The sequence below is a fragment of the Robiginitalea sp. SC105 genome, from assembly GCF_014243345.1.
Taxonomy (GTDB): Bacteria; Bacteroidota; Bacteroidia; order Flavobacteriales; family Flavobacteriaceae; genus Robiginitalea.
Genome location: NZ_JACLZF010000002.1, coordinates 798732 through 914074, shown reverse-complemented (window position 1 = coordinate 914074; position 115343 = coordinate 798732). Strand labels below are relative to the sequence as shown.

General features: G+C 55.9%; 78 protein-coding genes, 3 tRNA genes and 1 other RNA gene (2 of these 82 cut by a window edge). 31 read left to right on the top strand and 51 right to left on the bottom strand.

Features of this window, described 5'->3' with window-relative positions; translation table 11 throughout:
• The 3 genes from H7F20_RS13155 to H7F20_RS13145 all read left to right on the top strand — a co-directional run.
• Positions 1-2353, top strand: partial view of a SusC/RagA family TonB-linked outer membrane protein gene (locus H7F20_RS13155; RefSeq protein ID WP_370588509.1) — the 3' portion only. 893 nt of this gene lie to the left of the window's left edge; the window shows 2353 of its 3246 coding nt (coding positions 894-3246); the start codon falls outside the window, past its left edge; its stop codon occupies positions 2351-2353.
• A gap of 58 nt (positions 2354-2411) precedes the next feature.
• Positions 2412-4169 (top strand): RagB/SusD family nutrient uptake outer membrane protein, encoded by a 1758-nt coding sequence (locus H7F20_RS13150; RefSeq protein WP_185786628.1) that lies wholly within the window; start codon positions 2412-2414, stop codon positions 4167-4169.
• 111 nt (positions 4170-4280) lie between these two features.
• A complete protein-coding gene (locus tag H7F20_RS13145; RefSeq protein WP_185786627.1) occupies positions 4281-7856 on the top strand; it encodes an FG-GAP-like repeat-containing protein in 3576 nt (1191 codons plus the stop codon).
• A gap of 104 nt (positions 7857-7960) precedes the next feature.
• On the opposite strand, the gene H7F20_RS13140 is transcribed toward H7F20_RS13145, so the two are convergent.
• From H7F20_RS13140 to H7F20_RS13130, 3 genes are all read right to left on the bottom strand, one after another.
• Entirely contained in the window at positions 7961-8689 is a 729-nt protein-coding gene (locus H7F20_RS13140) for a PHB depolymerase family esterase (RefSeq protein ID WP_185786626.1), read from the bottom strand.
• A 103-nt stretch (positions 8690-8792) separates the two neighbouring features.
• The gene (locus H7F20_RS13135; RefSeq protein WP_185786625.1) at positions 8793-10415 is read right to left on the bottom strand and encodes a carboxylesterase/lipase family protein; all 1623 of its coding nucleotides are present in this window, start codon (positions 10413-10415) and stop codon (positions 8793-8795) included.
• Complete coding sequence (locus H7F20_RS13130; RefSeq protein WP_255444095.1) at positions 10372-11976, bottom strand: carboxylesterase/lipase family protein; 1605 nt, start codon at positions 11974-11976, stop codon at positions 10372-10374. The genes H7F20_RS13135 and H7F20_RS13130 overlap by 44 nt, the downstream gene beginning before the upstream one ends.
• A gap of 225 nt (positions 11977-12201) precedes the next feature.
• On the opposite strand from H7F20_RS13130, the gene H7F20_RS13125 reads away from it, so the two are divergent.
• The 3 genes from H7F20_RS13125 to H7F20_RS13115 all read left to right on the top strand — a co-directional run bounded on the left by H7F20_RS13125 (position 12202) and on the right by H7F20_RS13115 (position 17128).
• Positions 12202-14397, top strand: coding sequence for a TonB-dependent receptor plug domain-containing protein (locus H7F20_RS13125; RefSeq protein ID WP_185786624.1), 2196 nt, complete (start codon positions 12202-12204; stop codon positions 14395-14397).
• 198 nt (positions 14398-14595) lie between these two features.
• Positions 14596-15558: an amidohydrolase family protein gene (locus H7F20_RS13120; protein ID WP_255444094.1), complete on the top strand. Its 963-nt coding sequence runs from the start codon at positions 14596-14598 to the stop codon at positions 15556-15558.
• A gap of 16 nt (positions 15559-15574) precedes the next feature.
• Positions 15575-17128, top strand: coding sequence for a DUF1593 domain-containing protein (locus H7F20_RS13115; protein ID WP_185786622.1), 1554 nt, complete (start codon positions 15575-15577; stop codon positions 17126-17128).
• A gap of 15 nt (positions 17129-17143) precedes the next feature.
• On the opposite strand, the gene H7F20_RS13110 is transcribed toward H7F20_RS13115, so the two are convergent.
• The 9 genes from H7F20_RS13110 to H7F20_RS13070 form a co-directional block, all read right to left on the bottom strand.
• Positions 17144-18076 (bottom strand): hypothetical protein, encoded by a 933-nt coding sequence (locus H7F20_RS13110; protein ID WP_185786621.1) that lies wholly within the window; start codon positions 18074-18076, stop codon positions 17144-17146.
• A gap of 179 nt (positions 18077-18255) precedes the next feature.
• Entirely contained in the window at positions 18256-19530 is a 1275-nt protein-coding gene (locus H7F20_RS13105) for an MFS transporter (protein WP_185786620.1), read from the bottom strand.
• Positions 19531-19615: 85 nt separating this feature from the next.
• A complete protein-coding gene (locus tag H7F20_RS13100; protein WP_185786619.1) occupies positions 19616-20761 on the bottom strand; it encodes a DUF2891 domain-containing protein in 1146 nt (381 codons plus the stop codon).
• 74 nt (positions 20762-20835) lie between these two features.
• Positions 20836-21804 (bottom strand): DUF6807 family protein, encoded by a 969-nt coding sequence (locus H7F20_RS13095; RefSeq protein WP_185786618.1) that lies wholly within the window; start codon positions 21802-21804, stop codon positions 20836-20838.
• 19 nt (positions 21805-21823) lie between these two features.
• Positions 21824-22534: a DUF6090 family protein gene (locus H7F20_RS13090; protein WP_185786617.1), complete on the bottom strand. Its 711-nt coding sequence runs from the start codon at positions 22532-22534 to the stop codon at positions 21824-21826.
• A gap of 99 nt (positions 22535-22633) precedes the next feature.
• The gene (locus H7F20_RS13085; protein ID WP_185786616.1) at positions 22634-23053 is read right to left on the bottom strand and encodes an archease; all 420 of its coding nucleotides are present in this window, start codon (positions 23051-23053) and stop codon (positions 22634-22636) included.
• Between the two features lie 64 nt (positions 23054-23117).
• A complete protein-coding gene (locus H7F20_RS13080; RefSeq protein WP_185786615.1) occupies positions 23118-23474 on the bottom strand; it encodes a hypothetical protein in 357 nt (118 codons plus the stop codon).
• Between the two features lie 152 nt (positions 23475-23626).
• Positions 23627-24031: a hypothetical protein gene (locus H7F20_RS13075; RefSeq protein ID WP_185786614.1), complete on the bottom strand. Its 405-nt coding sequence runs from the start codon at positions 24029-24031 to the stop codon at positions 23627-23629.
• Between the two features lie 399 nt (positions 24032-24430).
• The gene (locus H7F20_RS13070) at positions 24431-24742 is read right to left on the bottom strand and encodes a hypothetical protein (RefSeq protein ID WP_185786613.1); all 312 of its coding nucleotides are present in this window, start codon (positions 24740-24742) and stop codon (positions 24431-24433) included.
• 390 nt (positions 24743-25132) lie between these two features.
• Between H7F20_RS13070 and H7F20_RS13065 the strand changes: the two genes are divergently transcribed.
• Positions 25133-25447: a hypothetical protein gene (locus tag H7F20_RS13065; RefSeq protein ID WP_185786612.1), complete on the top strand. Its 315-nt coding sequence runs from the start codon at positions 25133-25135 to the stop codon at positions 25445-25447.
• Between the two features lie 23 nt (positions 25448-25470).
• Here the strand turns inward: H7F20_RS13065 and H7F20_RS13060 are convergent.
• The 7 genes from H7F20_RS13060 to H7F20_RS13030 form a co-directional block, all read right to left on the bottom strand.
• A tRNA-Arg gene (locus H7F20_RS13060) sits at positions 25471-25544 on the bottom strand.
• A 104-nt stretch (positions 25545-25648) separates the two neighbouring features.
• Positions 25649-28012, bottom strand: a complete 2364-nt coding sequence (locus tag H7F20_RS13055) for a hybrid sensor histidine kinase/response regulator (RefSeq protein WP_185786611.1) — start codon at positions 28010-28012, stop codon at positions 25649-25651.
• Between the two features lie 147 nt (positions 28013-28159).
• Positions 28160-30067 (bottom strand): acetate--CoA ligase, encoded by a 1908-nt coding sequence (acs, locus tag H7F20_RS13050; protein WP_185786610.1) that lies wholly within the window; start codon positions 30065-30067, stop codon positions 28160-28162.
• An 84-nt stretch (positions 30068-30151) separates the two neighbouring features.
• Positions 30152-31861, bottom strand: a complete 1710-nt coding sequence (locus tag H7F20_RS13045; protein WP_185786609.1) for a sodium:solute symporter family protein — start codon at positions 31859-31861, stop codon at positions 30152-30154.
• 30 nt (positions 31862-31891) lie between these two features.
• Entirely contained in the window at positions 31892-32158 is a 267-nt protein-coding gene (locus H7F20_RS13040; protein ID WP_185786608.1) for a DUF4212 domain-containing protein, read from the bottom strand.
• A gap of 99 nt (positions 32159-32257) precedes the next feature.
• Positions 32258-33253, bottom strand: a complete 996-nt coding sequence (locus H7F20_RS13035) for an ROK family protein (protein ID WP_185786607.1) — start codon at positions 33251-33253, stop codon at positions 32258-32260.
• A 71-nt stretch (positions 33254-33324) separates the two neighbouring features.
• Complete coding sequence (locus H7F20_RS13030) at positions 33325-33801, bottom strand: pyridoxamine 5'-phosphate oxidase family protein (RefSeq protein WP_185786606.1); 477 nt, start codon at positions 33799-33801, stop codon at positions 33325-33327.
• Between the two features lie 56 nt (positions 33802-33857).
• On the opposite strand from H7F20_RS13030, the gene H7F20_RS15995 reads away from it, so the two are divergent.
• Entirely contained in the window at positions 33858-33989 is a 132-nt protein-coding gene (locus H7F20_RS15995; protein ID WP_255444093.1) for a hypothetical protein, read from the top strand.
• A 410-nt stretch (positions 33990-34399) separates the two neighbouring features.
• Here the strand turns inward: H7F20_RS15995 and H7F20_RS13025 are convergent, their stop codons facing one another.
• Complete coding sequence (locus H7F20_RS13025; protein ID WP_185786605.1) at positions 34400-35578, bottom strand: hypothetical protein; 1179 nt, start codon at positions 35576-35578, stop codon at positions 34400-34402.
• Between the two features lie 162 nt (positions 35579-35740).
• On the opposite strand from H7F20_RS13025, the gene H7F20_RS13020 reads away from it, so the two are divergent.
• Positions 35741-36505, top strand: a complete 765-nt coding sequence (locus H7F20_RS13020; protein WP_185786604.1) for a TIGR00730 family Rossman fold protein — start codon at positions 35741-35743, stop codon at positions 36503-36505.
• 2 nt (positions 36506-36507) lie between these two features.
• Here H7F20_RS13020 and H7F20_RS13015 read toward each other — a convergent pair whose 3' ends face one another.
• On the bottom strand, positions 36508-37272 hold the full coding sequence (locus tag H7F20_RS13015) for an exodeoxyribonuclease III (RefSeq protein ID WP_185786603.1): 765 nt from the start codon (positions 37270-37272) through the stop codon (positions 36508-36510).
• 117 nt (positions 37273-37389) lie between these two features.
• On the opposite strand from H7F20_RS13015, the gene H7F20_RS13010 reads away from it, so the two are divergent.
• Both H7F20_RS13010 and H7F20_RS13005 read left to right on the top strand, forming a co-directional pair.
• Positions 37390-37986 carry a TlpA disulfide reductase family protein gene (locus tag H7F20_RS13010; protein WP_185786602.1) on the top strand — a complete coding sequence of 199 codons (597 nt, stop codon included), beginning with the start codon at positions 37390-37392 and terminating at the stop codon, positions 37984-37986.
• 151 nt (positions 37987-38137) lie between these two features.
• Entirely contained in the window at positions 38138-39016 is an 879-nt protein-coding gene (locus tag H7F20_RS13005; RefSeq protein ID WP_185786601.1) for a sugar phosphate isomerase/epimerase, read from the top strand.
• Between the two features lie 99 nt (positions 39017-39115).
• On the opposite strand, the gene H7F20_RS13000 is transcribed toward H7F20_RS13005, so the two are convergent.
• Both H7F20_RS13000 and galK read right to left on the bottom strand, forming a co-directional pair.
• Positions 39116-39523, bottom strand: coding sequence for a response regulator (locus H7F20_RS13000; RefSeq protein ID WP_185786600.1), 408 nt, complete (start codon positions 39521-39523; stop codon positions 39116-39118).
• Positions 39524-39719: 196 nt separating this feature from the next.
• Complete coding sequence (galK, locus tag H7F20_RS12995; protein WP_185786599.1) at positions 39720-40835, bottom strand: galactokinase; 1116 nt, start codon at positions 40833-40835, stop codon at positions 39720-39722.
• A gap of 97 nt (positions 40836-40932) precedes the next feature.
• Between galK and H7F20_RS12990 the strand changes: the two genes are divergently transcribed.
• From H7F20_RS12990 to H7F20_RS12980, 3 genes are all read left to right on the top strand, one after another.
• Entirely contained in the window at positions 40933-41439 is a 507-nt protein-coding gene (locus H7F20_RS12990) for a (2Fe-2S)-binding protein (RefSeq protein WP_185786598.1), read from the top strand.
• 3 nt (positions 41440-41442) lie between these two features.
• Positions 41443-43611 (top strand): molybdopterin cofactor-binding domain-containing protein, encoded by a 2169-nt coding sequence (locus H7F20_RS12985; RefSeq protein WP_185786597.1) that lies wholly within the window; start codon positions 41443-41445, stop codon positions 43609-43611.
• A gap of 130 nt (positions 43612-43741) precedes the next feature.
• Complete coding sequence (locus H7F20_RS12980; RefSeq protein WP_185786596.1) at positions 43742-45064, top strand: ATP-dependent 6-phosphofructokinase; 1323 nt, start codon at positions 43742-43744, stop codon at positions 45062-45064.
• Between the two features lie 20 nt (positions 45065-45084).
• On the opposite strand, the gene H7F20_RS12975 is transcribed toward H7F20_RS12980, so the two are convergent.
• Both H7F20_RS12975 and H7F20_RS12970 read right to left on the bottom strand, forming a co-directional pair.
• On the bottom strand, positions 45085-45450 hold the full coding sequence (locus tag H7F20_RS12975) for a hypothetical protein (protein ID WP_185786595.1): 366 nt from the start codon (positions 45448-45450) through the stop codon (positions 45085-45087).
• 455 nt (positions 45451-45905) lie between these two features.
• A complete protein-coding gene (locus H7F20_RS12970; RefSeq protein ID WP_185786594.1) occupies positions 45906-49868 on the bottom strand; it encodes a two-component regulator propeller domain-containing protein in 3963 nt (1320 codons plus the stop codon).
• A 331-nt stretch (positions 49869-50199) separates the two neighbouring features.
• Here H7F20_RS12970 and H7F20_RS12965 point away from each other — a divergent pair, with 331 nt between their 5' ends.
• Entirely contained in the window at positions 50200-51150 is a 951-nt protein-coding gene (locus H7F20_RS12965) for an alpha/beta hydrolase (RefSeq protein WP_185786593.1), read from the top strand.
• Positions 51151-51535: 385 nt separating this feature from the next.
• On the opposite strand, the gene H7F20_RS12960 is transcribed toward H7F20_RS12965, so the two are convergent.
• From H7F20_RS12960 to H7F20_RS12945, 4 genes are all read right to left on the bottom strand, one after another.
• Positions 51536-51613: transfer RNA gene (locus H7F20_RS12960), tRNA-Pro, on the bottom strand.
• A gap of 76 nt (positions 51614-51689) precedes the next feature.
• A tRNA-Ser gene (locus tag H7F20_RS12955) sits at positions 51690-51773 on the bottom strand.
• A 175-nt stretch (positions 51774-51948) separates the two neighbouring features.
• Entirely contained in the window at positions 51949-54276 is a 2328-nt protein-coding gene (locus tag H7F20_RS12950) for a TonB-dependent receptor plug domain-containing protein (RefSeq protein WP_185786592.1), read from the bottom strand.
• 198 nt (positions 54277-54474) lie between these two features.
• Entirely contained in the window at positions 54475-56523 is a 2049-nt protein-coding gene (locus tag H7F20_RS12945) for an HD family phosphohydrolase (RefSeq protein WP_185786591.1), read from the bottom strand.
• A 118-nt stretch (positions 56524-56641) separates the two neighbouring features.
• On the opposite strand from H7F20_RS12945, the gene H7F20_RS12940 reads away from it, so the two are divergent.
• Both H7F20_RS12940 and H7F20_RS12935 read left to right on the top strand, forming a co-directional pair.
• Positions 56642-57817, top strand: a complete 1176-nt coding sequence (locus tag H7F20_RS12940; protein ID WP_185786590.1) for an acetyl-CoA C-acyltransferase — start codon at positions 56642-56644, stop codon at positions 57815-57817.
• 21 nt (positions 57818-57838) lie between these two features.
• Entirely contained in the window at positions 57839-58591 is a 753-nt protein-coding gene (locus tag H7F20_RS12935; RefSeq protein WP_185786589.1) for an NlpC/P60 family protein, read from the top strand.
• Between the two features lie 50 nt (positions 58592-58641).
• On the opposite strand, the gene H7F20_RS12930 is transcribed toward H7F20_RS12935, so the two are convergent.
• Both H7F20_RS12930 and gyrA read right to left on the bottom strand, forming a co-directional pair.
• Positions 58642-59904: a tetratricopeptide repeat protein gene (locus tag H7F20_RS12930; RefSeq protein ID WP_185786588.1), complete on the bottom strand. Its 1263-nt coding sequence runs from the start codon at positions 59902-59904 to the stop codon at positions 58642-58644.
• A 36-nt stretch (positions 59905-59940) separates the two neighbouring features.
• Positions 59941-62472, bottom strand: coding sequence for a DNA gyrase subunit A (gyrA, locus tag H7F20_RS12925; protein ID WP_185786587.1), 2532 nt, complete (start codon positions 62470-62472; stop codon positions 59941-59943).
• A 261-nt stretch (positions 62473-62733) separates the two neighbouring features.
• On the opposite strand from gyrA, the gene H7F20_RS12920 reads away from it, so the two are divergent.
• Together H7F20_RS12920 and H7F20_RS12915 are read left to right on the top strand one after the other, a co-directional pair.
• Positions 62734-65286, top strand: a complete 2553-nt coding sequence (locus H7F20_RS12920) for an ATP-dependent Clp protease ATP-binding subunit (RefSeq protein ID WP_185786586.1) — start codon at positions 62734-62736, stop codon at positions 65284-65286.
• 190 nt (positions 65287-65476) lie between these two features.
• Positions 65477-65890 carry an STAS/SEC14 domain-containing protein gene (locus H7F20_RS12915; RefSeq protein ID WP_185786585.1) on the top strand — a complete coding sequence of 138 codons (414 nt, stop codon included), beginning with the start codon at positions 65477-65479 and terminating at the stop codon, positions 65888-65890.
• Positions 65891-65901: 11 nt separating this feature from the next.
• Here the strand turns inward: H7F20_RS12915 and H7F20_RS12910 are convergent, their stop codons facing one another.
• Complete coding sequence (locus H7F20_RS12910) at positions 65902-67446, bottom strand: NAD(P)H-hydrate dehydratase (RefSeq protein ID WP_185786584.1); 1545 nt, start codon at positions 67444-67446, stop codon at positions 65902-65904.
• A 313-nt stretch (positions 67447-67759) separates the two neighbouring features.
• Here H7F20_RS12910 and thrA point away from each other — a divergent pair, with 313 nt between their 5' ends.
• The 7 genes from thrA (at position 67760) to H7F20_RS12875 (ending at position 75750) form a co-directional block, all read left to right on the top strand.
• Positions 67760-70198, top strand: a complete 2439-nt coding sequence (gene thrA, locus H7F20_RS12905; RefSeq protein WP_185786583.1) for a bifunctional aspartate kinase/homoserine dehydrogenase I — start codon at positions 67760-67762, stop codon at positions 70196-70198.
• An 18-nt stretch (positions 70199-70216) separates the two neighbouring features.
• Entirely contained in the window at positions 70217-71155 is a 939-nt protein-coding gene (locus H7F20_RS12900) for a homoserine kinase (RefSeq protein WP_185786582.1), read from the top strand.
• Between the two features lie 22 nt (positions 71156-71177).
• Complete coding sequence (gene thrC / locus H7F20_RS12895; RefSeq protein WP_185787165.1) at positions 71178-72494, top strand: threonine synthase; 1317 nt, start codon at positions 71178-71180, stop codon at positions 72492-72494.
• Positions 72495-72564: 70 nt separating this feature from the next.
• Positions 72565-73650, top strand: coding sequence for a glycine cleavage system aminomethyltransferase GcvT (gene gcvT / locus H7F20_RS12890; protein WP_185786581.1), 1086 nt, complete (start codon positions 72565-72567; stop codon positions 73648-73650).
• Positions 73651-73674: 24 nt separating this feature from the next.
• A complete protein-coding gene (locus H7F20_RS12885) occupies positions 73675-74502 on the top strand; it encodes a sugar nucleotide-binding protein (RefSeq protein WP_185786580.1) in 828 nt (275 codons plus the stop codon).
• Positions 74503-74604: 102 nt separating this feature from the next.
• Positions 74605-74895 carry a 4a-hydroxytetrahydrobiopterin dehydratase gene (locus H7F20_RS12880; RefSeq protein WP_185786579.1) on the top strand — a complete coding sequence of 97 codons (291 nt, stop codon included), beginning with the start codon at positions 74605-74607 and terminating at the stop codon, positions 74893-74895.
• Between the two features lie 144 nt (positions 74896-75039).
• A complete protein-coding gene (locus tag H7F20_RS12875; RefSeq protein ID WP_185786578.1) occupies positions 75040-75750 on the top strand; it encodes a YebC/PmpR family DNA-binding transcriptional regulator in 711 nt (236 codons plus the stop codon).
• Positions 75751-75799: 49 nt separating this feature from the next.
• Here H7F20_RS12875 and H7F20_RS12870 read toward each other — a convergent pair whose 3' ends face one another.
• From H7F20_RS12870 to H7F20_RS12835, 8 genes are all read right to left on the bottom strand, one after another.
• Positions 75800-84388, bottom strand: coding sequence for a malectin domain-containing carbohydrate-binding protein (locus tag H7F20_RS12870; RefSeq protein WP_185786577.1), 8589 nt, complete (start codon positions 84386-84388; stop codon positions 75800-75802).
• 63 nt (positions 84389-84451) lie between these two features.
• A complete protein-coding gene (locus tag H7F20_RS12865; protein WP_185786576.1) occupies positions 84452-93814 on the bottom strand; it encodes a malectin domain-containing carbohydrate-binding protein in 9363 nt (3120 codons plus the stop codon).
• A gap of 851 nt (positions 93815-94665) precedes the next feature.
• Positions 94666-95202 carry a 1-acyl-sn-glycerol-3-phosphate acyltransferase gene (locus tag H7F20_RS12860; RefSeq protein WP_185786575.1) on the bottom strand — a complete coding sequence of 179 codons (537 nt, stop codon included), beginning with the start codon at positions 95200-95202 and terminating at the stop codon, positions 94666-94668.
• A 15-nt stretch (positions 95203-95217) separates the two neighbouring features.
• Positions 95218-96342 carry an iron-containing alcohol dehydrogenase family protein gene (locus H7F20_RS12855; protein WP_185786574.1) on the bottom strand — a complete coding sequence of 375 codons (1125 nt, stop codon included), beginning with the start codon at positions 96340-96342 and terminating at the stop codon, positions 95218-95220.
• A gap of 4 nt (positions 96343-96346) precedes the next feature.
• The gene (locus H7F20_RS12850) at positions 96347-97048 is read right to left on the bottom strand and encodes an HAD family hydrolase (protein WP_185786573.1); all 702 of its coding nucleotides are present in this window, start codon (positions 97046-97048) and stop codon (positions 96347-96349) included.
• Complete coding sequence (kdsB, locus tag H7F20_RS12845) at positions 97039-97752, bottom strand: 3-deoxy-manno-octulosonate cytidylyltransferase (protein ID WP_185787164.1); 714 nt, start codon at positions 97750-97752, stop codon at positions 97039-97041. The genes H7F20_RS12850 and kdsB overlap by 10 nt, the downstream gene beginning before the upstream one ends.
• Before the next feature lie 74 nt (positions 97753-97826).
• Positions 97827-98390 (bottom strand): DUF4126 domain-containing protein, encoded by a 564-nt coding sequence (locus H7F20_RS12840; protein WP_185786572.1) that lies wholly within the window; start codon positions 98388-98390, stop codon positions 97827-97829.
• Positions 98391-98421: 31 nt separating this feature from the next.
• Positions 98422-99861, bottom strand: coding sequence for an ATP-dependent RecD-like DNA helicase (locus H7F20_RS12835; protein ID WP_185786571.1), 1440 nt, complete (start codon positions 99859-99861; stop codon positions 98422-98424).
• A gap of 101 nt (positions 99862-99962) precedes the next feature.
• Here H7F20_RS12835 and H7F20_RS12830 point away from each other — a divergent pair, with 101 nt between their 5' ends.
• From H7F20_RS12830 to H7F20_RS12820, 3 genes are read left to right on the top strand one after another with little or no spacing between them, the layout of a single operon-like run.
• Positions 99963-100616: a hypothetical protein gene (locus tag H7F20_RS12830; protein ID WP_185786570.1), complete on the top strand. Its 654-nt coding sequence runs from the start codon at positions 99963-99965 to the stop codon at positions 100614-100616.
• Positions 100591-101424, top strand: coding sequence for a DUF3822 family protein (locus H7F20_RS12825; protein ID WP_185786569.1), 834 nt, complete (start codon positions 100591-100593; stop codon positions 101422-101424). Before H7F20_RS12830 ends, H7F20_RS12825 begins: the two co-directional genes overlap by 26 nt.
• Positions 101421-101963, top strand: coding sequence for an RsmD family RNA methyltransferase (locus H7F20_RS12820; protein ID WP_221898778.1), 543 nt, complete (start codon positions 101421-101423; stop codon positions 101961-101963). Before H7F20_RS12825 ends, H7F20_RS12820 begins: the two co-directional genes overlap by 4 nt.
• Here H7F20_RS12820 and rnpB read toward each other — a convergent pair.
• Positions 101963-102287, bottom strand: an RNA gene (gene rnpB / locus H7F20_RS12815) — RNase P RNA component class A. The genes H7F20_RS12820 and rnpB overlap by 1 nt on opposite strands.
• A gap of 134 nt (positions 102288-102421) precedes the next feature.
• On the opposite strand from rnpB, the gene H7F20_RS12810 reads away from it, so the two are divergent.
• Positions 102422-104383, top strand: a complete 1962-nt coding sequence (locus H7F20_RS12810) for a DNA polymerase III subunit gamma/tau (RefSeq protein ID WP_185786568.1) — start codon at positions 102422-102424, stop codon at positions 104381-104383.
• On the opposite strand, the gene H7F20_RS12805 is transcribed toward H7F20_RS12810, so the two are convergent.
• The 7 genes from H7F20_RS12805 to H7F20_RS12775 are packed head-to-tail and all read right to left on the bottom strand — an operon-like array spanning position 104378 to position 111167.
• Positions 104378-104737, bottom strand: coding sequence for a transmembrane 220 family protein (locus tag H7F20_RS12805; protein WP_255444092.1), 360 nt, complete (start codon positions 104735-104737; stop codon positions 104378-104380). The genes H7F20_RS12810 and H7F20_RS12805 overlap by 6 nt on opposite strands.
• A gap of 11 nt (positions 104738-104748) precedes the next feature.
• Complete coding sequence (locus H7F20_RS12800; protein WP_185786567.1) at positions 104749-106125, bottom strand: alkaline phosphatase family protein; 1377 nt, start codon at positions 106123-106125, stop codon at positions 104749-104751.
• Complete coding sequence (eboE, locus tag H7F20_RS12795; RefSeq protein WP_185786566.1) at positions 106122-107321, bottom strand: metabolite traffic protein EboE; 1200 nt, start codon at positions 107319-107321, stop codon at positions 106122-106124. The genes H7F20_RS12800 and eboE overlap by 4 nt, the downstream gene beginning before the upstream one ends.
• Positions 107321-108487, bottom strand: coding sequence for a 3-dehydroquinate synthase (locus H7F20_RS12790; RefSeq protein ID WP_185786565.1), 1167 nt, complete (start codon positions 108485-108487; stop codon positions 107321-107323). The genes eboE and H7F20_RS12790 overlap by 1 nt, the downstream gene beginning before the upstream one ends.
• A 12-nt stretch (positions 108488-108499) precedes the next feature.
• Positions 108500-109402, bottom strand: a complete 903-nt coding sequence (eboC, locus tag H7F20_RS12785; protein ID WP_185786564.1) for a UbiA-like protein EboC — start codon at positions 109400-109402, stop codon at positions 108500-108502.
• Between the two features lies 1 nt (position 109403).
• Positions 109404-110312 carry a TatD family hydrolase gene (locus H7F20_RS12780; protein WP_185786563.1) on the bottom strand — a complete coding sequence of 303 codons (909 nt, stop codon included), beginning with the start codon at positions 110310-110312 and terminating at the stop codon, positions 109404-109406.
• A 3-nt stretch (positions 110313-110315) separates the two neighbouring features.
• Positions 110316-111167: an EboA domain-containing protein gene (locus H7F20_RS12775; protein ID WP_185786562.1), complete on the bottom strand. Its 852-nt coding sequence runs from the start codon at positions 111165-111167 to the stop codon at positions 110316-110318.
• Positions 111168-111332: 165 nt separating this feature from the next.
• Here H7F20_RS12775 and H7F20_RS12770 point away from each other — a divergent pair, with 165 nt between their 5' ends.
• Positions 111333-111914: a tRNA-(ms[2]io[6]A)-hydroxylase gene (locus H7F20_RS12770; protein WP_185787161.1), complete on the top strand. Its 582-nt coding sequence runs from the start codon at positions 111333-111335 to the stop codon at positions 111912-111914.
• Between the two features lie 48 nt (positions 111915-111962).
• Here H7F20_RS12770 and H7F20_RS12765 read toward each other — a convergent pair whose 3' ends face one another.
• The 3 genes in view from H7F20_RS12765 to H7F20_RS12755 are tightly spaced (at most 6 nt apart) and all read right to left on the bottom strand, a layout consistent with a single transcriptional unit that may run on beyond the window.
• Positions 111963-112877 (bottom strand): rod shape-determining protein, encoded by a 915-nt coding sequence (locus H7F20_RS12765; protein WP_185786561.1) that lies wholly within the window; start codon positions 112875-112877, stop codon positions 111963-111965.
• On the bottom strand, positions 112864-114948 hold the full coding sequence (ppk1, locus tag H7F20_RS12760; protein ID WP_185786560.1) for a polyphosphate kinase 1: 2085 nt from the start codon (positions 114946-114948) through the stop codon (positions 112864-112866). The genes H7F20_RS12765 and ppk1 overlap by 14 nt, the downstream gene beginning before the upstream one ends.
• Before the next feature lie 6 nt (positions 114949-114954).
• Positions 114955-115343 carry the 3' portion of a histidine phosphatase family protein gene (locus H7F20_RS12755; RefSeq protein ID WP_185786559.1) on the bottom strand. The gene runs 97 nt beyond the window's last position, so the window shows 389 of its 486 coding nt (coding positions 98-486); the start codon falls outside the window, past its right edge — the gene reads right to left on this strand; the stop codon is at positions 114955-114957.

Here is a 115343-nt window from a genome sequence, read left to right as displayed (position 1 = left end):
CCTGCACGCGGATGGCCAGAACGGTGTTTCTGCCAGTGATATTGACCTGGCACAGATCCGCGCCAATTACGAGGCCGATCCGGAAAACGTGTTCCTGATCCGCCCGAACCTGCGGGGTACCAACTGGTACAAGGAAATCACCCGCCTGGCTCCGGCCACGCGGATCAGTCTTGGCTTTAACGGCGGAACCGAAAACGGCCGCTTTTATGTGGGCCTTGGTCTGCAGTCACTGGATGGGGTACTGCTCGAGAACGAGCAGGACCGGGTTACCGCCCGTTTCAACTCCGAATTTGACCTGACACCCTGGTTGGTGATCGGTGAGAATTTCCAGGCTACCTATAACTCCGTCCGCGGACAGACAGGTGGCAACGGCGGTCTGGGTATCGCCAACGACGAGTCCGAAATCCTCTCCGCCTACCGGATGCCTACCATCCTGCCGGTGTTTGATGAATTCGGAAGCTATGCCTCCACCCGTGCCGCCGGTTTCAACAACCCGCGGAACCCGGTTCGCCGTCTGGTACAGGACCGCGGCAACGACCAGGCATTCAGCGTGAGCGCGTTTGGTAACATCTACGCCGCCCTGACCCCGATCGAAGGCCTGACCATCCGGACCAGCCTCGGGGGTAGCTATTACAACTTTACCAACAGGGATTACAACTACCGCTACCTGGGGGATTCCGAGCCGCAAGCGAGTTTCAGCTTTAACGAGGGCTCCGAATACGGCTTCCAGTGGATCTGGACCAATACCGTTAATTATAACCAGACCTTCGGCAAGCACGGGATCAAGGTTATCGCTGGTATCGAAGCCATCGAGGGGGCAGCAACGCCTACCACCGCAGCCCGCGGCCGCCGGATCCAGGGATCGGGTATCAACCCCTTCTCCACGGATTTGGACTACGTAAACCTGCAGACGGTTACCAGCCCTGTGGTACAGAGCTTTATCCGCAAAGGGGTGAACTTCAGCTCCCTCTTCGGGAAACTGGACTACAACTTCGACGAGAAGTATTATGTGACCGGGGTAATCCGGCGTGATGGTTCCTCCGTATTCGGGGAGAACAACCGCTACGGTACCTTCCCCGCGGTTTCCGGTGCATGGCGGATAATTGCCGAGCCCTTTATGGAAAACCAGAACATCTTCCAGGACCTGAAGGTCCGCGGGGGATGGGGACAGATGGGTAACTCCAACAACGTGAACCCGGCCAACCAGTTCTCTCTGGCTGCCCTGGATATCGGAAACACCATCTACCCCATCGATGGCCAGAACAGCGGTGCCAACGAAGGATTTGCCACTTCCCGTATCGGTAACCCCGATGCAAAGTGGGAGACTTCCACCACGCTGAACATCGGTTTTGATGCGACCATCCTGAACAACCACGTGGACATCATCCTCGACTGGTGGAAGAAGGATACTGAAGACCTCCTGTTCCAGGTCCCCCTGCCGGGTGTGACCGGAGCCTATGCAGCTGCTCCCTCCCGTAACGTTGGGGCCATGCTGAACCAGGGGGTTGATTTCCAGATCATCGGCCGGGGCAACCTGTCCGAAGACCTGTACTTCACCGTTACCCTGAACAACTCCTTCCTCAAGAACGAGGTCGTGCGGTTTGCCGAAGGCATTGAATTCCTGGACGGCCCGGGTTACCGGGGGATTTTCCCGACCCGGAACCAGGTGGGACGTCCCCTGTCTTCTTTCTTTGGCTACCAGGTGACCGGCTACTTTAACAGCCAGGCAGAGGTAGATGCCGCGCCAACCCAGGACGGGGCAGGCGTCGGACGCTTCCGCTATGCGGATATCAACGGCGACGGGGCCATTACCCCGGACGACCGTACCTACCTGGGAGACCCGGTACCGGAATACAGCGGTGGTGCGGTGATCAACCTGCAGTACAAGCAACTGACATTCGAAACGTACTGGAACTGGGTTGCCGGAGTTGAAATCTTCAACCAGGGCAAATGGTTCCGGGATTTCTTCGGCACCTTTGAAGGATCTGCAAAAGGCGTGAATGCCCTGCGTTCCTGGACCCCGGAACTGGGTAACAATGCGGCTGCGCCGATCTGGGAAAGCGCCTCCAACCTGTCTACCAGCGGGGCATCCAACAGCTGGTACGTAGAGAGCGGGGATTATATCCGCCTCCAGCGTATTGCCCTGCTTTGGAACTTTGGAGATGACGTACTGAATTCCCTCGGATTGAAGAAATTCGAATTCGGTTTGTCTGCAAACAACGTCTGGACCATCACCAAATACAGCGGACTGGATCCGGTGGTTGGTGGGGATGCCGATACCACCTTTGGTGTGGACGTCGGTAACTACCCGGTTACGCCCTCATACCTGTTTAATATAAACATTGGACTATAATTCAATAAGAATGAGGAAGATGAAAAGAAATATTTTGAATATATTTGGAAAAAAAGTTATGAAAACAAACAAGATCATTGCATCGCTGCTAGCTGCCGGGCTCTTAACGCTCGGGGCGTGTAGCGACGAATTCCTGGAAGTCCCGCCGGCGAACTCGCTGGGGGATGCCCAGTTACAAACCAAGGACGGGGTTGAAGGCCTGCTGATTGGCACCTATGCGGCGCTGAACGGGGTTTTCGGCAACCGTTTTGAAGGGCCCAACCACTGGGTGACCGGATCCATCCTGGGCGGGGACGCCAACAAGGGTACCGATGCGGGGGATTACTCCACCATCAACCCGGTACAGCGTTTTGACCACGATGCCACCCAGGGCGACCTGAACTCCCTCTGGAACGGCCGTTACGAAGGTGTGAGCCGGGCCAACAATGTGGTTAAGACGGCCACCGCCATTCAGGAAAACCTGTCTGCAGCGGATTTCGCCCGGATCACCGGAGAGGCCCGGATGCTGCGCGCACATTTCTACTTTGACCTGAAGAAGCACTTCAACAACATCCCGGTCTTTGACGAAACCGTACCGGCTACAGAAGTGCCGCTGGTTCCCAACAACGGGGATGCCTGGGCATTTATCGAAGCGGACTTGCAGTACGCCTATGACAACATGCCGGGCACCAACTCCGCCGGTCGCGTCAACAAGTGGGCTGCCGCCGCCCTGATGGGCAAGGCACTCCTCTATCAGGGGAAATTTGCAGCCGCGAAAAGCTGGTTTGACGACGTAATCGCCAACGGGACTACCCCGACTGGGGAAAAATATGCGCTCCTGGACGATTACCAGCAAATTTTCAATGCGGAATTCGACAACCATGCGGAAGCCGTATTTGATGTGGAAGCTGCGAACAATACCGGTAGCACCCAGAACGCCAATTATTTCGACGACCTGAACTACCCGTACAACACCGGCCCCGACGGACCGGGTAACTGCTGCGGGTTCTTCCAGCCGAGTATCGACCTGGCGAACCACTTCCGGACTACCAATGCCGGCCTGCCGCTGTTGGATTACTCCTTCAGCAACCCGGCCAACGAGGTAGCCAACATTTACCGCCACGTCTTCCAGGACGGGCAGGATGAAGGCACCTTCGTGGAAGATGCCGGACCCCTGGATCCCCGGATCGACTGGTCTATCGGACGTAAGGGTATCCCTTACCTGGATTGGATCGAGCACCCGGGTTCTGCATGGATCCGTAGCTTCCCGTATGCCGGGCCCTATTCTCCCAAGAAGTACGTGTATTACCGTACGCAGGAGAACAGCCTGACCGACGGTAGCTCCTGGACCCGTGGATACGCGCTTATGAACTATACCATCATCCGTTACGCCGACGTACTGCTGATGGCCGCCGAGGCCGAAGTGGAACTGGGCAACCTTGGAGCCGCACTCGACCTGGTCAACCAGGTGCGTGCCCGCGCTGCCAATTCCCAGTACTGGGTGAAGGAATACGACGATCCGAATGCGAATGCGGCCAACTATGTGATCAGCGAGTATACCGCTGCTGATTTCGGAGATCAGGCAACCGCCCGGAACATCGTTCGCTTTGAGCGGAAACTGGAGCTCTCCGGAGAAGGACACCGCTTCTTTGACCTGGTGCGCTGGGGCGTTGCTGCCGACGAGTTGAATCGCTATTTCAACTATGAAGGCCAGTACCTGGTTACCAAGTTTGGTGGTGCAACCTTCCAGGCTGGCAAGCACGAGTACCAGCCTATCCCGCAGGCGCAGATCGACCTGCAGGGTGGAGATGTTCTCTCTCAGAACCCCGGATGGTAATGACTTACTAACAAGCATTAACGAAAGATTAAAGGCCGCTTTTTAAGCGGCCTTTTTCTTGTGCCTTACCGCGATTTCCCGCATTTTTGTTCCTACTTCAAACAACCCGAAATGAGAACCTTCCCCGTCCTGAGCCTGCTGCTCCTGACCCTCTGCTTTGTCTCCTGTACCGGAGAAAAGCAACCCCCTGCCCTCTTCGAAAGAGTACCTGCTGATGCCTCCGGCATTGCGTTCGAAAACCGGCTCCATGAAAATGACAGTATCAATATCCTCGACAACGAATTTGTATACAACGGCAGCGGCGTGGCCCTGGGGGACCTGAACGGGGATGGGCTGGACGACATCTTCCTGGCCGGCAACCAGGTAAACAACGCCCTCTACCTGAACCAGGGCAAGATGAAATTCAAGGATGTGTCCGATGTTTCAGGTATCGGCAAGCCCGATTCCCTCCTCTGGTCCTCGGGGGTCAGCCTGGTCGACCTGAACCTGGACGGGCAGCTGGACATCTACATCTGCAATACCTTTTACCGGGATTCCACCCAAAGGCGCAACCTGCTTTACGTCCACCAGGGCACGGATGCAGACGGCATCCCGAAATTCCGGGAAGCGGCAGCCGAATACGGCATTGCCGACGACACCTATTCCTCCCACGCCCAGTTCTTCGACTACGACAACGACGGGGACCTGGACTTATTTATCGGGGTCAACCGCATCGAGGGGATCAACCCCTCCGAGTTCCGGCCTAACCAGGACGACGGCACCTCCCTAAGCCGGGACCGGCTCTACGAAAACCGCTGGGATGAGGCCTCGGGGCACCCGCTTTTTGTGGATGTCTCGGATGCAGCGGGGATCCGGTTCCACGGGTACAGCCATAGTACGCTGATTCACGATTTCAACAAGGACGGCTGGATGGATATCTATGTGGCCAATGATTTTTTCAGCAACGACCTGGTCTATATCAATAACCAGGACGGCACCTTTACCAACCGGGCCGGGGATATTTTCAAGCATTTCAGCCTCTCGTCCATGGGAAGCGATTTGGCGGATATCAACAACGACGGGGAGCTGGACCTGTTTACCACGGAGATGCAGCCTTACTACAACAAGCGCAAGAAGCTGTTCCAGGGGCCCAGCAGCTACAACAAGGAAATATTCACCCGCAGGTACGATTACGAATACCAATACGCCCGGAATACGCTGCAGATAGCCAATGGCACCGACCCGGCCACCGGTTTGCCGGTCTATTCGGAAACGGGGATGTTCGCGGGCATACAGGAAACCGATTGGAGCTGGGCGCCGCTCTTCGCGGATTACGACAACGACGGGTGGCAGGACCTGCTGATCACCAACGGGTTCCCGAAAGATGTTACCGACCGGGATTTCGGGGATTTTAGGGTGACAGCCAGCCGCCTGGTCAGCAAGGAGAAGCTCATCGAGGCCATCCCGGAGATCAAGATCCCCAATTTCGCCTTCCGGAACATGTCCAACCTGACCTTCAAGGACGTCACCGAGGAATGGGGGCTGAATTTCGGCACGTTCTCCAACGGGGCCGCCTACGGGGACCTGGACCAGGACGGGGATTTGGACCTGGTGATCAACAACCTGAACGAAAAGGCGCTGCTGCTGGAAAACCACGGCACGGAACTGCATCCCGAACTGGGCTACCTCCGGATCCGGCTCAACGGTACCCGGGAGAATGCCGCCGGCTATGGCAGCATGGTCTCGGTGTATAGCGAAGGGCACGTACAAAAGCTGCAGCTGCTCTCCGGCCGGGGCTACCTTTCCAAACCGGAATCCGTATTGCATTTTGGCCTGGGAACAGCCAAAGCGGCCGATTCGGTGATTGTGCAATGGCCGGACGGGCGCATACAACGGCTCATGGAAGTGCCTGCCGGACAGACCCTCGCGGTGAACTATTCGGAGGCCGGCAACCCGGACCGTCCCACGGACGGATCCAGCCGGAAAGGCTATTTGGTGGAAGCCTCGGACCGGCTGGGCCTGAACAGCCTGATCAGGGACATCGACTTTATCGATTTCAACTTCCAGCGGACCATCCCCCATAAATTTTCCCAGTACGGGCCCTCCCTGGCGACAGGTGACGTCAATGGGGACGGGCTCGCAGACCTGTTTGTAGGGGGAAGCCGCAATTTCCCTGAAAAATGGTTTTTCCAGCAGCCCGACGGCACCTTCCAGGAAAAGGAAGCAAATTACAAGGTACATCCGGAACTGGAAGAGGAGGATACGGCTTCCCTCCTCTTCGATGCAGACGGGGACGGGGACCTGGACCTGTACCTGGCGCGGGGATCCGGCCAGTATGAGGTGGGTGATATAAGGTACCAGGATGTCCTGATGGTGAATGACGGCAAGGGCAACTTTACGCCCAGTACCGGTGGGTTGCCCGAAATGCGGGCCAATTCCTCAGTGGCCAAAGCGGCAGATTTTGACCACGACGGTGACCTGGACCTATTTATCGGCAGCAGGGTGAAGCCCTTTGCCTACCCGACGGCCGACCGCTCCTACATCCTCAGGAACGACAGCGGCCCGCAGGGGATCCGGTTTACGGATGTTACCGGGGAGGTAGCAGAGGGCCTGGAATACGCCGGCCTGATCAGCGATGCCCTCTGGACCGATTTCAACGGGGATTTCTGGCCGGACCTGATCCTGGCCGCCGAATGGAGCCCGCTCCGCTTTTTTGAAAACCGGGACGGCAAGTTGCGGGAAATTACCGGAGCTACCGGCCTGGCCGACGATAAAGGCTGGTGGAACAGCCTGACCCCCGCGGACCTGGATAACGACGGGGACATCGATTATATCGCGGGGAATTCAGGGACCAACATCTACTTCAAGGGTTCCCGGGAGGAGCCCGTACGCATCTATGCGAAGGACCTGGACGACAACGGGATGATTGACCCGCTGATCTCCTATTACCTCCGCGACAGCGCGGGGGTGCGGCGTGAATACCTCTACCACCCCTGGCAGGACGTGGTCAAGCAGTTTTCGGCCATCCGGAAGCGCTTCAACTCCTTCGGGGAATTCGGGGCTTCCACCCTGCCCGAAATGTTTCCCGACGGGCTGCTCAACGATGCCCTGGTCTATGAATTCAATACCATGGACAATTCCTGGATCGAGAACCTTGGCGGCAACCGGTTTGCCCGCCACCCGCTGCCGGTTGCGGTACAGATCGCCCCGGTCTTTGCCACAGCGGCCTCCGATTTCGACCAGGACGGGCGCCTGGATGTGCTCATGGTGGGCAATGACTACGGGATGGAGGTGCAGCAGGGCCGTGCCGACGCCTTTATGGGGATGATGCTGCGAAACACCGACAAGGGTTTCAGCGCACTCCGCACGGACCAGAGCGGCTTTTATGTGCCCGGTGATGGCAAGGCGCTGGTCCGGGTAGCCGGGGCCAATGGCTCCGTTATCTGGGTGGCCTCCCAAAACAATGACCGGCTGAAGGCATTTGAAGACCAGACCCCGGGCCGCATGCTCCCTGTTTCCGATTCAGCAGTCCGCGCGATCGTGAATTTCAGGGACGGCAGCAAACAGGTCCACGAATTTTACTGGGGAAGCGGCTTCCATTCCCAGTCGGGGAGGTTCCTGCAGGTAGTGCCGGGTGTTGAATCCGTGGAGTTTTACGATGGAAGCGGGAAACTGCTGCGGACAGAGACCCTGGAAGGAGGCACCTGATACGCTGGTGCCGGCGGCCGGCATTATTGGTTAATTGGTTATTTGGTTTGAAGGGAATATAGTCCGGACCGGGCAGGCTGCCGGGTCCGCATGCATCAGCCGGATCAGCGATCCGATCGCGACTGGGCTGCAATCCATTCAAAAAGCCCCTCCGTCCGGTAGGCCCGGTCCCAGGAATTGTGGCCAACCCCTTCATAAGCCGTCAATTCAACATCATAACCGATCTGCTGCAGGCGGGCCACCATGCGCTCTGATTCGGAAAATGGGATCACCTCGTCCTCCGTACCGTGGAATACCCGGATGGGCAGGTCCGGGTCAATCCAGGAGGCATAAGGCAAAGGCGCCATGCCACAGACCACCACCAGGGCCGCAAAGGTATCGGGATACTGAACGGCCATTTCCCAGGAGGCCGAGCCGCCCCGGCTCAGGCCGGTCAGGTAGATCCGGTTACGGTCTACCCGGTTGTCCGCCACTACCGAATCCAGCAGCTGTCTGACCGCCCGCACATTCCACCATTGCTTTTTATGGGAGTTATAGGGGGCCAGGATCAAAAATGGGAAGTCATTGCCTTCCAGCAGCATTTTCGGGGGGCCGTTTTCGCGCATCGCCTCCAGGGACTGCCCGGCCTCCCCGCCCCCGTGGAGGAATAACAGGATGCCGAATTCCTCCTCACTTTCATCATAACCCGGCGGGTAATACAGGTAGTACTGCAGGGTCTCCCGGACGGCAGTCTCCTGGGATCCGGCTACCAACCGGCTCTGTGCGGTGCACCCCTGTATCAACAGGAGTACCGGCAGGAATGCAGTCAAAAATCTGGGAAGTGGAACGGGCATTGGAGCTTGGTTTTAAGTTTCGGTTTGGATTGTGTATGGATTGGGCTTCGGGTTTGGGTTTGGGTTTGGGTTTGGGTTCCGTTTAAAATTACCCAATTTCTACTTATCGCGTTCCTGCCCTCCCCAGGGAATCCCAAAGCCCATAGGTTTCCAGGTCAGGAAGGGGCACCTGCCTGATTGCGGTATCGAGCAACTGTACCTGCGGTGCGCCTTCTGTAAAAGGCTCCCAAGGGACCAGGCCGGGGCCATTGGGATCGCCGGTTTTGGCAAAGTTCACCCAGTACGCCGACATGGCTGAGGCCAGTTGCCGGTCTGCAATTTCCCAAGGACGGTCCAGCGTATGGAGGTTGTCATAGGCATAAACGATCTCTCCCGAATGGAATGCACCAAACTGCGTAGCCTTGTCGTATGCAGGCAGGTCCCGGTTAAAATTATAGAGGTACACAGGCTCTCCGGAGGTCCGGGAGTGGTTCTTTGCCCAGGTGAAAACCGGGTATCCAAATGTCTGGTCCCTGCTAAGGCGGCGCTGAGACTCCCTTGCCTGTAGGCTATCTCCTGCCGGGTAGGCCGCTTTAAAATCCGCCTCCATTGGCCCGAAGCGCTCAGGAAAGCCGGAGTGGAATTCGTCCGGGCTCATGGAAGGAAGCCAAACTAGGTCGTCTTTGTTCCAACCGAGCAACAAGGGGACCCTGGCCTGTTCGCCATTCTCATAGGTTACCGTTACCGGATTGGGTACCACCTCCCCATCGATAATGGGTCCCTGGGATCCATTCCGCGCATTCAGGAGTTTTTCTGCAGGCAGGTCCCGGAGTCCTTCGATACCTGTTACGCCCATTTCCGCCTCCAGCTCCCGACCCTGGCTTTCGGCGGTGGCCAGATCAATCCCCGATCCCAGGCCTGTGCTTTGGAAACTGCTTCCGCTTTGGGCAATGGCCCGATGGAAAAGGCCGCGTGCCTCGGGCATTACAGTGAGGTAATTGACGGCAAAGGCGCCGGCCGACTGGCCAGCAATGGTTACTTGTCCAGGGTCACCCCCGAATGCCCGGATATTGTCCCTGACCCATTCCAGCCCAGCCACCATATCGAGCAGCGCATAATTCCCGGAACTTGCCCGCTTACTTTCGGCCGTGAGTTCCGGATGCGCCAGGAAACCAAAGACTCCCACGCGATAATTGATGCTGACAAAGACGACATCCTTACCGGCTACTGCGGATCCGTCGTAGATCGGACAGGCGCTTCCCCCGCTGCGAAATCCACCTCCATAGATATATACCAACACAGGTTTCGGAACCTCCGGCTCCATTTCGGGGGTCCAGACATTGAGATACAGGCAGTCTTCGGAGATCGGTGTTTCAGGAATCAGGAATTCCTCGGACCAGTACATGAACGGCCTCGGGGGACCCTGTACCGGGCTGGGGCCAAATTCGGCGCATTTGCGGATGCCTTCCCATGATGGAGCCGGCTGCGGGGGTTTCCATCGTAAATCCCCTACAGGAGGGGCCGCAAAGGGGATTCCCCTGAAAACCTGCAATCCCTCCCCGGTTTTCACGCCACTAACCATGCCGCTCGAGGTTTGTGCCAGTGGTATGTCGGGATTGCCCTTCTGGCACCGGTTGTGGACCAGAACCATTCCCACCAGTAACAAACTCCCCAGCGCCCGCTGCAGGAGATGGAAACCGGTTTTACTTGTTATAAACCGCATCGTGGATCCTGTAGCGATCGTCATGGGCCGCAGGGACGGACTTGCTCTGGGTGTCGATCACCATGACCGGGGGGTTAGGGTCATCGGCGCCGGCAGCCGGCCAACTGGGCAGGTCGGGGCTATTGGGGTCCCCGTTCATTATAAAATTGGCGAAAAGTGCCTGCATGGTTTCCGAGACCTTATAGTCTTCGGCCGTCCAGGCGTAATCATCCACCAGGTGCAGGTTGCCCATGCAGTACTCGATCTCACAGGCATGGGGGGCGCCAATGGGCTCCGGCATGGCAGGGGCTTCGCTCCCCGCTTCTACGGTGCCTCCGGCCAGTCCGGGCCTCAGGTTGGCGTCCCGGAGCGGGGGGCGGATCTTGCTGTAGAGGTAGCGGTACACCGGCTGGTCGCTGTGTTTGCGGTGCAGGTCAAACCACTTCCAGGTACTGTACGCGATAAACCGGTCCGAAGCCAGTGCCGTGGCCGCGTATTCCACCTCCTTGGGCGTATTGTGCGCATAGGCCTGCAGGACCGCTGCATGGCGCTCCGGATAGACTTCCCGGACTTTTTTCTCAAAATTCTCCGGGGTATAGGGCATCCCCTGCATAAATGCCATGCCGGGGATCTCTGCCGAATTCCACCCAACCAGCAGGGGTACCTGTGCCTGCCCGCCACTTTCAAAGATCTCCGGCAGGCTGGCCGGCAGGAAATAGTTGTCGATGGTCATCGGGAACCCGAAGCGGCCGGATTCGTTGTAGAGTTCGTAGATATCCCGTGTGGGCAGTTTCCGCAATTCGGCAATCGAGGTAATCCCGGCTTGTTTTAAAAAGCCGGCTCCCTGCTCCTCCCCTTCCGAAAGGGGTACCGGGGCCATGGTGGGGTTGATGGATGCCCCGCTTTCGCCAATGGCCCCGGCAATGAGGCCTTTGGACAAGGGTGAGGCCATGAGCGTGCTGACGCCGATGGAACCGGCAGACTCTCCGGCTATGGTCACTTTCGCCGGATCGCCCCCGAAGGCTGCAATATTGTCCCGGACCCATTGCAGGGCCGCCTGCTGATCCAGGGAGCCGTAATTGCCTGATCCCCCGTAAGGGGATTCCGCGCTAAGCTCGGGATGTGCCAGAAAGCCAAAAATGTTCAGGCGATAATTGGTGGTAACGACCACCATGCCCTTTTTAGCCATGCTTTCCCCGTCATACCTGGGTTCCGAAGCATCACCGGCCACATTCCCGCCCCCGTAGAAATACACCAGGACAGGCAACCCGGAGGTATCCCGTTTTGCAGGGGTCCAGATATTCAGGTAGAGGCAATCCTCGCTCACCCCGTCCGACCGGGACTTCATGTCCCCGAATACCCGGGTTTGCATGGGCCGGGGGCCAAATTTCTTTGTAAGTTTCACCCCGTCCCAGGCTTCCATGGGCCGGGGTGCCTTCCACCGGAGCTCCCCTACCGGGGGCTGTGCAAATGGCACCCCGAAATAGGTCTGTATACCTGTATGGGTGTTGTAATTCCCTTCGATAATGCCCTTATCGGTTCGGGCCTGTACCGGGAATGCATTGGTATTCTGGGCATGCAGGCCCATGCCGGCGAGTAATGTCATCAGCAAAAAGATTCCTTGGATTCGCGTGGAGTTTATCATGGTCATCAATTGTGTTAGGAATACACAATATAGGCCGTTTTGCTGAAAAAGGGGCTAAAAACCTGTTACGGATACGCCTCTGGAACCTGGATCGTTGACACCCGGGAGACGCGGGCGGCCCCATGGCGCAAACGGGGAACAATCAGAAGATAATTGGTATCTTTCGATTAAAATTCTGAATTCACTTTGAGAACCTACGCCAAAACCATTTTCCGCTGGCTTCCCCTGTTCCTTTGCCTGCTGGCAGCCCTTCCGATGCCGGGGCAGGTTGCAACCGGGACCAAGACCATCCGCCTTTTCTGGGATGCTTCCGCTTCCATGTCCGACAACGAGCCGGTTTATGCCTTCCGCTACCTGGAACCGGTATTCGCCGCCTGCGGGGACTGCCGGGTGGAACTGCTCACCTTCCATACGGATGTGCAGAAATCGGAACACCGCGTACTGGGCGGTGACTGGTCGGCACTAAAGAAAGCCCTGGAGGAGATCGCGTACGACGGCGCTGTGAGTTACAACCGCATGAGCACGTATCTGGTAAAAGGCGAAACCTTTATCTACACAGACGGTCGCCAACTACACCCCGAAGACCGCCTGCTCCTCCAACCGGGAAATACGATCCTGAGCCGTGCAACGGGGGATGCGCAGAAATTCCTGGAACGCTCCGCCCTGCTCTACCGGGGGGACTACGTCCAGCTCAAACCCATGGAAACAAGGCCTTCCGGGCCGGGCACCGCTTCGCAGGCCCAGGTTACCGGCACCATTTATGTAGACGACCTGCCGGCACCCGGCCTGGAAGTCCGCTATGCAGGCAGCGAAAAAACAGCCCGTACCGATTCCGAAGGGCGTTTTGTACTGGATGGGGTAGCCGGTGATTCCCTGGTTATCTCCGGGGGTGGGATCAAATCCCGGACCTTCGGTGCGAGACAGGCTTCGGAAATGGCCTTTTACCTCAACAGCGATGTCATCGCGCTCGACGAGGTACAGGTGAGCGAAGCGAAGGCTGAAGCCATTGAAAAGACCCGTACGGCAACCGGGATGCGCGACAGCCGGCGCGTGGGGGTCGCCGTCCAGTCCATCGGGGATGACGAGGTTTCCGATGTGCAGACCGACTTGTCCCAGACCTTGCAGGGAGGGCGGCTTACCGGGGTCAACCTGGGTCAGGGACAGGACGCCACCCAGTTCACCACCCGGACCAACATGACCATGCTCGGCAACAACTACGGGTTGATCATCATTGACGGAACCCCGATGGCTCAGTCCTCTTCCGCAGGAGGCCCCAATTCGCTGCAAAGTGCCAGTTTTATCGACCCCAATAATATCGCCGATATCACCGTCCTCAAGGGCCTTGCAGCTACGAACAAGTATGGGGAAGCCGGAAGGAACGGGGTCTTGCTGATTACCACCAAGGCTGCGGTCTACGGAACCGGGGAATCCAGCGCCGTTTCCGATGCAGCACGGGTCAAAAACAATATTTACGATGCCGGGGATGCCTCGGAAAACAGCCAGTCAGGTGTTACCCGGGCTTTATCCGGTATCCCCGTTGCCCCGGCATATGACAGATACCTGGCCTTACAACCGATACGGACCGGGCAACCCCGTTTTTTCCTGGAGGCCTATGACGCTTTCAGGGATAGGGAACCAGAACTTGGGGCTCGTATCATCAGCAACCTGGCCGAAAGCTTCCCGGCCCGTACAGATGCCCTGAAGGCATCCCTTTACGGGCTGCTGGAAACAGGCGAACACCAGCTGGCGCTGACCCTGGCAGAAGCCCTCAACCAACCTGGAACAGCTCCCGGCCTTTCCCTGGTGACCGAAGCGCTGTTACGGGAGAACCGGCAGGAAAAGGCTGCCGTGGTGCGCGAACTAATCGCTGCGCACCGCCAGGTGGTTGGCACCGGAGAAGCGGCCTCGGAGTACCGTACCTACCTGCAACGGGAAATACAGAATCTCTTCCGGGCTAACCCCGGCTTTTCCGGGATGATCCCGGGGGCATACGACTACGATAATTGTCCATCCTATAAGGCCCGGCTCGTTTTTGAATGGAACCTGCCGGGGGTGGAATTCGCGATTCAATCGGTCAACCCCCAAAAGCGCTTTTACAATTGGGAGCATACGGCTGCGGCCAGCCCTGCCCTCCTTCGGGAAGAGCGCGAAAACGGTATGACCCTGAAAACCTTTGACCTCTTTGGCCCGGACAGTGTCGGGGAATGGCTCTTCAACGTGGAACTGGTCAGTGACCTTCCCGGGCAGGAGCGCATGCCCCTTGTGGTAGGATGCCGGATCTACCAGAATTTTGGGAGCCCGTCCGAGACGGTTACCTACAGGACCGTCCACCTTTCCAGGTCAGGGGACAAAAAGCAGCTGATTTCCCTGCAGGTGCGGTAAGGCGGTATTTCAAAAGACATAACTATACGCGGCCAGGTTGGCCGGACAGGGATTTTGGCTTAAATTGAGGCGCCATGGATTCAAACAATCCATCGGGTTCCTGATAAAAGCGCTTGCAACCCGTTCAATCGAATTCAAATCTAACCGATACAACCAATGAAAAAGCACACTCCCGGATTTCCAGCATTTAAAATTCCAATGTTCCTCTGCCTGTGGCTCGCCGCCGGCCTCGTTGCGCAGGAATCCAAAAAACGCCCGCCCATCATCGATGTACATGTGCACGCCATGAAGGTCAACCCGAATTTTTCCTCACCCATGTGCCCGTGGTTCCTCAGCAGCATGCCCGGGAGCGGACCCAATCAGCCGGCCCCCTCCTTTGTGAACCTGGACTGCGTGGATCCGCTCCAGCCTGCCCTTTCGGATGCGGATATGCAGGAAAAACTCCTGGCTACTGCAGAAAGGCTCAATATGGTCCTGGTGGCCAGCGGCGACCCGGAGGTATTGCATAAATGGCATGCCCAGGCCCCGGACCGGATCATCCCCTCCCTCGGGATCAGCAATGCAGAGCAGATGAGCGTGGAAGCCTTTCGCGATTCCCTGAATTCGGGCTTTTACAAAGTGATGGGAGAAGTGGCCCCGCAGTATCAGGGGATGTCGCCCAGCGATATGTCGCTGGATGCGTATTTTGGCGTGGCCGAAGAACTCGGGATCCCCGTGGGCATCCATATGGGGACCGGGGGCAACGGGATGATCAATATCAACAACCCAAAATACCGCGCCTCTCTCGGGCAACCCTTCTTGCTCGAAGACGTGCTGGCCCGCCACCCGAAACTGAAAATCTGGGTAATGCATGCCGGTTACCCCATGATCGACCAGATGATTGCGCTGATGGGGGCTAATGCGTATGTCTACGTGGACCTGGCCGGATTTATCTGGAGCTACCCACTGGAAGAGATACACGCCTACCTCAAACGCCTGGTCCAGGCCGGTTTTGGCAAGCGGATCCTCTATGGCACGGACTTTATGGTCTGGCCCAAGCTGCTGGAAACCTCCATAGGGGTGATCGAGAATGCAAATTACCTGTCGGAAGACCAGAAACGGGATATCTTTTTCAACAACGCGGTCCGTTTTTTCAACCTGGACCCAAGCCAGTTCGAATAACCGTAATCCTGCACCGATGAAACGCCTGATCTACCCGATTTGCCTGGTGTCGGCAATTTTGCTTATCCATTGCCGGGAGGCAGAAACTGAAACGGCAGATGTGCCGCCAGCAGATGCATCCAAACCGCGGACCATTGTCACCACGGACGGGGAAATCGACGACGTGGATTCCTTTATCCGCCTCTTGCTCTATGCCAATGAATTCCGGATCGAAGGCCTGGTTTACAGCAGTTCCATGTGGCATTACAAGGGGGACGGCCGGGGTACGCCCTTTGTTTCGGAAATGGAGATGACCCGGCAGATTTACGGGGAGAAAACCGACCTGCGCTGGCCGGGTACCTCCTGGATGCAGGACCTGATCGGCGAATACGCCAAAGTATACCCCAACCTGCAAAAGCACGCCGATGGGTACCCGGACCCACAAACCCTGCGTTCGCTGATCCGGGTGGGAAACATCGAATTTGAGGGGGAGATGGAAAAGGATACGGAAGGTTCCCGCCTGATTGCCGAAAAATTGATGGACAACGACACTACCCCCCTGTACCTGCAGGTCTGGGGCGGGACCAACACCATTGCCCGGGCCCTGAAATCCATTGAGGAGGAGTTCGGGGATTCCGGTTCGTGGGAAACCATCTACCGGGAGATCTGCAGCAAGGCCGTCATCTACGCGATCATGGACCAGGATGCCACATACCGAAAATACATCGCCCCCAACTGGCCGGACCTGAAGGTGTATTACAACTCCAACCAGTTCTGGTGTTTTGCCTATCCCTGGAAACAGCAGGTCCCGGAACCCTGGCATGCTTACCTGGAAGGGCCTTTTATGAAAGAACACCTGATCAAGGGGCACGGACCGCTGCTGGAACGGTATTACAGCTACGGGGATGGGCAGAAACAACAGGGGGACCCGGAACATATCCACGGGGTTGCCCTGGATTCCTTCAACCAGGGGAGCCTTGGCCAGAACTGGGGGCCCTTTAAGCCCTATGACTTTATTTCGGAGGGGGACTCCCCCGCTTACCTCCACCTGGTGGATGTGGGGCTGGACAATATCGACAACCCCTCCATTGGCGGTTGGGGCGGGCGGCTCCTCCGGTCCGAATCGCAGCCCAACCGCTGGGAGGACGGGGGCGGCGTGAGCGATTTCAACCCGTTTACCGATACCCTGGATGTGACCTATCCGCAGACCCGCTGGATTCCCGCAATCCAGGAGGACTTTGCGGCGCGTGCAGACTGGTGCGTTACCAGCTATGCGGCTGCCAATCACCCCCCCGAAGTCCAAATCGCGGAAGGCAACCGCATTACGGCCAAACCCGGAGAGGAAATCACGCTCACCGGCATGGGGGCCGACCCGGACGGGGACTCCCTGCAGTACCTCTGGTGGCGGTATGCCGAAGTGGATGGTTACAGTGGGGAATTGCTGCCCGGTTCGGTCAGCGGGAATACCCTGAAAATCAAACTGCCTGAAGATATGGCGCCCGGGGAGGATGTGCACCTTATCCTGGAGGTGAGCGATGTGGCGGAGCACCCCATGACGCGCTATCAGCGGGTGATTATCACGGCCCGTTGACCGGTTGGTCGCCTGTCAGTTGTCATCCACATTCAATCCCCTGGAGAAGAGGTTGTCGAACGGTTGCTTGACCTCCACTGCATTCGGGATCTGCACTTGGACATCCCTGTCGTAGGAAAACGAATAGGTCCCCTCGTCCTGCGCCATTTGGTTATCTACCCGTGCATGGATTTCCGAGAGGCGGCCCTCTGAATCGAAAACCACATAGGATCCCTGGTATTCGGGGTCCTCATAGGAAAATTTGGGACAGTCCCCCCCGCCGTCCGGGCAGGGCACCAGGGTCCTTGTGAAATCACTGCCGCCAAAATCCTCCGGGCTATAGATAAAGGCCCACTCCACCAACAAGAAGGTATTCATGTTCACCCCCTGTTCGTGGAAACGCTGCGTCGCTTCCATCATGGGGCCTTCGGGAAGCTTCAGGATGCCCATGGACATGGCAGGGAGCATGAAGGACATGGCCTCGCTCCGCATGAGCCCGGTCTTTTCCCATCGTTCTTCCCGGTCATTGTAGGCATACTGGAACCCTTCGCTGTCGGTGAACATGGAAGCGTCATTCCGGGAGGCCTCCATCCGCATGGCCAGCTCCTCCGCATCGAAATAGGAATCAGTGGTTTCCCCCTTGCTGTTGACGGTGTGGACCACCACATCCATGGTGTAAAAGCTGCGCTTCGCATCCGTATTGATAAGCTTGGCGGTATTGTAATCCACCCCCGTGCCGCCCTGCGGTGTCCCCTTGGCCGCCCCGGCGTTTCCACCATCCTCCGGGGTCCCCAGCAGGCTGTCCAGTGCCGAATCGGTCGCCTTCCCGGATTCCTCTCCGGCCCGGTTGAGGACGGTCCGTTCTGCTGCCTTCTCGGCTTTCTTGGCCAGGCGTTTGAGAAACTGGCCCTGTACCTGGCTCCCCGATGCCAAAAATACCAGGAGTGCGAGAATTGTCTGGAGTTTCATTATGGGATCTTTTTAGGGTTTGCGCCTTGATTGCATCGGGTCAGCGGTTGCAGGAGGCCTGCTACCGTTAAACCTGTGAATGCCTAAATAATTTACGATATTTTACTGGCAGACAGTGGATTAATGTATGGATGGTCCCTTTATCTGCGTGAATGGCAAACCCAAACCCAGGGCGGGGTTCAGGAGTCGGATGATATATCGGCCTCCACCTCGTCCCTAAGGTCCAGGCGGCGGAATCTGGGGGAAAACCAGGCCATGGCCCCTACGGTGAGCAAGGTCATACAACCGCCGAATACAACTGCCGGCACGGTCCCCATCAACCGTGCCGTCAGCCCGCTTTCAAAAGCCCCCAATTCGTTCGAGGACCCCACAAAGATGGAATTGACGGATGCCACCCGCCCCCGCATGTTGTCCGGGGTTTTCAATTGCAGGATCGTCTGCCGGATGATCATCGACACCCCGTCGACCGCCCCACTGAGGAAGAGGGCGCCCACGGATACCCAGAAAATGGTTGACAACCCGAAAACGATGATACACGCCCCGAAAGCGAAGACTGCCCAAAGCAGTTTCTTGCCGGCATGGCGGTGGAGCGGGAAGCGCGTGGAACCCAGCATGGTGATAGCAGCTCCTACCGCAGGCGCCGCCCGCAGGATGCCGAAACCCTCGGACCCCACCTGGAGGATATCCTGGGCATAAATCGGGAGCAGGGCCACCGCCCCCCCGAAAAGCACGGCAATCATGTCCAGGGTCAGGGCGCCCAAAATGGCCTTGTTCCGGAAAACAAACTGCAACCCGTCCCTGAGACTCTGAAAGACCGGTTCGCCGATATTTGGGTTCAGGATGGGTTTGCGGGGGATGCGCATCAAAAATGCGAGCGCTATCAGGGAGAAACCAAAAATCAGGCAAAGGGACCAGTGTACGCCAATCCAGCTGATGGAAAAGCCGGCCAGTGCCGGGCCCAGCACCGAGGCCAGCTGCCAGGTACTGCTGCTCCAGGTAGCGGCATTCGGATAGATGCGTTTGGGGACGATCAGGGCGATGAGCGAAAAAATCGTTGGCCCGAGGAAGGACCGCACGATCCCGCCCAGGAAGACCAGCGAATAAATGGCGGCCAACTGGTAGCCCTGTTCCATGGAAGCCTCCACCGAGGGGAGGCTGAAGATAAAAAGGCCAAGGCTGATGGCAGAGAATCCGAGGATACACCCCACCAAAAGGTTGCGCTTTTCACGCTGGTCGACGATGTGGCCCGCAAAGAGAGCCATCCCGACGGATGGGATCACCTCCATCAGCCCGATGATCCCCAGCGACAACGGGTCCTTGGTCAGGGTATAGACCAGCCATTCGATCAGGATAAACTGCATGGTCCAGGCGAGAACCATGGCAAAGCGGACAATGAGGAAGATGTTGAATTCCCGGAATCTCAGGGCGGCATACGGATCATTCGGCTGGCTCATGGGCAAAGCAGGTCAGGGCTGAAATTGGGCTACTGCAACATTCATATCCGGCTGTTTCTACTATTCGTTATATATGACTGGATTCTCAACGTTCTCCCAGTGCATAGAGGGCGAAAGTTCCTAACCAGTGGCCGCCTTCATACCCGTCGCCCAGCAGGTTGGGAAAAGAATAGGCCATATGGGCATTCGCCAGAGGGAGCAAATGCCCGAATGCTGCAGGGTATTGTTTGGCCAGTCCGTAAAAAACCCAGGCACGGCTGAAGTTCAGGCCGTCGAGGTGTACCAGCTGTCCGTCGGAGCGATCGCCCACCCGGGCCGGTTCAAGGGCAAAGTCCTTTTGGCGCAGCTCAGGGAGGAACTGGTCCGTCCAGGCCAGGAAGGCTTCCCGCGTTTTGATACGGCGCATCAGGTCCATTTCCTCGAGACAGGGGGACAGGAAATCAGCACCACTGGGTTCCCATGTAATCGGGCACCCCCGGTCGGAGTCATAAAACGCCAGAGCACGTTCCCGGATTGCCCCGATCAATGCGCTATCCTGTACGGCCTGCGCGTAATCCCAGGCAAAAGCCAGGCCGAACGCCGTATTGGTATGGGTTCCCACGCGAACGGGATACTGCAATTTGGGCAGGTACTCCACGAATTTGTCCGAGATAAGCCCGGTCAGCGGCCTGAGGTTCTTTTCGAGTTCCCGGGCCATCGGGTCGTCCCAGGAATGGAGTTCGCTTGCCAATTTCAGGAGCCATCCCCAGCCATAAGTGCGCTCATAGCCCTTTTCGTGTTCCTTTTTGAAATATTCGAGTTCTGCCAGGATATTTCCGGCTGAGATATTCCTCCGGAGCACCTGTCGGACGGAATCGGCTCCTGCCAGGTCGGGGAATTCCTTGAGCAGCTTTACCATGGACCAATGCCCGTGGACGGCCGAGTGCCAGTCAAAACATCCGTAAAAAGCCGGGTGCAGCGCCCGTGGTTCTGCAAGTTCCTCAGGCCCTGTCAGGGTTTGTCCCAGCTTGTTGGGATATTCCTGCCCCACACAGGCCATTGGAAGGGTGATCAGAATTTCGGCCTGTTCCCGGGTGAATTCAATAGAAGAAGCAGCCACAGTTGCATCAGCCCCAGTTGCATCAGCCCCAGTAGCTCCCGATTCTGGATCGGTGGCCTGCTCCTTTTTGGGGGTACAATCCACAAAGAGGATCAGGATAAAGGAAATAAGAAAAAATGCACTTATTCGCATCGCAAGGTTTTATGGATTTTAAATGTAGGGAATTTGGCGTTTATCCCTGCCGCACGTCCGTACGATCCTGCCTCTCAATAAGCAGTTCTTGAATACCCGGCGTGCAATTTGGAAATATCCAGCGCCCTGCTGTTTCCCTTATGCACCAACAGGCGGTAGCTCAGGATCAGCGGCTGGGTTGTGGAGAGCGGGACAGCGGTTGCGCCCGGATGCGGATATACCGCATTCTGCATGCTCCCCGAAGCACGCAAAATCCAGGGGTTGGGATACCCGGGATTTCCCGGATGGCTGAGGATCGTCAGGCCGGAATCGGCCCCTCCCCGGCCAATGGGCCCGGAAATATCCAGCCATCCCACAGCCTGCACCGGCAAATTCTCGGGTACCACCTTGCCATTCGGGCCGGTGAACGCCATGCCATCGGCCAGGCGGATCCGGGCTGAAAATCCCCCGTAGCCCTTTTCATCCTCCGAGCCGCCGATCCGCATGCCTTCCTCGAGGGCTATCAGGGATATCACAACATCGATCTGGCGATAAGCGTCCTTGGCAGGATAGGCGGTGATCCTGGTTATTTCCCGGACCAGGGGCAACTCCCGGCCCCTGGGATCTGTCCACAGAGGTGACTTCCATAGTACTTCCGCCTGTATGGCCCGGGCTCCGCCTGGAAGTGCCCCGGTATTGCGCTGATTTCCGATTTCCTGTACCGACTTCACTTCCCAGGAAAAATCCCGGATCTCCCATCCATCGCCTATGCGTTTCCCGTCGATATAGAGCTGGTGCCAGGCCCAGAAAATGCCCCGGTGGTGCAGGTGGTCCGCAGGGAAATCCTCCGAAAGCACCTGGCCATCCAGCCCGAAGAGCGGATGGATGTAGTTGGCCCGACCGTAAGCGCCGTCCAGGGACTTTTCGGCGATCTGGTAGGTCAGGATGCTGTCGGCCCCTTCGGTAAAATAGGCCGCCCCGGGTCGGATATCTACCGATACCTGCTGGCTGCATGCAGGAACTGCAATCCCGAAAATCAAAAGGAAACCGTAAATTCTAAACATGGCCTTTCTTCAATTACAACTACTTTTTGGCCAACTCAACCGCAATCTCCTTAAGCAATTCATTCACCTTTTTCTGAATTCTGCCCAGAAGCTGATTGCTGGCGGTTGACAACATGTATACATTGCTACATTGAAATCGCAACTCCTCGTAATTCGCAATCAATTCTTCCATGTCGATGGCTTTCAGTTTAATGGGACCACCCACAAAGCCCAGATAACGAATAAAAAAAGGGTTCAACTCATCAAAATACTTTCGGTCAAGTTGGGCGTCGATTGTTTGGTATCGCTGGTAATGATAGTCGTATAGTTCAATTAATGAAGATTTGATCGAATCGGACCGGATCAATTCTATTTTGCCCTGGGAAATCATCATGTTGTAAATCCCGTATTTGGGGAAAAAACTGATGACGCCATTCATTATATCCGGCAGGAAATCTATGATCGCCTCATCCGGGAGTGAGTCGCGCAATGCATCCAAATCTTTGATGATTACTGCCTGAAGCCCGGCAATAGTCTTTTTCTGTATGGAAATAATCCTTTGCAGTTCGGTAGAATCCTGCCTTAAACTGGCAGTCAGGCTCTGATAGGTAGCTTTTTCAATGTTTCGGTTTACCCGCTCTTCATTCCAGTTATCCAGTGCAAAAGCACCCAGGATACCTAAAATGATGACCAGGATTTCGAGGAGGTATTCCACCCATTTCTCCCGTAAGAGTCTAAAGACTTTTTTCATCTTAAGCCCTAAGATAGCGAAACGGACATAACGGATTGATAATCAATCGGCATTTAAAGGCAAAGGGTAAGGGCGCAGATGTTGGCCTCCAGGCAGGTCCTATTCCTCCAATTCAAAATCGAGGGTTGAATCCCATGTACCCCGGGCATTTTGTTCGACGCTGGCATCTTCACAGGCCACCGAATTGATCCGAATGTCGAACTGGTTAAACCAAACCCCATATAAACGGGCCTCGAGATGATTTTCCGAAAATTCCGAAAAATAGACATAACAGAAAACCGCGCGATACGCATATGATTTCTCCAGCACCTCCGACAGGAAATCAATCAGCAGGCGGCGCCTGTCCCTTGCGTAAACTTCAATCTTACTGGAACAATCATAATGCGTCTGGGCTCCGCAAAGTCCCTCCTTGAGTATCTCGTTCATGCCCCTCAGCGCATTCAGAAATAATTCCGGCATCGTATCCCCTGCCGCATGTATGGCAATATCCGTGGCGTGTATATTCGATAGCAGGTGCATGGCATTAATAGTTAAAATATTTCGGCATCCGGGTGTTACATCTCAAAACTTACCATCCGCCGGGTCATTGATTCCTTACCCGGCCGGTGCGTTGGGTGTCATGGTACCGGCGGATATCCTCATCCTGGTAGTTTCGGATACGCTCGAACCGCTTGGTACGCAGATCAATATTCCGGTACCGGGGTGGCAATTGGGGCCTGCGGACCCAGTTACCTCCATCCCGGTAAATATACACCCGGGTGGTCAGGTCATAGTAAATGGTCAACTCTGGAAAATACACGTACCGGACCACTTCCAACCGGTTGGGGTAGAACCACGGAGGCGGGGGGTTTCCCACTCGCGAGGTTATGACCACAGGTCCGCAACCAACCATAAAAACCAGGCCGACAATTCCCAGAAGGGTATATTTCAGTTTTGACATCGCTATTTATTTACCCTCCAAGAAAACCATCCCGGGAAAACTTTCAAATGACCTGAATCATTCTGAGTCAGTAATTCTGATTCAATATTTGGGTAACCAAAGGAAAAGAAGGGGTAAAGTATAGGCTTCGGGTAACTTACTGTACAAGCCTCTTAATCCGCAAAAAGCAACTGCAGCTTGCCCAGCAGGATGAGTTCCGATTTATTATGTAAGGCGAACGCATTGGCCACGGCACTGGCGGTATCTAAAATCAGCAGTTTGATCTGGTCCGGGAAAAGCCCGGGGTGTTCATGGTAAAAATCCGCGAAATCATCAAACCCCTGTGCGCTGGTCATATCGTGTTCCAGGGCCCAGTCAAAGACGGTTTCTATCTGGTAGGCCGCATCCGAGTGGTACGGGTCTTCAATGTCGTCCACCGGGAGCCATCTTTCCCGGACAATCTTACGCAGTTTTGTGACTTCAGCGGGGTCTACCCTGCCGTCCGCCATGGCCACTGCGAAAAAAAGTTTCCCGAGATTCTCATAGCGTTCAGTACCGAGCTTTTGGGTGTGTTTCATGGCGACAAATCCTGGAATTGCTTAACCTGAAGATAATAGGTTAGCGTCCGCTACCCCATGATATAAATCAGTTGGCTTTCCAGATCATGGCATATGCCGCTTTTTGATCGAATGGATTACTCGCCGGCGCTCGTGATCCCGAGGGAAGCCCCGACTGTCAAGGATTACGCCTTTGGCGTGATCCTGAAGGCAATCCCGCCTGAAAATGCAAACCCCATTTATTAGTGATAACTTTTATGGCTTATGGGCAAATAAAGCACCGTTAAAGGGGGCGTTGTGGAACGTTCCCTTTTTTTTTCGTATTTCCAATATCCCTTCACCTGCCAAGTTGAAACAAAAAAAGAGACCATATCACTATGGTCTCTGATTTCCTAAAGGTAGAATACCAATTACCTACGATTATTTTACATCAAGAAATTTGCCTTCTTTATTAACATAGAGGCTTTCTGACGTGCCGTCTTGCTTGGTAATATCAAGTTTGAATTTCAAATCTTCTGAATTCCAGTACGCTTTGTCGATGTTTGCTTCTGGATATTTTTTTTCAAGACCCATTACAACTTCGCCAGGTAATTCATCCAGTGTCACCTCCATATATCCCTGTTGGGATTTGGCAACCTGCGTTGTTTTCTCACCGTCCATATCATTTTTGTCCTGGGCAAACGCAGTAACTCCGACTAAGCTGAATGCTGCAATAAATAGTAACTTTTTCATTTGTATTTGTTTTTAAATTAATGATTCGTGTTAAGATTAAATAACGAGCTAACAATTTTATAAGTAAATTGGTGTTGTTTATTAATCTTTTCCAAATCCTACACAAATCTAGTTACAATTTCCTTTGATGGAGGACTCAAACAAATCCCTTATTGAACCAAAGGGGATTTTGTGGTGTCACTTCTTACAGTTAATGATCAGCAAGTTGAACCATATGATATTTTACAGGTTGTAACATTATTCCCTTTGGTGCCAGAATTGCATGTTGTCAGAATCATTGCGCGGTAACATGTATATCTTTAACGAATAGCTGCCCGGGTTTATCTTGTGCAATTAGCTCCCCATGTTTCCTCACCTTTGCTATAGGCTATAACCAAATTACCTTCATCAATGCTTATCGCCTTTGGCGTGATCCTGAAGGCAATCCCGCCTGAAAATGCAAACCCGCACGGCCTGTGGCCTTACGGTATTTTACTTCTCAACCCCTTTCAAAAGCAAGCTTTTCATCCGATGAAGTACTCGCTAGCGCTCGTGATCTTGAGGGCGGTCCCGCCTGTCAAGGATTACGCCTTTGGCGTGATCCTGAAGGCAATCCCGCCTGAAAATGCAAACCCGCACGACCTGTGGCCTTACGGTATTTTACTTCTCAACCCCTTTCAAAAGCAAGCTTTTGAGGGGTTTCGAAATAAAATACCCCGCAACTAGCGTTGCGGGGTTTGCGCTTTAAGTGATCGCGCCAGGATTCGAACCTGGGACCGTCTGCTTAGAAGGCAGATGCTCTATCCAGCTGAGCTACGCGACCTGGGAGTCCGGCGGGCGGAAATAATTTTTGCAAAACTAAACAATCTCGGGACAAAAGGCGGGATACCCGGCAAAAAACAGCATGTGAGGATGTGGGTTGAGAAACTAACTGGCAAGTCGCCGGCGCTCCCCGTAGTATTCCAGCTTTTCGGTAAGCACGGCCAGGTCCACGGGTTTGGAGATGTAGTCCTGCATACCCACCTCGATGACCCTTTGGCGGGCGCCCTCGGTGGTATCGGCGGTTACGGCAATGATGGGGAGGGTGCCGATTTCCATGCCCAGGGTCCCGCTGCGGATGGCGCGCGTAGCTTCATAGCCGTCCATTACGGGCATCTGCAGGTCCATCAGGACCAGGTCAAAGGGATCGCTCCGCAGGGCAGTCAGGCATTCCTTGCCATTGCCCGCAAACGACGCGGTAACGCCGGGAATTTTCCCGAGGAGTTTTTTGATCACCAGCTGGTTCATCTTGTTGTCCTCGACCACCAGGACCCGCATCCCGGCCAATGGGACCGGAGCGGTGTCTTTCGAACTGCTGCCAGGTTCTCCGACCGCCAGGGCCTTTACGGGGATGGCGATCACCACTTCCGTGCCCTGTCCCTCCTCGCTTTGCATCTCCAGGCTACCCCCGAAGGCATCGGTCAGGTGGCGGGCGATACAAAGGCCCATGCCCACACCGCCGAAATTCCGTTTGTCATTCAGGCGCATTTGGTTAAAACTGTCGAAGATATGAGGCATTTTCCCGGCAGGGATACCGATACCCGTATCGCGGACCGTTATTACAATCCGTTGCTTCCCTTCCTCCTTCCGTTGGCTTGAAACGACCACCTCAATCCGACCCTTCATGGTGAATTTGACCGCATTGCTCAACACATTGTTGACCACCTGCAGCAGCCGTTCCTTGTCGGCAACCACGCTCCCGGGGAGGCCCGGGAGGACCTCAAAATGGTACCGCAGGCCTTTTTCCAGCGCCTGTTCCTGCCAGTGGGAACTGAGTTTGTACAACTCTTCTGCCGGGGCAAAACGATCTTCCCGGAGGGTCAGCGTACCCGACTCCAACTTTTCGAAATCCAGGATGTCGTTGATATTGCTCAGCAGGCTGATGGATGCGTCCCGGATCATGGAGAGTTCCCGTCGGTACGCCTCATCCTTATCCGCATTCATGCCCTCCTGCACAATCCCCATGATCAGGTTGAGCGGCGTCCGCAGTTCATGGCTCATATTGGACATGAACGAGCTCTTCATCTGGCTGATTTCAACGGATTTCTGGAGGGCGAGCTCCTGGGCGCGTTCGTTTTTCAGGCGCAGTTCGCGGATCAGGTTGGTCATCGACAGGGACAGGAAGATCACCTCCAGGCCCGAACCGAATTTAGCCGCATTCAGGGTCAGGAAATTATTGGGCAGCACACTGAGGTTATTCAGCACAAACCCGAGCAGGCCGATCACCAGGAAGCAGATACCGATGGTGAAATACGGATCTACCACCACGCGGTTCCTGAATTTCAGGGACAAGAGCGAATAGAGGATCAGCAGCAGGCTCAGCAGGCCGTTCAGGTTGCTTACGGGATAGACCCATGCCGGCAACTCCGGCCCGAACATGGTGGCTGCCACCAGTACGCCAATGACCAGGTAAAGGAACAGGTAGGCCCTGCCGAGGGGTGGGTTGCGCTCTGCGATCCGCAGGAAATGCTCGCAATACTTCAGCAGGTAAAAATTACAGATCAGGGCGCTGATCAGCACAAAACGGTTGTTCAGGTAGCCGCCCTCCGGGAAGGCATATTGGAATACCAGGCCATCAAGGGTAGCCTGCATCAGGAAGATGGACAGGACGTAGATACCATAATAGAGGAAGGATTTCTCCATCAGGCTGCGATAGAAAAACAGGTAGATGATCCCGGCCAGCAGTAAAATGCCGTAGAAAAACCCGAGAAAAAGCTGGTTTCCGTAATTGTATTCCCAGAAGCCAGTCTCCGTGTAAAGGTCCAGTGGGAGGTTCAGGGTTTCCCCGTCACTCTTGAACTCCAGGTAATAGCTGACCTGGGATTCCGGAGGAAGGTCAAGCCTGAAAACCGTGGCGCGATGGGGTACCTGCCGGTCCGCAAAGGGGATCCGGTCGCCGCTTTGGAAACGCGCGGCTTCGGTGCCGGTGATCCGGTACAGGGTGGCCTGGTCGGTAACGGGCCGGGCCGTCTGCAGGTAATAGGTCGCGGGCTGCGGCCCCGGGTTGACCAGCTTGAAGCGGAGCCAGTGGTAATCTGAGGTAAAGCCGAGGGCCTGGTTGCCCGAATCCATGGGCCGGAAGTCCAGCGCTCCCTCCTGCTGCACGCTCGATAGCGGCAGCGACTGCTTTCCGGCAGGTGCCCATTCGGCATAACGGTATAAGGGTTCATCGGACCCGGCGGGGTCGTAGGGTGTTTGGGAAAAAAGCAGGCCAGTGGCAAAAAACAGGAAGATCGTAAGGGCCTTGGACATGGTTTCGGGGGTTGATCCAATATCCAACGATAAGGTATTCCCGGTATTTTACAAATGGTCCCTTTTTCGATCAGATGAAGGAAAGCATGGACAAAACGCCTGTTTTTTAGGGCTGTACTTGCTCAAAATCCCGCCAAAGGCAGGTGCTCAACCCACCTGCTGGATGATCTCGTCGACCACCTCGGGGTTCAGGAGCGTGCTGATGTCCCCCAGGTCCTTGGTATCCCCTGCCGCTATCTTCCTGAGGATGCGCCTCATGATCTTGCCGCTCCGGGTCTTGGGCAGCCCGGACACAAACTGGATCTTGTCGAGTTTGGCAATGGGCCCGATCTGTTCGGTGATCTGCTGGTTGATTTCCCTGTGCAGGTTTTCCCGGTTCCGGCTCTCCCCGGTCTCCTTCAGGATCACGAAACCGTAAAGCGCGTTCCCCTTTACATCGTGCGGAAAGCCGACGATGGCCGATTCCGCCACGGCAGGGTGTTCGTTGATGCTGTCCTCAATGGGCGCCGTTCCCAGGTTGTGGCCGCTGACAATGATCACGTCATCTACCCGTCCGGTGATCCGGTAATAGCCCACGGCATCCCGGGAAGCGCCGTCGCCTGTGAAGTATTTGTTCTCATAGGCCGAAAAATAAGTGTCCCGGTAGCGTTTGTGGTCGCCCCAGATGGTCCTTGCCATGGAAGGCCAGGGGAATTTGATGCAAAGGCGGCCATTTACCTGGTTCCCCTTGATTTCATTCCCGTCTTCGTCCATGAGGGCCGGCTGCACCCCGATAAAGGGCAGGGTGGCAAAGGTTGGCGTGGTGGGCGTCACATAGGGGATCGGGCTGATCATGATGCCACCTGTCTCGGTCTGCCACCAGGTATCCACGATGGGGCACTTGTTGCGGCCGATGTTGTTGTTGTACCAGTGCCAGGCTTCCTCGTTGATCGGCTCCCCGACCGATCCGAGTACCTTGAGGGAAGAGAGGTCGTGCTTCTCCACATAATCCAGGCTTTCCTTTGCCAGGGCCCGGATGGCAGTCGGGGCCGTGTAGAACTGGTTCACCCTGTGTTTTTCGATCACCTCCCAGAACCGGCCAAAATCCGGGTAGGACGGCACCCCTTCGAAGAGCACCGTGGTTGCACCGTTCGCCAGGGGCCCGTAAACGATATAGGAATGCCCGGTGATCCAGCCGATGTCGGCGGAACACCAGTACACGTCTTCTTCCTGGTAGCGGAAGATATTCTTGAAGGTATAGGCCGTGTATACCATATACCCGCCGCAGGTGTGGACCATCCCCTTGGGCCGGCCGGTAGAGCCTGAGGTGTAGAGGATGAACAGCGGGTCCTCGGCATCCATGATCTCCGCATCGCAATCCGCATAAGCCTCATCCACCAGGGGCTGCAACCAGAGGTCCCTCCCTTTTTTCATCGTGATCTTCGCCCCGGTTCGCCTGGCCACCAGTACCTTGTTGACCCCCGGGCACTCCTCCAGGGCCGAATCGACGATCCCTTTCAGGTCGATGGTCTTGCCACCCCGGAAAGAGCCGTCAGAAGTAATCACCAGCCGGCAATCCGAGTCGTTGATACGGGTTGCCAGGGCGGTGGAGGAGAAACCGGCAAAGACCACGGAATGCACTGCCCCGATCCGGGCACAGGCCAGGACGGAGATGGCCAGTTCCGGGATCATCGGCAGGTAGATACAAACGCGGTCGCCCTTGCCGATACCCATGTCCTTGAGCACATTGGCCATCCGGCAGACCCGCTCGTGCAGTTGCCGGTAGGTGATGTGCTCCGCTTCTTCCGACGGGTCGTTCGGCTCGAACAACAGGGCTGTTTTCTTGCCCCGTGTGGGAAGGTGCCGGTCCAGGCAGTTCTCGGTGATGTTCAGCCGGGCCCCTTCGAACCAGGCCACCTCGGGCTTTTTGAAATCCCAGCGCAGCACGCGGTCCCATTTACGGCGCCAGACAAAGTGTTCTTCGGCGATCTCTTCCCAGAAGGCTTCCGGGTCCCTTACGGATTTGCGGTATACCTGGAAATACTCCTCCAGGTGTTTGATATGGTAATTGCTCATGGTGTTTGTTTCGTTCGGCCCCGCGAAGGAATCCAGCGGGGTTTAAAGGTAGCAAAAGATTGGAAAATATACCGGCCCGGGGGATCAATGCGATCCGGCAGGGGGTGCGCCTTCCGGCGTCCGGATATCCTCCACCAGGTTCTGGATATGCTCCGGCGGGGGCGGCGTCAGGGCGTTGACCAAAAGGGCCGTGGCAAAATTGGCAACCATGGCCAGGGTGCCGAAGCCTTCCGGGGAGATCCCCCACCACCAGTCAGCTTCCAAAGCATCCACGGCTTCCTTGCCCCCGTCGAAAAGACCGAATTTGAATTTCAGCATGTAGAACAGCATCAGGGATATCCCCACCACCATGCCCGAGACAGCCCCCTTGCTGTTCATCCGCTTGTAGAAGATCCCCAGCAGGATGGCCGGGAAAAACGAGGCAGCCGCCAAACCGAATGCCAGGGCGACCACCGCAGCCACAAAGTCCGGGGGATTGATCCCGAAATACCCGGCCACCACCACGGCTATGGTGGCAGCGCCCCGCGCCAGCCAGAGTTCCTGCTTCTCTGTGATTTCCGGCTTCAGGACGTTCTTGATCAGGTCGTGGGAGATGGCGGAACTAATCACCAGGAGCAGGCCGGCAGCCGTGGACAGGGCCGCAGCCAGCCCCCCGGCGGCAACCAGGGCAATCACCCAGGCGGGCAGGGCGGCGATCTCCGGGTTGGCCAGGACCATGATATCCCTGTCCACGATCAACTCGTTGTCCGGGCCGGAAACATATTGGATGAGGCCATCCCCGTTCTTATCCTCGAAAACCAGCAAACCGGTTTTCTCCCAGTTCTTGAACCAGGCGGGCATTTCCGCATAGGGTTGCCCGCTGACGGTCTTCAGCAGGTTGGTCTTGGCAAATACCGAAACGGCCGGGGCCGTGGTATAGAGGATGGCGATAAACAACAGGGCCAGCCCAGCCGACTTCCGGGCATCCCGGACGCGCCGGACGGTAAAGAACCGGACAATGACATGGGGCAGGCCGGCCGTCCCGACCATGAGGGCCAGGGTAATGCAGAAAACGTCCATCATGTTCTTGGTACCATCCGTATAGGCGGCAAACCCGAGTTCGGTGGAGAGGCCGTCCAGCTTGTCGAGCAGGTAGGTGCCCGACCCGTCTGCCAGGGTAGCCCCCATCCCTACCTGGGGGACCGGGTTGCCGGTCATCTGTATGGAGATAAAGATCGCGGGGACCATAAAGGCAAAGATCAGCACGCAGTACTGGGCCACCTGCGTATAGGTAATCCCCTTCATCCCCCCCAGTACCGCATAGAACAGGACAATCACCATCCCGATGACCACCCCGGTGTTGATATCCACTTCCAGGAAACGGGAGAACACTACCCCTACCCCGCGCATCTGACCGGCTACGTAGGTAAACGAAACCAGGAGCGCACAACAGACTGCCACGATGCGCGCGGTCTTGCTGTAGTAGCGTTCGCCTATAAAGTCCGGGACGGTAAACCGTCCGAATTTCCGGAGGTAGGGCGCCAGCAACAGGGCCAGCAGCACATAGCCCCCGGTCCATCCCATCAGGTAAACCGAGCCGTCATACCCCGCAAAGGCAATGATCCCCGCCATGGAGATAAAAGAGGCTGCGGACATCCAGTCGGCAGCAGTGGCCATGCCGTTGGCCAGGGGGGAAACCCCTCCTCCGGCGACATAAAAATCCTTGGTGGATGAGGCACGCGACCAGATGGCGATACCGATGTACAGGGCGAAAGTGACAATGACCAGCAGGTAGGTCCAGGTTTGAACGTCCAAGGCTTTAAGGGGTTTGGTTGGGTTGCACGGCTATCGGTCGAACCTGAATTTAGCGTCCAGGCGGTTCATCAGATAAACATAAACAAAAATGAGCAGTACGAACACGTAGATGGAACCCTGCTGTGCGAACCAGAAACCCAGGCCAAAGCCGCCGATGCGGAATTGATCGAGCCATTCCCGCAGCAGGATCCCGGCCCCGAAGGACACTGCGAACCAGATCGCCAGCAGGACGGCCATGATTCTGAGGTTGGCGTTCCAGTAGCGCGTTGCGTGTTCTTGGCGGGTCGGTTGGTCCATGTTGTCCGGGTTGGTGTGTCCACTAAAAGTAAACATTCTGGCCGGACCGGACAACCGGCAAAATTCCGTGGGCAGTTGCATGGTGCGGGCACCCTCTGTTTATCGACCTCCGAGGCCTTCTTCCAGTTTTTCCCAGGCCAGCGCCGCAGGGCCCAGTACCGCCTGTTCGCTCGTGTAGGATGACATCAGTACCCGTACCCGCCCCCTGTATACAGGAAACAGTCTTTCTTCCAGGGCACGCTTTAGTGGTTCAAGCAGAATGGCCCCTGCCTGGCTGAGCCCTCCCGAAATCACAAAGGCCTCAGGATCCAGATGGGCGACGGTATCGGCCATCTTTGTGCCCAGGATACCTGCCGTGTAATCAAAAGCCTCAAGGGCAAGCGCATCACCCTCATTGGCTGCCTCGGAAATGATACGGCCGGTGAGTTCTTCAAAGGCGTAATGCTCCAGAACGGAAGGCTCCCGCCTGTTGGCAATGAGTTCAAATACCGTACGCCTGATCCCGGTCACGGAGGCATAGGTTTCAAGACAACCCTTCAAACCACAATTGCACTGGCGTCCCTCAGGGAAAACATTGATATGTCCGAGCTCACCGGCCAGGCCATTAGCGCCTGTTAACAAGCGTCCGCCTGAGACTATCCCACTTCCCAGGCCGGTCCCCAGGGTGAGGGTTACAAAATCGGTCAGGCCGCGGGCAGCTCCGAAACGGCCTTCTCCCAGGGCAGCTGCATTTGCATCGTTGGTAAGGAATACTGGCAACTCCCATAATTTTGAACAGGTATTGGCAATTGGGATGCGGTCGCCCCATTGAAAATTCGGCGGAGTCTCCATCATCCCGCTCTGGCTGCTGGCATTCGGGGCGCCAACGCCCATGGCCAGGGGATCTGCCTTTTCCGAAGCTTTTCGCAACCGATCGAAAAGCTCTGCCAGCCGTGGGACGTATTGCTCAAATGGATCCCCGGACGCGGTATCCATAACCGCGACATGCCGGATCTCCCCCGAACGGGAAACCAGGCCCGCCTTGGTATAGGTACCTCCGATGTCCAGGGCCAATACAGTTGCTTCAGGGTCCTCAAGGGTCCGAATACTATCCATCTATCTATTCGAATTAAGTGGGATGCGCCCGGGTTACCGGATTAACAATAAACGTCGCTTTTTAGCCCGCACTACGACCTGCGGCTCTTCCCGGTCCACTCCAGGATTCGGATGCGATATACCAGGGGAATATGCCCGTCGTAGGCCTTACTGGAAAAGTCACTTATGATGGCGTGGTCCTTTATGCCCTTATCCTGCAGCCTTTCCCTGACCCCCTCAGCAAATTGCCTCAGACAGGCCTTGGCATCGATCTGGTGCAGCTCTTCAAACGTGCCGTGGACCATTACGGAACGCCAGTGGTCCGGGGTGTCCATCTCATAGACCCCTAGGGCTACCGAAGGGTTTTCCCGCATGGCCTTGATTTTATGGCCCTCGGTGCTGTAGCTGATCAGGAAGCTCCCATCTTCGTCATAGAAATAGGTGACCGGAAGGACATAGGGAACCCCGTGGGCCACGTAGGCGAGGCTTCCTATAAAATTTTCCTGAAGGACTTCCCGGATCTCCCGGTCTTTCAGGTTATGTATCATTTCGGCCGGTGAAGTTTTCATGGACTGTGGCATTTAAGTGGAACCTAACTATAAATTTAAGGACAATCGGGTAAATCATGAATGACAAAGGTCATACTTTCGAGGCACTGCCGGCAATATCTTTAAACAGCCCGAAACGGGCCGGGGCCATCAGCAACGAGAATATCAGCGAGTTTATCATGCTTAAAACCACCATACGCAAGGCGTGAGATTGATCCATTCTCCCACGGGGAACCTCAACCTGTAGATTGAAGTTCCTCAATGCCACTTTGCAGTATTAATCACGAATTTTTCCCAAACTGACGCAGATCAGTTTGAGAAACCCAAAGGATCCCTATCTTGGACACAGTCCTTTTAAATGAAGGTCCATCTAAAGAATTAAACGATTGGATAGCTGCTTTGAAATGGTAGCATCCAGGGTAGGTACAGAAAATGTACGATATACCTTTTGAATTCTTTCCAATTTCCGGCAACGGAATGACGTAAGGGTCAGTGTAAGTGGTCATCCTGCAAATTCAATACCTGCTTACGGAGGCCGGTACGCGCTGTTGTACCGGCCTCTTTTTTTGTTGCAACCCCGAAATTGCCCCCTGGAAGTCTCCCAGCAGTTAGTCTTCGCTCAGTACCTGAAGAGGGCGGCCATGCCACTGGTTTCTCCTGCCATACCCGCATTGGGCATGGGATAGACAGCCCCGCCGTGCAGTAGCGTTTCATGAATGGCCAAATCGGTCAGCGACCCGGTAAATGGGGATGAATCCTTTGCTATCTTACTGGTGCGTTTTTCCAAATCAAAACTTCCCCTGAGTTCTGTCCCCTGCTTCACAAATAGGCTGTCAACCCTTTCCTGAAGTGCTCCGGCAAGAATTATATCTGTTTGCGCTGAAGCTTTTCCCGTTCCGTTAAACTGAAGGAATTTCTCCCATTTGTCCCTCGCAGGTTTTTCAAAGGCAGGGGAAATGGCATTCCAGGACAGTTGGTGCAACTCGGTTTCATCGATTTGTGAAAGATTACAAATCAAAGGCTTTTCCTCAATGAGGCCATAGGAACTGGCTTCTTTGTAAAGCGCCGCCAGGTAGTCCTGAGAAGCGATAAGCAACGGTAAGGGCTTCCGGTTCAATTCAGTGCGTATTCCCTGGTCCACCCCTTTGAAAAAACGGGATATTTCTTCCTTCCGGCCGCGGTCTGCCTCATCGTGCCCATGGTAGGTAGCACCACCCTGTTTTGGTTGCTGACTTTTGAATTGCAGGTTTCTTTGATCATAATCGGTCCCCACGCGATCCTCCAGGCGGTCTGGTATCAGGTCGTCTACGGGAATTTCCACCAGCTCGTTCCGGTTTCCTTCAAAAAGGCGTATCCGCTGCAATTCCAGGGAGAGCAGATAATAGCTGCCCCCTCCTGAGAAGAGCGGAAGCATCGGTAAGAGAAAGAAGGTGTCGGTCAGTCGGAATTCGGGTTCAAAATCCCGTGAAAGCCGGTAAATATGCAAGGTGGTTTTTGAAGCGAAAATGGCAAGGCCTTCTGCCTGCCTCCTCCAGAACCCGGAGTCGGCCACCAGATCTTCCAGTGGGGTGAGACGTTCCGATAGCTCCTGCCTGTCCAAACCCCGACGGGAAAACGCTTCCCGTACAGACCGGATCTTGCTTTTCAGCGCAAGCGCATCATGCGATTGCAGGACCTCATCGCCTGTTCGATGGGTCGGCAGGTAAATGGAAATAGAATTCGGGGATCTGTGGGAGGCCAGTGCCAATATCTCCTGGCTATTGATTCCATTCTTGTGGTAGGGTGCTGTAGTGATCATGGCATTACATTTTGTTCGATTCAATATAGTCATGATCAATGCGGGCCCAAATGATCTGAATCATTGGCAGGAATAAAATGGATAAGATCCGGGAGGGGCTACTTCCCCTATCCGATACTCCAAAATCCAAAATCTTAGTACCTTGGGCAAAAAGGAAATCACATGTCCAAGTCGCGTTCCGGAGACCCCCCTTCCCCGAATCTAAACGACCGGCTCAGTTCGGAACGATCCTTTCTCCAGGGCCCCGGCAACCGTATTAAGGAATTCTGGTTCACCCTAAAGGTGGCCTATCATTTTATCCGATCCTTTCGGAAACTCCACTTTATCGGTCCCTGTGTAACGGTATTCGGTTCGGCCCGCTTTACGCCGGACAACCCGTATTACAAACAGGCCGAGGAGGTGGGTAAAGCACTCGCAGAGCTCGGGTTTACTACCATGACCGGCGGCGGGCCGGGTATTATGGAGGCGGCCAATAAGGGGGCTTACGAGAACCACGGGTATTCCGTTGGTTGCAATATTGTGCTCCCCAGGGAACAGCATCCCAACCCCTACCTCCACAAGTGGATCGACATCCCCTATTTCTTTGTGCGCAAGTTTATGCTGATGAAGTATTCCTATGCATTTGTGGTGATGCCCGGCGGGATGGGTACCCTGGACGAGCTATTCGAAGCCGTAACGTTGATCCAGACCGGGATGATCGAGGATTTTCCCGTGATCCTGTTCGGCCGGAAATATCATAGGGAGCTCTACGACCATATCCAGATGATGGCGAAAAATGAAAGTATTTCCCCCACAGATCCGGAACTCATATTCCTGACGGATTCGGTGGCAGAAATGACCGAACACCTGCGCATCCATGCGGTCAGGCGATTCGGTTTGGTCCGCACACCGCCGCGGTACCGCTGGTGGCTCGGGGAATCCCGCTAAACCTAATCCACCAGGACCAGGCCAATGGGACAGTGATCCGAGCCCTCGTAGGTACTGTATATAGGTGCCTCCGCAACCCGGTCTTCCAGTTCCGGACTGATCAGGAAATAATCCAGGCGCCAGCCCACGTTGCGTTTGCGGGCACTGAAGCGATAACTCCAATAGGTATAGGCTACCTCATCCGGGTGCCGTTTCCGGTAAATGTCGACCAGGCCGCTTTGTTGCAACCGGTCCATACCATCGATTTCGCGCTGGGTATAACCCGCTGTTTTGTTGTAGTTGGCCTTGTCGTTCTTCAGGTCGATCGGGCGATGTGCCACATTCAGGTCCCCGCAAAGGACCAGCGGCTTGTGGGCCCTCAGCCCATTGAGGTAATCCAGGAAGGCGGCATCCCATTCCTCCCGGTAGTCCAGTCGCTTCAACCCCTGGCCCGAGTTTGGCACATAGGTGTTCACCAGGTAAAAATCACCCAGGTCGGCGCGTTGGATGCGTCCCTCCCCCTGCAGCAATTCGGTGTCCGGACCCCGGTCCACGGATACCCCCGTTTCCCGGACCAGAATAGCCGTACCGGAATAGCCCTTTTTCTCAGCAGGGTGGACATGGGCTGTATACCCGGGAAGTTCATCCGCGATTTCATGGACGATGTCCTCATCGGCCTTGATCTCCTGCAGGCAGAGGACATCCGGGTCCAGTTCGCTGATATTCCCGGCGAACCCTTTGGCGGAAATCGCACGGATACCGTTCACATTCCAGGAAACGATTTTCATGTTGCTGGTTTTTGGCCAAAAATACAATTCCATCAACCAATACAGAAGGGGGGCACGCCTTACATCAGCCGAAACCGGCAAATTCGCCTTATTTTTGTCTTACAAATGGCTTCCGGCATGAAAATTACCCGAAAAAAAGGCATCCTGCTCCTGTTCCTGCTGCTGGCCCTTGCAGGAATGATCGCCACCGGCCTCCACAAGCGCATCTACAGGAAAGCCAATTTTATTTTACTCGAGAGGGGCATCCGGACCCCGCGGGAGGTCTCCGTTGAGGTTTTTGAGCCCCTTCCCTTTTCCGAAACAACTGCCGCGGGACTCCTGCTGGTCGATGAGGAGGGCATGACCCGGTCCCTGCCGAAGGTTGCCGGGGAGCAAACGGCTTTTATCAACAAATGGGCTACCTGGTGCGCCCCCTGCCTTGCAGAGATGCCCAGTATCGACAAACTGTACGAAGCCGCAGGGGACTCCGTTGCCTTTGTGATGATATCCATGGATGCCGACTTTGAAAAGGCCAGGGCCTTTAAGGCACGTAAAGGATTTGCATTTCCGATTTATCACCTGGCGGGGGAGGAACCGGAATTTTTGAAAACCCGGAGCATCCCGGCTACCTTCCTCGTGCCCCCGGACCGGGATACCCTCTACCGTTTTGAAGGCATGCGCGAATATGATACGCCTGCCTTTTTGGAGTTCCTGCGGGAAATGAACAATCGCTGAACGGGCTTCCGAAAGGCCCGGGAGGAACTGAACAATCCCTGAGCCGGCTTCCGTAAGGCCCCGGAGGATCCGAAAGAATCCCGTATCTTTATCGATACCGGCTGTGCGATGGCCGGGAGAACAACATTTCCAATCTGAACAAACGATCACCATGCGTAAAAAACACATCTTCCCCGTATTACTAACCCTCTCTATCCTGTTTGGAATGTCCCTTGCAGGCTGCGGCGGGTCGGACATGCCCGCCCCGGGCGCAACCCTCTACACCGTCCGCGACCTGATGGAACAGGATCCCAAAGGCGTCCTGCAGCAAGTGGCCGACATCGGTTATGTCAATATCGAGGCTACCAATTACGAGGACGGGAAGTTCTACGGCATGGCCCCCCAGGAATTCAAAAGCTACCTTGGGGAAATCGGCCTGCAACCACTGAGCGTGCATCAGGGAGGGGTTACCATGGAAAATGCCGACCAGATGATAGCCGATACCAAGGCAGCCGGCTTCCGCTACTTTGTCATCCCGGTACCCCCTATGGGGCGCTTTACCTTTGACCCGGAAACCCGGACACTGGGGATGACCGGCACCGTCCAGGAACTGACGGATATCGTCAATACCCTTGCCCAAAAATGCAAGGCTGCAGGCCTGGAACTGCTTTACCACAACCACGACTTTGAATTCAAGCCGAACGAGCAGGGCATCATTCCAATCGACTACATGCTGGAAAATACCGACCCGGACCTGGTCAACTTCCAGATGGACCTGTATTGGGTAACCCGCGCCGGCGCAGATCCGCTGGATTATTTTGAGAAATACCCGGACCGATTCAAGATCTGGCACGTAAAGGACATGGACAGCCAGGGAAGGTTTGCGCCCGTTGGTACCGGTACCATCGACTTCAAACGGATTGTAGCCAAAAAAGAGCAATCTGGCATGGAATATTATATTGTGGAACAGGACATGACCTTTGACGGCATGCAACCCCTCGAGGCGATCCGCACCAGCTATGAAAACCTGGATGAAATCGGGTTGCGCTAACAACGTTTAAAATTCCGGAGGCGGACGTCCGGTTACAAACATACAAACAAGCCCGTGACCACAGGATCGCGGGCTTGATTTTTTCAGAAAAGTACAGAATCAGACAGCGAGGCGTGCCGGGCTGCTGGCGCGTTGGAGATAGGCTTCCAGGTCTTGTATTTTAAGCGGTTTGTTAATGTACCCCTTCACATACTCCGGGAATTCCCCGGCCATTTGGATATCATAGGGATCTCGGGAAGAGGTAACGAGCAGGACTTCGTTTGACCTGCTGAAGTTCTCCAATTTCATGAACTCCAGGAATTCAAAACCGGTCATTTCCGGCATATTGATGTCCAGGAGGATCAGGGTGCGTTGCGTCTGGTCTTCCCGGAACCTCAGGTCGTCCAGAGCCAGTTCGGGGTTTGTAAAGCTTTTCACTTTATCATCAAGGCCCAACCTTCCGAAGTGGATGGTATTGATGGTGTTCACCAGGTCCTCGTCATCTACCAGATAGAATTGCTTGTACATATGGGAAACGTTTAAAGTTAGTTCCCCGAATGAACCCGGTTTGCCGGAATCGCCCAAAAAATTGTTGTGAATCTATGTTAAGCTATTGTAAAGTGTAAGATTTAAGTAGGTTGATTTGTAAGACATTATGTAAAAATTTATTTTCAGGAAGGGCATTATTTTCGGCCGGATGCCCCTGGTTTTTTCGATCAGATTGCTATGTGGGTTTTAGCAGGGAGGTCCCCGGGCCCGGCAGGGCAACCATGGGGGAGAGTTCCAGGCCAAATTGACTGCGGTAGGCGCTGCTAATTTCCCAAATGAAAGCTTCCAGGTATTCGGAATGCACAATATTCAATGTGCATCCCCCGAAGCCTCCGCCCATCAGGCGGGAACCCAGGACCTTGTCCAGGGGCTCCGTAAAGTCGACCAGAAAATCCAATTCCGGGCAGCTGACTTCAAAAAGATCGCGCAGGCCGTAATGGGTTTCATACAACAGGTGGCCAAGGGCTTCCATGTCATTGTTTCCGAGGGCCGCAACAGCCCGGCGCACCCGGTTGTTCTCGGCGATGACATACGCACATCTGTTGTACACTTCCGGAACCATCGCGCTGCTGAATTCCTTGAGGCGCTCCAGGGGCAATTCTCTTAAGGGGGCTTCAAGGCCCGTTTGCAACCGGAGGATGCCCGTCCCGGTTTCGCACTCCTCCCTTCGGGTGTTATAAGCGCTTTCGGCCAGGTCGTGCGACACATTGGAATTGAGCAGGAGCAATTTATAGGGGCCCGTTTCCAGCGGTACATAATCAAATGCCAGGGACCTGCAATCCAGCAACATGGCGTGCCCGGGCCGGCCCATCAGGGAGGCAAACTGGTCCATGATACCGCAGCGGGTTCCTACAAAACGATGTTCTGCACGTACACAGAGCTCCACCAGGTCCCAACGGGACAACCCGAGGCCGAAAAGCTCGTTAAGCCCGAATGCCAGTCCGCACTCCAGGGCGGCCGAAGAACTTATGCCGGACCCCGCCGGCAGCCGGCTTTCAATATGGCAGTCGAAACCCCGGAGCCCGTCGGTGAGTTCCCGGAGCTCCGACAGCACCCCCAGCAGGTAATTTTCCCAACTCCGTTCACCTTGCCGAATGTCCGAAAGATCTGCCACGAGGGGATCTCCATAGCCCCTGGAATGCAGTGTGCACCGGGAAGGGTTTCCATTTCGGGAAAGGGTGAAAACGATGGTGCGGTCTATAGCCGCCGGCAGGACCAGGCCCTGGTTGTAATCCGTGTGCTCCCCGAGCAGGTTTATCCTCCCGGGGGAGGCCACCTTTATAAGCTTCATCGCTATTCAGTTGAATGAATCCGGGATACAGGGAATTTTCCCTCCCGGTTTCCCTTAAGAACCCAAAAGTAACGGCATTTTTCCTTAATATTCGGGCATGAATGTGCAAAAGCAACAAATTACACTTACCGTAAATGGGGCGGACCACCAAATAGCCCTTGAGGATACCAACACGCCGCTGCTCTGGGTACTCCGAGATTACCTCGGTATTATGGGCACCAAATTCGGCTGTGGCAAAGCCGCCTGCGGGGCCTGTACCCTCCATGTGGACAAGGAGGCCGTCAGGTCCTGCACCTACCCGGCCAGACTGGCCGAAGGCAAACAAATCACGACCATCGAAGGGTTGGGTTCCCGGGAGGAACCCCATCCGGTCCAACGGGCCTGGATGGCCGAAGTGGTCCCCCAGTGCGGGTACTGCCAGCCGGGCTTCATGATGGCAGCGGCCGCCCTGCTGGAAAAGGTGCCCGAGCCCACGGATGCCGACATTGACCAGAACATCACCAATATCTGCCGGTGTGGAACGTACTACCGTATGCGTAAGGCCATTCACCGGGCAGCAGCAATCGGGGGGACCCGGGAGGAACCCCTTGCGGAAACACCTTAAGGGATGGCAGAAAAAACAAAAGGGATTACCCGTCGTAAATTTGTGGTTCGCACCCTGCTCGGGGGTACAGGATTGATCATTGGGACCACCTACCTGTTGCGCAATCCGCTGAGGCGTAAATTCAACGCGTTTATAGATACCGGGGACGTTCCCTATATAGGGGAAACGGACGAACCGGCCCTCTGGTTTGAAGTCACGCCCGAGAATGGGATTATCCTCAGCTCCCCCAAGGTGGAGATGGGACAGGGAATCTTCACCGGCCTCGCACAAATCGCCGCCGGGGAACTCGACGTGGACGTGCAGCAAATCCGGGTCATCCACGCCCCGACCGCCTCTGGCAATGTCGATGATTTCGGTACGGGGGGGAGCACCACCATCCGCAGCCTGTGGCCGGTGCTTCGGAGCCTGAGTGCCACCCTGCGGGAAATGCTCAAGGCGGAAGCCGCCCGGAAACTCGGGTTACCTGTCAGTGAGCTCACCACGGAGGCCGGGCGGGTTTGGGCCGGGGACCGCTCCCTGAGCTATGGCGAAATTGTTGAGGGCGTACAGGACTGGGCATCTCCGGACACCCCCCCTTTGCGGGAAGTGGGCTCCTACCCCTTTATCGGGCGTCCCGTGCCGAGAAATGACCTGGCAGACAAAGTCTTCGGGGCAGCTATCTTCGGGATGGATGCCACCCTGCCCGATATGTTGTACGGGGCCGTTGCCCGGCCATCGCATATCGGTGCGCGCCTGAAATCGGCTGATACCAGCCGGGCAGCATCCATGGCCGGGGTGGTCAGGATCTGCAGGGAAGCGGATTTCGTCGGGGTAGTTGCCACTTCCCGGATGGCTGCGGAAAACGCCAAAAACGCCATCGAAGTGGACTGGGACGCCGATACCGGCTGGCAGACCCGGGATATAGAGGAGATGATCCGCGTTGGAAATGGCACGCCCTATGTCATCCAGAAACAGGGGAACGCGGAACGCGCTTTCGAAACCGCCCCGGGGGAAATTATCCGGGCCGAATTCAAAACCCCCATCGGGGCACATGCCCAACTGGAACCCAACGGGGCACTTGCCTGGGTGGAGGAAGACCAGGCTACCGTCATCCTCTCTACCCAGGTCCCGGGATATACCCAGGAACAGGTTGCACGGCGACTGGATTTGAAAAAGGAACAGGTCAACCTGATACCTACCTTCCTGGGCGGGGGGTTCGGCAGGAGGCTGAACACCTCCCATGCCGTGGAGGCAGCCGTGATGTCTCGGGCCGTTGGGAAACCTGTAAAATGCTATTTCAACCGGCAGGAAGAATTCCAAAACGACGAATTCCGACCGCCCTCCCATATGGTGGTACACGCCAAACTCAGCGACAAAGGCGGGATCAGCGCCTTTGAATTCAACACATCAAGCGGGGCCGTCATGCACTCCTTTGGCCCGCTCCCCGGCATGATGCGAAACCTGGTCGGTTCGGATTTCGGGGCATGGAGGGGCGGGCTGATCCAGTATGGCCTGATCCCCGATTTCAAATCGGTATCCTGGTTTGTGGAACTCCCGTTTGCCACTGCTACCTGGCGGGGACTGGGCCTGCTGACCAATACGTTTGCCATCGAATCCTTCCTGGATGAACTGGCCCGGAAAGCCGGCAGGGACCCCGTGGGATTCCGGCTGATGCACATCCGGGACGACGCGGCCGGGGAGCGGCTCAAAAACGTCATCCGGGCTGCGGCCGAGAAAGCCGGGTACCGGGACGAGGTGGTGGGCGGTACTGCCATGGGGCTGGCTGCCTCCACAGATGCAGGGTCACCTGCAGCCCATGTGGCGGAGGTATCCATCCGGGACGGTGAGATCCGGGTGGAAAAGGTAACCTGTGCCTTCGACCCGGGCCTGGTCATCAACCCGGACCTGGTAAGGGCCCAGTGCGAGGGCAACATCATCATGGGCATGAGTGCAGCGCTTTACGAAGAGATGCATGTAGAGGACGGGGAACTCCTCCCCGTGATTTACGGGCCTTACCGGATGGCCCAAATGAAGGATGGCCCCCGGGAGATCGAGGTGGTGCTGCTGCAGGGGGATGATGCCCCCGGGGCGGTTGGGGAACCCCCCATGGGGCCCATTGCAGCGGCCATTGCCAATGCGGTTACCCGGCTCACCGGGAAGCGGCCAAGGCAGCTTCCCATCCGGTTGAGTTAAGCGGTTTGATATTGTCAGGAAATAGCCGGAACTTCCGGACGCCCGCTTTTCCGGCAATATGATACCGGCTTACTGGCAAGCAGCCACCCCGTTAAGCCGTTAGGCAACAAAAAACCAAAGAGTAAGGCCCATGGCATCACACGATCCGTTTGCAATACAAACCCTGGGGAAGGCAGAAATCCCCTCCCCCCTGCTCCTTAGCAAAAAAAGCGGGGATGAGATCTTCAATTTCGTGGACGAGGATAACCGGGTACTGGTAGATGTATCCCTGGCCGGGTTCCTGGATTGCCTCAACCGGCAGGAAAAACCAGAGTGCCTTGAAAAAGCCGGCCCGCGGGAAAAGATATTCTTCGACCCGGCCGGAACCACCGCGGCCATCGTCACCTGCGGGGGGCTTTGCCCGGGGATCAACAACGTCATCCGGAGCCTCGTAATGGCCCTCCATTATTTTTATGGGGTCCGTCGCATCCTCGGAATCCGTTACGGATATGAAGGGCTTTCCAAAGACTGCCCCCACGAATTCCTGGAGCTCACCCCTGACCGGGTCAAGGATATCCACGAATTCGGGGGTACGATCCTCGGCTCCTCCCGGGGAGCCCACCCCATACCCGAAATGGTAGACACACTGGTCCAAAACAAGATTGACCTGTTGTTTACCATTGGTGGGGACGGTACGCTGAAGGGTGCACGGGCCATCGGTGAGGAAATCGAAAAACGCAACCTGAAGATCGCCGTGGCCGGTATCCCCAAGACCATTGACAACGACATCAACCTCATCGATAAATCCTTCGGGTTTGAAACGGCCTTTGACGTGGCCAGCCCGATTGTCCGGGATGCACACAACGAGGCCATCGGGGCGTACAACGGCATTGCCATCGTCAAATTGATGGGGCGGGACAGCGGCTTCATTGCCGCCTCCACCGCCTTTTCCATGCCGGTGGTCAATTTTGTGCTGATACCGGAAATGGCCTTTGACCTGGACGGGCCCAATGGTTTTCTAAAGGCACTGGAAAACCGCCTCGATCTCAAACACCACGCGGTAATCGTGGTAGCCGAAGGGGCGGGACAGCATCTGTTCGAAAAAGCTGAACAGGTAACCGATGCTTCCGGAAATGTTCAGCACAGGGACATAGGGAAGCTGCTCAAGGACCGGATACAGGCCTATTTCAATGCCTCCGGAAAAGAGGTCACGATCAAGTATATCGACCCCAGCTACATCATCCGCAGTGCCCCCGCCAACGCCAAGGACAGCCAGTTCTGCAATTGGCTGGCCTACCAGGCGGTACACGGGGCCATGTGCGGAAAAACGAAATTCGTGGTCGGGCGGGTGAACAACCGCTTTGTATACCTGCCCATTTCGCGGGTGGTGGACCAGCGGAAAAAAATCGATACGGAAGGGGAATTCTGGTTCGGCGTCCTGCAAAGCACCGGGCAGCCCTTTAGAATGGTTTGATCCCTTCGCGCCTTAAAGGCCTAGTTGCAGAGACCTCCATCCACGTCCGCCCGGGCTTCCGCGATCGCGTCCTGAAGGGCATCCCGGTCTGTGCCCGATACACAACCCAGGGCATCCTCAAGGGCATCCAGATAATCGATGGCTGCTGCCTCATAGGTGGCACAGTTGGCCGCAGTCGGATCCTGGCCATAGGCAGCCCCGGCATTGGTAAGGGCCGAAACCTCATCCGAAACTTCGTTGAACCAGCTGAAATTGTCAACGCAATTGCCGTCGATCCCGTTGCCGGAATCGTCATTGCTGCAGCCTGTAGCAATGGCCAGCAGGCATACCCCTGCGATCAACGTTTGCAATCCTTTAAAAATTCGGTCCTTTTTGTGGTGAGTCATAATAAAGCGTTTAAATGGTGAAAAATCAATCAGCGTGAAAAGCAAGTCCGGGACACGCTGTCCAGCCCGGTATTACAATCAATCTAACGGTAGGGGCCCAGAACGGATGTCAGAAATGTATCGGGAAGTGCCAGAAATGTAACGACTGTATAACCCGTTACAAATGATGTATGCACGGGGAATAATCGGGTACGATTACCCTTTGTTTCGGGGGGGCTACCCGGCCAGGGTACTGACCAGTACGGTGATGGCCAGTATCAACATGGCCAGGAGTGTAATGACAAATCCGTCTGCCCTGAAGGGCGCTTTCTTTTCCTGTGGTTTCATTTCTCCGGACGGTTTTTGGGGTTTTTCGATAAGTCCAAGATAGAGAACCGGCCAGCAGAAGCATACCACAAATGTCCCCGATTGTTGCACGTATGTAACATCCGGGCCCCGGTATTCCCGTAGCCTGCCTAGACGTACTCGGCAGGGGTTGTCCCATAGGTTTCCCGGAAGCATTTGATGAAATAGGAAGGGGTGTTGAAACCAACCATATAGGCGACCTCACTCACCCCCAAATCGGAAGTTTTAAGGAGTTCCGCTGCCTGTTTGAGGCGCTGTGACCGGAGGAATGCCGTAGTGCTCAGGCCCGTATAGGCCTGCAATTTCCGGTGGAGCTGCATGCGGCTCATTCCAACCTCCCGCACAAAGGCCTCGGCATTGAAGGTGGCATCGTTCAGGTGGTTGTCCAGGATGTCCTGTACTTTCCGGAGGAATGCCTCGTCCGTCGGGGTGACAGCAATATCCCTGGCCTTGAAAATATTCTGTTCCGAGTAGCGCTCCTTCAGGGCGCTCCGGATACGGATCAGGTTATCGATACGCTTTTCCAGTACGGCCAGCTTGAAAGGTTTGGTCACAAAATCGTCTGCTCCGGATTGCAGGCCGCGGAGTTCCTGTTCCACTCCGGAACCTGAGGTAAACAAAATGATTGGAATGTGGCTCGTGCGCTCGTCAGTCTTGAGCCGGTTGCAGAGTTCAATGCCTCCCAGGACCGGCATCCGGATATCGGAGAGTACCAGGTCGGGCACCTGTTCGATGGCCTGCTCAAGTCCCCGTTCCCCGTCGGGGGCTGTTTGCACCTGGTATCTGCCTTCCCATGCCCTGCGGAGGTATTCCCGCACCTCAGCATCGTCCTCCACCACCAGCACAATGGGTTTATCCGAAGGCTCTTTGGAACTGCCATTGGCTGCAGCCCTGGTCGCAGGGTTGCTTTGGGCCTCCGGCGGGGCAGGCAACTCATCTTTATTTACTGCGGATTCCAGGGGCAACACGACACGGAAATGAATCTCGAAATCCCGCAGGGCCACCTCTATCGTTCCTTCATGGAGGGATACCAGTTCCCTGACCAGGGCCAGTCCGACGCCAGATCCCTCGGAAGTATCGTCCCCCTGGTAGAACCTGGAAAAAAGCTGTTCCGGATCGATGGTTTCGGGATCCCGGACCGTGTTGCTGATGCGGATTTCCAATTGGTCGTCCGGATAGTCCGCCCCAAAATGACAGGCACCCCCGGCCGGGGTGTATTTAATGGCATTCGAAAGCAGGTTGGATACGATCTTTTCCAGGATGTCTGCATCAAAACCAGCCATCCCGGAATCGCCGATATCCCAGGTCAGTGCCACGCTGGCCTGATCGGCCCGGTATTCGAAAGCTTTTACAAGTACCCGCAGGAAAAGCCCGGGGTCGCCCTTTTCGCGTTTCAGGGTGAGTTTGCCCTTTTCCAGTCGTGCCAGGTGCAGCATCTGGTCTACCAGGGCAATGATCCGGTTCGTATTCCGGTTGATCAGTGAATACCGGGAATAGTCCGCATCACTGAGGCCACCCTCTTTGAGCTTTGCTTCCACCGGGGCCGCAATGAGCGAAAGGGGTGTTCGGATCTCATGTGAAATATCGGTGTACAGTTTGGATTTGAATTCATTGAGGCGCTGCAAACGCTGCGTCTCAGCCTCCTTCAGGCTGAGGTTTAATTTCATCCGCCAGCGCGAACGGAAATACGCATACGTCCCCCAGGCCAGCAACCCAAACAAAAGGACATAACCTATTTTGGCCCAGAGGGTGGCATACCAGGGCGGGGCGATGCTGAAAGTAAATACCGCAGGGGTCGGGTTCCAGACACCGTCGTAGTTACTGGACTTGACCTGGAACTCATAGGAACCAGGGGGAAGGAAGGAATACCGCGCAAAATTGATAGGTCCCGCGTCCACCCAGTCCTGGTCGTAGTTGAGCAATTGGTATTTGTATTCGTTCTTGTCCGGCAACGCAAACTGCAGGCTGGAAAAAATAAAGGTCAGGCTGTGCTCCCGATTGCTCAACTGCATATTCCCGCTCATCCGCATAGGTTCGTTGGCTACCTGTATGCCCGTGATGACCGTCTTGGGCAGGTGCGGGTTTTTCCGGATCTGGTCCGGGACAAACCAGTAAAAGCCTTCAAGGCCACCAAAATATAGGGTGCCATCCAGGTATTTATAGGCCGCTCCGGTATTGAATTCGGTGGCGAGCCCCTCGTAATTCGTATAGTTTTCAATCTCCGGCGATTCCTCCCAGCGACCAGGAGGACCAAACCGGGTGATCCCCCGGTTGGAACTCAGCCACAGGTCTCCGTCCCGGTCCGGCAGGATTGCATAAATAACGTCGTTCGCCAACCCGTCGGCAACTGAGTAGGTATGGAACTGCATCGTTTCCAGATCCAGGGCACTGATCCCACTACCATTGGTCCCAATCCACAACCGGGAAGCGTCCTGGTCCATATACAGGGATTTAACCTTGTCGTCAGGCAGTTCCCCCGGGGACGTCCCGGCCCTGAAAGTCCGGAATTCGCCATTATCGGGATTGAAACGGATTAGTCCTTCTTCCTCCCCACCAATCCAAAGATTGCCATCCGCTCCTTCGATGACCACACGGATATTATCAAATACAGGCGTTTCCGGGGTGCTGTTCCGGTTGAAATAGCGGACAGCCCCCTGAACAGGGTCGAACTGTACCAGGCCGTATTCCCGGGTTGCCAGCCACAGGCGGGAGCGGCTGTCGCGGAATATGTCCCAGATGGTAATTGCATCAAGGCTATTGGTCCCTTCCGGAGTGTATGGCACGATCTTGCCCTCCGCATCCAGTCGTGCCAGGCCCCCTCCCTGTGTGCCAATCCAGAGATAGTTGCCATCGTGAAAGAGGCTCATGACCCGGTCGGAGGGCAGGTCACTGTTCGCTGCGGAGAATTTTTCCCAGGTATCCTCCGGGGGGTTGTAGCGCATCAGCCCTTTGCCAGAGGTGCCTATCCAGACCATGCCGCTGGAATCGCGCTCAATGGCCCGGACCACATCCACATTGATGTCGTTGGGTACCTGGGCATTGGTAATGGAATTGAATTTTTCCAGGTAGGGGTCGTAATAACTCAGACCCGCCCCGTCCGTCCCAAACCAGAGGGTACCGGTGTAATCCTCATAGATACTGAGGATATCGTTGTAATGGATGGCCCGGTGGTTTCGCTTGTCCGGGGAAAAATGCTGGATTTCGCGGGATTCCGGGTTCAGGACATATAAACCATCCCCATAGGTCCCTATCCAAATACGGCCCGCGGAATCCTGGAAGAGGGACAGGATGTTCAGGTCGGGGGGCAATTCACCGTCCGGGAAGCGAGCCGACGCGGGTTCCAGGCGGTCACTGCCCTTATCCCGGTAATATAGTCCCGCACCATAAGTGCCGTACCACTGCCTGCCTGCGTCGGATACCAGAATGGAACTGATTCCCCGCCGGATACGCTCCCCGTTGGTTTGCAACACCAGCGTATCCTTGATGGTCCCCGTCCGCTTATAGATTTCCACCACACCCTCCCCGGTAGCCGCCAGCAACAACCCCCCGGACTCCTCCAGTGCATATACCGGGCTTTCAATGGGGATACGCCCCCCCATCCTGAGTTCCCCCTCCATGAGGAAAAACCAGCGGAGCCCGCGGTTATAGGTGCCCATCCAGTATTTCTGGTCCGAATCCTGCCACAACACGCTCGCATCTGACAATTCAGGATAGGCCTCAAAGGAATCCGTATCCGAAAGGTACCGGTGAAGCACGCCGGTGTCCGGGATGCTCCAGACATGGCCAAGACGGTCCACATAAACTTTCCCCAACTGGCTGAAACTGGGTCGGGTTATATCCGAAAAAATAAAGGGGTATTTGACGAATTCATTCCCGTCGTACCGGTTCAGCCCGTCCTGGGTGGCAATCCACAGAAAACCCGTGCTGTCCTGAGCTACAGAGATGCCGCAATTCTGGGAGAGCCCGTCCTTGATGGATAATTGTTTAAAGCTGATTTGTTCCTGGGCCCGAATCTCCGGAAAAACCCCAGCTAACAGGAGCAGGAACAGCAGGCTGAATCGATTTAAGGGCATTGGTTGGTGCTTCTAATGAAAAGATATTAAAAAATAGGCCGTCCGGGTAATGTTGCAGGGTAATCTTCACCGCTGCATTGCGGTGTGATTCAATTTCAGATGTAAAAGAACGGTCCACCCGGTTACGCGGATTACACCTGTTTGTCCGGGACTACTTACCAGTAATTCCGGATTACGCCTGCGGGCCATGATTACCTCCCTTCGGTGGGTGATCCTGTAAGGTAATGCATTTTACAACAGATCGTTAAGAGGGCTTTCTGATGAATTTTTTGGGGGAAATAAATGATTCGTGTAAAAAATACACTACATTAAGGGTTCAAATTATCGTGTCATGTCCTATCGTCTCAGAAACCTCCCCAGATCGCTCTCCTTTGTATTACTATTCCTTTTTGCGCTGCCCGTACTCGCACAGGATGGAACCATCTACCCGCTTGAGGCCCCGCCTGAACCGAAGGCCATCCCGCTCGGTACGGGAGGGGTCGATGACCAACCCGCCGGGGAGACCTGGTTTCGCCAATGGGGTGATCCCATGGCCCGCAACATTACCAGGGCAACCCTCACCCCCTTCCTGCCGGAACCCGGCAAGGCCAATGGTGCAGCTGTAATCGTCGCCCCCGGGGGAGGCTTCAGGTGGCTTTCCATGGGCAACGAAGGCTGGGAAGTTGCGGAGGCACTGGCAAAACAGGGAATCGCCGCGTTTGTGCTCAAGTACCGGCTCCATCCCACCCCCGAATCACTCGACGATTTCAGCGCCTGGATGAATCGCCCGCGCACGCCTCCAGCACCTGCTTCCGATGCGGATCAGGATACCCCGCCCCCGGGCCCGCCGCGAACGGATCTTTCCAACCAGCTGGAGGATGCCGAAGCGGCCTACGCGATGATCGTACAACGAGCCGGGGAATGGGGGGTTGATACGGACAGGATAGGCATGATCGGCTTTTCAGCCGGTGCCGGCCTCACCATGCATGCCACGCTGAATTCCGAAACCATGCGCCTGGCCTTTATCGGGCCGATCTATGGGGGTATGGGTCCCGTGGAAGTGCCTGAGGATGCCCCGCCCATGTTCAACGTAATAGCTACCGATGATTTTCTTTTCAGGGGGCAGTTTGGCGTCATCGATTCCTGGTTTAAAGCGGGCAAACCGGTAGAATTCCACCTGTACCAGAACGGGGGTCATGGCTTTGGGCTGGGAAACCCGAATCGGACCAGCAATCGCTGGTTTGATGCCTTTATCCACTGGTTGGGTGTCAATGGGTTTCTGACGGCTGCCCCGGGTGGTTGAAAGTCGATTTGTACCTGCCCGGATTTCCCCTTTTTCGGGTGAATCAGTGTAGGTGTAGGTCTCCTGGGAATCCGAATAGCGCCCGTGGTCCAGGATTACCACCCTGCGGTCGGTGATCCTGATGGGGGAGTGAATCAGGAAAATCCAATCCGGGCCAAGCTGGCCCGGATGTCTTGTTCATTTGTACCAGTAAGAAAGTAAGCCGGAGGAGGCCCGTGACACAGGATTACCTCCCTGCGGTCGGTGATCCTGATGGGGGGTGATTCAGGAAAATCCAATCCGGGCCAAGCAGGCCCGGATGTCTTCTTAATTTGCACCAGCCTGCAAGTAAACTTGCGGCTTTTTGCAAATGAAAAATCCAACCACTTTTGTGATTGGATTTTCCTGGTCGGGGTGGCAGGATTCGAACCTGCGGCCTCCTGCTCCCAAAGCAGGCGCGATAACCGGGCTACGCTACACCCCGAAAAACAAATTCCAAATCCCGAATTCCAATTCGAAACCAGGGGTTTGGAATTTAAATGGCCCCTGAAGGGACCTTGCGGAGAGACTGGGATTCGAACCCAGGCGACGGTTACCCGCCGACAGATTAGCAATCTGCTCCGTTACCACTCCGGCACCTCTCCTCACACAGAACCGCTTGGTTCAAATGCGGATGCAAATGTAGTTTTTCATGGAGAGTGACGCAACTTTTCGACCTGTTTTTTGATGGGGTATGATACACTGTCAGGGTTGCGGCCGGTTTCCGCATCAGACAGCGGGGTTTTAGCGTTTAGTATTTCCAATCCTCCGCCGCCGATACTAGAAGGCCTGCCTTATAGCGCCCGAGGCACCTTCCGGGGTTACGCCCATGGCCGTAACCCACACCCGCGTATAATTTGCCGGGCTCGTAAAGCGCACAACGGCTTCCCCATTGGCATCGGTTTTAACGCTGGGATTCCAGTACAGGGCCTTGGGGGTGCCGGACTGCCTGCGGCCCTTTACGATCGCAGTCATGCCCGGTTCAAACTCAATGGGGGGCTCGAAGCCCCTGAACTGGATGGAAGCTTCCTTCCTCCGGATGTAATCCATCCCGGAACCATTGCGGGTGTACAGGAGGAAAGCACCTCCTGCCCCGCGGGCCCCGAATATGGCCGCATCCGGCCCGGAGACCAATTCGATTCGCTCAATTTCCGAGTAAGGAATCATCCCGAAAGGATGGTTCTCCATCCCCTGCCCCTGCAATACCAGTCCGTCAACGACCCAGAGAACTGGAGCCATAGTGCCCGTGATTCGCATGGGCAGGGTGATCCTGGGATTCATATTGAAATCGCCGGTTACGGTAACCCCCGGGATCCGGGACATCAATATTTCGGTAGGCACCGGGCGCTCCGGGTCCTGGTAGGCGGTGGCATCCGGGGTTATATTATACAGGGAAGGGCTCCCTTTGGATTCCGATTTTTTGCCCTGAACCACCGCCTGGTTCAACCGGATCAGCCCAGCCGTATCAATCTCGGTCCAGGGTGTGGTTTCCACCTGCTGGTCCCGCTTGCGCCTGGATGATTCCAAGCCGGCAGCCATGCTTGTTGAGCGGATTTCATCATGGATAGGTTCAATCTGTACCAGGTTACTGCGCGTATCTTCTCCCCGGGTCCTGAATATCAAAGGGGTTTTTCCGAAAAAATGCAAATCCTTCAAAGTCAGTATGCCGGATGCGTCTGTGCGGACCTCCTGCATGAGCAAGGTGGAATCGTTGGAGGCTAATACCTGAATCGGAGTGTTCAGCAGGAGTTTATTGTTCAGGTCATAGGCATAACCGATCAGTTCCAGGCCTTTCTGAACCGGATATCGGATGGCTTCCGGGTATTCCTTCGGGACCGGCTGGGCCAGGGTTTGCAGGTCCCGAAGGAAGCGGTCCTTCCTGGAGGGCATCGGACTGGCCGGGAGCCTGCTCCCAAAAGGCCCGCATTCCTCCGGGCCGGACAGGGTTCCGTCAGTCACGGAAAATGATATTTTGGTTTGGACCGGGTTACCGGCGGCATCGGTAACCCGAAGCCGGAAGGCAGCCTCCTCCCCTTCTTGCAAGTAGGTTGCCAGGGGCACTATCGAGATATCCAGGGCACGGTTTTCATCAAGCAGCACCGGGCGGCTGGCCCAAACTTCCCCGTCAAGGTCCAGGAGCTCCAGTTCCAGGACCCCGGAAGGCATTGCCTCCGTGGCGATCTCCAGGTTTGCTTCCAGTTCCTTCCCGATTTCGAGCTCCCGTACCATGATGGTCTGGTTGCCGACGGATGCGCGCAACCGCATGGTTTTGTTCACACGATCTGCGGTAGCCCTGAGGCGTACGCGGATCAGGTGGCGTTCCAGGTTGTTTATTTGGAGGGCGTACCCACTGGTATTCGCTTCCGGGATGGCAAATCTACGTCGGTCTTCCAGCTCCAGATAATACGGGCCTTCATTTCCCGGGTTAAAAAGGGCCATCCCCAATCCTTCTCCATAGGCCTGCACTGGCACGGAAATCGTGCCTGTAGCATTCGTGATCCGTCCATTGGGCGCCACAGGGCAACCGGTAACATCTTCCATTTTAATGACCATCTTGTTGTTGATGCCCCGGAGCAATTGTCCGCCTTCCGGGTAGAAAACTGGATTACCGGACAATGCCTGATCCTGTAAGGTTTCCGTTCCGGATGTGATGCGGAGGGGTTGCAGGTAAAAGCTGGTTGGGCCGTAGTTTTGCATCCACCGGGTATAAGCCCGGATCGTATAGGAGGCTGCACTTAATTTTTCGGGTATTTCCAGGGCGCCTTCGCTAACCCCCGACTCGACCGGATACATCTGGGTGCTCACCAGGGCGCCGGTTGGGTCCAGCAGTTCCACGCGGAGGACTTTGCTGGCACTCACCCGTTGCCGGTAGGGGCCCGTGGTCAGGTAGGCCTTGAAAAACAAGTGCTCACCGGGGGCGGCCACACTTCGGTCCGTGTGCAGGGTCACCCGTTCCTGCCGCTGCACCAGGGAATCCAGGACACCGCTGCCCTTGATGCCGGGAACCGGCGGGTCCCCCCAGTTGGCCGCCAGGGAGTCACGCTGGGCCGCGAGATTGGGCATGAAGAAGATGAGAAGGATCAGGACTTGAAATAGAAACGATCGCATATCTTGAGTATTTCCATGAAACACCTCAAAAATTAGCCCAGAAATCCCAATTATACTGAAAAATTAAAGTTTTTATGCTTTTTCCTGTTAAAAGTGCCATCCGGACTTTCAAGAAAGCATAGTTTCCCGCCTTTTGCAATGCTTCCCAATTTGTAGAACAAGTCAGGGATCTCTGCAGACCAGGACGCCCTTGGGGACTTATTCCGGATACTCCACGCGGAGGTGGTAGATGTTGGTGAGGCGTTGTTTGAGTACCTTCTTGACCGTTTCGATCTCCTTGAAGGTGATGTCCGCGTTGAGGAACTGGCCGGCCTGCATCTGCCCCCCGATAATCTTGTCGACGAACTCGTCGATGATCAGGTAGGTCGGGTTGACCAGGCTCTTGGAGGCTGCCTCCACGGAATCGGACATCATCAGGATAGCGGTTTCCTTTGAGAAGGGGATGGGGCCCGGGTAGCGGAAATCCTTTTCATCTACTTCATCCCCGTCGCGCTCGCGGGCTTTCTTGTAAAAGTAATAAACCATGGTGGTGCCGTGGTGGGTACGGATAAAATCGATGATGCGGTCCGGGATATTCTGCTTGCGGGCGAGTTCGATCCCCTCGATCACGTGTTTGATGATGATGCGGGCGCTCTTTTCGGGCGGCAGCTCGTCGTGAGGGTTGATGTTGGTGATCTGGTTCTCGGTAAAGTACGTGGGGTTGTTCATCTTGCCGATGTCGTGGTAAAGGGCCCCGACCCTTACCAGCATGGCATTGGCACCGATCTCGTTCGCGGCTGCCTCGGCCAGGTTGGCCACCTGCAGGGAGTGGTTGAAGGTGCCGGGGGCCTTGTTGGAAAGTTCCTTCAGCAACCGGGAATTCGTGTCGGACAATTCCAGTAGGGAAACATCCGAAACCATGCCGAACATCTTCTCGTAGATATAGATCAGCGGCTGTACAAAGAGCGTGATCATGCCGTTGAGGAGGAAAAACCCGAAATTCACCCAGATGACGTTTTCCAGGTTGCCCTCGTGGATGATGTGGAAGGCAAAGTACCCCAGGATATAGATCAGCGTGATCTGACCGACGGAGATAAAGAGGTTGGCCCGCTTGTAGAGCTCGGATACCGTGAGGATGGTGACGATTCCCGCAATGATCTGTAAAAAGATATACTCGAAGCTGTTGGGCACCACAAAACCGAGGATGAGCACCGTAAGCACATGCACGAACAACCCGAGGCGGGCGTCGAAGAATGTTTTTAGGATCAGCGGCAGGATGCAGAGGGGTACCACAAATACAAGGGCTTCGTTGTACTTGACGACAAAAGTGGTCAGGAAGACCATCACCAGGATGTTGAAAAAGATAAAGGTCACCTTTACGTTGTTCCGGAATACCTCGGGCCGGTACCGCTTTAAAAACAGGAGGAGCATGATCAGCACCAGGGCCACCAGGATCGTATAGCCGGAAAGGATAAAGTAATAGTTGTTGGCGTTCCAGAGTTCTGACTCGTACTCCGTCCGGAGGGACTCCAGTTTTTTCAGGTTCTCCCCTTCCACCACTTCGCCTTTGGCAACGATCAGGGCCCCTTCGTCCACATTCCCGCGGGTCAGTGAAATACCCGACAGCTGGTTGCGAAGTTCCTGCCCCGTCAGGTCCTGGTCCAGGGTAACGTTGGGTTCGGCAACCCGGAAAAGGAGTTCCTGGAATTCGGAGCGGTTGGCCGATATCCCCGAGGATTCCAGCAGGTTGCGCACGGTGTTGCGCAAATCGCCCGACTTGTAGATGCTGTCAAATTGGACGCGCCGGGCCTGGTTGTCGCGCACCAGGTAAACCTCTCCCCTGAGCGGCGGGTTGGTGCCATCCCAGATGCCCCGGGTATACAGGCTGTCCAGTACGCCCCGTCCCCGCTGGCGCAAAACCTCCAGCTGACGGGTGGAATACCCGGAACCCGGAAAGTACTCCGGGAACAGGTTCTCATAGGCCCGGTAGACCCCCCGGGCGGTTTCCGTGTCGAAGCGGTAATACGGAATCTGGTCGCGCTGGAACTGCTGGCGTTCGGCCTGTAGCTCGGCATCCGTCTTCCGGATGGAAAAGTCAAAGGGCGCGTAGAGGTTTTCGTATTGCCAGGGCTTGCCCTTCTGGAATTCGTATTTGAACTGCCCTCCCTTGGGGAAGAAAAAAACGATGGCGCCGATCGTAAAAAAGTAGAGGACGTACTTATAGATCAGGGACTGCGATCGGTAGAAGGTATCCAGCGTTTTTGGCATGAAGCGCGGTTGTATCGACCAAAAATAGAAAAAACCCTTGGCATCTCGGGGCTTTTGGCCCGGAAGTAATCGGGTCCGGTATTAAATTCGTATTTTCGTGCGTACCAAAACGGAACAAATGAAAGAGGTAGTTGTGGTTGCGGCAGTACGCACGCCTATCGGAAGTTTTATGGGGGGCCTCTCGTCGGTGCCTGCCCCCAGGCTGGGCGCTACGGCCATTAAGGGAGCCCTGGATTCCATCGGGCTGGAGCCCTCCCGGGTAGAGGAAGTACTCATGGGCCATGTGGTGCAGGCGGGCGCAGGACAGGCGCCCGCAAGGCAGGCCGCCATCTATGCGGGAATACCCGATACGGTCCCCTGCACCACGGTGAACAAGGTATGTGCATCCGGGATGAAGGCTGTAATGCAGGCAGCCCAGAGCATCGCCCTCGGAGACCGTTCCATCGTTGTGGCGGGCGGTATGGAAAACATGAGCCTGATCCCGCACTACGTCCACATGCGAAATGGCCATAAATTCGGGCCGGCCACCCTGGAAGACGGCATGCAGCGGGACGGGTTGGTCGATGCCTATGACCAGCAGGCCATGGGGGTCTGCGCAGACGCCTGTGCAGCCGAATACAAATTCAGCCGCGAGGAGCAGGATGCTTTTGCGGTCCAATCCTACCAGCGTTCAAAAACTGCATGGGAAGCGGGTAAATTTAAGGACGAGGTGGTTCCCGTGGAAGTGCCTCAACGACGGGGGGAACCTGTCATTGTGAGCGAAGACGAAGAATTCCGGAATGTGAAAATGGAGAAAATCCCCCAGTTGCGTCCGGCTTTCAGCAAGGACGGTACGGTCACTGCAGCCAATGCCTCCACCATCAACGACGGGGCGGCCGCCCTGGTGCTGATGAGCGCAGAAAAGGCCCGCGAATTGAGCTTGGAACCCCTGGTGCGGATCCGCAGCTACGCCGACGCCGCCCATGAACCGAAGTGGTTTACCACGGCCCCCGCCAAGGCATTGCCCCTGGCGCTGGAGAAGGCCGGACTGAGCCTTTCGGATATCGACTACTTTGAATTCAATGAAGCCTTCAGCGTGGTAGGGCTGGCCAATATCAAGCTCCTGGGGCTGAGCGATAAAAACGTGAACATCCACGGGGGAGCCGTTTCCCTGGGTCATCCGCTGGGTTGCTCCGGGGCACGGATTACCGTAACCCTTATCCACATCCTGCGTCAGCAGCAGGCAAAACTGGGGGCCGCCGCCATCTGCAACGGAGGCGGTGGCGCTTCGGCAATCGTTTTAGAAAGGCCCTGACCCCGGCCCCGCTCCAGTACCATGCGCTACGGAATCTGCCCATTAAGCCTAGTACCCGTTTACGAATCGCCCGAAGGAACGGCTTCTTTGCGGAGCCAGTTGCTGTTTGGCGAATGTTTTAAAATTCTGGAATCCCGCAAGGTTTGGAGCCGGATCCGTGTCCGGCTGGACCAAACGGAAGGCTGGGTCCGCAACGACCAGCTGCTGGAACTTACCGAGGAACAATATACCTCCTCCCCCAGCGGCACCTCCGCGGGATGCGCCGCAGACCTGATCGGGCACAGCTGTACCCGCGAGGGCTTGCTGCTGCCGGTCCTCCTGGGTTCTGATGCTCACAATGCCCCCCTGCTCGGGCAACATTTCGAAGGTACGAGCTTTAACCCCTCGGAAGGACGGGACCAATTGATCCGCACTGCATTGATGTACCTCAACAGCCCGGAAATGGCCGGGGGGCGCTCCCCGTTTGGAATTGACGCCGGGGGCCTGGCCCAAATGGTCTACAAATGCTGTGGCGTAGCGCTCCGGCGCACGCCTTCGGAACAGGCCGCAGAGGGAACTGCCCTGAGTTTCATAGAAGAAAGCCTGCCCGGGGACCTCGCCTTTTTCGACGGGCCGGACGGGCAGATCAACCATGTGGGTCTCATCATGAAGGACAATTATATCATCCACGCCTTCGGCCGGGTCCGCATCGACCGAATTGACCACAGCGGTATATTCAACAGCGAATTGCGCAACTACACCCACCCGCTGCGGGTCATCAAAAAAATCCTTTAATAAAAAACCCCGGCCAGAAGCCGGGGTTTTTTGCGAGGGTTTGCTGGACCTTATTCTCCCAACAGCTTTTTGATCCGCATAAAGTTCTCATTGTCGCCCATGGCGCCATAGATGTTTTTAAGCTGGGTCAGGACGCTCTGGTTGTCCGGGTTTACCTTCAGGGCAGCTTCCAGGACTTCGGCACCCTTCATAAAGAGGCTGTCCTTCTGTTCCTTCAGTTCGTCGTATTTCTTTATATCCGCCTGGGACGTCCCGAGGGCATTCATGTCATCGATCAGGGCGTTGCCTTCGTTCACATAGGTGGTTGACAGGTTCAACTGGGCGTTCACATAGCCGGGGTTGATCTCAATTGCGCGCTCATAGGCGTCACGGGCTTCCTCGGTGTTCCCCATTTCCATGTTGATCACCCCGATGTTGTAATAGAGGTCCGGGTTGTCCGGCGCCATGGAGGCAGCCTCTGCCATCAGGTCGCGGAAAGTCTCCTTGTCGCCCATTTGGTAGTACAGGTTGGCCTCGTTGAGCACGAGGTTCACATCGTCCGGGTTGTCGGCACGCGCGTCCTTGTAGGCTTCCAGGGCCTCTTCATTCCTGCCGAGTTGGGTATAGATCAGCGCCATGTTCTTTACGATCTCGGCTTTTTTGGAAGGTTCCTTCTCATCCACCGGGTTTGCGTACGTCCCCGACTTGACCATCAGGTCCCGCTGGGCCTTGTTCATTTCCTCCACTTCACCGGTTTCGACGTTAGTCGCCTTGTAAACCATGCCGCTTCCGTCGTAGCCGACTTCCTTGAGTTCCTTGTAGAAATCCAGGGCCCGCTCGTAATTCCCGCCATTGACGGCGCTACTCGCGGCGTAGTACAGGTAGATGGTATCCTGGGGGCTAATCTGGTAGCTCAGGTAGAGCTTCTCAGCCGCAGCGTCGAAATTTTTAGCGTTGTTGTCATCCACCGCGGAGTTCACCAGGTCGGCGGAAATCGCCTTCAGGCGTTGCTTGGCTTCATCCGAGTAGCGCTGCTTGCCGCTCTGCTCCTCGATCGCAACGGTTTTCTTGAAGGAAGCAATTGCCTCGTCAAAGGCTTCGTTGTTCCCTTTTGCCGCCAGGTCTGCATATACCCGGCCCTTGAGCAGGTAGTACTCGGCCTGTAGCCGTTCGTCTTCGCCGGCAATAACGCCCTGGACCGCATCCAGGCTGGCCTTGGCACCAGCCGTATTTCCATCCTTGAGTGCCTTCTCGGCATCCCGGATCTCAGATTTCTGTGCAAATCCGACAGTCCCTAAAATCAGGGCTGCCAATACAATCATTCTAGTTTTCATCAAAAAAAGTATTTGTGCAAATTTAGTGTTTATCATTTATTCTTCGGATTCCGCACCATCAGTATCAAGAGCCGTGCCATCTTCGGCATCCACCTCGATATTCAGGATATCCGCGTCATCCAGGTCATCCTCGTCTTTCATGACCTTGGCAACCGCGGCAATGGAGTCGTTATCCCGCAGGTTGATCAGTTTTACGCCCTGGGTGGCGCGACCCATGGTCCGCAGGTCTTCCACGCTCATGCGGATGGCAATCCCCGATTTGTTGATGATCATCAGGTCGTCCGAGTCGGAGACATTCTTGATCGCTACCAGGCCGCCGGTCTTTTTGGAGATGGAGATGGTCTTTACGCCCTTGCCTCCACGGTTCGTGACCCGGTAGTCTTCGATGCTGGAACGCTTGCCATAGCCGTTTTCGGAAACCACCAGGATGTCGTCGTCAAAGTTGTTGACGCTCACCATACCGACCACTTCGTCCTTGTCATCGGCCAGGGTGATCCCCCGGACACCGGAGGCACTCCGGCCCATCGGACGGGTCTTGCTCTCTTCGAACCGGATCGCTTTCCCGGACTTGAGCCCGAGGAAGATCTGGCTGGAACCGGTGGTAAGCCTGGCTTCGAGCAACTCGTCGCCCTCCCGTATGCCAATAGCGATAATCCCATTCTGGCGGGGGCGGGAATACTGCTCCAGGGAGGTCTTCTTGACCACCCCTTTCTTGGTCGCCATAATGACGTAGTGGCTGTTGACGTATTCCTCGTCCTTGAGGTCCTGGGTACAGATAAAAGCCTTGACCTTATCGTCCTGGGCAATATTTATCAGATTCTGGATGGCACGGCCCTTGGAGGTCCGGCTGCCTTCCGGGATTTCGAATACCCGCAACCAGTAACACTGGCCCTGTTGGGTAAAGAACAGCATGTACTGGTGGTTGGTTCCCACAAACAGGTGTTCCAGGAAATCCTCGTTCCGTGTGGAGGAGGCCTTCTGGCCTACGCCCCCGCGGTTCTGGGTCTTGTATTCCGTCAGCGGCGTCCGCTTGATGTACCCGGCATGGGAAATGGTAATGACCACCTGCTCGTCCGGGATCATGTCCTCGATGCTGAGGTCCCCGCCGGCATAGTTGATCTCGCTGCGGCGCTCGTCCCCGTATTTGTCCCGCACCTCCTGCAATTCCTGCTTGATGATTTCCATCCGCCGTTCTTCCCGGGCAAGGATGTCTTTAAGGTCTTCGATGGTTGCCAGCACCTCCTCGTATTCGGTGCGGAGCTTGTCCTGCTCCAGCCCGGTCAGCTGGCGCAGGCGCATCTCCACGATGGCACGCGCCTGAACCTCGCTCAGTTCAAACCGCTTGATGAGGTTTTCCCGGGCATCCTCTGCGTTGGCGCTGCCCCGGATAATGGCAATGACCTCGTCGATATTGTCCGAGGCGATGATGAGCCCTTCCAGGATGTGCGCCCGTTCCTCGGCCTTTTTCAGTTCGAATTCGGAACGGCGGACCACTACTTTGTGACGGTGGTCCACAAAATGCCCGATCATCTCCTTGAGGTTCAGCAATTCGGGCCGACCAGCTACCAGGGCGATGTTGTTTACGCTGAATGAGGATTGGAGGGCGGTGTACTTGTAAAGGGTGTTCAGGACGATGTTCGGGATGGCGTCCCGTTTCAGCATATATACAATCCGCATCCCTTTGCGGTTGGATTCGTCCCGGATCGTGGCGATCCCCTCGATTTTCTTTTCGTTGATCAGGTCGACGGTCTTTTTGATCATGTCCGCCTTGTTGACCTGGTACGGGATTTCAGTGACCACGATGCACTCCCGGCCCTGTACTTCCTCAAAGCTGGCCTTGGCGCGCATGACTACGCGGCCGCGACCGGTCTCAAAGGCTTCCTTTACGCCGTCGTACCCGTAAATGACCCCCCCGGTGGGGAAGTCCGGCGCCTTGATGTGCTGCATCAGGCCCTCTATGGTGATTTCCCTGTCATCGATATAGGCGATGGTGCCATCCACCACTTCCGACAGGTTGTGGGGGGGCATGTTGGTAGCCATCCCCACGGCAATACCGGATGCACCGTTTACCAGCAGGTTCGGGATACGTGTGGGCAGAACCGTCGGCTCCTCCAGCGAATCGTCAAAATTGAGTTGGTGGTCAACGGTTTCCTTGTCGATATCGGCCAGCATCTCCTCGGCGATCTTGCGCATGCGCGCTTCCGTATACCGCATGGCCGCCGGGCTGTCGCCGTCGATGGAACCAAAGTTTCCCTGGCCGTCCACCAGCATGTACCGGAGGCTCCAGTCCTGGGCCATACGCACCATGGTATCGTAAACAGAGGAATCCCCGTGCGGGTGGTATTTACCCAAAACCTCCCCGACAATACGGGCGGATTTCTTGTGGGCGCTCGAAGACCGGACCCCCAGTTCGTGCATGCCGTAGAGGACACGCCGGTGAACCGGTTTCAGGCCGTCCCGAACATCTGGCAGGGCACGTGACACAATGACCGACATCGAGTAGTCGATGTAGGCCGATTTCATCTCATCTTCTATATTAATCGGAATCAGTTTCTCTCCTTCCGCCATAGCTGAATCGGGCTTGTGTTTTTGTGGTTAAAAAATCATGCCAATATACGTAAAAAGGACCCTTTCGAGGCAGGTTGCGCAGCTTTTATTAAAGTTTTTATCAACAGAAAACACCCTGTGTATTTTTAATAAAATCCCTGTTAATAATTTTGCACTTCCTTGTTTTTTTCGTCATTTAGGGAAGCTTTATCGAATATAGGTACGGTATTTGACGTTCTTATGATAAGTTTTACTAATTTTAAAGTTGAATACGGAGGATATATGGATGATAATTTTTCACCGCGAGTAAAAGATGTAATTGCTTATAGCAAGGAGGAGGCATTGCGCTTGGGGCACGACTTCATCGGGACGGAACACCTGATGCTGGGCCTGCTGCGCGACGGGAACGGGAAGGCAATCAGCATACTCGATGCGCTGGACGTGGACCTGGACCACCTGCGCAGGAAGGTGGAGATCCTCTCCCCGGCAAACCCGGACGCGGGTTCCCAACCCAAGGACAAAAAGAACCTGCACCTGACCCGGCAGGCAGAACGCGCCCTGAAGACGACCTTCCTGGAGGCCAAGCTTTTCCAGAGTTCGTCCATCAACACGGCGCATTTGCTGCTGTGTATCCTCAGGAACGAGAACGACCCGACCACCAAACTGCTGCACAAGCTGAAGGTGGACTACGACGGGGTCAAGGAGCAATTCAAAAGCATGATTACCAGCGACGACGACTATACGGACAGCCCGACTTCGGAATCCTTCCCGAGCGATTCGGACGACACGGGCGAAAGCAAGGAAGGCACTTTTTCAGGGGGCGCTGCCCAGAAGGGCAATAAAAAATCCAAAACCCCCGTGCTGGATAACTTTGGCCGCGACCTCACCCGCCTGGCCGAGGAAAACAAACTCGACCCCGTAGTGGGCCGGGAGAAGGAAATCGAGCGGGTCTCCCAGATCCTGAGCCGCCGTAAAAAGAACAACCCGCTGCTGATCGGGGAACCCGGGGTGGGCAAGAGCGCCATCGCCGAAGGCCTCGCCCTGCGGATCATCAACAAGAAGGTTTCCCGCATCCTCTACAATAAGCGCGTGGTGACCCTGGACCTGGCCTCCCTGGTTGCCGGGACCAAATACCGCGGGCAGTTCGAGGAGCGGATGAAGGCCGTGATGAACGAACTCGAGAAAAACGACGACGTTATCCTGTTCATTGACGAAATCCACACCATTGTAGGCGCCGGCGGCGCCACGGGAAGCCTGGATGCCTCCAACATGTTCAAACCGGCCCTGGCACGTGGTGAAATCCAGTGTATCGGGGCTACCACCCTGGACGAGTACCGGCAGTATATCGAGAAGGACGGGGCCCTGGAGCGCCGCTTCCAGAAGGTGATGGTCGAGCCCACCACCGTGGAGGAAACCATCGAAATCCTCCGGAATATCCGCGGCAAATACGAAGACCACCACAACGTAAATTATACCGAAGAAGCCCTGGTAGCCTGCGTGAAGCTTACCAACCGCTATATGACCGACCGTTTCCTTCCGGACAAGGCCATCGATGCCCTGGACGAGGCCGGGTCGCGGGTACACATCATCAATATGGACGTTCCCAAACAAATCCTTGAGCTGGAAAAACAGCTCGAAGAAGTGCGGGAACTCAAGAACAGCGTGGTCAAAAAACAGCGCTATGAGGAAGCTGCCAAACTGCGGGACGACGAGAAGCGACTGGAAAAAGAACTGTCCACCGCCCAGGAAAAATGGGAGGAAGACAGCAAGATGCACCGGGAAACCGTATCGGAGGACAACGTCGCTGACGTGGTTTCCATGATGAGCGGCATCCCCGTCAACAAAATTGCCCAGACCGAAAGCAACAAACTGGCCGAACTCCCGCAACTGATCAAAAACAGCGTGATCGGGCAGGACGAGGCGGTAGCCAAGGTAGCCAAGGCCATCCAGCGGAACCGTGCAGGGCTCAAGGATCCCGACAAACCCATCGGAAGCTTTATCTTCCTGGGGCAGACCGGGGTCGGTAAAACCCAGCTCGCCAAGGTCCTGGCCAAGGAACTCTTCGACTCAGAGGATGCCCTGGTGCGGATCGACATGAGCGAGTACATGGAAAAATTTGCCATCTCCAGGCTGGTAGGTGCCCCTCCCGGGTACGTCGGCTATGAAGAAGGCGGGCAGCTCACCGAGAAGGTGCGCCGCAAGCCCTATTCCGTCATCCTGCTGGACGAGGTGGAAAAAGCGCACCCGGATGTATTCAATATGCTGCTGCAGGTCCTGGACGACGGGTTCCTGACCGACAGCCTGGGCCGCAAGATCGACTTCCGGAACACGATCATCATCATGACCTCGAACATCGGGGCCCGGCAGCTGAAGGATTTTGGACAGGGTGTTGGGTTTGGCACTGCGGCTAAAAAGTCCCAGGCCGATACGCACCACAAGAGCGTGATCGAAAATGCGCTGAAAAAGGCATTTGCCCCGGAATTCCTGAACCGGATCGACGACGTGATCGTATTCAACCCCCTGGAGCGGGAGCATATCCACCAGATCATCGAAATCGAACTCAAGAAACTGTACGACCGCATTGCGGATATCGGTTACAACCTGATCCTCACCGACAAGGCCCGCGATTACATCGCGGAGAAAGGCTTTGACAAAAAGTACGGGGCACGCCCCCTGAAAAGGGCCATCCAGAAATATATTGAGGATGCCCTGGCCGAGGAGATTGTCAACTCCAAACTCAACGAGGGGGACAATATCACCATGGACCTGGACGAGGAAAATGACAAACTGACCATCTCCATCAAAAAGCCGAGCAAGTCCTCCAAGGAGGCCTGAACCGACGTAGGAGAATACTGAAAAAGGGTCATCCAAAGATGACCCTTTTTTTTATCCCCCATGGGCTACCTGCGTAGGAAACCATCGACAGCAATTCGGGCCGGCTGCCGGTTAAACGATATTTATGTCGATCATCTAGTATTTTTCAATATGGCTGGCCGGTCATCTACATTCGTCTCAGACACACTATATGAATATGGGCAATAATACAGGACCGGCCAAGAAGACCGTGATCGTGCGGGAATACCTGCTCGATGTCGGGAAAATCCAGGTATTCGAGAACTACCTGGTGGCGATTTTCGACGAAGGCGCTACCCTGACGCTGGAACGGGTTTACCAGATTATCGGGATTTCCGAAATCCATTTCCGGGACAAATCCTTCGGGATTATAAGCCATCGCATCCATTCGTTCGCTATCGACCCGGTGGTGTACACCTACCTGCGGGAACTCGACAACCTGAAGGCGTATGCGATCGTATCCTCACGGGAAGTGGACATGCACAATTTCAATATTGAACGCATGTTCTACAAAAAACCCATGAAATTTTACATTGAATACCGGAATGCCCTGGATTGGGTCCGGCGCAGGGTAAAGGCTGCCTGAACCTGCGGAATTCAGCTCTCCTCCCCTTCCCCGGTTTCCGGGGGCGGGTTTACTGATTTAAGGTCCAGGAACGCGCTGCCTATCGCCCGGATAATACCCCGGGCCGTAAGGGATTCCTGCCCGCTGGATGCAGCCGCCAGGTCGCCCGCCCGCCCGTGGAGGTACACGCCAAAAACCGCCGCCTCCAATGGGGGATACCCCTGGGCGATCAGGGCCGTAAGCATACCGCAGAGCACGTCGCCGCTGCCGGCGGTAGCCATTCCCGGGTTGCCGCTGCTGTTGACAAACCCCTTTCCTTCCCCCAGGATCACCGTATAGGCACCCTTGATCAGCAGGATGCACTGGTGTTTTTTCGCAAAGTCGCGCGCCTTCGCCAATTTTTCAAAATCGTCCTTCCACTCCCCGATCAATCGTTGCAATTCCCCCGGATGCGGGGTTAGGATACTTCCGGGGGGCAAACCGGCAAGTGCTTCCGGTTGCGCGGCCAGGTTGTTGAGCCCGTCCGCATCGATCACGACAGGCCCGCCGAGCCGCCCCAGCCATTCCAGGAAAGCCTCCCGGGTCTGCGGGCCGGTCCCCATCCCCATGCCTACTCCAAAATGTCGGCCGGCATCCGGTTCGGGGAAGCTGTCGAGCCACTCTTCCTCCCGACAGGTTTGCACCATGATTTCCGGCAAGCCGGTTTGCAGGGGCAGGTACCCGCAGCGGGGCACCCAGGCCGTGACCAACCCCGCACCGGTATGCAGGCAGGCGCTGGCCGATAGGGAAACTGCACCTATTTTCCCGTAGGAACCGCCAACCATGCACACATGTCCGAAATTGCCCTTGTGGGTGAAGCGTTCCCTCGGGCGCAACAGGGACAGCGCCTCCGCCTTCCCGATCCATTCGAATTCGGCAGGTACCCCGGCCATGAATGCCCGGTCAAAACCGATGTCCAGGACGGCAAAATCATCTGAATAGATACCTGTCTGGGGCAGGAAAAGCACCAGCTTCGGGCTGCCTATGGTCAGGGTGAATTCCGCCCGGAAAACCCCTTCGGGGAATTCGGGAACGGCATCCATCTGCAAACCGGAGGGCAAATCAATGGCCAGCCGGAAAGCAGCGGACCCGTTGAGGTGGGCAATCAGTTCCCGAACCCAGGGGGCCGGGGGCCGGCTCAGCCCGATGCCGAAGATCGCATCCACCAGGATATCGGCCTCGCTTACGTCCGGCAGGGCGGAACTTTCATCCAGGGACTCGGGCCAGACCTTGCGCTGTTTGAGCCTTTCGAGGTTGACCAGGAAATCTTCGGAGCGTTTTTTGCTGTAGTTCACGAGGTAAACGCGCAGGTGGTAGCCGTGCTCGGCCAGGTGGCGGGCCAGGGCCAGGCCGTCCCCCCCGTTGTTCCCGGTGCCGCAGAAGATGGCGATCTGCACCGGGGCGCCCTGCAACCGGTTGTGCAGCCAGTTGAAGATGGAGACCGCAGCCCGCTCCATCAGCTCGGTACTGCTGATATCCTGGGCAGCCAGTGTTTGCTGGTCTGCCTGGTAGCTCTGGTCCTTGTTCAATATCTTCATGGCGGGTCCTTTTTTGCAGGGGATGACCGGGATCCCCGTTGAACGATTTGCGGTTATCCCTACAAAAGTAGCAGCTATCCGGAGGAAAACACAACAATCGGTGCGGACTTTGTAAAAATCGGGCATTTCCTTGCCCGGATATTGAAATGTGCTACTTTTGACAGGAGTAACGAAACGAATTCGCCATGCAAGCAGCATTAGCCGGTAGCACCTCCTTCCACCCCGGTACCACCACCCCCTGGGGGTAAGATCCTGTATTCCCTCCGGCCCAACCTGTATTGCAACCAGTTCTCAACTCCCTAAGTAACGCTTTATGAAAGTCCTGAAATTTGGCGGCAGCTCCGTAGCAAATGCCCAGGCCATTGTCGAAACCCGAAAAATCGTCTCCGCGGAAGGGGGCCCGGTGGCCGTGGTGGTATCCGCCCTGGGGGGAGTAACCGACTTGTTGCTGCGCACCGCCGCCCAGGCCGCTGCCCAGCAAACAGACTACCAGCAAGGCCTGGAATCCGTGGAGAAAAGGCATCTGGATGCCATTCGCGAATTGATCCCCCCGGCCCGTCAGGCGGGAGTGATCGGGCGGATAAAAACGGACCTGAACACCCTGGAAACCCTGCTCGAAGGGGCCTTCCTCATCGGGGAGACCACCCCCAAACTGCTCGACAAGATCGTGAGTTACGGGGAATTGCTCTCTTCTTTCCTGATTGCCGCATACTATGAAAGCCAGGGGCTGGTCGCCGTATTCCGGGACAGCCGGGAACTCATCGTCACCGATGGGGCCTTTGGCAATGCCCATGTGCGCATGGCTGCCAGCCGGGCCCGGATCCGCAAAGCCTTATTGGGCAATTCCGGTATCAGCGTACTACCCGGCTTTGTAGGCGCAACCGAAAACGGGGATACCACGACCCTGGGACGCGGGGGGTCGGATTACTCCGCTGCCATCATCGCGGCAGCCCTGGATGCGGGGGAACTCCAGATCTGGACCGACGTCAGCGGCATGTACACCGCCAACCCGCGTCTGGTCCGGCAGGCCAGGCCCATTCCACTGATTTCCTATGAGGAAGCCATGGAACTGTCACATTTCGGGGCCAAGGTCCTCTACCCGCCGACCATACAGCCGGCGCTGGAGGCCGGGATCCCGATCCGGATAAAGAACACCTTTGAGCCCGAAACCGAAGGGACGCTGATCCACGCGGGCGGGAATACGCAGGGACGGACCGTACGGGGTATCAGCCATGTGCCCGACATTGCGCTGGTCTCCCTGGAGGGTCCCGGCATGATCGGCATTCCCGGTATCAGCAAACGGTTTTTTGAAACGCTTTCCGATGCGGGCATCAGTATTATATTTATTACCCAGGCCTCCTCGGAACATTCCATTTGTGTCGGGATTGCCAGCGTCCACCTGCCGCGCGCCCTCGATGCAGTCAACCAGACGTTTGCCTATGAAATCGAAAGGCAGCTCATTAAACCCGCCCAGTCGGAAGACGGGCTGGCCATTATCGCACTGGTCGGCGACCAGATGAAACAGCACCAGGGACTCAGCGGGAAGATGTTCAGCGCCCTGGGCCGCAACAACGTAAATATCCGCGCTATTGCCCAGGGGGCCTCCGAGCGGAATATCTCGGCGGTCATCCGGGCGGAAGACGTAAAAAAGGCCCTGAACACACTCCACGAGGCATTTTTTGAGGAACAGGTAAAGCAATTGAACCTGTTTGTCATGGGGGTGGGCAACGTGGGTTCCCGCCTGCTCGCACAGATCGCCAACCAGCAGCGCGTATTGAAAAAGGAACTGCGGCTCAATATCCGGGTGGTGGGCATATCCAATTCCCGGAAGATGGTTTTTGATGCCGGGGGTTTGCCTGTGGCGGACTGGGCCCCGGCCCTTGAAAACGGGGAACCGGCTGACCTGGACGGGTTCTTCGCACGGGTCCGGGAACTCAACCTTCGCAATGCCATATTCATAGACAATACAGCCAGTGAAACCGTTTCCAGTAGGTATGCCGACTATTTGAAAAACAGCATCTCCGTGGTAACCTGCAACAAGATTGCCTGTTCCTCGGGGATTGAGGTGTACACCGAGCTCAAGCAACTGGCCCGGACCTACAACGCTCCCTTCCTGTTCGAAACGAATGTGGGCGCCGGCCTGCCTGTAATCGACACGCTCAAGAACCTCATCCTGTCCGGGGACCGGGTCCGGCGGATCCGCGCCGTTCTCTCCGGCAGCCTGAATTTTGTTTTCAACACCTATAAGGGGGAGGGTTCCTTTGCCGATACGGTGCGGGTGGCGGGTGAAGAAGGGTATACGGAGCCGGATCCGCGAATCGACCTGAGCGGTGTGGACGTCATGCGCAAAATCCTCATCCTGGCACGTGAAAGCGGCTATCCCCTGGACATGGAGGCCATCGAAAACGCCTCCTTCCTGCCCGCCGGTGCCCTGGAAGCGGGGAGCGTGGAGGACTTTTACCACGTACTGGAGCAGGAAGAGGCCCATTTCCGGAAACGCTACCAGCAGGCCGCCGCCAAAAACTGCAGGCTCAAATACGTGGCAAACCTGGATGACGGAAAGGCTTCTGTGGGCCTCGAAGAAATCCCTGAAGGACATGACTTTTACAACCTCAGCGGCAGCGATAACATCGTCCTGTTCTACACCGACCGCTACAGCGAACAGCCGCTGATCATCAAAGGGGCCGGTGCAGGCGCAGAGGTTACGGCCTCCGGGCTGTTTGCGGACATCATCAGAATTGGTAACTTCTAACGCCCCCGGCAACCTCGCATGAAAAGCAAACAACTCTCCGTATTCTCCCCGGCTACCATCGCCAACCTTTCCTGTGGGTTCGACGTCCTCGGGCTGGCCCTGGACGGGATCGGGGACACCATGCATTTGGAACTCACAACAGAGCCCGGGGTCGTGATTTCCTCCATTCAGGGGGCAGACCTGCCCCTGGACCCCGACCGCAATGTGGCAGGTATCGCAGCAACCGCATTATTGGAAGCCCTGCCGGATTATGGCGGGGGCGTGCGCATCGCCATCGAAAAACGGATTGCCCCGGGCAGCGGCATTGGCAGCAGCGCCGCGAGCTCTGCAGGAGCCGTCTGGGCCCTCAACCGGTTGCTGGATGAACCCTTCGGCCTCCCGGAACTGGTGGCTTTCGCCATGAAAGGCGAAGCCCTGGCAAGCGGGGCGGCACATGCAGACAACGTGGCACCGGCCCTGTACGGGGGGATTACCCTGGTGCGCAGCTACGATCCGCTGGATATAGCCCGGGTCCACTGCCCGGAGTCCCTCCACGCCTGTATCCTGCACCCACAGATTGAACTGAAAACATCGGACGCCCGCAAAGTGCTCCGCACATCCATCCCGCTGAGCAAAGGGATCCGGCAATGGGGGAATGTGGGCGGCCTGATTACCGGCCTGTTCACGGAAGATTTTGGCCTGATCAGCCGGTCGCTGGAGGATTGCATCATCGAACCGATCCGGTCCCTGCTGATCCCCGGGTTCGGGCAGATGCGGGAGGCAGCCCTTGCCGCCGGCGCCCTGGGTTTCGGCATATCGGGATCCGGCCCGTCCGTTTTCGCGCTTACCCGGGGTGCCGACGCGGCAGCAGCGGTATCAACGGCCCTTGGCAAGGCCTATGACGGATTTGGCATCCCCTATGACCTGCATGCCGGCCCCATCAACCGACGCGGTATCTATGCCGTGGAAGACAACTGAGAACCCCAAAGCTCCCGAAGCCATGAAATACCACAGCCTGAACCACTCTGCGCCCCCAGCCAGCTTCCGGGAAGCCGTTATCCGCGGGATCGCCCCGGACAAGGGGCTGTATTTCCCCGATCAGGTCCCGGTATTCCCGGAAGCTTTCTGGCGGCAATTGGGGGAACGACCCATGCTGGCGATTGCCCTGGACCTGATCCGACCCTATGCCGGGGAAAGTATCCCGGACCCTGTATTGGAGCGTATCCTGGAGGAAACCCTGAATTTCGATTTTCCCCTGGTACCTGTGGCCCCGAATGTTTTCTCCCTGGAACTGTACCACGGGCCCACCCTGGCCTTCAAGGATGTCGGTTCCCGTTTTATGGCCCGTTGCCTCGGGTATTTCTCTTCCCGGTCCCCCGAGGAGGTAACCGTCCTGGTGGCCACAAGCGGGGATACGGGCGGAGCGGTGGCAGACGGCTTCCTCGGGGTGCCCGGAGTGGAGGTGGTGATCCTCTACCCGGAAGGCAAGGTGAGCGATATTCAGGAGCGTCAGCTGACCACCCTGGGCCAGAATATCCGCGCCCTCCGTGTGGCTGGCAGTTTTGACGACTGCCAGCGGATGGTCAAGGAAGCCTTTGTGGACAGGGAACTCAGCCAGGGCCGCCGCCTGACATCGGCCAACAGCATCAACGTGGCCCGTTGGATCCCGCAGATGCTTTACTATGTGTTCGCCCTTAGGCAATTGGGTCCGGATTGCGACCCGCCTGTTTTTTCGGTACCCAGTGGTAATTTCGGGAATATCTGCGCCGGCATGCTGGCCCACCGGATGGGGATGCCCTGCAGGCAGTTCGTCGCAGCGACCAATGTGAACGATACCGTTCCCCGGTATATGGAGACTGAAGCCTATGATCCCAGGCAGTCGGTACCGACCATTTCCAATGCGATGGACGTCGCGGACCCCAGCAATTTTATCCGGGTCCAGAAGCTGTTCGGGGATCGTTTCCCCGACCTGGCCGAAATGCTCACTGCGCGTTCCTATACGGATGACGAAACAAGAGGGGCCATGAGGTTCCTCCACAAGACCTGTGGATACACGGCAGACCCCCACGGCGCCGTGGGATATCTCGGTTTGATGGATTACCTGCGGGGCGATGCCAACGGCCCCGGGATCTTCCTGGAGACCGCCCACCCGATCAAATTCCGACCTGAGGTCGAACGGACACTTGGGATTCAGCTTCCCATCCCAGAGCGGATCCGCGGCCTCCTCGACAAGGAAAAAATGGCCATCCCCATCCGTAAATACGAGGACCTGCGCACCTTCTTGCTGGATACCCGGGGGAGCCGAAAGGCCCCGTGAATTAGGGGGTATCCCCGGGGCGACTTCCGAACTATTTTCAATACATTTGCCGGGAACAAAACCGGGTCACATGAAAGAAACTGCACTCAGGCAGGTCCATGAATCGCTGGGGGCCAAAATGGTTCCTTTTGCAGGTTATCTGATGCCTGTTTCCTACGAAGGCGTCAATGCGGAACACCAAACCGTCCGGGAGGGAGTGGGTGTTTTTGACGTATCGCATATGGGCGAATTCCTCATTGAGGGGCCCAGGGCGCTGGAGTTGGTCCAACGCATCTCCTCCAACGACGCCTCCAAACTGGAAATCGGGAAAGCACAGTACAGCTGCATGCCCAACGAGTCCATGGGGATTGTGGACGACCTGATCGTATACCGCGTGAAGGACGCCACCTACCTGTTGGTGGTGAATGCGTCCAACATCGGGAAAGACTGGGACCATATCTCCCGGTATAACGAAGGGATTGGTGCCGAGATGCGCAACCTGTCGGATGCCTACTCCCTGCTTGCCATCCAGGGTCCCAAAGCGGTGGAGGCCATGCAATCCCTCACTTCCGTGGACCTGGCGGGCATTCCCTTCTATAATTTTGTAGTTGGCGATTTTGCGGGAATCCCCCATGCCATCATCTCGGCCACCGGGTATACCGGTTCCGGCGGTTTTGAAATCTATTGTAAGAACGAAGAGGTCCGGCAGGTCTGGGAACGCGTGATGGAGGCCGGGGAACCCTATGGCATAAAGCCCATCGGGCTCGCCGCCCGGGATACGCTTCGCCTGGAAATGGGGTATTGCCTCTACGGCAACGACATCGACGATACCACTTCCCCCCTGGAAGCCGGTTTGGGGTGGATCACCAAGTTCACCAAGGACTTCGTGAACCACGAAGCCCTGGCCGCCCAGAAGGAGGCAGGGGTTACCCGGAAACTGGTGGGGTTTGAACTCCTGGAACGCGGCATCCCGCGCAAGGATTACGATATCGTGGATGCCGATGGCACCCCCGTGGGCCGGGTGACCTCCGGGACCATGTCGCCATCCCTGAACAAGGGGATCGGTCTGGGTTACGTTTCGACGGAGCTGGCTACCCCGGGAACGACCGTATATATACAGATAAGGAAAAACAAAATACCCGCAACCATCGTGAAACCCCCTTTTTACAAGGGATAGAAGCAGGATAAAGGAAAGAGAGGCGTGCGAGAGGAAGGAAAAAGGATACTCATATTGGGAGGCAGTGGCTTTCTGGGTTACGCCCTGTACCGGGAACTCTGCAACTATTTTGACACCTATGGCACCTATTGTTCTGCGCGAAGCCGCTTTGGCGATAACGGGCAGTTCCTGCACTACGATCTGCTGGAAGACGATATCCACCAGGTGCTTCACGAAGTCCGTCCCCATATCATCATTTCGGCCCTCCGCGGCGATTTCGGGGCGCAGATCCAGGCCCACGCCCACCTGTCGGAATACCTGGCCAGGAATGAATGCAGGATGCTGTTCCTCTCCTCTGCCAATGTATTTGACGCATACAGCAAATATCCCTCCTACGAATTCGACAAGACGCTTTCCGAGAGTATCTACGGCCGGCTGAAAATCCGTATCGAGAACATGCTGTTGCGCCTGCCCGCCGAGCGGATGGGCATCCTCCGCCTCCCCATGGTGTTTGGGAATGCCTCTCCCCGCATCCGGGAAATCAAGGAAGCCCTGGATGCAGGCGAAGCCATCGAGGTATTCCCCAACCTGGTGATCAACGTCACTTCTGCCGACAAGCTCTGCCAGCAGGTGCATTATATGATAAACCAGGACAAGCACGGGGTCTTCCACCTGGGTTCCCGGGACCTGGTACACCACGAGGATTTTATCCGGGAGATCACCGGCCACCTCAGCGACCGCAAACCCCTACTCAAACGCGTCTACACCACGAACGAGGAGCGCTACCTCGCCGTATTGCCCAAACACAACCTCCTGCCTAAAAACCTGCAGCTGGGCTACCAGGAGGTCATCGACCACCACATCCCGCAGTAATCCAGGTGCTCAGCGCTGCGGAAATCGACAAATCCGCAATCCTGTGCACCTGCTAATTTTGAGCGCGGATACAATTGCGTATCTTTTGGGAAAACACGCAACATGGAAAAACTATCAGATACAACCATACAGGAGAAGCTGAAAAGCCTGGACGGATGGGAATACCAGGACAACTGCCTGGTCACCACCTTCGAATTTCAGAATTTCCGGGAGGCCTTTACCGTGATGACCCGCATTGCTTTTGAATGCGAAGACCAGCAGCACCACCCCGACTGGACGAATGTCTACAACCAGTTGGAAATTCGCCTCAGCACCCACGATGCCGGCGGGGTCACGAGCAAGGACTTCAAGCTGGCAGGGATCATTGAAAAATTGGTTTCCGAACAGCCCTGACACCCGGAATGGCCCGCCAGGCAGCGCCCGGACGGCTTCCGGGAAATGCATTCCCGAGCCTGGCCGGCAAGCGCTCTCCAGCTCCGTTCAGGCGCTTGTTGAATAGGCCGGAATTGCTACATTTGTGGGATAAAACCAGTATCCATGGGAAGAGCCTTTGAATTCCGGAAAGCACGCAAATTAAAGCGATGGGCAGCCATGTCCAGGGCCTTTACCCGGATTGGCAAGGACATCGTGATGGCCGTCAAGGAAGGCGGGCCGGATCCGGATGCGAATTCCCGCCTGAGGGCGGTGATCCAGAACGCCAAGGCGGTAAACATGCCCAAGGACAATATCGAACGGGCCATCAAACGGGCCAGCGACAAGTCCCAGGGCGACTACAAGGAGGTCCTCTTCGAAGGATACGCCCCCCACGGAATTGCGATCCTGATCGAAACCGCTACGGACAACAATACCCGGACGGTTGCCAATATCCGATCCTATTTCAATAAATGCAACGGCAGCCTGGGTACCTCGGGTTCCGTGGAATTCATGTTCGACCACACCTGCAACTTCCGCATCCCGGCCGAGGGCATAGACCCCGAAGAACTCGAGTTGGAAATGATTGACTTTGGTGCCGAAGAAGTCTTCGTCGATGAAGACGGCATCCTGATCTACGCCCCTTTTGAGAGTTTCGGCTCCATCCAGAAAGAGCTCGAATCCCGCGGTATCGAGATCCTTTCATCCGGTTTTGAACGCATCCCCCAGGTCACCAAGTCCCTCACCCCCGAGGAAGCCGAGGACGTCGAAAAGCTCCTGGAACTCATCGAGGAGGACGACGATGTGCAGAACGTCTACCACAGTATGGAGGAATAAAAAAAGCCCCCGGAAATCCGGGGGCTTTTTTTATCAATCGGCTTTCATGTTATTCCACAATCTCGCCTGAAACATTGTAATTGCTCGCCAGCAGCGAGAAGTCGAGACCGGTTACCTGACCGTCTCCGTTGAAATCGGCCCGGTCGTCATATCCGGTATCGCCCGAAGTCAGGTTGTAGGTGCCCGCCAGGATGGAAAAGTCCAATCCGGTAACCTGGTTGTCATTGTTGGCGTCCCCGGCCAGCAACTGCCCAAAATTAATGGTGTTTGGCCCGTCCACAAGGCTCACCGCAATGACGCGTTGCAGGTACTTATCAGCTTTGACCGCCACGGAATAGTCCCCTACCGGCAGGTCCTCGATCAACCCCGTGCCGGTCGCGTCCCCGCTCACAGTGAAGCTCAGGGATGGGGTCGTCTGACCGGTTTCGTAAAATTCCACGGTAAGGTCGGCCGTATAATCGGTCCTTCCCTGCAAGGTATAGGACAGGTTGGCCTGGGCCTGCTGGAAATTGGGATCGTAGAGGATGGTAACCACATTGGAGGTATTGCTGACGGGCTGGTCCACCGCATAGGGCTGGGTGGAACTCACCGCGATAAACTGGTTGAGCCCTCCATCCGGCCCCGTATCCGTACTCGCAGTCTGCAACAGGGTGACCGGGATGTCCAGGGTACCTCCAGCCGGGATTTGTCCGGTATACAAAGCCTTGTTCACCGCCTCGTTGGCATAATAGGTCGGATCCGGCACATTGAAGGGCGGATCTCCCGAGGCAATGTAGAGCCTGGAATCCATCTGCAATAGGGAAACATAGTCTCCCGGGTTCCCGCTGATCTGCATGACCTGATTCAGGTCGGCGACGGTTGCAGGTCCGGTACCCACATCCAGCATGCTGATGCTCGGAGTGGTGGGAGCAGATCCCGTTAGAATTTGGGAGCCGCCAAAACTTCCGTCCTCATAAAGACTTCCGACTACCGTCGATCCGTCACTGAAGCTGATTGTAATGGTAGCCCCGACCAGTTCGAATCCGGAAACCGCACCGGCTGCACCGGCCCCGGGAACCCCCTGTATGCTGTTCGGGTCCACATCGACCGTAAAGAACAGGGCTTCAGACGGATCAAATTCAGAAAAACTCAAACTCATCACATCATAGCCTCCATTGCGCGGCTGGCTGAAGGGATCCACGCAGGGATCTGCAGGGGCAATCAGTCCGGTAGCAGCGGCTCCGCTATTTGCCGTAAAACAGCTTGCCGTGGCATCCCCGCCGGTTCCAACCGGGTCGAATACATTATCAGGTAGGATCCCCGTGCTCAAGTCGATGGTTATACTGGTAATCTGAATGTTACCCGTGGAGGTATTGGTCAGTTGCAGACTATTGGCCCCATAGGTACTGGCATCTATCCCACTTCCAGGCGTAATTTCGAAAAGTGCTGAAGGGGTACCCGTAGGAGGGGTATCCGTCACATTCCAAACGAAATCCACGGTTGAGGACAAAGCCGGGTCGCATCCATCTGCCACGGTAACAGTCACGTTGTAAGGACTGTTGTCTGCCGCCCCGGGGGTACCTCCAACGGTTTGCTGGGATTGGGGGGCATTATCCAGAGTTGTCGTCGGAGTTCCGGTACTGACATCATCTATGTGCACAAGCGCAAAGCGGTCGACCCGATGACCGGCTGAACGTTCGGACATGGAAATGGTAAAGGTGCCGGCATTTGGGAAATAGGCATATACAGGTGTGCCTGCGCTATTGTCAATGGTAATTGTGCTCCATTTGTTACCTCCACTACCTGAGCGGTACACTTTAAAAAATCCGTTAACTCCAGGATTTTCGGTTCCATGGTCCGGACGGCCCATAGCATTCCCCGCCGGATAGAAGATTTCCTTCGAAGTTGGATTACCTGCCAGGATACCCTCGAATTCAGAGGTCCCCGAGAGTGCATTTGCCGAACCTAATACACAAAAGAAATGCACATCTGGTGTATTCACGATCCGGAACCAGGTGTCATTCTCATCCGAAAATACCGTGCCCGAAATTGCAGATTTCATATGGAAGCGGTAAACGCCCGGGGTATTGATCTGGAAAGAATAGTCCACCGTCTGGCCATTCGTATCGCCAAAGTGGTTGGTACTGGCCACCAGATAATCTACCCCGCTATCCGTGAGTGGATTCCAACCACCTGGAGTGTCTGTAAAATCGTTTTCAGCCTCGATCATCACAAGCCCGCCATTCTCTATATAAGCCCCGGCCACACCAGATCCAGACCCTTCATCCAGGGTTCCGGTTATAACGCCCGTAGAAGGGTTGATGTTAAGGGAAGGCGGCAAGCCCTCGGCGCTATAGGTCAGCGGGCCGCAGGGGTCCAGGTCAGAGGCTTGAATGGCCAGGCTGACTGCGTCGCCCTCCACTCCTTGCTGGATCCCGGGGTTGGTCACCACAGGCGGGGTATTGACGGGAGTGCCACCGAGATCAATGATTTCTATGGCCTTGATATTGGGGTTTTCAACCCCGTGTATGAACTCGAGGTTCAGGGTCCCGTCCGAAACCACCAGGGTATGGCTCAACATGAAAGCGCCAAGCGCCCCATTGCGCGCAAACTGATCGATGTCATTGAACGCGGCGGGTACGGATCCTTCCACAGATACATCGAAGACGCGCTGCTCTGCTGCAGTAATACCATTGAACAGTTCGGCAAAGTAGAGGCGTACCTCTACGGTGGTCCCCGCAGTTACCGGGAAAGCCCAGGTCATTTCAGGCGCCGCAGCTGCATCAAAACGCTCCGTCTGGAATATGGAGACCGGGGTTCCTGCCGGAAGCGACGGGTCGGTCATTACGATCGGCCCCTGATAAGCACTTGCGGAAGACTGATCAAAGGTGCCGCCGGTGGCGGTAGCACCTGTCAGGTAAGTCGAATTCCCGGCCGTGCCAAAAACACCCGTATCCTGTTCCCAATCCGGGTTCGGGCTGTCGGTTGCCGCAGTCAGCGGCCCACCCGTATTGATCCGATAGAGCACAGTGGCCTGTGACTCGCCGGAGGTCAGGGCCACCGGGGAGCTGTTGGTCCCGTCGTACTGGAAGGTGAGCAATGCCACGTCCCCGTCCGTCGCTCCGGTATGGCCGATAAATACATCGAGTGATCCCCCGGGTGGGATAAACCGGAATTCCAGGTCTGAAACAATCTGGAAGTTCCCGGCATCGCCCCCGCCGAGTTGGGCCCCGGTAACGATGATCCCGGTATTCCCTGCAGCATTGTTGAGCGTGATCACGGAGGCCCCGCCGGTTGTTACTGTCAGGGAGGATGCAACGCTGAGCTGACCAGCCGTTAGGGGAGTGCCGCTCGGGTTATCGGTCCCATAGAATTCCATGTTTTTCATGGTGCCGCCGCCTCCCTGGGTATTGGAACCGGCAGTTATATGGATTCCGTCTCCGGAAACAATGGCCTGGGTCCCATGCCGCTCCGTAATCAGGTCGGCCCGGGTCGTCCAGGTGCCGGTTACCGGATTATAGGATTCGGTGGTCTTCTGGGCATCGTTTATCGTGTTCCCCTGGAGGTCGACCCCGATCTCCCCGCCAATGACATAAAGCTCATTCTGGAACACAGCCACGGAAGCCGCACCCCTGGGTGTGGGGAGATTTTGTCCGGAAGGCAGCGTGGACCAGGTCCCGCTGGTAAAGTCATACACATCCACTTCTGCAATCAGCGGGGCAAAGGTCCCGCCGGTTCCGCCGGAAAGCCTTCCACCTGCCACGTAGAGCTTGTCTCCAATGACCTCGGCATGGAAGTGGTCCCTGGCCCTTGGCGCATCCGTAAGCGTTGTCCAAACCCCGGTGGCCGGGTCGAATTCGTCGAACCAGGCCTGGTAACCGCCATTATGGCCTATGGTATTTCCGGCGATCACATAAAACTTATCATTGTAGACAACTAAGCCAGCAGAACCCCGTTTACGGGCAGGCGGAATTTCCGGGCCCTGGATCCAGGTGTCCTGGGCCGGGTTATACGCCCAGACATAATCCGCCGGGAGTTCGTTGGGGAAAGCGTTGTTTTTGAATGCGCCGATCACCCAAATCAGGCCATTATACTCCAGGGCCTGGAAGTGGTTGAATTCGGATGGGGCCGAATTGGAAATAGTCGACCATGTCTTGGACTGGTAGTCATACACATCCAGACTGGAAGAATTTTCCCGGCCGCCAAACAAATAAAACTTGTCCCCGGCCTGCACAAAAGAGGCTTCATGGCGGGCCGTGTAATTCTCGTCGTCGGTCTGGTCGGTCCATTGCAGTTCGGCCGGAGGACCAGAAGGGAGGATTTCAATCCCTTTGATGCTCGGGTTCTGTATACCCTGGATAAAGTCGATGTCCAGGTTCCCATCGGTAACAGTTACTGCAAAGGTCTCAACAGCGGCTGTCTCCCAGCCATAGGCCGCCGTCTGGTCCAGGTCGTCCAGCACCAGATTACCCTCGATTTCGACATCAAATACCCGGACGCCAGCAGTCTGAGCTCCGGTCCAAATCTCGGCAAAAAGTAAATTTACCGTATAGTTGCCGTTGGGAACCGGGAAATCCCATTGCATATTATCAGGGACGGCCAGCGTATTATAGCGTTCGGTGGTAAAAAGGGCATCCGGATAACCGGTGGTATTGGTGAACCCTGTGGTTACGGCAGCACCGAAGGTCTCGTCCTCGGCGGCGCTATTAACATAGGGGGATGGTGTACCGGTCGTTGCTGTGCCTCCGGGAGTTGCAACCGTCTGGTCCGCATCCCAGCTTTTTGGGTCGGCATCATTGGAGGGGGTAAGCGCCCCGCCCGCATTGACTCGGAACAGCGCGGTCCCGGTGGTACTGGGGTCCAAAACGGTCCAACTGAAATTCACCTGCACCGAAGCACTGCCGGGCTTGCTCACCGTTACGGTTGGGTTGTATGGGCTCCCCGCAGAAGCCCCTGTATCGATGTTGCCGAAAATCAGGCCCGTGGTAGGCTCAATGCTGATCCCCGGTGGCATACCGGTGGCCGAATAGCCAAAGTTTTCATTACTATCGCCTCCGCTGGCAGCCACATTGAAGTTGATCAGGTCGCCTTCAAAATTTGTTTGATTTGCGATGGGTTCCACGGAGATCGGCGGGGCGAAAGATCCTCCAAGGCTGAGGATTTCAATCCCATTGACCGTCGGGTTCTCCGTTACGTGTTCAAAGAGGATGTTCAGGGTGCCATCTGTAAGATTCACCTGATATTCAAGCATCCCCCCGACCTGGTGGCCAAAGGTTTGTACCAGGTCCAGATCATTCTGTACCAGGTTCCCCTCAATAGAGATATCGAAGACCCGTTGCCCGATGCCTGAGGTTCCTGCAAATCCGTTCCCCATATAAAGGCGGACCACATAGGATTCATTGTTGGGAAGCGCTATATCCCACTGCATCTCGGGGGCAGCCTCCGGATCCCAGCGCTCGTTGGCAAATAGGGCCTGGGGTACGTAAGCGGGAACTGACGCATGGCGTCCGGCGATGTTGTGGGTGGAGTGGTTACCGGTGTTGACGGACCAGCTAAATCCATTGGAGGTGCCATTTTGGGCACCCGTGGCCGTAACGCCCACCCAGTCGGGGTTCCCGGCATCGGTAGCTGCGATGGTGGCCCCGTTTGCCCGGATTCGGACGATCGGCACCGGTTCATCGGATACGTTAACAGTTAGGACTTGTTCAATGAACAATCCCCCGGTATCCGCCGCCCGGATAGTGATATTCGATGTTGCCGCGGTTGCGGGAAAAGTCAGGTTCAGGGTACTTCCACTGATGCTCGCACCGATTGCGGGATCTGTGTTATTTTGAATGGTGTAGGTCAGATTCCCATCCCCTCCGTCATCTGAGAAAAATTCATCCAGGTTCAGGGAAGTTGCACTAGCACCCGTTAATACACTCACCTCCGGAAAATCCTGTTCCACGGCCGGCTGGCTGCCCTGCACATTGAGGGTATCCCAGGTGCCTTCCACCTCTTCGCCGGTTGCGTTTGAGGAGCCGATAAAACCTACCATGAGTGGGGTGCCCGCGTTTTGGATGGCCGTAAGTATCGCGCCACCAGCATTCATGGTTCCCAGGGTTTGCACCGGGTCGTTGTCGAATTGGTATTGCAAGGTCACCAACCCAGTTGTCGGATCCACTACAAATGAAAAGGTAACGGCGTTTGCCGGCCGGTCCGAGGGGTCGATCGTTACATTGAGTTCTGTGAGCGTCTGGGGTGTATCGTCAAGTTCCTGCAATGCATTGATCCCGTTTTTTGTAATTACAAGTTTGATGTAATTGCTTTGAGTCCCATCTCCAATGAAGATACCGAGTTCGCCATTGGCCGGGGAAGCTGCATCATATAACTGCAAAGGGTCGTTGAAGTTGAACAAACGGCTTTCCACCGTAAAACCTCCTGTGGCTGTGCTTACATTGACGCCATATTGAAATGCTTTTTCCTGGGTGTTTGCCGTTCCCAAGGCCGTTCCCGCCGTCATCTGCATGGTCATGGAACCCGTGGCGCCCCCGAGGATGTCATTGGGGTTCGGGTCGGCAGGATCGTCACGCCGGTCCAGCCAGTTAAGCCAGTTGGCGCCCGTGTCCCCGTTGTTCATCATCCCGGTAAATCCCAGCCCGAGATAGCCCTGCAGGACCGGGTTATCCGAAAGCAGGTCATTCAGTACGGGTAAATCGAAGGCGTCGGAACCCGAATCGATCGGATTGCCCAATTGCATGGGGTCCGACCCGTCCGGAATCCCGTCGGCATCGTCATCGTTGTCATTGAGGTCCGAAACCAGGGTCCCGCCTGCGTTTTTGTCAAAATCATTGGGTTGGTTCCCCCCATTGCAGATTACTTGCTCAATGGTCTGACCGGGAAGCAGGTTGTCGATTTCATCCTGGTTCGTGTAGCCGTCACCGTCATTATCGGCAAGGGGATCGTATCCGGCTTCTCCAGGGAGGATACAAATCACAAAATCCTGGGGTTCCAAAACTACTATGGAACCATTGAACGGAGCAACCCAAATTGTTCCCGGGAAGGGATCGGAATCGGAATTGCAGGTGATCCCCAGGGCATTTCCGCCCAGGTTTGAGATAAAGGTGTTGGTCAGGTTATCCAGGTTGCCACTCGCATTGAGTTCAACACGACGCAGCGCTCCTCCATTGGTTCCGGCAAGCAAATTTCCCTGCATCGCCCCTGCGAAGTTGGAAGCGGTATACTCATCGATACCATTCGTATTCGTACCCCAAGTGGTAACCAGGACATCGCTAGGGCCGTCCGGATTTCCGATCCCAGGGCCACGCCAATCTCCTTCATCGGGGTTGGCCAGGCTTACAGGTACCGGTGGCCAGTTGGCGGGTAGTGCAATGTTCGGGTTTGTGGTTGATCCCGGTGTCGAACCATCCGGATCGTAAATCAGCGTCCGGAAGACCGAAGTAGCCGGATTATACGAATTTACTTCCGGGTTTGTGAAAAGTCCGGCTCCTGCGGGATTTGCCCGGACCGGGGCCGGATGGCCCCCGTAAAAACTCCCAAAGGTATAGCTTTGGATATCCGTGGTAATCAGCGTCAGGTGGTCCTGGTTATTGACCTGCTCCCCCCCTACAGAAGCGGAACTGCCCGGTTCACTGGATATATAATCATTGTTGACATTCGCAGTGCCTTCATTGACAGGTAATCCTCCCCATCCCCCGTTGGCGCCATTATCCGTGGCATATACCTTGCCATCCTGGGTAACGACCAGGTCATAGGAGTTACGGTATCCCGGTGAGAAGATCTGCACGGGGCCACCTTCGACCACCATGGCCTGGTTGAGGCCGTCATTCCCGCCCCAGGGGTCATTCACATCGATCCCATTGTAGCCCGGGCTATCCGGATCCGTAATACCATTGGCATTGGCCCGGGTGGGGTCGTCCAGGGTGGGAATATCGTAAATGTAATTCCGTACCCCGTCGTTCTGGATGGGCATGGCCTCCAGCATGGTCAGGTTGACCGAAAGGATAGCCGCGGAAAGTGCGTATTCCGTGGTCCAGGCAAAATTGTCCGAGGGGGAACCAGCATTGGTAAACCCTCCCGACGCCACAATCAGGTAATCCGTGCCCCCGATGGTCACGAACTCCAGGCCATTTGTCGCGTGGTTTTCCTCGGAACGGGGCAGCCCGCGGACTATGTCCACGGCATCCCAACTCGATCCCGTCCAGGTAATCCGGGTGATCACCCCGGAATTCGTGTCCAGGTTTGCATCCCCACCGGGACCACCGACCCGGCTATCGCTGGAGGTTGCATAGATCACCGGGTTGCTGGCAGTACCCGCTACGGTGATCCCGGTAGCTTCTCTATTGTTATTCGCATTGGAACTCCCATCGTCATTGTGGTTCGGGATATTCTTGACCAGTAACAACTCCTCGCTGGCAGTCACGACATAATCATCAACCCCGTTTCGCTGGATGGTAAAAATATCGATGGTGCCATTGAGCTGCAGGACATAAAGCCGTCCGTCAGGACCGAACATCAGGGAGGTCCCCTGGTTTACGCCCCCGTTCCCGTTGAAATTCAATTGACTGGAACTAAATGATTGGGCCTGGACCGAACCTGCCGCACAAAGCAGCAGGATGAACAGTCCCAGTATTACCCGAATTGGGCGTCGGGATTTCATATGAATTGGTGTATGTGGGATGAAAATCTTCATAATTATGATCTCTTTAAAATGCGATTTGAGTTACCGGTACCTGCTGACAAGGACTTCTTCCTGATAGGACTGCCCGTTGGCATCCGTTATCCTGACGTAGTACATTCCGATAGGCAGGTCAATGACATCCAATCGATAGGAACGCAAATCCTGGTCTCCGTTGGCACGGACTACCCGCACAAGCCTTCCGGCCGTATCGTAAACCTGGAGGGTAACCAGGCGTATCGGCTCCTCGAATTGAAGCGTAACTTCCGTATCTGCCGGGTTCGGACTCGCTTTCACCGGGTTTGTAACCGCAGTTCGGGCCGTGGTCGTGCTGTTTACAACGGAGAAATTAACCGTGACGGTAGGCCCGATGTTCGGGTCGGCCACCAGGGTGTAATTCCCCACCGGGAAAGGTTTACCCAGGATATTGGTCCCGATATCCCCGAAGAGGGAGCGCGGGGCCGGGCTTTCAAACCGGCTTTCGGTTAACGGGCCGGTCAGGTTGAATTGTACCCCTCCAGAATTTACATTCGGGTTCCATATCACGCCCAGTGGTGTTTCCCCGATCACTTCCTTGGAAATCACCAGGCCATCCGTAAGGGCAAAGAGCTCGGTATCGGTATTGGCGTTCAGGACAATCAGCGGCGAGTTGCCGATTGTGGTGGTTACCACGATATTCTGAACAGCGCTGTTGCTGCAACCACTGGCATCCGTATAGGTGTAGGTAATCGGGAAGGTACCCGGTCCTACTGCAGGATTAAAGGTATCGCCAACTACCCCCGTGCCCGTATAGATGCCTCCTGCGGGAGAACCGCCTGTGAGGGTAAAGGGCGCATCCGTATTGAGGACGCTCGGGAACGCGGCCAGGCTTACGGTCGGCAGTGGGGGTCCGGAGAGTGTAAAGCTCACCACATCCACACAGCCATTGGTGTCACTCACCGTAACACTGTAGGATCCGGCAGCCAGACCGGTGGCCGTGGCACTGTTCAACCCGGCGTTGTGGCTCCATGAATAGGACAAGGTGCCAGTTGACCCACTCACGGCAATTGTTGCACTTCCGTTAGACAGCGTACACCCAGTTGGGTTGGAACTGCTTGCCACGGTGGCCTCGAATGCCGCACAGACCGGGTTCTGATCCACAACCGAGAAGTTTACGGTAATGGTCGGTCCGTTGTTGGGGTCTGCCACCAGAGTATAATTCCCAACCGGGAATGGCTGTCCCTGGATATCGACTCCGATATCCCCGAACAGGGATCGCGGTGCCGGGCCTTCGTACCGGTTCTGGGTAATAGGGCCACTCAGGTTGAACTGTACCCCTCCTGAGTTAATGTTCGGGTTGAAAATCACGCCCAATGGGGTATCTCCAATATCTGCCTTGTTAATCACCAGCCCGTCTGTGAGTGCAAAAAGTTGCGTGTCTGTATTGGCATTCAGTACGATCAGCGGGGAACTTCCGATGGAGGAAGTAACCACGATGTTGCGAACCGCACTGTTGGTGCAACCATTTCCATCAGTATAGGTATAGGTAATTGCAAAGGTTCCGGGACCCACAGAGGGGTTGAAGAACCCACTGCTTACACCCGTTCCGCTATACGTACCCCCGGCAGGCGAACCTCCCGAAAGGGCAAAGGGCGCATCCGTGTTGAGTACACTGGCAAACGGGGCCAGGGTTACCACTGGCAGAGGTGGCCCTGTCAGGGTGAATCCGACTACGTCCGTACACCCGTTGGCATCAGTGACCGTAACACTGTAAGCACCTGCAGCCAGTCCTGTTGCCGAAGCACTGTTCAGGCTGCCGTTGTGGCTCCATGTATAGGAGACCTCACCGGTAGCCCCGATGACGGCAATGGTGGCGCTCCCTTCGGTACCGGAACAGGTGGTGGGATTACTGCTGCCGGCCAGGCTGGCGTCGAATTCGGCACAAATCGGATCTTCGTCCACAAAGCTGAAGCTGACGTTCGCAGTGGCACCTGCCGTACCGCCTCCTCCGTTACCGGAATAGGCCGTTGCAGACAGGTTGTAATTGCCAATCGGGAATACCTGGGCAAAATAATTCCCAGAGTTGTCCCCGTAGAGGGCATAGGGTGGAACGCTTTCCGTGCGGTTATTTGTCAATGCCCCGCTGAGTTGCATGACCACGCTTTCTGCATCAGGCGTTGCCTGGGCGCGAATGTTCAGGTTAGCTGTGGGCAGAGTGGCCGGATCGACCTCCATGCCGTTGGTGATCACGAACAAGTCCGTATTCGAATCGGCGTTCACCAGGACAAACTGCAGGACGCCCAGCGGTGGAACGGGTTCCACGGTAAAGGTAATCGGGATACTGGCGTTGGTATATCCGGACACAGGCCCGGCTTCCAGCACACCTGTATAGGTGCCCGGTGACAAACCGTTGCTGTTGAAGATCACCTCATAGGGGGTTCCCTGGTTAGCCGCCGACGTGGTGGATGCCCAGCTGGCCGGATTGCTTGTGGCATTATCCGTAATGCTCATGGCAGCCGGCGTAGGCAGGGTGCTGGCATCGTCCGAATCCACGATATAGGAAACCTGTACGGACTGGTCCGGGTACAGGGTTTCCTCCATGGAGGAAGGTTCTATGACGAGTAGCGCAGGTGATTCAATGAACATGCCGGCATCCACTATAATCATGTCACCAAAGGCCAATTCAAAGCAGTCAATTGCCCCACTAGTTTCATCACCAGTAACATCGGAATCGATATTATCATCCCCTCCCACATTTGGCGAGGTAAACGCATAACCTGGTAGCGTAGGTAGTTGTACCCTATAGTTTCCAGCTACCAACCCTGCAAAATTATATTCACCATTCGCATCGGTAGTAGTAGAGAAACTTAGCTCCGTTACACAATCCGTAAGAAATACCGGGACAGATTCGATTCCGGGTTCTCCTGCATCCTGTAAGCCGTTGGCATTGAGGTCATCCCATACCCGTCCCCCAATCTGTGCATCCAGAGGTGGGAACAATTGTGCATTAAAAGAGCATTGTGCCCCATTTCCGTTAACGTCCAATACCGTAAGGGTAACAGTTGTTATTGATCCGTCGCCTGAGACCGGGGTTCCGGGAGCCGGATCCTGCACAACAGAAGCGATGCCACAATTATCTGAAACTTCTGCAAGTGCAGTGAAATCGGGAAGCTCACCAATAACTGTCCCTTCTACAATATCCGTACCCAGGAAATCCTGATCCCCGGGACAGGTTAATTCAGGCGCCAAATTATCCACAATAGTTATATTGACGTTACAAGTTGCAGTATTACCTGCGGCATCCCTTGCCTGCACAGTTACTACCGTAAGTCCTATTGGGAATATCCAGTCCGGTTCAGCCGAATAAGTTATTACAGGGGGCAGTCCATCATTGTCAATAGCTGTGGCAGCATATAACGATGCACTCAAATCGAATGTCGCCTCACAAACCCCGGGATCTGTCTGAATCCATAAGTCAGGTGAACAGGTTAGTTGGGGTGGCTCACTATCACCTTCAACGGAACCCGTCACACGCCATACCTGTTCGGAGTTATCCTGCGCTTTAACCGTGTAGTCAACTGGAGTGCTGAAATCCTGGCTCGAACCAGATTCAGGGGTGATCGTGGCAAAAGCCGATACCCCAATGGCCGGGGATAAACTGTTCAGGTCCGTGCCAAACGGCATGGTGAATTGTACCGTATGCGCGATTGCGTCGATCACGGAACTTCCTGACTGGTTGGTCACGCTGAAACTTACGATATCGTTGCCTGTCGAAGGCGTAAAGTTGACAATAACGTTCTGGGTACAGGTTCCTGTGTTGCCAGAATTATCCGCAACCGACCACAGGATCTGGGTAGTACCCACCGGGAAGGGGTCATTTAGCGTAAGGCTGGCATTATCACTACGCGTGGGCGTTGCCGTCAGGCCGGTGTCGCAGTTGTCTGTGACACTGGGTTCGGGCACGGATACCACAACCGGGTTGCCATTGCTGCTGGTTACAATCACGTTCGCGGCACAGTTCACATCCGGGGCTAACGGGTCAGTAACGGTTACATCGACCATACAGAAATCGCTGTTGCCGTTTACGTCAAATACCGTGAGCATGACCTGGTTGACACCCAGATCACCGCAATCGAAACTGGTTTTGCTGGCTTCAAAGCTGGCAATTCCTGCATTATCCGTGGAGCCGCCATCGAGGTCGTCTGCCACCAGGGTGGCCAATCCATTTTCATCCAGGAAAATCTCCAGAGGCTGACAGACAGCAACCGGATTTTCCGCATCGTTGGTTTCTTCGACCAAAACCGTGCTGGATGTTCCCTCGCACCCATTCGCATCGGTTACCGTTACAAAATACGATCCGGCGGTGACCTCTATGGTTTGGGAGGTTTCGCCAGTGGACCACTGGTAACTTGTATATCCTGCACCGGCATCCAGGGTGACCCCCGGGGTTCCCTGGAGGTAGGTGAGCGGTCCGCTGATTAACGGCATGGGGCTCTCCGGGGCATTTAAGGTGACTTGGCCGGTGGCCTCGCAACTTGCGTCATCCGTGCGCTGCACCACAACGTCGTAGGTGCCGGCAGACAACCCAGGGAAAGTGTTGGAAGCCTGGAAAGTGGCACCGTTGTCGATACTATACTGCAAATTGGTTCCGTTCGCTGTGATTACTATAGATCCGTCCGGGACCTCGCAGTTAATTGGATCTGTACCCACTATCTCCGTGATGGAGGTCAGGCAGACGTCAAAGGTCACCACTGCCTTGGCTTCCGGGTTTGAGAATTCCGTGTGGAACTGGTCAGCCACCACAACGACAATCGTATTTTCTCCCTCAACGATGCCATTGCCCAGGCCATTCGACGAGAGCGCGTCACTGTTTTCGTCAAAGATAAACTCGGTATCACTGAGTTTCCATGCGGCCGGTGCGGCAGAGGAAATACGCGTATCGATATCCAGGTTATTGACATCGGGCGGGTTGATGTAAAAATGGAAGTGTTCCGCATTGCCAAACAGGACGTCCGTTGGATTTACCTCAACGTTTACTGTCAAGCTCCCAAGTGTTTCCCCTGCGGTCGGGCTTACAAAAGTCACGGCAGGCGGCAAAACATTGACGGATATCTCATCAAAACCTTCCAGGGGCTCCGTATCCTGGGCAGTTGCACGCAGGGTCTGAGGGCCTGGGGTTACAAAGGTTCCGGTTGTGTTGCCACCGCTTCCCGCTGGGATAAACTGTGTGTCCCCAGAAGTCCAAACAATGGAGGAAGTAACATCCCCATCCTGGATATCGCTAGCCGTTGCGGTCAGGGTCGTGGCCTGACCACGGGTGATATCGGTGCCAGCGGAGGGAGCGATAATGCTGACAACTGGCGGGGTGTTACTTGCAGCAGCTGAAACACAGAGCCCATTGAGTTTTGGGTTATCCTTACCTGCTTGCGTGGTAATTACAATATTGAGGAAACCGTCAGATACTGTTACCGGGTAAGTAAAGGTCGCCGCAGTAAATTTTCCGAAATCACCAACCAAATCGATCCCCGTTTCCACTGGAACTCCTTCGATCGTTATATCGATGATACGGACATCCGCATTATCGGCAAAAAGTTCAGCCATATAGAGATCCACGGAGAAATCTCCATTGCCTGTGGGAATGTCATAGCGCAACCCTAATGCATCATTCGTCCAATGTTCGGACTGATACATTTGCTCTTCCCCGCTACCCGGGGTAGTTCCGGTAATGGCACTGGTAGTGGTAAAGAAATTACCCCCTGCAGGCGTTACATAGGAATCTGCTATAAAACTCTGACCAAAGGCCGAAACAGGTCCCTGGTCACCTGAATTGATACACAGTGGCAGGCCTACAGGTGCGAGCACTTCCCAGGTAAAACTACTTGTGCTGCTTTCCGCTTGTTCATCTGTTGCTGTGATTACCACGGCATAAGGGCTGCCCAAAGCGGCTCCGGCTGAAATCGTCCCGCTAATGGCACCGGAAACCGGGTCAATAGTCAGACCCGTAGGTAAAGTCCCGTTATCGCTGAACGTGACCGCGGTTCCGTCCGGGTCATTGGCCGCAACCGATAACCCGACCGGGCTATCCCCTTCCAGATTAATCTGGTTGGATATTTCAGCGGTAAAGACCGGAGGCACGGAAAGGACTTCGGAAACGAAACAAATGTCAAACCCTTTAATGGAAGGATTTTGCGTTCCCTTGATAAAATTGATGTTCAATACGCCGTCCGTTACGGTGGCAGTATAGGTTTCCACCTTCGCAACGTTGACATCCGCCCCGGTTGGTCCGGACGGACGATAATCGTTTAGCGCGAGATTCCCTTCGATCTCCACGTCGAAGACCCTGGGGTTGTTGATCTCCCCGGTCCAGTTTTCATTGAACAACATCTTGACTTCATAAACGCCGTTCCCGGTTGGGAAGGACCAGTTCATATTGTCCGGGTTGGCAACCTGGCTGTAGCGCTCGGTCTGAAACAGATAGTCCGGGTATCCTGTATCATTGGATGCCAGGGGGGCGTTCGATCCAAAAGTAGTGTCCTCTGCGGGAGGAGTAAGGTCCAGATAGGGCGAGGGTGTTCCGAGCTGGGCTGTCCCATTGGTCGGTCCTGTCGCTTTCTGGTCTTCTTCAAAATCCCCGTTGGCCGAAAATACAATCGGTCCGCCCGCATTCACGCGGAAACTCGGCGTGGCACAGAATGGCGCAGGATCCACGATAATGACCGTGATACTGGATTGCCCGGTGAGCGGATTGGAACCATCCAGGTCGGTAGCCGAGGCGGTGATGACATGGGTTCCCACAGAAAGCGTGGGGGTTATTGTAGAACCGGTGCCCAGGGATCCGTCAAGGTCGGACTCCCAACTGATGCTGGCCGAAAGGTCCCCGTCATCCGGGTCATTGGCCGTTCCGGTAAAACTCAGGCCAGCGTCGGAAGTTGCATAGATGCCATCTGCCGGGCTGGTGATCGCGACTACCGGAGCCGTATTGCCGCTAACCTCGGTAAAACTGAATTGGGCAATGTTTGCACCAGCGCTAAAATCAAGGCGCAACGTCTGCAATCCCGCATTGAGGAAAGTGACCTGGGTGGTATAGGCCGCGTAGTCCTGCCAGCCGGCGCCATTATTCACGACTCCGACAGATCCGATGGGCGTGAATCCGCCGCCAGAATTTTCAGAAAAAGTTACGGTGGTTGTACCGGCATTCCCTTTGGCTGCCTGGACTTCCAGGTCAAAGAGTCCTGGTGCAGGCACGTTGACAAGGTATTCAACAAAATCCCCATTGTCGATGTAGCCGATATTCTGTGCCGTAGAAGTTTCAATGGCAACAGAATATCCAGCACCCGGGGCACTGGAACCATACCAGGGGTCGGGGTTATTGAAGGTCCGTGCCAGGATAGTACCCGGAACCTGCTGGGCCACATTGATCCGGAAAGATTCCGTGACGGGAGTGTTCACCCCATCATTGGCTGTGACAACAGCCAGATAGGAGCGCCCGGTCCCCGGGGCGGGGGTCCAGTCAAAGCTATAACTGCCGCCTCCGTTATCCGTAAGGGATCCGACTGAAACCGAAGTAGTCGGTGTAAAAGGGTTATTGGTTCCCCCGGCACTGATATCGAAGATCTCAATGCTGGCAGCCGGGTTGAAGTCATCGGTTACGGTAATGGGTATGGACAGCGGAGCGCCTTCATTAATTTCAATGTTGGCGATAGCTGTTATAACGGGCGGGTCATCCCCAGCCGGTGGATTCACCGTCAATGTGAATTCTTCGGTTACCGCTGCATTCGTACCATCACTGATAATCGCATTGATGGTGTAAACGCCCACCTCGCCAACGAGGGGCGTGCCCTCCAGTTGTCCGCTGGTTGGGTTGTAGGACAGGCTGGCAGGCAACCCGTTGAGCACCACAGTAAGCGCATCGCTTTCGGGGTCGCTGATATTCAAAAGGGCAGCTGCGGCCTCCGCCGCATTGACATCCAGGTTCCCGATATTGCTCAGGGGGTGGAGGTTGGCTGATGCTACCTCAGTAATGCAGATTCCGGATAGCTTACCATTGTCTACGGTTGCGTCGCCTATCTGTAGGGATACGTTGCCGTCATTAACCTGAACGAAGTAAGTTCTGGTAATGGCTGTCTGATTGGAACCCAACCCGTCCTTGACGGGGTCCACCAGGTCGTATTCGTCCAGGATCCGATTTCCATCCAGGAAAACGTCAAAAATCCTGCCGCCTGAAGCAGGATGGAACACTTCGGCAAAATAGAGGTCTACCTGATAAAAGCCATTGGCCACAGGGATATCATATATAAATGAAGGGTTGGTACCACCGGCACCACCGTAAATTTCTTTCTGGAACAGGAGCTCCTCACCCGTACCCGTCGTAGTGCCGGCGATTCCACCACTATATCCAACGTAGGGCTTACCATTGGTCCGGCTGAAGCCGGCTCCCGTGGGTGCCGCAGCATTCGGATCCCCGACAAAGGAGCGGCCGAATGCCGTCAGGTCTCCGTTTCCGGAAGCTATGCACAGCTGGAATGGCGGGATTTCACTAAAGGAGACACTAATGTCCTGATTTGAGGTTACACCTGTAATTTCAAAAGTCCCCTGCTCCGGGGTCCCGTCTGGCGTTACCGGATTCCCGTCTACCAGCACCTGGTCGATTTCGTAACCCGTATCTGCCGTAAAGGTGAATAGTTGATTGGCGTTTTCATCGACCACCACCTCGCCTTCCGGATCTATGGATCCGCCTATACCCGTAACGCTCGCACTGATGGTATAGGTGGGGACCGAAATAGTCTGCACCTGAATAGTCTCGGTGCTTTGCCCGGTGGCCAGGTTGTTGTCGGTAACTGTAAGGGTAACCGTATAGGTTCCCGTAGCATTATAACTGTGGTCCGTTGTCTGGCCATTGCCAGCTGGGGAACCATCCCCGAAATCCCAGGAATAATTCGTAATGAAGTCACCCGCATCAGGATCGGAGGAGGCGCCGGCATCGAAGGAAACCACATCGTTGACGCCCACAAGCGTCGAGGAAGTGGTAAAGGAGGCTATGGGAGGCAGATTGGCAATTTCCACGGTAACCGATGCGCCGTTGGCGGTACCCAGAATGTTTGCCCCATCGAAAGTCACCAGGGTGGAGGCGGCACCATCAGGATCGTAAAAATCTATCCCGGAATTCCCAGGGGCAAGGGCCTTGAATTCAATTTGAAGGAGGTCGGAATCCGAGGAGGGAAAATTACTGAAGGTGCCGCCCCCATAGGCAATCGTCCCCAGGGTATTATCAAATACCGCTGACACGAGTGGGATGGGAAGACTGGTTGTAACAGGTGTCAGGGATTGCACTTCCAAAATCGCCGGGTCAAAACTCAGGTACACCTCCGCCAGGTCATACGACTGACCACTCGATTGCACTTCAACCGTCAGGGTGAAAGTATCATCCACACTTACGGTTGAACTTGCCGGGGTAACGGCCAAATCGGCTTGTGCCCTGACCGCTTCTGTAAGGCCGGAACCCATCAGGGCAAGGCTCAATAGAATCAGCGACAGCCATTTCCGATTGAATGCCGGAACAGTCCGGACAATTAAATGGGAGGGTTGCATCCAAAGGTTCGTCTCCTGGACGATACGGATTACTCGACTAAGACATTGGCGTAGACGGACTACATTTTCCATAATGGGAGCTGTTTGTGGGATGATGATGTAAATGGTTCATGCTAAATGAACAAGAGTCATCTTTTCCTGCACAACAATCCCGGGACATAACCCTGGCGGGCCGTCCAATGGAACCCGCCAAAGAGGAAAATAGCGGGTAATCCGGAGAGGGACCTGGCAAATAAAAACCTGCCGAAATCCCAGCGTAAAATTGTTTCATAGGCAAAAGTGCTCTCGTTGCACCATTGCATAAGAAGTGTAGGTCGGAAGTAAGTGTGGGGTGACTTCCAATTAAATAAAGGGGGAACAAACAATAGAAAACTAGGGTGGTTAGCCCTTTTGGCGAAGCGTCATCAGTTACTGGTTGGCTTCTGGATGCTGAAACTAGGGTTTTAAGGACTAAATACCAGTCCAATCGCATTCCTATTCGATAAGCGACATAAAATATCGGTAAATGGTAAGGTTGATTATTTGGCTTAACTTCTGCTTTAACTAAATCGACCCAATGGGTTGTACGAATAGGTTTACGTTACTAGGAAAGGGCGTAAAGGCAATTCTAAAAATTGGACTTATGCGAAGGAAATCCCCATACTAATTATCCCTCTGAGGGTCGCCTCGAAAATTGCGTTACCGTCCCGGCCTCAGGAGAATTCCGGCACGTATCCTTTTACGCCTTCGAAAAATTTCCGGTAACCGGCATAATCCGCCTCAAAGTCCCCGGTCGGAAAGCGGGGCTCGGAAATCTTAACCTGCTTCTTCCCAAAATCGAAAGCCACCAGGACAATGGGTACCCCTGCCCTTTGAGCGATAAAGTAAAATCCCGTGCGCCAGCGGTCTACTTTCTTACGGGTGCCTTCAGGGGCAAGGGCCAAACGGAACACCTTGCGGCGGCTGAAGATATCGGCCACAGCCTGGACGGTGTCCTTTCGCTGCCCCCGGTCTACCGGGGCTCCCCCGGTCCACCGGAAAAACCAGCCAAAGGGAGGCTTGAACAGGCTTTTCTTCCCTACGTAATGGATAGGTTCGCCCAGCATGCTCCGCACCACCAGTCCCAGCGGGAAATCCACCCAGCTGGTATGGGGGGCGACCGCTACCACGCACTGGTCGACTTCGGGGAAACGCCCGACCAGTTGCCATCCCATCAGACGATGGAATATAAATGAGGCGATACGTTGCATGGAAAGCGCGGGGGATTAAATGCGTTTATAGATATCCACAATCACTTCCGGGGTTGCCTGGGTTTGCCAATCCGGGCCCAGCGCATTTTCCCAGAGGGGTACCATGCTGAGGGCCACCTGGACCATGGTATCGAGGTCGTGTTCGGTGAGCCCGGCACACACCCCCTCGGGAAGGCGGATGTTGTTTTTGGCGAGCATGCTGCCGAACTGTCTCACGCCCTCTGGGTAATACGCCCCAAGGTGCCGGAACACCAGACAATTCCCAAGCCCGTGCGGCGTGCCAAGCACATAGGACAACCCATAGCTGAGGGCATGGGCAATCCCTACCTGGGAGTACGCAATGCTCATCCCCCCGTGCCAGGAGGCCATCATCAGTTTTTCGCGGCTTTCCGCCTCTGGCAGGTCCCCGAGGAAGACTTCCTCACAAAGCTCCTGTGCCTTTTCCCCATAACTCTGGCTGAATGCATTCAGGTAGGTACCGTTCAGGGATTCCACGCAATGGATAAAACAGTCCATTCCGGTATAGAACCATTGGTCCCTGGGTACACCCCGGGTCAGGTCCGGGTCGAGGACCACCTGGTCAAAGGTGGTGTAATCCGAATTGATCCCCAGTTTCCGGTCGGGGCCCAGCAGGACGGCCGTACGCGAAACCTCGGCCCCGGTCCCGCTAAGGGTGGGGACACCGACATGGTAAACCGCCGGTTTGCCAACGAGGTCCCATCCCTGGTAACCCGAGGTTTCGCCGGGGTTGTTCAGCATGATGGCGACCGCCTTGGCCAGGTCCAGGAGGGTGCCGCCCCCGATGCCCACGATCCCGGAAGGCGTGGAGGAAAAGCTTTCCCGAATCCGGGACACCAGGGCATCCACCTGCCAGGTTTTCGGTTCCTCACTGGCGGAGATCAGGATAATCTGGTCGTCGAAGAGGAGCGGGATACGCCCCAGCAGCGGGCTGTCCTCGAATACGTCATCCACCAGGAAAACGACCGGGGCCTCCGCGTGTTTGCGACGTGGCATCAGAATTTCGCCCAACTGGTCAAAACTGCCCGGTCCGAAAATCACGCGGGGTACCATTGGGAAGTTCCTGTAATTGGAACCAGCCCTGGCGGCTTCAACGTTGGTGGGTTCTCCTTTCACTTTCATTCCGTCAGTTTAGGTATTTCAAGAGTTCGTTCAATCGGTTGAGGGTGAGGTGGTCATTGGTGTGATCCGTTGGGTCGACCTCTTCATGGGCCCAGGTGGTGTGGAAGGGTACGTGAACCGCCCTGCCCCCGAGGGCCAGTATAGGTAAAACATCCGACTTGAGGGAATTCCCTACCATGAGGAACTCGGATATATCTATTTCAAGGTGCTCCAGCAGCCGGCTGTAGTTGATTTCCTTCTTGTCACTCAGTACTTCCACATGGTGGAAATAGTCCATCAGGCCGGAGCGTTCCAGTTTGCGTTCCTGGTCCAGCAGGTCGCCTTTTGTGAGGACCAGCAACCGGTAACGCCCGTGGAGTTTTTCCAGGACCTCAGGTACGTCATCCAGCAACTCCAGCGGGTGGGCAATCATGTTTTTGCCCAGTTCCAGGATTTTTGCGAGCGTTTTCTGGGGAACCCTGTAATTGGACAACTCAAGGGCCGATTCCATCATCGAAAGGACGAACCCCTTGATGCCGTATCCGTAGAGCCGGAGGTTCCGCATTTCCATTTTGAAGAGTTCCTGGTCGATGGTGTTCCGCGTCTCATAATCCTCCAACAGGGCGGCAAAGGCATCCTCGGCCTCCCGGAAATAGGTTTCGTTTACCCAGAGGGTGTCGTCCGCATCGAAACCGATGGTGGTTATGTTGCTGAAATTCATGTCCATGCCGCCTTCGCTTTTTCGAGGTCTTCCGGGGTGTCGATCTCAATACCGGTCACCCGGGTCTGCACCATCTTGATGCGCTTGCCATACTCCAGGTAACGGATGGCTTCAATTTTTTCCACCGCTTCCAATGGCTGCATGGGCAGGCGCCTGAAATCCAGCAGAGCCTGCTTCCGGAATGCGTAAACCCCTTTGTGTTTGAAATAGGTGGCCCTGACGGTTTCCGAGCGGGGATACGGGATGGGAGCGCGGGAGAAATAAAGGGCAAACCCACGGTGGTCGGTAATGACCTTGACCGTATTGGGGCTGGCAATTTCCTCCGGGTCCGTGATCTCGGTCATCAGGGAGGCCAGGTCGATTTCCCCATCCGGGTCGGCCCGGAAAACGTCCAGGAGTTTTGCGAGGCTCTCCCCCTCGATAAAGGGTTCATCCCCCTGCACATTGACCGCGATATCCACGTCGAGTTGCTCCACGGCTTCAGCGATCCGGTCGCTCCCCGTTTCGTGGTCTTCCCGGCTCATGATCACCTCCCCCCCGGCGTTGCGGATGGCTTCGGCAATATCTTTACTGTCGGTAACCACAACCACCCGGCCAAACAAGCCCGTGCCCAGGGCTGCTTCATAGGTACGTACGATGACCGGTTTCCCTGCGAGGTCTTTCATGAGCTTACCGGGGAAGCGGGAGGCTCCGTAGCGGGCAGGAATCATGGCAACTACCTTCACGGGTTACGTTTTTCTAGTTTTAGCAGGCCTCAAATGTACAGTTATTTGAGGGGATTCACTTATATTTTTGGTCGCAGTTTGCGGTAGATCCGGAACACGAAAGCCAGGATCACAATGACCAGTACCACCCCGATGACCGGGGCCAGGATGGATGCCAGGCTCAGTACGGTTGCCGTACCGGTTTCCACGGCTGCAACTGCCGGGTTTGCCAGGCCTCCCGTAGACAGGGAGGAAGCCATCCGGCTGCCTGCGGCCGCACCTTTTATGGCCGTAGCCGTACCCCCGCCGGCGATAATGGCCAGTGACCAGGTAATCACCGGGTCTACGCCCGTAACGGTGGATACCACCACCGCTGTTCCGGCCAGCGCAGCCAGGGGGACCGCCAGGGCATCCAGGGCGTTATCCACCCATGGAATAAAATAGCCAAACAGTTCGGCCAGGGTGGCCACCCCCAGAGTGATCAATGCTGCCAGGCTACCGATCCACTCCCAGTTATCATTGAGGTCCCACAGGCCGTTATAAGCCGCCAGGCTCAATGCAAACAGGGGCAGGAATACCCGGAAGCCCGTGGAGGCCGCCAGGCCGATACCCAAAAAAATACTGATAATGGTCTCTCCGCTCATCCTCGCTTCAGGCTCATGTCCCTAAAATACGTCATTCGCCATTTACAAAAAAATCGTTCTGGAAGCCGATCAGGTAGAGTTTGGAGCGGGCGCGGGTAACGGCCGTGTACAACCACCGCAGGTATTCGCGGTCCGGGGCTTCCCGCAGGTAAGGCTGTTCCACGAAAACGGTTTCCCATTGCCCCCCCTGTGATTTGTGGCAGGTAATGGCATAGGAAAACTTCACCTGGAGCGCGTTGAAATGCGGGTTGTTCTTGACACTCAGGAATTTCTTGTAGGAGGAGGTTTCCCCTGCGTAGTCCTGCATGACTTCCTGGTAAAGGCGGTTCCCGTCCTCATAGGAGAGGGCCGGGCTTTCCGCCTTGATGGTATCGAGCAGCAGTACGGTCTCAAAAGGCTTCTGCCCGGGATAGTCCACCATCCGTACCTTAACCTCGGCAAAGCGAAAGCCGTACAGGTCTTTGATGGAAAAGATCTCCAGGACTTCTATAATATCGCCGTTGGCGATAAACCCCGCTTCCGAGTTGCTCTTGAGCCAGAAATAATTGTTCTTCACGACCATCATGTAGTCGCCGACCGCCAGTTCATTTTCCAGGAAAAGCAACCGGCTGCGGATATTTTCATTGTAGAGGTTTGCGCGTTTGTTGGAGCGGACGATAACGGCCGTTTCCTCCTTCCCTCCTTCGTCAAAAGCCCGGTTGATGGCATCCTGTATCTCATACCCGTCGATCAGCCGGACAATGTCCGCATAACCTTCCAGGTCGAATTTGAAAAGGCCCACGGGCTCGGCAGCCAGGGCTTCCCGAAGTCCTGTGGCGTTCATCAGGATACCTGAATCCTGTGTCTGCCGGACAACCTCGTCCAGTTCGAGTTCGATCACGTCCCTGCTGTAGCTGAGTTCCAGGGTGTCGGCTTGCAGGGCGGGGCTGAGACTGAGTTTTACGGGTGGCAACTGGGCGGTGTCCCCTATGAGCACCAGCTGGCACTTAAAGCCCGAATACACGTAGGTCATCAGGTCGTCCAGCAGGGACCTCTCGGATCCCTTCGCGGTGGACACCGGGGCATCCGGGATCATGGAAGCCTCGTCGACGATAAACAGGGTATTGCGGTGTCGGTTGGGCGACAGTGTAAACCGGACCCCCCCGGACCGCTCTTTTTTGGGGATGTAGATCTGCCTGTGGATGGTAAAGGCCCTGGTATTCGTATAGGAAGACATCACCTTGGCCGCCCGGCCGGTAGGCGCCATCAGGACCGCCTTTTTTTTGGTATGCCAGAGGTTGGCGATCAGCGTGCCCAGCAGGGTGGTCTTCCCCGTACCGGCATACCCTTTGAGCAGGAAGATCTTATCGGTATCCCTGCCGATGATAAAATCGGAAAGAAGCTTAAGCGCAACTCCCTGGTTTCGGGTGGGATCATGGGGGAACTTTTCCTCTAAAAGCCTGTAAAATGCGGGGGCGGTAAGCGATTCCATAGGGGTTTAAAGATACGGACCTTTTTATGGGTAACCCTTTTGTGATTAAAAAAAAATCGTAGATTTGTGTTTAACCGCTAAATCAAAATAACACCACGAAAATGAAAACCATACTTCAGATTGTTCTTTGGATTGTTTGTATTGTATTGGGGTATCTGATATACCGCTCGGTTACCGGCCCCATTGAGTTTGCGAAAATTAAACAGGAACGATATGCTGAAGTGATCAACCGGCTCAAGGACATCCGCAACGCCCAGGAAGCCTATAAATCCGTGAACCGCAAATACGCCAATGATTTTGAAAGCCTGATCAAATTTGTCGACACAGGCCAGTACGTAATCACCACCCAACGGGATTCCTCCTACATGGAATTTGACAAGACCTACCAGATCGACATGCTCCAGGAGGTGAAGATTATCGATACCCTCGGTTATGTTTCCGTCAAGGATTCCCTGTTCAAGGGCTCCGACCGGTATATGAACATGATGAATGTGCCCTATGCACCCAACAACGAAAAATTCACCATGAAGGCGGACATGCTCGATCAGAGCGGTTACCGCGCGCCAGTATTCGAAGCCAAGGTAGCCAAGAATATAGTCCTTTACGACCAGCCACAGGACCTGGTGGCACGGGAGAATTCCCAGGTCAGCGTGGAAGAGGTGAACGGCCCTGAAATTACCGTGGGCTCACTCACCAAGGTAAGTACCAGTGGAAACTGGCCCCCGATTTATGACAAAAAAGGAGACCAACAGTAACAGGCTGGGACAGAAAGAAGATAGTTTTTACAAATTGTCCATTCAGGTCAGCCTGAATGGACTTTCTTTTTGTATCCTGGACACCATAGGCAAGCGGCTTGCCCTGAGCCACTCCCTACGGTTCAACGAGGAGCTCAGCCCGTATGACCTCCAGCGGGAACTTCGGGAGAGCCTGCGGGTAAACGGCGTGCTGGATTTCACCTTTTCAGAGGTGATTGCCATCCACCGCAATGCGTTGTTCAGCCTGGTGCCTCAGGCCCTTTTCAGCGAGGACGACCTGGCCAATTACCTGAAATTCAACGCAAAAATTTTACCTACCGACCATCTCGACTACGATGCCATCGACGGCCTCGATGCGATGAACGTCTATGTGCCCTTTGCGAATGTCAACAATTACCTCTACGACCTTTTCGGAGAGTTCGAATTCAAGCACACTGCCACGGTGCTGCTGGAAACCCTGGTAAAGCTCCCCAACAGCGGCACGGGGGAAATCTGCTACGTCCACCTGGCCGAAGGGCAGATGGATATGGCCGTATTTACAGGTAAGAAGCTCCAGTATTTCAACAGCTTTTCATGCAGTAATGAGGCAGATATCATGTATTACCTGCTGTTTGCCCTGGAACAACTGCAACTGGACCCGTCCACCATCAAACTCCGCCTGCTCGGGGAAGTTGAAGAGGGCGACGCCACCTATGAACTGGCGTCCCGGTATATCGAGAATATTTCCATTTTTGTCCCTTCCGGCCACCCTTTCCAGTTCGAGGGGCCTGAGGAAGGGATTGACTTTACGCTGATCAATTCACTATGATCCGCATTATTTCGGGCACACACAAGGGACGCCGGATCCGGGCACCCAAAAACCTGCCGGTCCGGCCCACGACGGACCGCGCCAAAGAAGCCCTTTTCAATATCCTGGCACCTGTGATCGATTGGCAGCAGGCCCGTGTACTGGACCTTTTTGCAGGCACCGGCAATATCAGCTATGAATGCGCGTCACGGGGAGGATCTGAAATCACGGCGGTCGATGCGGACCCGGGGTGCGTGGCCTTTATGCGAAAGACCGCCGCTTCCCTGGATATGCCCATACATGCGGTGAAATCGGACAGCCTGGCCTACCTGCAACACGCGGCGCGGAAATTCCATTTCATTTTCGGAGACCCGCCCTATGACCTGGATGCCGGAGGGCTCGGGGAGCTGGTATGTGCCGTTTTTGACCGGGATTTGCTGGAAACCGACGGGTTGCTGGTCCTGGAACACACCAAGGACCACGATTTGGCCCACCTCACGGGTTTTGAACAGGCGAGGCGCTACGGCGGAACCGTGTTCAGCTTCTTCAGGAAAGCATAAAAAAAAGCAGGCCATAAGCCGGATTCTGTAACCCCGGAAGACCGGGGCGCCTATCATTTATCTGGACCCGGAGTTGCCCCCGGGCCTCAATCCGCCTACCCGCCAACTCGGACGTGCCGCCCTTAATGCTGGCCTACGTGGCGTTTCACCGCATAGAGTTTACACGATTTCACTACAGCCGAACTGTACATCCTTTCTGTTGCACTGGTCCTCCCCGGGATGAGATTGCTCCCCTCCCGGGTGACGGGTGTTACCCGCTATGCTGCACTTTGGTGTCCGGACTTTCCTCCCCGGGCTACCCCGGGGCGATAAGCGGCCTGCTCGGGGCCAAAGATACCTCATTTGTTAATAAAAACCGGGGTTTAAAACGGGTACATTTACCCGATTACGGGGTGCGATCCCTATATTTGTGATAAAGCGGAACCCGGCCGGAATCCACCGGTCCCAGCCCCATTCGGATGGAACCTTTTATCGTATCAGCACGGAAATACAGACCCCAGCACTTTGAGGACGTGGTGGGGCAGCAATCCATCACCCGGACACTGCTCAACGCCATTGAAAACGACCACCTTGCACAGGCGTTGCTTTTCTGCGGGCCCCGCGGGGTGGGCAAAACGACCTGTGCGCGGATCCTGGCAAAAAAAATCAACGAAGATGGCACCCAGCAGGATGGCGAAGACTTTGCCTTCAATATCTTCGAACTGGATGCGGCTTCCAACAATTCGGTGGATGACATCCGCAGCCTGATTGACCAGGTGCGCATCCCCCCCCAGGTAGGCAAGTACAAGGTATATATCATCGACGAGGTGCACATGCTCTCCCAGTCGGCCTTCAACGCCTTTCTAAAAACCCTGGAAGAGCCCCCCCGACACGCCATTTTTATCCTGGCCACCACCGAGAAGCACAAGATCATCCCGACCATCCTCTCCCGCTGCCAGATTTTCGATTTCCGCCGGATCACCGTAAAGGATGCTGCGGAATACCTGAGGTACATTGCCGATCAGCAGGGGATAGAAGCGGATGAAGAGGCGTTGCACATGATTGCCCAGAAAGCAGACGGGGCCATGCGGGATGCGCTTTCCATCTTTGACCGGGTCGTAAGTTTTGCCGGGAATACCCTGACCAGAAAAGCGGTTGCTGAAAACCTCAACGTACTGGACGTGGATGTGTATTTTGAAAGTACGGACCACATCCTCCACGGGGATATCCCCGCCCTGTTGCTCCATTTCAATGAAATCCTCGCACAGGGGTTCGAAGGCCACCACTATATCAACGGCCTGGCTTCCCATTTCAGGGACCTGATGGTTTGTACCAGCGAGCAAACCGTCTCCCTGCTTGAGACCAGCGAAGGAACGCGCCATCGCTATCTGGAACAGGCAGGTCAATGCGGGGACGGCTTCCTGCTCCGCGCACTGGAAATTGCCAACCAGTGCGACCTGGACTACAAAAACAGCAAGAACCACCGCCTCCTGGTGGAACTGGCCCTGATGAAGCTCGCGTCCCTTTCCCAGGATCAAAAAAAAAAGCCTGAACACGGCTGCGATGTCCGGCTGATCCCGGCGGCCACCTTCCACGGGAAACCACAGAAAAAAGTATCCGCTGGCCCTGCCACCGGCCCCGTCTTAAAACCGGAGGGAAAGACGGTCACCCCGGTACAGGAAGCAGCCGGAAGGCCTGCGGAACCATCCGGATATCCCGGGGTATCCCCCAAACCGGGAGGCCCCAAAACAGCAACACCCGAATCAACACAAAAAACCGCTTCGGGTGCCGCTGCAGGTCAGGACACCACCAGGGCCACTTCAGCACCTGTAGCAGACAAAGCACCTGTGTCACCTGTAGCGGACAACGCACCTGCAGGACCTGCCGCCCGTGCTGAAAAAGAGGCCCCCAGGGCCCCGGTGGAAAAAGCGAAATCCTCGGAAAAACCTGCCATACGCATCGGCGGTGAAAAACCGGCCCAGAAGGTTTCGGGTCTGTCCCTGTCCAGTATCCGGGCCAAAAAGGCGCACCAGGCCTCCCGCAACCAGATAAATACCAACCCGGAAGACCTGCCGCGTACCCCTTTTGAGGAAGCGGATCTGCAGGCGCACTGGAAAGACTTTACGGAACAAACAGGCCGCAAAGGCCGCAAAATCCTCGCGGCGAGCCTAGGCACCGACCTGCCCAAGCTTATCGGGGACCATGTCATCTGGATCGAACTGCCCAACGGCACCATGAAAAAGGAAGTGGAACGGGACCAGTACGAGTTGATGGAATACCTTCGGGCAAAACTCAACAATCACAGTATCCAGCTCAAGATCACCATTAACGAGGATACCGCCCGGCAATACGCGTTCACGCCGGAAGAAAAATACCAGAAGCTCAAAGAAAAGAACCCGGCAATCGACCTGCTGAGGAAGACCTTTGACCTGGAGCTATGAAATCTTCCTGCCTTTGGCCCGCCAGCTGTACAGAAAGAAAATAAGGGCGGTAATACCCAGGCCAAGGGATTCCCGTCCCAGCTCGATATTTATATTTGCCATCCCCCGCTCCCCGAACCGCACGCCTTCGTAGGTTTCAGGCCAGGAAAACAGCGCACCGGCAAGGAAGGCGATCCCCATCAACAGGAAGAGCCACGAAGGCAAACGGCCGAGGGCAAAAAGCAGGGATCCAAGAGCCGCTACGGCGTAAATGCCGATCCACATCCCAGAATCCGGATCGTTGAGCTGGACATAGGCCGCCCAGATAAAAAGGACGGTCATTACATAAGCGAAGACTTTTGTGAACTTTTGCATGGTTGGGTTGTTTAAAGGCCCCTGGCCAGGCGGTACAGTTCGCCGAAAACTGCTGTGGGAGGCATCGGCGATTCCGGCAGGGTACCCGGGTTGTTGCTTATAAAAATAGGATAATCTGCGGTATCTTCAGGTATCCTGCCATGGGATCCCCGTACGAGTTCCGCCCTGAGGGGGATCACGTTGAGGGTACTGCGGAATCCCAGTTTTTTCCTGGCGAGTTTCCAGAGGATCTTGAGTTTTACCAGCGGGTCGGACGGGTCCGTAAGCAGTTCTACCGGGTCATACCCCGGCTTTTTGTGGATATCCACCATCCGCGCATAGTCGGGAGCCTTGCTGTCGTCCTCCCAGAAATAATAGGTAAACCAGGAATCCGGCCCGGCCACGGCAACCAGGTCCCCGGCCCGGTCATGGTCCAGCCCGGCTGCTTTGCGGGATTCGCCGGTGAGGACTTTTTCCACCCCCGGCACGGCGGCGATGAGTTCGCGGACCTCCTGCAGCCGGGCCGGGTTGCGGACGTAGATATGTGCTACCTGGTGGTCGGCAACTGCGAACGCCTCGCTGGCGCCGGCATCCAGCAATTCGAGGCCGCGCTCCACGCGGATGGCCAGCAGCCCCTTATTGCGCAATACCCGGTTGAGGTGTACCGGCCGGCTGACAGCGGTGATCCCGTATTCCGAAAGGATGACCACCTGTGCCCCTTGCGGCACGTAGTGGTCGAGCAACCGCCCCACTTCTGCATCCAGGGCCCTCAGGTCCGGTTCCAGACGGGCAAGGTCGGGCCCCAGCCGTTGCATGTTGTAATCCAGGTGGGGCAGGTAAATCAGCGTCAGGGTAGGGTCGTAGGTGCGGTCGGTGTGGATGGCGGCATCGGTGATCCATCGGGTCGATTCGATACCTGCCATCGGCCCCCAGAATTTAAACAGGGGGAATTGCCCGAGGCGGTCCTGCAGTTCATCCCGAAGCCCCGCGGGGTGGCTGTATACATCCGGTATCTTCCTGCCGTCTGCGAGGTAATTGGGCCGGGGGGTAACGCTGTAATCCACGCTGGAGTACATATTGTACCACCAGAACATGTTGGCACAGGTAAATCCTGGTTCCGCCTCCTTCAAAAGGTCCCAGAGCTTCGGGCCCTGTACCAGTTGGTTGGCCTGCCGCCAGAATTTTACCTCAAATTCTTCCTTGAAAAACCAACCGTTTCCCACAATGCCGTGTTCGGAGGGCTCCTTCCCGGTCAGGTACGTGGCCTGGGCGGCACAGGTCACCGCCGGCAACACGGGATAAATGTCGCAGGACTTCCCGGCTTCCATAAAATCCCGGATCCTCGGGGTGGCCGTCCCGATAAGGCGCCGGGTCAACCCGACTGCGTTGATGACAACGGTCTTTTTCATGCTTCCAGGGCATTGCGGAGCCAGAGCAGCTCCCGTGATATGGATGCGGCCAGGTCCTCTTTCAACCCGGCTGGCAAAACCTCCCAGGTGTAGGTCTCCACCTCCAGGTGCCGGCAAACAGGGTTCGCAGCCAGATAAGCCAGCACCTCCAGGATTTCCTGTTGCGTAGCCCCAAGCACCCCGTACCCTTCCGCAAAGATGGGCACGTGGAAGTGCGCCCGGAGTTCCCCGAATTCGGGGGGCGCTGCCAGTAAGTCGGGTAGATCCGGCCAGGTCCGGACGCCTGCCGGGGTTAACTGGGTTACCTGGTGCAGGTATACCGGTTCGTTGAATTCGGCAAGTGCCCTGAGGGCGTCCTCCCTCCCGCTCTTATCGGCCCGGATCCGCAGGGCCGCACTCACCTGTATTTTACCCACCTGTATGCCCTGCTCCGCCAAAAGGCCGAAAACCGTTTCGGGCCCTTCAAATGCCAGGGCAAAATGGCAGATGTCATAACAGATGGTAATATGCCGCAGGAGTGCTGACCGGGCTTCCCCCTCAGGCATTCCCAACCGTTCCGAAAGGAGGGAGATCCCTTCCGGAAGGAGGTAATCCCGGTAATATTCCAGGACATCGGCACTGTTTTCGAGCAGGCCGTCCGGTTCCGGTTCAATATCCAGGTGCAGGTACTGCCCGGTTTCCCGTTCCTTTTCGATCAGGTCCATGGCTACCTGGGCCATGTTCCGGGCCCCGGACTTCAGGGCCGCAACCCGCTTCTCCGGCGTGGCAAACCAGTGCCGGTAGCTGACCGGGGAGGTGGAAATCCCCCCTTCACCCCCCTGTGGCAACAAAAAGCTGAGCTGGTCGAAAAGCCGCCGGGTATATGCGAGGCGCTCCGGGGTGGTCCAGTCAGGTTCGTGTACCCGGTCCTTGACCGGCTGCCCGTGGAAGGTCCCGAACGGGAACCCGTTCATGGTGAACACATAGATATCCCGCGCATCGAGCCAGCGCCTGAAATCGGCAAGCCGCTCCCCCAGGCCGAGTTCGCGGCTGGCCTTGTCGGAAAGTCGCAGGCCAAGGCCAAAGGGCATTCCCGGGGCAACTGAATTGCGGATTCCCACCAGGTGTTTTTCAAGGGCAGAAAAGGTGGTATCCCAGTCACCCCCGGGGTGGATATTCGTACAATAGGTGGTATGGAAAGTATTGCGGAGGAGCATCAGGAAGCTTTATGAATCGCCTTGCCCCCCATGAGTTCGCCAATGGCGGCGGCCATCAGCTCCCGGTCAATTTCGTGCACATCCCTTTTTAAACCGATCCCCTCCAGCAGGGTAATGGTCAGCACCCCCCCGAGGTGTTCCCGGAACTCGTCCAGGCCGCGGAGCAGTACCGACGGGCCTTCGGGCCCCAGGTCCGGCAACTGCAGGTCGAAACCGAGTTCCGACAGGATCCGGAGGATGCGCTCACTATCGCCTGCGGTAAGGATTCCCAGCCGCCGGCTGTAGATAACATCCAGGGCCATGCCCAACGCCACGGCCTCCCCGTGTCTCAGACTGTATCCCGTGAGGTGCTCGAGTTTGTGGGCCGACCAGTGGCCAAAGTCGAGGGGGCGTGAGGAACCCGCTTCAAATGGGTCGCCTCCCCCGGAAATATGTTCCATATGCAATTCCGCACACCGGAAGATGAGCTCCTGCATCGGGGCCATTTCCCGGGCGCGGAGGCTTTGTGCATGCGCCTCCAGGAATCCGAAAAAATCCGCATCCTTGATAAGTGCCACCTTGACGGCTTCGGCCGTGCCCGCAATCCAGTCCCGGTCTTCCAGCGTCGTCAGGAAATACGGGTCGTTGACAATGGCCAGCGGGATTGCAAACGTGCCGATAAAATTTTTCTTTCCAAAGGCGTTGATCCCGTTTTTCACCCCTACGGCCGCATCGTTTTGTGCGAGCACTGTGGTCGGTATCCGGATCAGTTGTACTCCCCGGTGCGCTATGGAGGCTGCATATCCGGCCATATCGATCACCGCCCCGCCCCCGATGGCCACTACTACGGAATGCCGGCAGATGCCCTGCGCCTCAATAGCGGCAAGCACCCGTTCGGTCTGGACCGGCGTATTCTTTGAGGCTTCGCCTCCAGGCACCGACAGGACCTGGGTAAACGTGACTTGCGCGGCATGGGCATCACAATAGGCCCGGATCAGGCCCTCAAGTCCCGGGTGGGCCTCCCCCACCCCGCTGTCGAGCACGAATAAGAGCCGGACCGAAACCCCGGGCCTGTATGCGCCAAGGAGGTCGGCAAGCAGCGGGTTGCCCGGGTCGAACAGCCCCTGGGTAAACAGCAGCCGGTGCCGGTACGGCACGCTGAAGGTCATTTCGATTTGTTCTTTCATGCGTTTCTCTGCTTAGGTTACTGCAAACCGGGCCGCCAGAAGGCGCGAAAGCGGCAGTAGTGCCAGTATTATCAGGGCTACCCACAATCCACCATACCCGGCCGCCCAGGCTGCATCGAGGGCAACGATGCCCAGCACCCCACCTTTTACGGCGCCGCGGATCTCCGCGGGCTGGTTGATCTGATAGGCCCGCCAGAGCGGATGGAAGACCATCAGGGCCAACAGGGCCAGGAAGGGCAGCGAGAACCAGAACCGGGTGGTTTCTGCACCCACCAGTATACCAACGCCAAAAATCGCGATGACGTACATCAGGGCTGCCAAAATCAGCGCCTTTTTGTTGCCGCCATATACCTCACCCCGGCTGATGGTGGTAACAGCGAAAATATAAACCACGGGTACCCACAGGTAGGACCCGGCCCCGGCAATCGGCAGGATGCTGATCCCCAACCAAAGGTTGAACCCCCGGCAAACCCCCATTACCAGGGGCCCCAGGAAATCTGAGCTTTTGGCATAGGAATCATATAACAGGATGGCGGCAGCGAGCATGGCCGCGATATAGCCACTCTCCATGCGTACCATGGAAGCCGCTACCACACCGAGCAGCAACAAGCCGCCTCCGAAAAACGCTGCCCGGGACCTGGATACGGCACCCCGGGGGATCGGTCGTTCCGGCCGCTCCCGGGCATCTACATCTGCATCGAAGACATCGTTCAGTACCACACCTCCGGCATACAGGAATACCGATGCCAGGATCAGGCCGAAAAGCGCCGGGGCCAAATCCGGCAGGTTAAACGGTCCGTCCAGTTGGAGGGATACCCCGGCAATGGCACCCCCGGCCAGGACATCCGCCGCAGCCGTGGGCAGGTTGGGCAGGCGCATCAACTGCAGGTATCCCATTATGGCGCTCCTGCCCATCTTAGCGGATGTGGTCGGAATCCACGCGGGGTTGCTGGCCCCTGAGGACGCTGTTGTCGTTAAAAAGCCTGCGTTGGTCAATTCCTTCTGCACCCGTCCAGTCCGATTCATCCATGGTGCTGTTCTTGCCAAAGGCCGCCAGGGCGTTCCCGTAGCAAGTCCGTTCCACGTCTTCCCGTGCGATGCCCTTGCGAAGCATCAGGGAGGCGGTTTTCGGCACCGCCAGAGGGTCGCTGACCCCCCAGTCTGCAGAGCTGTTCACCAGGATGCGTTCACTTCCGTATTTACGGACCACTTCCACCATCCGCTCGTTCCCCATTTTGGTCTTGGGGTAGATGGTAAAAGCCGCCCAGAAACCGCGATCCAGCACTTCCCGGACCGTTTCCTCGTTATTGTGGTCGATGATAACATCCGCAGGGTCCAGGCCGTGCTCCAGGCAAACCTCCATACTCCGGATAGTCCCCGATTTCTTGTCCCGGTGGGGGGTATGGACCTGCACACTCATCCCCATCTCCTTGGCCAGTTCGAGCTGGGCGCGGAAAAAACGGTCTTCGGCAGGTGTCTGGTCGTCATAGCCGATTTCCCCTACGGCAACCACGTTCTCCTTGGTCAGGTAGAGGGGCAGCAACTCCATCACGGCTTCGGCGAGGGGTTCGTTGTTGGCTTCCTTGGAATTGAGCCCGATGGTGCAGTAGTGCTTGATGCCGAACTGGCTTGCCCGGAAGGGCTCCCAACCCACCAGGCTGCTGTAGTAATCCTGGAAGGAGCCCACCTGGGTCCGGGGTTGTCCGAGCCAGAAGGCAGGTTCAATGAGGGCGACCACCCCGGCGGCAGCCATGGCCTCATAATCGTCCGTGGTCCGGGAGGTCATGTGGACATGGGGGTCTATAAATCGAAGGTTTTCTTGCATGTGTTAAGCTATTAGATCTTTCCAGTCAAAAGGTTGTTTTTCATATTCCTCGTTCAGTGGGTGCTCCCGGATCAGTTCCCGGGCAACGTCCTTATCGGAAACCCGGCAACAGAGGTACCCGGCTTTTTGCTCCAGGGTATCCGGGCTTTGCAGCAAACGCTCCATGTCCCCCAGCAGGTCACCTTCCAGGAAGGGGCCCACCGGCCTCCAGATCTGCGGGTCCACGGCACGGGAAGCTGCCCAGCGCTCGTGGGCGTAATCGGATATGATTCGGGCCAGTTCTGCATTGGCCCGGGCTTCCACATCCAGGATTTTAAGCAGGTCCCTCCCCATGAAGGCCGCCTTGAGGTACATCTGGTTCCACTGCTGCTGGTTGAAATGCTCGGCGGGATATGGGTTGCCCAGGGAAATGGCGTCAAAAACAGTGGCTATATTGGTGCGAAGGGCCTCGACGGCGCTGTCCAGGAAGGCACCGGACCCCGGTAATACGGGTAAATATTTCAGGAAGGTAACCAGTTCGCCTGTATCCGCCACCTGGATAAGCGTTGCCACCTTGGGCACGAAAAATTCCCTGTCCGCTTCCAGTGCTGCGGCAAGCAGGTAGATCCGGGCGAGCTGGTCCTGACGGATGCCCTGTTCCCGGAGGTATTTGGTGATGGGGGATGATGCTTTATCAATAGTTACCAACTGGCCGGGGATCTTCCTCCCGATCAGGCTGTAAACCAGGAAAAGGTCTTTGCCGGAAGTCTCGGTGCAGACCGTATCGACCCGGCCGTACAGCCACTCTTGCCGGGACGGTTCCAGGGTATCTGAGAGGAGGTTTCGCAAACGCCCGGTTGCGTTGTTCGTATCCATAAATCGATGCCGTTGACAGATTCGGCGCAGGGCGCCGGGCCCCGCGCATTTCAGGATTCAAAAATAGCCATAATTATCCGAAAATCCTTTGGCTTTCCCCAAAGCCGGGATACCGGCATGCCACCGGGATACGGGATATTTGTAACTTTGAAAAAATTTCTACCCATGCTCGGCCTGAAGCTCCCAACCGACCCGCGATGGGTCAATATCGTGGAAAAGAACATCGATGAGATCCTCACGGACCACGCCTTTTGCGAACAAAAGGCAGCCAGCACGGCAATTTCCCTCATTGTCAATTTCCCGGACTACCCGGAACTGGTCACCGAAATGGTCGCCTTGGCGCGGGAGGAAATGGGCCACTTTAAAATGGTGCACGACCGTATCCTGGCCCGCGGCAAAACCCTGGGGCGGTACCGGAAGGACGACTATGTGGTGGCGTTGATGAAATTTTTCCCCAAAGGAGGGAGCCGCAAGGACAACCTGGTCCACCGCCTGCTGTATGCGGCCCTGATTGAGGCCCGCAGTTGTGAACGGTTCCGGTTGCTTTCCGAGGAATTGCAGGATGCCGAACTCGCCGAATTCTACCGGAAACTGATGGTCAGCGAAGCCGGCCACTACACGATGTTCCTCAAATACGCCCGCAAATACGGGAACCGAGAAGAGGTGGACCGCAAATGGCAGGACCTGCTTGCCTATGAGGCCGAACTGGTCCGGGGGTTGGGGAAAGGCGAGACGGTCCACGGCTGACCGGGCAGCCCGCTATGGCACCGGGTATTCCTGAGGTCCCGGATTTTCCTAGGGTACCGGGAATCCCGTCCCCGGTCCGTCTTCCCGGAAATACATGTCCTTGATAATCCCGTCGGCCAGACCGATCTGGGGTACGTGGATGCGCTTGGAACGGCTCCATTTCGCCGATTGCAGGAAGATACGGGTGGCAGGGATGATTACGTCCGCACGGTCCGGGTTCAGCCCGAGTTCCGAGATCCGATCTTCGTAGCTCATACTGCTGAGGAAATGGAAGTGGGCATTCAACCAGATATAGGACAGGGGTTCGCCCTGCTTTCGGCCGGACATCTTATGCAATTTGTTGATGTTCCCCCCCGAACCGATAATATCCACCTTGTGGAAACCCCGGGTTTGTTCCCGCAGCCACGCCTCCAATTCCCGCCAGTCCGCTTCGGTGACCAATTCTCCCAGCAAACGCACCGTTCCGATCCGGAAAGACCGGGAGGAAATGGCACGGCCCTCCGAGAAAACCGTGTATTCCGTGCTGCCGCCTCCCACATCGATATAGAGGTAGTTCCCTTCCTGCTGGATGAGTTTGTTCAGGTCGGTGGAGGCGATGATGGCCGCCTCTTTCTGCCCGTCGATGAGTTCCACGGCCATCCCCGTTTCCTTTTCGACCGCACGGAGGACCTCCTCCCCGTTGGCAGCCTCCCGCAGGGCAGAGGTCGCGCAGGCGCGGTACCGCTCCACCCCGCTTACCTTCATCAGCAGGGAAAAAGCCTTCAGGGTATCCCGGATCCGGGCAGCATTTTCTTCCGAGATACGCCCGCCGCGGAAACTGTCCGCCCCCAGGCGCACCGGGACGCGGATCAATGCGCTCTTGTTGAATTGAACCGGCCTGTCAGGCGACTCGATCACGTTCTGCACCAACAACCGGATGGCGTTGGAGCCAATATCGATGGCGGCGAGTTTACGAATCTTCACGGCCAGCCTCCAGTTTGTTCTTAAAATAATCGTACATCTCAAACTGGGAGCGGAAGGGCGGGCGGTCGTCTTTTCGGTAGGTATTGGTTTGTTCGGCATCGAAAACCCGGGCCTTGACATTGTCGCGCCAGCAGATTTCGAAGGTGTCGATCAGTTCCTGTTTGATGTCCTCCTGGTAGATAGGGCAGCCAACTTCCACCCGGTTGTCCAGGTTCCGGGTCATCCAGTCCGCAGAGGAAATAAACACCTGGGGGTCCCCGTTGTTCCCGAAAATAAAGATCCGCGGGTGTTCCAGGAATTTATCCACGATACTGATCGCCTCGATATTACTGCTCATGCCGGGTATCCCGGGGATCAGGCAGCAAATACCGCGGATGATCAGCTGGATCTTCACCCCGGCCTCGGAGGCTTTATACAGAAGATCCACCATGTCGTAAGATGTAAAGCTGTTCATCTTGATACGGATCGACGCCTCCCGCCCGGCCCGTGCGTTGTTGATTTCCTGTTTGATGAGTTTCCTGAACCTGCTTCGGGTATAATGGGGGGATACGATCAGGTGCCTGTATTTTTCAATGCGGTAGGTGGTTTCGAAAAAGTCGAACACCTTGCTGAGCTCCTTCAGGATGGGCTCGTGGGCGGTAAACAGCGTGTAGTCGGTGTAGATGCGTGCTGTGGCTTCATTGAAATTCCCCGTGCTGATAAACCCGTACCGCTTGATGCCTTCGGATTCTTCCCGCTCGATGACACAGATCTTACTGTGCACTTTCAGGCCCGGGACCCCGAAGATGAGCTTGACGCCTTCTTCCTGAAGCTGTTCCGCATATTCAATGTTGGCCCGCTCATCGAACCGGGCCCGGAGTTCGATCTGCACGGTGACCTGCTTGCCGTTCTTGACTGCGTTGATCAGGGAGGATGTGACCTGGGAGTGGTCGGCCAGCCGGTAGATGGTGATCTTGATGCTCCGGACTTTCGGGTCCAGGGCAGCTTCCCTCAGGAACTTGATCACGTAGGTAAAGGTATGGTAGGGGGTGTACTGCAGGTAATCCTTCCCGGCAATGCGCTCAAAGAGGCTGCCTTCCATGTCCAGGCCGCATACCGGCAGCGGTTTGATCTTTTCGTAGATCAGGTCGGTACGGCCCAGGCTGGGGAAGCCCATATAATCCCGGCGGTTGTGGTAGCGGCCGCCCGGGATCACGCTGTCCGTATCCTCAATGCCCATCCGCTCCTTCAGGAAGCTGAGCGTGTCCTTTTCGATGGCGCGGTCGTAAACGAAACGCACCGGGTCGCTGATGCGCCGATTATCCACACTGGCGGAAATTTTTTCTATAAAGCTTTTGCTCAGGTCATTGTCGATGTCCAGCTCTGCATCCCGGGTGATCTTGATCATGTGGGCGCTGATGTCCTTGTAGGAAAACATGTTGAAAATGCTTCGGAGGGAGTAGCGGATCAGGTCGTCCAACAGGATGATGTAGTTCTTGTCCCCTTCGGGGGGCAATTCGATAAACCGGTTGATCCCCTTGGGGATTTCTATCAGTGCGTAGCGGTAATCCCCGTTGCCTTCGGCATCCCCTTCCGTATCGATCAGGGCCATCTTTACCGCCAGGTAGGCCGCGGTATCTTTGAGGATGGGGAATTCGGTTTTCTCATCCAGAATGATCGTCATCAGTACCGGGCTCACATTCTGGATAAAATAGGAGCGCAAAAAGGCTTCCTGGTGTTCCCTGATCTCGGTCTCGGTGATCATGAAGATGTTTTCCGCCTCCAGCTTTTGTTCGATCTCATGGAGGATACGGATACTCTTTTCCTGCTGGTCGATGACGATTTGTGTGATCTCTTCCAGCAGGTCCTTGGCTTTTTCCCCACCCAGGACGCTCTTGCCGGATTTCCCGGCCTGGACGATCCGTTTTACCGTGGCGTACCGGACTTTGAAGAATTCGTCCAGGTTGTTCGAAAAAATACCAAGGAAGCGCAACCGTTCAATCAGGGGTACTCCGGGGTCCTCGCTTTCCTGCAGGACGCGTTCGTTGAATCGGAGCCAGCTGATTTCACGATTGATATACTGTTTGTTCATTCAGTGTTATTTGAGGTGTTTCGGGAAAACAGTCCGAAGGGTTTTCCCGGATGAGATGTCGCCCCAACGGGAAACATCGAAACGGAGGTGCACCAGGCCGCTGGTGGGGACATTTCCCACAGCCTGATCCCCCCAGCTGTTTGCAAGATGGGTAAAAGCATGGTTGTGTCCAAAAAAGACGACCCGGTCGAGGTCATTATCCAGGGCTGCCGCAAAAGCCGCCACGGAAGATCCGGAGAAGTCGTAGAGGTCGTCGGCCACCGTCAGCAGGCCAAAGGGCAGCTCCAGGCTCCGCATCAGGATCATGCAGGTATGCAGGGCCCGGTTGGCGGGGCTCGAAAACACCGCGTCCGGTACCGGGAAGTCCTGTTTTATTTCCCGTGCGACCCGATGTC

Bases quoted from the DNA above. Each gene is read 5' to 3' on its own strand.
- H7F20_RS13070 (WP_185786613.1), bottom strand. From the start codon at position 24,742: ATGAAAAAGTTACTATTTATTGCAGCATTCAGCTTAGTCGGAGTTACT.
- H7F20_RS12810 (WP_185786568.1), top strand. From the start codon at position 102,422: ATGGAACCTTTTATCGTATCAGCACGGAAATACAGACCCCAGCACTTT.
- H7F20_RS12780 (WP_185786563.1), bottom strand. From the start codon at position 110,312: ATGCAAGAAAACCTTCGATTTATAGACCCCCATGTCCACATGACCTCC.
- H7F20_RS12900 (WP_185786582.1), top strand. From the start codon at position 70,217: ATGAAAAGCAAACAACTCTCCGTATTCTCCCCGGCTACCATCGCCAAC.
- H7F20_RS13110 (WP_185786621.1), bottom strand. From the start codon at position 18,076: ATGAAACTCCAGACAATTCTCGCACTCCTGGTATTTTTGGCATCGGGG.
- H7F20_RS13120 (WP_255444094.1), top strand. From the start codon at position 14,596: ATGTTCCTCTGCCTGTGGCTCGCCGCCGGCCTCGTTGCGCAGGAATCC.
- gyrA (WP_185786587.1), bottom strand. From the start codon at position 62,472: ATGGCGGAAGGAGAGAAACTGATTCCGATTAATATAGAAGATGAGATG.
- H7F20_RS13090 (WP_185786617.1), bottom strand. From the start codon at position 22,534: ATGAAAAAAGTCTTTAGACTCTTACGGGAGAAATGGGTGGAATACCTC.
- H7F20_RS13000 (WP_185786600.1), bottom strand. From the start codon at position 39,523: ATGTACAAGCAATTCTATCTGGTAGATGACGAGGACCTGGTGAACACC.
- H7F20_RS13035 (WP_185786607.1), bottom strand. From the start codon at position 33,253: ATGGATAGTATTCGGACCCTTGAGGACCCTGAAGCAACTGTATTGGCC.
- H7F20_RS12805 (WP_255444092.1), bottom strand. From the start codon at position 104,737: ATGCAAAAGTTCACAAAAGTCTTCGCTTATGTAATGACCGTCCTTTTT.
- H7F20_RS15995 (WP_255444093.1), top strand. From the start codon at position 33,858: ATGAATGACAAAGGTCATACTTTCGAGGCACTGCCGGCAATATCTTTA.
- H7F20_RS13055 (WP_185786611.1), bottom strand. From the start codon at position 28,012: ATGTCCAAGGCCCTTACGATCTTCCTGTTTTTTGCCACTGGCCTGCTT.
- thrA (WP_185786583.1), top strand. From the start codon at position 67,760: ATGAAAGTCCTGAAATTTGGCGGCAGCTCCGTAGCAAATGCCCAGGCC.
- H7F20_RS12910 (WP_185786584.1), bottom strand. From the start codon at position 67,446: ATGAAGATATTGAACAAGGACCAGAGCTACCAGGCAGACCAGCAAACA.
- H7F20_RS13150 (WP_185786628.1), top strand. From the start codon at position 2,412: ATGAAAACAAACAAGATCATTGCATCGCTGCTAGCTGCCGGGCTCTTA.
- H7F20_RS12790 (WP_185786565.1), bottom strand. From the start codon at position 108,487: ATGAAAGAACAAATCGAAATGACCTTCAGCGTGCCGTACCGGCACCGG.
- H7F20_RS12830 (WP_185786570.1), top strand. From the start codon at position 99,963: ATGAAAACCATACTTCAGATTGTTCTTTGGATTGTTTGTATTGTATTG.
- H7F20_RS13115 (WP_185786622.1), top strand. From the start codon at position 15,575: ATGAAACGCCTGATCTACCCGATTTGCCTGGTGTCGGCAATTTTGCTT.
- H7F20_RS13140 (WP_185786626.1), bottom strand. From the start codon at position 8,689: ATGCCCGTTCCACTTCCCAGATTTTTGACTGCATTCCTGCCGGTACTC.
- H7F20_RS12855 (WP_185786574.1), bottom strand. From the start codon at position 96,342: ATGAAAGTGAAAGGAGAACCCACCAACGTTGAAGCCGCCAGGGCTGGT.
- H7F20_RS12915 (WP_185786585.1), top strand. From the start codon at position 65,477: ATGAATATGGGCAATAATACAGGACCGGCCAAGAAGACCGTGATCGTG.
- H7F20_RS12875 (WP_185786578.1), top strand. From the start codon at position 75,040: ATGGGAAGAGCCTTTGAATTCCGGAAAGCACGCAAATTAAAGCGATGG.
- H7F20_RS13025 (WP_185786605.1), bottom strand. From the start codon at position 35,578: ATGATCACTACAGCACCCTACCACAAGAATGGAATCAATAGCCAGGAG.
- H7F20_RS12800 (WP_185786567.1), bottom strand. From the start codon at position 106,125: ATGAAAAAGACCGTTGTCATCAACGCAGTCGGGTTGACCCGGCGCCTT.
- H7F20_RS13085 (WP_185786616.1), bottom strand. From the start codon at position 23,053: ATGCACCTGCTATCGAATATACACGCCACGGATATTGCCATACATGCG.
- H7F20_RS13100 (WP_185786619.1), bottom strand. From the start codon at position 20,761: ATGCGAATAAGTGCATTTTTTCTTATTTCCTTTATCCTGATCCTCTTT.
- H7F20_RS12940 (WP_185786590.1), top strand. From the start codon at position 56,642: ATGAAAGAGGTAGTTGTGGTTGCGGCAGTACGCACGCCTATCGGAAGT.
- H7F20_RS13030 (WP_185786606.1), bottom strand. From the start codon at position 33,801: ATGAAAACTTCACCGGCCGAAATGATACATAACCTGAAAGACCGGGAG.
- H7F20_RS13005 (WP_185786601.1), top strand. From the start codon at position 38,138: ATGCGTAAAAAACACATCTTCCCCGTATTACTAACCCTCTCTATCCTG.
- H7F20_RS12980 (WP_185786596.1), top strand. From the start codon at position 43,742: ATGGCATCACACGATCCGTTTGCAATACAAACCCTGGGGAAGGCAGAA.
- gcvT (WP_185786581.1), top strand. From the start codon at position 72,565: ATGAAAGAAACTGCACTCAGGCAGGTCCATGAATCGCTGGGGGCCAAA.
- H7F20_RS12945 (WP_185786591.1), bottom strand. From the start codon at position 56,523: ATGCCAAAAACGCTGGATACCTTCTACCGATCGCAGTCCCTGATCTAT.
- acs (WP_185786610.1), bottom strand. From the start codon at position 30,067: ATGAGCAATTACCATATCAAACACCTGGAGGAGTATTTCCAGGTATAC.
- H7F20_RS12970 (WP_185786594.1), bottom strand. From the start codon at position 49,868: ATGCCCTTAAATCGATTCAGCCTGCTGTTCCTGCTCCTGTTAGCTGGG.
- ppk1 (WP_185786560.1), bottom strand. From the start codon at position 114,948: ATGAACAAACAGTATATCAATCGTGAAATCAGCTGGCTCCGATTCAAC.
- H7F20_RS12950 (WP_185786592.1), bottom strand. From the start codon at position 54,276: ATGCGATCGTTTCTATTTCAAGTCCTGATCCTTCTCATCTTCTTCATG.
- H7F20_RS13130 (WP_255444095.1), bottom strand. From the start codon at position 11,976: ATGACATTACTCGCCGGCATGGGCCTGCATGCCCAGAATACCAATGCA.
- H7F20_RS12775 (WP_185786562.1), bottom strand. From the start codon at position 111,167: ATGGATACGAACAACGCAACCGGGCGTTTGCGAAACCTCCTCTCAGAT.
- H7F20_RS12850 (WP_185786573.1), bottom strand. From the start codon at position 97,048: ATGGACATGAATTTCAGCAACATAACCACCATCGGTTTCGATGCGGAC.
- H7F20_RS12985 (WP_185786597.1), top strand. From the start codon at position 41,443: ATGGCAGAAAAAACAAAAGGGATTACCCGTCGTAAATTTGTGGTTCGC.
- H7F20_RS13040 (WP_185786608.1), bottom strand. From the start codon at position 32,158: ATGGACCAACCGACCCGCCAAGAACACGCAACGCGCTACTGGAACGCC.
- H7F20_RS12975 (WP_185786595.1), bottom strand. From the start codon at position 45,450: ATGACTCACCACAAAAAGGACCGAATTTTTAAAGGATTGCAAACGTTG.
- H7F20_RS13095 (WP_185786618.1), bottom strand. From the start codon at position 21,804: ATGTTTAGAATTTACGGTTTCCTTTTGATTTTCGGGATTGCAGTTCCT.
- kdsB (WP_185787164.1), bottom strand. From the start codon at position 97,752: ATGATTCCTGCCCGCTACGGAGCCTCCCGCTTCCCCGGTAAGCTCATG.
- H7F20_RS12835 (WP_185786571.1), bottom strand. From the start codon at position 99,861: ATGGAATCGCTTACCGCCCCCGCATTTTACAGGCTTTTAGAGGAAAAG.
- galK (WP_185786599.1), bottom strand. From the start codon at position 40,835: ATGAAGCTTATAAAGGTGGCCTCCCCCGGGAGGATAAACCTGCTCGGG.
- H7F20_RS12840 (WP_185786572.1), bottom strand. From the start codon at position 98,390: ATGAGCGGAGAGACCATTATCAGTATTTTTTTGGGTATCGGCCTGGCG.
- H7F20_RS12935 (WP_185786589.1), top strand. From the start codon at position 57,839: ATGCGCTACGGAATCTGCCCATTAAGCCTAGTACCCGTTTACGAATCG.
- H7F20_RS12930 (WP_185786588.1), bottom strand. From the start codon at position 59,904: ATGAAAACTAGAATGATTGTATTGGCAGCCCTGATTTTAGGGACTGTC.
- H7F20_RS13105 (WP_185786620.1), bottom strand. From the start codon at position 19,530: ATGAGCCAGCCGAATGATCCGTATGCCGCCCTGAGATTCCGGGAATTC.
- H7F20_RS12770 (WP_185787161.1), top strand. From the start codon at position 111,333: ATGCTCGGCCTGAAGCTCCCAACCGACCCGCGATGGGTCAATATCGTG.
- H7F20_RS12880 (WP_185786579.1), top strand. From the start codon at position 74,605: ATGGAAAAACTATCAGATACAACCATACAGGAGAAGCTGAAAAGCCTG.
- H7F20_RS13065 (WP_185786612.1), top strand. From the start codon at position 25,133: ATGCTTATCGCCTTTGGCGTGATCCTGAAGGCAATCCCGCCTGAAAAT.
- H7F20_RS13075 (WP_185786614.1), bottom strand. From the start codon at position 24,031: ATGAAACACACCCAAAAGCTCGGTACTGAACGCTATGAGAATCTCGGG.
- H7F20_RS12860 (WP_185786575.1), bottom strand. From the start codon at position 95,202: ATGCAACGTATCGCCTCATTTATATTCCATCGTCTGATGGGATGGCAA.
- H7F20_RS12870 (WP_185786577.1), bottom strand. From the start codon at position 84,388: ATGAAATCCCGACGCCCAATTCGGGTAATACTGGGACTGTTCATCCTG.
- H7F20_RS12820 (WP_221898778.1), top strand. From the start codon at position 101,421: ATGATCCGCATTATTTCGGGCACACACAAGGGACGCCGGATCCGGGCA.
- H7F20_RS13135 (WP_185786625.1), bottom strand. From the start codon at position 10,415: ATGACGATCGCTACAGGATCCACGATGCGGTTTATAACAAGTAAAACC.
- eboE (WP_185786566.1), bottom strand. From the start codon at position 107,321: ATGCTCCTCCGCAATACTTTCCATACCACCTATTGTACGAATATCCAC.
- H7F20_RS12990 (WP_185786598.1), top strand. From the start codon at position 40,933: ATGAATGTGCAAAAGCAACAAATTACACTTACCGTAAATGGGGCGGAC.
- thrC (WP_185787165.1), top strand. From the start codon at position 71,178: ATGAAATACCACAGCCTGAACCACTCTGCGCCCCCAGCCAGCTTCCGG.
- eboC (WP_185786564.1), bottom strand. From the start codon at position 109,402: ATGGGCAGGAGCGCCATAATGGGATACCTGCAGTTGATGCGCCTGCCC.
- H7F20_RS13010 (WP_185786602.1), top strand. From the start codon at position 37,390: ATGAAAATTACCCGAAAAAAAGGCATCCTGCTCCTGTTCCTGCTGCTG.
- H7F20_RS13020 (WP_185786604.1), top strand. From the start codon at position 35,741: ATGTCCAAGTCGCGTTCCGGAGACCCCCCTTCCCCGAATCTAAACGAC.
- H7F20_RS13080 (WP_185786615.1), bottom strand. From the start codon at position 23,474: ATGTCAAAACTGAAATATACCCTTCTGGGAATTGTCGGCCTGGTTTTT.
- H7F20_RS13145 (WP_185786627.1), top strand. From the start codon at position 4,281: ATGAGAACCTTCCCCGTCCTGAGCCTGCTGCTCCTGACCCTCTGCTTT.
- H7F20_RS12825 (WP_185786569.1), top strand. From the start codon at position 100,591: ATGACAAAAAAGGAGACCAACAGTAACAGGCTGGGACAGAAAGAAGAT.
- H7F20_RS13015 (WP_185786603.1), bottom strand. From the start codon at position 37,272: ATGAAAATCGTTTCCTGGAATGTGAACGGTATCCGTGCGATTTCCGCC.
- H7F20_RS12965 (WP_185786593.1), top strand. From the start codon at position 50,200: ATGTCCTATCGTCTCAGAAACCTCCCCAGATCGCTCTCCTTTGTATTA.
- H7F20_RS12920 (WP_185786586.1), top strand. From the start codon at position 62,734: ATGGATGATAATTTTTCACCGCGAGTAAAAGATGTAATTGCTTATAGC.